This window comes from Staphylococcus sp. GDB20D11A (assembly GCF_016893255.1).
GTDB lineage: Bacteria > Bacillota > Bacilli > Staphylococcales > Staphylococcaceae > Staphylococcus > Staphylococcus aureus.
The window spans coordinates 1-115,343 of sequence record NZ_JAFEPJ010000016.1 but is presented as its reverse complement, the minus strand read 5'-3'; the positions used below and the strand labels follow the sequence as shown (position 1 = coordinate 115,343).

Sequence of the window (115,343 nt, the reverse complement as noted above, 5' to 3'; positions counted from 1 at the left end):
CAAGTAATGCAAATTTAGGTATGGCAATAGGCGTATTAACAGGTATTGCAACAAAAGAAGAATTACATGAAGCTGATATTATTTTAAATAGTGCGGCAGATATTTTAGAAGCTTTAAATTAAAAAGAAAGACATAGTGTATATGTGAATTAATGTATTCGATAGAATTGATAAAATAATCGATGATTTCTATGGAAGTTACATTGAATTAAAGCACATACACTATGTCTTTAGTCTTTTATCGTGTATCTACTTGTCGATACGTTTTTATAATATGAGCGATTTTATCAATCATAGGATTTAAAGAATCAGGATCTTTGTGTATATCATATTCATTAATGTTGATACGTACAACTGGACATGCATTAAAGCTGTTAATCCAATCGTCATAACGTTTAAATAACTTTTTCCAATATTCAGGATCAGTATTTATTTCCATTTCGCGACCACGTTCAATAATACGATCAATGACCTCATCATAGTTACATTCTAAATAAATCATTACATCAGGTTTAGGAAAATAAGGTGTCATGACCATGGCATTAAATAAGTCTGAATATGTTTTGAAATCCTCTTTACTCATTGTGCCTTCTTCTTCATGCATTTTTGCAAAAATATCAACATCTTCATAAATTGATCGATCTTGGACAAAGCCACCACCATATTCAAACATACGCTTTTGTTCTTTAAAACGTTCAGCTAAGAAGTAAATTTGTAAATGGAAACTCCATCGTTCAAAATCGCTGTAAAATTTATCTAAATATGGATTATGTTCGACATTTTCAAAAGACGTTTTAAAGTTTAATTTATCTGCAAGTGCTTGCGTTAGTGTTGATTTCCCAACACCAACTGTACCTGCAATGGTTATAATGGCATTTTGTGGAATACCGTAATTATTCATTGGTAATATCTCCTATCATAGGTAATATAATATGTAATATATCTTCGTAATCTTGTTCATTTTTTAGAAAATCAATAGAAGTTGTATCGATTAAAACTACATTTGAACCATTACTTTGTAAGGACTCATAATACTCACGATAATCTTTTTTTAACTTTAATAGATATTCATCTTCTATTTGATGTTCAAAACTACGGTTACGTTTAGCAATTCTAGATTTTAACACATCGAGGTCTGCATCTAAAAAGATAATCATATTCGGCATAATCATATCTTCAGTTAAAATATCATAAATTTTACTGAATTTCTGAAATTCAACAGAACTCAAAGTATTTTTAGCAAATATCTTATTTTTATGTATATGATAATCACTAACTACACCTTGATTTAGTTGTGTTACATCTTGAAATTGCTTATATCTATTGCATAAAAAGAACATTTCAGTTTGAAAACTCCATTTAGAGATATCTTCGTAAAAGTCTGATAAAAATGGATTTTCTGTGATGATTTCTTTTTCTTCATAAAAATCTAAAGTTTGACTTAATTTGTGTGCAAGTGAAGATTTACCTACGCCAATAGGACCTTCAATTGCTATAAAAGGTTTGTTCATATTCACATCTCCAAATGTTAAAATAGACATTGAGTATTGTACCATAAGTGAGGTATCTGGACATAAATGACAAATGATATATATTTTATGACATTAGCGATTGAAGAAGCTAAAAAAGCAGCTCAACTTGGCGAAGTACCTATAGGTGCTATCATCACTAAAGATGATGAAGTTATCGCTAGAGCACATAATTTAAGAGAAACACTACAACAACCAACGGCGCATGCTGAACATATTGCAATTGAACGTGCAGCCAAAGTGTTAGGTAGTTGGCGTTTAGAAGGTTGCACATTATATGTAACCTTAGAACCATGTGTCATGTGCGCAGGAACAATTGTAATGAGTCGCATTCCAAGAGTCGTCTATGGCGCAGATGATCCTAAAGGTGGTTGTAGTGGCAGTTTAATGAATTTATTGCAACAATCTAATTTTAATCATCGTGCAATTGTTGATAAAGGTGTACTTAAAGAAGCATGTAGCACATTATTAACAACATTTTTTAAAAACTTAAGAGCCAATAAGAAATCCACCAATTAGACGATAGTACATACTAATTAAAATTTGTTAGAATTACATTATATGATAAATTAATGACAATATAAATGTTAATAGAAAAGTATGTGCGCTGAGTATATATTCTTATTTAAGAACAAGATTTTAAATTTACGAAACGAGGTAACATAATGATAAAACTAATAGCCACTGATATGGATGGCACACTACTTAATGCAGCACATGAAATTTCTCAACCTAATATTGATGCGATTAAATACGCTCAAGAACAAGGGATAACGGTTGTTATCGCGACAGGTCGAGCATTTTATGAAGCACAAGCACCAGTTGCTGACACAGATTTAACAGTACCATATATTTGTTTGAATGGTGCTGAAGTACGTGATGAAACTTTCAATGTAATGAGCACTTCACACCTTAATAAATCGTTAGTACACAAAATTACAAATGTTTTAAAAGATGCAGGTATTTATTATCAAGTATACACGAGTCGTGCGATTTATACTGAAGATCCACAAAGAGATTTAGACATTTACATAGATATTGCTGAGCGTGCAGGTCAACACGCAAACGTTGAGCGTATTAAAAATGGTATTCAAAGACGCATAGATAATGGTACGTTGAAAGTTGTTGATAATTATGATGCTATTGAAAACATACCTGGTGAATTAATTATGAAAATATTAGCATTTGATGGAAATTTAGAAAAAATTGACAAAGCTAGTAAAATTTTAGCTGAATCTCCGAATTTAGCTATATCATCATCTTCGAGAGGAAATATAGAAATAACGCATTCAGATGCACAAAAAGGTATTGCGCTAGAAACAATTGCCGAAAGATTAGAGATTGAAATGAAAGATGTCATGGCTATAGGTGACAATTTAAATGACTTATCAATGTTAGAGAAAGTTGGCTATCCAGTTGCGATGGAAAATGGTGCTGAAGAAGTTAAAAAAATAGCAAAATATGTCACAGATACGAATGAAAATAGTGGTGTTGGAAAAGCTATTATGAAATTATTACGTGAACAACAAGTTTAATAAAAAAGAGGGGTCAAATATGAAAGGATTAATTATTATTGGCAGTGCACAAGTGAATTCACATACAAGTGCACTAGCAAGATACTTAACTGAGCATTTTAAAACACATGATATTGAAGCGGAAATATTCGATTTAGCAGAAAAACCGTTAAATCAATTAGATTTTTCAGGAACAACACCGTCTATTGATGAAATCAAACAAAATATGAAAGATTTAAAAGAGAAAGCAATGGCGGCGGACTTTTTAATATTAGGAACGCCAAACTATCATGGTTCATATTCTGGAATATTGAAAAATGCATTAGATCATCTAAATATGGATTATTTTAAAATGAAACCTGTAGGCTTAATAGGAAATAGTGGTGGTATTGTTAGTTCAGAGCCATTGTCACATTTAAGAGTAATCGTCAGAAGTTTACTAGGCATTGCTGTACCAACTCAAATAGCAACACATGATTCTGATTTTGCTAAAAATGAAGATGGTTCATATTACTTAAATGATAGTGAATTCCAGTTACGAGCAAGATTATTCGTCGATCAAATTGTATCATTTGCGCATAATAGTCCATATGAACATTTAAAATAAATTAAAAAATATGTAAATATACATTAAAAATAGGTATGTAGCTTAAGGTGTTTCATTGAGAATGCTTTTAAGTCACATGCCTATTTTTTTGTTCTAATGCACCAATAGTAAGCCTTTGAGTTTACTGTTGTGAGCAATGTTATTAATTAAAATAAGATGTAATAGCGAAATGAAAACAAGCTTAGATTAAAAGTAAGGTTTAAAAATATAGATAAATAATTTAAAGCAATTGAAGAAAAAAAGTATTAAAAATTGCAATTCTTAAACTGAAATTCATATTAATATTTACTGCAAATAACATTGTAAAATAAAGAAAAATAATTAAAGTATTGCACTTTATTGAAATTTATATTACGATAGTAATGCAGAAATTTATATATGCAAAATATTATATTTATCAAATTTTGATATTTTAAAGGAGTATTATTAAATGAATAATAAAAAGACAGCAACAAATAGAAAAGGCATGATACCAAATCGATTAAACAAATTTTCGATAAGAAAGTATTCTGTAGGTACTGCTTCAATTTTAGTGGGGACAACATTGATTTTTGGGTTAAGTGGTCATGAAGCTAAAGCGGCAGAACATACGAATGGAGAATTAAATCAATCAAAAAATGAAGCGACAGCTCCAAGTGAGAATAAAACAACTGAAAAAGTTGATAGTCGTCAACAAAATAATGTTGAACAAAGTACAACGTCAAACCAACCAAAAGTAAATGAGTCTGATAATACTTCAGTTAAAGAAACTACTGAAGAACCTCAAAATACAACTTCTACACAACCAACTAAACAAAATAACGATGCGACGGCAAATAAAGATAATTTAGCGGCTCAAAATATTTCAACGCAGGCTAATGATGTTTCAGCTACTCCTAAAACAACGACTATTAAACCAAGAACATTAAACCGTATGGCTGTGAACACAGTAGCAGCACCACAACAAGGTACAAATGTTAATGATAAAGTTCATTTTTCAAATATTGATATTGCTATTGATAAAGGACATGTAAATTCAACAACTGGCAAAACTGAATTTTGGGCAACTTCTAGTGATGTTTTAAAATTAAAAGCGAATTACAAAATCGATGATTCTGTTAAAGAGGGCGATACATTTACCTTTAAATATGGACAGTATTTCCGTCCGGGTTCTGTAAGATTACCTTCACAAACTCAAAATTTATATAATGCCCAAGGTAATATTATTGCAAAAGGTATTTATGATAGTACAACAAACACAACAACATATACTTTTACGAACTATGTGGATCAATATACAAATGTTAGTGGTAGCTTTGAACAAGTTGCATTTGCGAAACGTGAAAATGCAACAACTGATAAAACTGCTTATAAAATGGAAGTAACTTTAGGTAATGATACATATAGCGAAGAAGTCATTGTCGATTATGGTAATAAAAAAGCACAACCGCTTATTTCAAGTACAAACTATATCAATAATGAAGATTTATCGCGTAATATGACTGCATATGTAAATCAACCTAAAAATACATATACTAAACAAACGTTTGTTACTAATTTAACTGGATATAAATTTAATCCAAATGCAAAAAACTTCAAAATTTACGAAGTGACTGATCAAAATCAATTTGTGGATAGTTTCACCCCAGATACTTCAAAACTTAAAGATGTTACTGGTCAATTCGATGTTATTTATAGTAATGATAATAAAACAGCTACAGTCGATTTAATGAAAGGCCAAACAAGCAGTAATAAACAATACATCATTCAACAAGTTGCTTATCCAGATAATAGTTCAACAGATAATGGGAAAATTGATTATACTTTAGACACTGACAAAACTAAATATAGTTGGTCTAATAGTTATTCAAATGTGAATGGCTCATCAACTGCTAATGGCGACCAAAAGAAATATAATCTAGGTGACTATGTATGGGAAGATACAAATAAAGATGGTAAACAAGATGCCAATGAAAAAGGGATTAAAGGTGTTTATGTCATTCTTAAAGATAGTAACGGTAAAGAATTAGATCGTACTACTACTGATGAAAATGGTAAATATCAGTTCACAGGTTTGGGAAATGGGACTTACAGTGTAGAATTTTCAACGCCAGCAGGTTACACACCAACCACTGCAAATGCAGGAACTGATGATGCTGTTGATTCAGATGGACTAACTACAACAGGTGTCATTAAAGACGCTGACAACATGACATTAGACAGTGGTTTCTATAAAACACCAAAATATAGTTTAGGTGATTATGTTTGGTACGACAGTAATAAAGACGGCAAACAAGATTCAACTGAAAAAGGTATCAAAGATGTTAAAGTTACTTTATTAAATGAAAAAGGCGAAGTAATTGGAACAACTAAAACAGATGAAAATGGTAAATATCGTTTCGATAATTTAGATAGCGGTAAATATAAAGTTATTTTTGAAAAGCCTGCTGGCTTAACACAAACAGGTACAAATACAACTAAAGATGATAAAGATGCAGATGGTGGCGAAGTTGACGTAACAATTACGGATCATGATGATTTCACACTTGATAACGGATACTTCGAAGAAGAAACATCAGACAGCGACTCAGATTCAGACTCAGATAGCGACTCAGACTCAGATTCAGACAGCGATTCAGATTCAGATAGTGAATTAGACTCAGACAGTGACTCAGATTCAGACAGCGACTCAGATTCAGACAGCGACTCAGATTCAGATAGCGACTCAGATTCAGACAGTGATTCAGATTCAGACAGTGACTCAGATTCAGACAGCGATTCAGACTCAGATAGCGATTCAGATTCAGATAGTGACTCAGACTCAGATAGCGATTCAGATTCAGACAGTGACTCAGACTCAGATAGTGATTCAGACTCAGATAATGACTCAGATTCAGATAGCGACTCAGACTCGGATAGTGATTCAGACTCAGATAGTGACTCAGACTCAGACAGTGACTCAGACTCAGATGCAGGTAAGCATACACCGGCTAAACCAATGAGTGCAGTTAAAGACCATCACAATAAAGCGAAAGCATTACCGGAAACAGGTAGTGAAAATAACGGTTCAAATAATGCAACGTTATTTGGCGGATTATTCGCAGCATTAGGATCATTATTGTTATTCGGTCGTCGTAAAAAACAAAATAAATAATATTATTTCATCCAGGTCCGTGAGGCCTGGTTTTTTATTTATATGGAATACATAAATCGAAAATTGTAAGTAGCATATGCAATTTAATTTGACGTAAAAATGTAAGTGTCTATGAATTAAAAAAACTCATATATTCATTTCAATATTGGATAATAATATTTTTGTGATAATCAAATAAAAATTGCAAAACTCATAAAAAATCTTATTTAAATACAAAACCTAAATAACTTTTTGCGATAAAGAAAAATAATTAAAGTATTGTGCTTTATCTAAATCTGTAATACTATATTAATATACATTTTTGTATTTAAAACAATTGTATTATTTAAAAATTTGATGGATTAGGAGCAATAAAATGCTAAACAGAGAAAACAAAACGGCAATGACAAGAAAAGGCATGGTATCAAATCGATTAAACAAATTCTCGATTAGGAAGTACACAGTGGGAACAGCATCAATTTTAGTAGGTACAACTTTGATTTTTGGTCTAGGGAGCCAAGAAGCTAAAGCTGCAGAAGTAACCAACAAGGAAATGAAGGAAGATGCAACATCAGTAAATAATGATCAAGTGTCTAAAAAAGTTGATACAGAGCAACTAAATAATGACGGTAATACTAGTAAAGTTGATACAGAGCAACTAAAAGATGAGAATATTAATAAAGTTGCTAATCAAAAAGAAGTAACTAGAGTAGAAAATAGTGTCGCTTCAGAAAAAAATAATAACTCTAAGCCATCTGAAAACGGAAAATTACAAACGTCTGATGTTAAAAAAACTGAAGATAATAATGCAACTTCAGATGATCAAGTTACTACTACAGTTAATTCACAGCAATTAAATACTGATAACACAACTTCAATGTCGTCAGCACCAATTAATGTACGTAAAGATGACTTAAAATTTAATAATGAAGAAGTAAGAAATGTAGGAGAAAAAAGCGATAATACTGACAATGCAAATAGTTCAGAATTAATAAAGCCAAAAACTACAGAACCTAAACGTTTGAATACAAGAATGCGTATAGCAGCAATACAACCAAACTCAACAGATTCTAAAAATGTTAATGATTTAATCACATCAAATACAACATTAACTGTCGTTGATGCAGATAATAGCAAAACGATTGTACCAGCCCAAGATTATTTATCATTAAAATCACAAATTACAGTTGATGACAAAGTTAAATCAGGTGATTATTTTACAATTAAATACTCAGATACAGTACAAGTATATGGATTGAATCCGGAAGATATTAAAAATATTGGTGATATTAAAGATCCAAATAATGGTGAAACAATTGCGACTGCAAAACATGATACTGCAAATAATTTAATTACATATACATTTACAGATTATGTCGATAGATTTAATTCTGTACAAATGGGAATTAATTACTCAATTTATATGGATGCAGATACAATTCCTGTAGACAAGAAAGATGTTCCTTTTAGTGTAACTATTGGGAATCAAACTACAACAACTACAGCAGATATTACTTATCCGGCTTATAAAGAAGCTGATAATAATTCAATAGGGTCAGCTTTTACAGAAACAGTTTCTCATGTAGGAAATGCTGAAGATCCTGGTTATTATAACCAAGTAGTTTATGTGAATCCTATGGATAAAGATTTAAAAGGGGCTAATTTAAAAGTTGAAGCGTATCATCCGAAATATCCCGCTAATATTGGTCAAATTAATCAAAACGTTACTAATATAAAAATATATCGTGTTCCTGAAGGATATACATTGAATAAGGGATACGACGTAAATGCTAATGATTTAGTAGACGTAACCGATGAATTTAAAAATAAAATGGCCTATGGAACAAATCAAAGTGTTAATATCGATTTTGGTGATATTACATCAGCGTATGTTGTAATGGTTAATACAAAATTCCAATATACAAATAGCGAAAGTCCAACTCTTGTTCAAATGGCTACTTTATCTTCTACAGGTAATAAAACAGTTTCTACTGGCAATGCTTTAGGATTCACTAACAATCAAAGTGGCGGAGCTGGTCAAGAAGTATATAAAATTGGTAACTACGTATGGGAAGATACAAATAAAAACGGTGTTCAAGAATTAGGAGAAAAAGGCGTTGGCAATGTAACTGTAACTGTATTTGATAATAATACAAATACAAAAGTAGGAGAAGCAGTTACTAAAGAAGATGGGTCATATTTGATTCCAAACTTACCTAATGGAGATTATCGTGTAGAGTTTTCAAACTTACCACAAGGTTATGAAGTAACCCCTTCAAAACAAGGTAATAACGAAGAATTAGATTCAAACGGTGTATCATCAGTTATTACAGTTAATGGCAAAGATAATTTATCTGCTGACTTAGGTATTTACAAACCTAAATACAATCTAGGCGACTATGTATGGGAAGATATAAATAAAAATGGTATCCAAGATCAAGATGAAAAAGGTATATCTGGCGTAACGGTAACATTAAAAGATGAAAACGGTAACGTGTTAAAAACAGTTACAACAGATGCTGATGGCAAATATAAATTTACTGATTTAGATAATGGTAATTATAAAGTTGAATTTACTACACCAGAAGGTTATACACCGACTTCTACAAATACAGGTGGAAATGATACTGTTGACTCTAATGGTTTAACAACAACAGGTGTTATTAATGGTGCTGATAACATGACATTAGATAGTGGATTCTACAAAACACCAAAATATAATTTAGGTAATTATGTATGGGAAGATACAAATAAAGATGGTAAGCAGGATTCATCTGAAAAAGGTATTTCAGGCGTAACAGTTACATTGAAAAATGAAAACGGTGAAGTTTTACAAACAACTAAAACAGATAAAGATGGAAAATATCAATTTACTGGATTAGAAAATGGAACTTATAAAGTTGAATTTGAAACACCATCAGGTTACACACCAACACAAGTAGGTTCAGGAACTGATGAAGGCATAGATTCAAATGGTACATCAACAACTGGTGTCATTAAAGATAAAGATAACGATACTATTGACTCTGGTTTCTACAAACCGACTTACAACTTAGGTGACTATGTATGGGAAGATACAAATAAAAACGGTGTTCAAGATAAAGATGAAAAGGGCATTTCAGGTGTAACAGTTACGTTAAAAGATGAAAACGACAAAGTTTTAAAAACAGTAACAACAGATGAAAATGGTAAATATCAATTCACTGATTTAAACAATGGAACTTATAAAGTTGAATTCGAGACACCATCAGGTTACACACCAACTTCAGTAACTACTGGAAATGATACTGAAAAAGACTCTAATGGTTTAACAACAACAGGTGTCATTAAAGATGCAGATAATATGACATTAGACAGTGGTTTCTATAAAACACCAAAATATAGTTTAGGTGATTATGTTTGGTACGATAGTAATAAAGATGGTAAACAAGACTCAACTGAAAAAGGTATCAAAGATGTTAAAGTTACTTTATTAAATGAAAAAGGCGAAGTAATTGGAACAACTAAAACAGATGAAAATGGTAAATATCGTTTCGATAATTTAGATAGCGGTAAGTATAAAGTTATTTTTGAAAATCCTGCTGGCTTAACACAAACAGGTACAAATACAACTGAAGATGATAAAGATGCAGATGGTGGCGAAGTTGATGTAACAATTACGGATCATGATGATTTCACACTTGATAACGGATACTTCGAAGAAGAAACATCAGACAGCGACTCAGATTCAGACAGCGATTCAGACTCAGATAGCGACTCAGACTCAGATAGCGACTCAGATTCAGACAGCGATTCAGACTCAGATAGCGATTCAGATTCAGATAGTGACTCAGACTCAGACAGTGATTCAGATTCAGATAGCGATTCAGATTCAGACAGTGACTCAGATAGCGACTCAGACTCAGATAGCGACTCAGATTCAGACAGTGATTCAGATTCAGACAGTGACTCAGATTCAGACAGTGACTCAGACTCAGATAGCGACTCAGACTCAGACAGCGATTCAGACTCAGATAGCGACTCAGACTCAGATGCAGGTACACACACACCTGTTAAACCAATGAGTACTACTAAAGACCATCACAATAAAGCAAAAGCATTACCAGAAACAGGTAGTGAAAATAACGGCTCAAATAACGCAACATTATTTGGCGGATTATTCGCAGCATTAGGATCATTATTGTTATTCGGTCGTCGTAAAAAACAAAATAAATAATACAGCTTATACCAGGTCCGTGAGGCCTGGTTTTTTATTTCAAAATTTATGAAATGTATCTTATGTTTGAGGTTAAATAGTGCAATTTTTTAAAAAATACAACATAAATCAACATAAATTTAATTCATCTTTACATTAAAAGTACAAACGAATAAGAAAAGCAATTAAACACAGTATCAAACCATTTAAAACAATTGATATAAAAAACGAACGAATAATTAAACATTACTAGAATTAATTTATTCAAACCAAAGTGTAAAATAACAGTCTTAAATAAATTTATTTAAAGTATTGTGCTTTATCTAAAAATGTATTACGATGGGAATACAAATTTTTATATGTAAAAATATTAATTTTTTGCAAATATTGATATTTTAAAGGAGATTTATATGATTAACAGGGATAATAAAAAGGCAATAACAAAAAAGGGTATGATTTCAAATCGCTTAAACAAATTTTCGATTAGAAAGTATACTGTAGGAACTGCATCGATTTTAGTAGGTACGACATTGATTTTTGGTCTAGGGAACCAAGAAGCTAAAGCTGCTGAAAACACTAGTACAGAAAATGCAAAACAAGATGATGCAACGACTAGTGATAATAAAGAAGTAGTGTCAGAAACTGAAAATAATTCGACAACAGAAAATAATTCAACAAATCCAATTAAGAAAGAAAGAAATACTGATTCACAACCAGAAGCTAAAGAAGAATCAACTACATCAAGTACTCAACAACAGCAAAATAACGTTACAGCTACAACTGAAACTAAGCCTCAAAACATTGAAAAAGAAAATGTTAAACCTTCAACTGATAAAACTGCGACAGAAGATACATCTGTTATTTTAGAAGAGAAGAAAGCACCAAATAATACAAATAACGATGTAACTACAAAATCATCTACAAGTGAAATTCAAACAAAACCAACTACACCTCAAGAATCTACAAATATTGAAAATTCACAACCGCAACCAACGCCTTCAAAAGTAGACAATCAAGTTACAGATGCAACTAATCCAAAAGAACCAGTAAATGTGTCAAAAGAAGAACTTAAAAATAATCCTGAGAAATTAAAAGAATTAGTTAGAAATGATAGCAATACAGATCGTTCAACTAAACCAGTTGCTACAGCTCCAACAAGTGTTGCACCAAAACGTGTAAACGCAAAAATGCGCTTTGCAGTTGCACAACCAGCAGCAGTTGCTTCAAACAATGTTAATGATTTAATTAAAGTGACGAAGCAAACAATCAAAGTTGGCGATGGTAAAGATAATGTGGCAGCAGCGCATGACGGTAAAGATATTGAATATGATACAGAGTTTACAATTGACAATAAAGTCAAAAAAGGCGATACAATGACGATTAATTATGATAAGAATGTAATTCCTTCGGATTTAACAGATAAAAATGATCCTATCGATATTACTGATCCATCAGGAGAGGTCATTGCTAAAGGAACATTTGATAAAGCAACTAAGCAAATCACATATACATTTACAGACTATGTAGATAAATATGAAGATATAAAATCACGCTTAACTCTATATTCGTATATTGATAAAAAAACAGTTCCAAATGAGACAAGTTTGAATTTAACATTTGCTACAGCAGGTAAAGAAACAAGCCAAAATGTCACTGTTGATTATCAAGATCCAATGGTTCATGGTGATTCAAACATTCAATCTATCTTTACAAAATTAGATGAAGATAAGCAAACTATTGAACAACAAATTTATGTTAATCCTTTGAAAAAAACAGCAACTAACACTAAAGTTGATATAGCTGGTAGTCAAGTAGATGATTATGGAAATATTAAACTAGGAAATGGTAGCACCATTATTGACCAAAATACAGAAATAAAGGTTTATAAAGTTAACTCTAATCAACAATTGCCTCAAAGTAATAGAATCTATGATTTTAGTCAATACGAAGATGTAACAAGTCAATTTGATAATAAAAAATCATTTAGTAATAATGTAGCAACATTGGATTTTGGCAATATTGATTCAGCTTATATCATTAAAGTAGTTAGTAAATATACACCTACATCAGATGGTGAGCTAGATATTGCTCAAGGTACTAGTATGAGAACAACTGATAATTATGGTTATTATAATTATGCAGGATATTCAAACTTCATCGTAACTTCTAATGACACTGGTGGTGGTGACGGTACTGTTAAACCTGAAGAAAAGTTATACAAAATTGGTGACTATGTATGGGAAGACGTTGATAAAGACGGTGTTCAAGGTACAGATTCAAAAGAAAAGCCAATGGCAAACGTTTTAGTTACATTAACTTACCCGGACGGTACTACAAAATCAGTAAGAACAGATGCTAATGGTCATTACGAATTCGGTGGTTTGAAAGACGGAGAAACTTATACAGTTAAATTCGAAACGCCAGCTGGATATCTTCCAACAAAAGTAAATGGAACAACTGATGGTGAAAAAGACTCAAATGGTAGTTCGGTTACTGTTAAAATTAATGGTAAAGATGATATGTCTTTAGACACTGGTTTTTATAAAGAACCTAAATATAATCTTGGTGACTATGTATGGGAAGATACAAATAAAGATGGTATCCAAGATGCTAATGAACCTGGTATCAAAGATGTTAAGGTTACATTAAAAGATAGTACTGGAAAAGTTATTGGAACAACTACTACTGATGCCTCGGGTAAATATAAATTTACAGATTTAGATAATGGTAACTATACAGTAGAATTTGAAACACCAGCAGGTTACACGCCAACGGTTAAAAACACTACAGCTGAAGATAAAGATTCTAATGGTTTAACAACAACAGGTGTCATTAAAGATACAGATAATATGACATTAGACAGTGGTTTCTATAAAACACCAAAATATAGTTTAGGTGATTATGTTTGGTACGACAGTAATAAAGACGGCAAACAAGATTCGACTGAAAAAGGTATCAAAGATGTGACAGTTACATTGCAAAACGAAAAAGGCGAAGTAATTGGAACAACTAAAACAGATGAAAATGGTAAATATCGTTTCGATAATTTAGATAGCGGTAAATACAAAGTTATTTTTGAAAATCCTGCTGGCTTAACACAAACAGGTACAAATACAACTGAAGATGATAAAGATGCAGATGGTGGCGAAGTTGACGTAACAATTACGGATCATGATGATTTCACACTTGATAATGGATACTTCGAAGAAGATACATCAGACAGCGACTCAGACTCAGATAGCGACTCAGATTCAGATAGCGACTCAGACAGTGACTCAGACTCAGACAGCGACTCAGACTCAGACAGTGATTCAGATTCAGACAGCGATTCAGACTCAGATAGCGACTCAGATTCAGATAGCGATTCAGATTCAGACTCAGATAGCGACTCAGACTCAGACAGTGACTCAGACTCAGATAGCGATTCAGATTCAGACAGTGACTCAGATTCAGACAGTGACTCAGATTCAGATAGTGATTCAGATTCAGACAGCGACTCAGATTCAGATAGCGACTCAGACTCAGGCAGTGACTCAGACTCAGATAGTGATTCAGATTCAGACAGTGACTCAGACTCAGACAGTGATTCAGACTCAGATAGTGATTCAGATTCAGACAGCGACTCAGACTCAGATGCAGGAAAACATACACCTGTGAAACCAATGAGTGCTACTAAAGACCATCACAATAAAGCAAAAGCATTACCAGAAACAGGTAGTGAAAATAACGGCTCAAATAATGCAACATTATTTGGCGGATTATTCGCAGCATTAGGTTCATTATTGTTATTCGGTCGTCGCAAAAAACAAAACAAATAATACAATATGACCCAGGTCCTTGTGGCCTGGTTTTTTTATGATTACACATGCAATAGATGTATTTTTCATATAAAATAAACAATAAAGATACGGAATAAAACTTATATGAGGCGATAATATGAATTACATTTTAGGAACAATTTTAGAAAGTAAAATTACTGGTGTAGAAAAAGCACAAATAAATAGACTGAAGTTGTTCAAACAACACGGCATATCTTCAAAATGTGTATATGTTAAATGGAATCCTTATTCATACACATATGCGAAGCAACATCAGATTGAAAATGATCTGTTTACAATGTATGACTATTTTCAAAAAGCAATCAATTATAAAAAGACAAAGCAAGTTAACTGGATACAGTATTGGGAAAAGTCATGTAGGTACACATTGAAATTTGTGGAAAATTCAAATGATGTCAGAATATATGATGAAGAGCAATTTATAATGTATGCTCATTTTTTAGATAAACAGTATCATCAATTAAACTATGTGAATTATTTTGATCATAAAAGAAGAAAAGTAAAACGTGAATTGTATGATGGAAGAGGCTTTTTAAGTTGTTCTCGAATTTTAGGTGAAGGGCAACGGATTGTACTCGAAAATTACTATACACCTAATGGGGAAATCGTCATCCAAAAATATTTCGACGATATAAAAGGGAAAAACACGCTCACAAAGGTTATCTTAAATGAAGACCAGCATCAACAATTTTTTGATACAGAAGATGAATTAGTTCAATATTTTCTCCATCAATTATGTAAAAATAATGATCAAATCATATTAGACCGTCCTCATGAATTAGGAAATGTTATTGCGGGATTAAATCAAAGTATTCCAGTTATTGTTGTGCTCCACAGTACACATTTATCCGGCACCGGTAATGATATAAAAAGTTTTTATAAAACAGTGTTTAATAATTTAACACGTTATAAAGCGATTGTTGTATCAACAGAAAAGCAATGCCAAGATATTTCACAATATATTGAAAATAAAATACCAGTTATCAATATTCCGGTTGGCTACGTGGCAAACTTAAAGTATCAATTTGACAGCAATCAAAAGGATAAAAATCATATCATATCAATTGCTCGCCTCGTTGAAAATAAACAAATTAAACATCAAATTGAAGTGATCAAGCAATTAGTAACAAAACATCCCAATATTCAATTGAATATTTATGGACATGGAAATGGTTTGTTAGAATATCGACAACTTGTAGAAGATTATCATTTATCGGAACATGTTAAATTTCATGGTTTTAAGACGCATATTAATGAAGAGATTGCTAAAGCAGAACTGATGTTATCGACAAGTAAAATGGAAGGTTTTGGCTTAGCAATTTTAGAGTCGCTTTCAGTAGGTACACCAGTGATCAGTTATGATGTAGATTATGGGCCATCAGAACTGATTCAAGATGGATTTAATGGCTATTTAGTACCTCAAGGTGACATCAATCAAATGGTTGAAAAGGTCGACCAATTACTAAATAATACTCAAATGATGCAACAATTTTCGATTAATAGTATAGAATCTGCACAACAGTACAATGCAACTACTATCAGTACAAAGTGGCAAAATATTTTAAACTAAGTCAAAAGAAAAAAGCATTTTCCTAGAATTATCTATTTAACAAACCACGTTCATATGAACTTACATGTTTAGTTAAATAACATAGGAAAATGCTTTTTTATAAAAATAAAGGTAAAGTACATTTATATAAGACGAACAAATTGGTCCCATTGTTTAATTAACGACGCTTTACTATATTGTTGCGCTTTTGCCAAACTACCTTTTGACAGTCGTTGTTGTACTTCAGGATGATCAATCACATATTTCACTTTATCAAATAGGGCATCTTCACCATTTTTAGTAATTAAATAACCATTGAAATCTGAAGTAATTAATTCACCAGGTCCATATTTAATATCATAACTAATAACTGGAACACCATGTGCTAAAGATTCAAGTAGCGCTAAAGAGAAACCTTCCATGTTACTTGTTATTAAACTCAAATAGGCATCGCTATATTCTTGGTCTAGATTGCTTAAAAAGCCACGTAAATATACATGATTTTCTAATCCATATTTTTGTATCAATTCATTTAATTTTTTACTTTCTGAACCAAAACCATACATATGGAGTTCTACTTTCGGTACATAAGGGACTAAGCGTTTAACTAATTCAATTTGCTGATGTAATTGTTTCTCAGGTGAATAACGTGCAACGGAAATTAATTTAACACTGCGCTGGTCTAGTGTTTGAACGGGTGTATCAATAGAGTCACTATAACCGACGGGAATATTAATGACAGGTATAGCATAATTAATACGTTTTTCAACATCTAATTTTTGCTGCTCAGTAGAAACGATAATGGCACGATATCGAGATAAATTTTCAAACATCGCTTTATATACATTTTTAAATGGCGATGAATCTAATGCATCAATATTTTTAATGTGTGTACTGTGAAGCACAGCTACTACTGGGATTGACTCAGGTGTTAAGTTGAAAATAGGTGCTGTATACACATTACGATCACTGAAAAATAAATCCCCATGTTGATATAGTTGTTTAATGAAAAATGCGCCTAATTCCGTTTCATTATTAAAGAAATATTGTTTGTTAGCATAGTAAACAATAATTTTTTGTACTTCTGGTTTGCCATCTTTGTATGAAAAATACTTTTCTAATTTTGTGTCACCTTCTGGATTATAGAAAAATTCACATAATGTTTGTTGTTTATCAACAAGGATTCTACTACAACTTAAAAAGCCACGCACATCATAAAAATCACGTTTTACTTTTCGTCTTTGACTATCAAAATGATTCACATAATCTAATATACGATATTTAGGATCTTGAAAATGGGCATACATTAAGAAACGCTCTTGATCATATATTCTAAAGTCATGACTATTTTCAACATGTTTTAAAGTATAATGACATTCATCAGTCCAATATGACAACCAGTCAAATGGTTCATTGCGTTCTAAATATGTTGCTTCTTGGAAGAAATCATACATATTAATATAGTCAGAACTAGTAATATAATTTTGGGCATTTCTATATAAATATCTATTCCATGACAGAAATACACATTGCGCTGGTCTTCCAATTTCTTTAAATAAATTTAAACGATTAATAATTGCTTTCTCTATCCCAGTTAAATTAACACCTAAACTATTACCTACAAAATAATTCATTTACAACACCACTTATATCTATTTTTTATAATTATATCACATAATATTTAATTACTTCTTTTAAGTGGAAGATGTGTTTATTTATAAAACAACAAGTTTTGATATTTATAATGGTAGTAGTTATTCAGTCAACTACGACCAATATATCATTGTAGAGCTTTGGAAATTGATTTATGACTCAGGCACATCAAATGAGAAGATTTATAAAAGAGATATACAACTCTAGGAGGTATAATAAAAACGCGCAACTACTGTTACGCGTTTGAATTAATCATATGATATTATTTGCGATACTTTAATTTAGCGAAAGCATCATGTTGATGGATAGACTCTTCATTACGACATTCGATATCGAAACCGTCTAACCAATCAAATTCAACTAAGTCCGCGGCAATTAAACGAATTAAGTCTTCGACAAAACGTGGATTTTCATATGCACGCTCTGTCACTCGTTTTTCATCAGGACGTTTTAAAATAGGGTATAGAATTGAACTTGCATTAGCTTCCATTGCATCTAAAATTTTGTTTTTATAGTCATCAACTATGTCTTGATCTTTATTAATATATGTTTTAACAGTGACAACACCACGTTGGTTGTGCGCTGAATATTCACTTATTTCTTTTGAACAAGGGCATAGCGTTGTGACAGTTGCTTCAATAGTAAGTTCTTTACGTGTAACTTTATCACCGTCAATTGCTAATCCATAAGTGACATCGGCATTACCAACTGCTTTAATATTTGTGGTTGGACTATAGCGATCAAAGAACCATTTCCCAGAAACATCAACGCCTGCCGCATTTTGTTTCATATTCGTTTGTAAAGTGCGTAACACCTGATAAAGTGTATTAAATTCAAGTTCAATACCATTATCATAGTGCTTTTCAACACTTTCAATAATACGGCTCATATTAATACCTTTTTCGTCTTTTGTTAAACTTGTTGAAAAACTAAATGTGCCAGCTGTTTGATACTGGTCAACAAGTACAGGGTACACTAAGTTTTTAATACCAACTTCTTCTATTTCAAATAAGAAATCTTTATGTGTACTTTGTAAATCTGTCATTTCGTTCTTAGTAGTAGGTTTCGTGCCTTCGATAGGATCTACGGAACCAAAGTGTTTCCAACGACCTTCTCGTGTCGATAAATCAAATTCAGTCATTTTTTTCCTCCGTTAAGATTTAAAGTGATATGTCCAATATGGTTCGACTGTTAAAAAGCTGTGTTGTTTACCATCGATTTCAGGACTTGCTAATTGTTTTAAAAATGGACCTGTTTGAGAAGCATGTGCTTCAAATGCCTTAATTTTAAGTTCTTTAAAATCTGTAATATCATTTTGAATATCAGGCTCTCCAAGAGCTTCGGTTGCATCATTACTGAACGCAACTAAAGTTAAACGAGGGCGTTCTTCTTTAGGCATGCGTTCAACCGTTCGAATTACAGCGTCTGCTGTTGCTTCGTGATCAGGATGTACTGCATATCCAGGATAAAATGAAATAATCAATGATGGATTTGTATCATCGATTAAAGATTTAATCATACCATCTATATGTTCATAGGGTTCAAATTCGACAGTTTTGTCACGTAAACCCATTTTTCTTAAATCAGTAATACCAATAACTTTACAAGCTTCTTCTAGTTCACGCTCACGAATACTTGGTAATGATTCGCGCGTTGCAAATGGGGGATTACCTAAATTTCTGCCCATTTGTCCTAGGGTTAAACATGCGTATGTTACAGGTATGCCTTGTTGGATATAACTTGCTAATGTGCCTGCAGATGAGAAGGTTTCATCATCAGGATGTGGAAATATTACTAATACATGTCTTTCGTCAGTCATGTTGATGCCTCCTCTATAAATTAAATGGTCGCTCACTAATTTGAAGTGCTGCAGCGAGTTGACCTTCGTAATTAAAACCTGCAATTAAAAATTCATCATGCTCATTGATCTCAAAATGCGTTAGACCTTGTACATAAACCCAACCACCATTTGATAGTTTAAGACCAATGCGATAAGGTTCTTTATTACCACCTTTTAGTTGCGCATGCGTATATGTTACTTGTATGTTTCTTAAAAATGTACCAGCATTAAAAACACGTTGATCGAAATGGTTCGCATAGGCCCCATTTGTCGTTTCAACATGCAGATACACAGGTTTATGTTCAAAAGAAGCAAGTAAATCTATAACTTCTTGTTCTTTAATTGGTTCCAACACGTTCACTCCTTACACTATCAATGTGTTTATCTTTCTATTTTACTAAAAACTATTCAATAATTGTATACGATTGCTCAATTATTTATAAATTAATTTTCATGAAGAGTAATTACTCAGGATTACACAATCATACAGCATTAGTTTTTTACTTTTAAAAATCAAAAATTTGTTGGAATTTGAAAAGTGTTAAACATTAAAAATGATGCTATATTAATGGTGTATGAATGAATTCATAAGTTTTTAAAATGTATTAAATTTGTGGAGGCATGTAAACAATGAAAGTATTAAACTTAGGATCGAAAAAACAAGCATCATTCTATGTTGCATGTGAGTTATATAAAGAGATGGCATTTAATCAGCACTGTAAACTAGGTTTAGCAACTGGCGGTACAATGACAGATTTGTATGAACAACTTGTTAAGTTATTAAATAAAAATCAGTTAAACGTAGACAATGTATCCACGTTTAATTTAGACGAATATGTAGGTTTAACCGCATCACATCCGCAAAGTTATCACTATTATATGGATGACATGCTTTTCAAACAATATCCTTATTTTAATAGAAAGAATATTCATATTCCGAATGGAGATGACGATGATATGAATGCGGAAGCGTCAAAATATAATGACGTTTTAGAACAACAAGGTCAACGTGATATTCAAATTTTAGGTATTGGAGAAAATGGTCATATTGGATTTAATGAACCTGGTACGCCGTTTGATAGCGTTACTCATATCGTTGATTTGACTGAAAGTACTATTAAGGCTAATAGTCGATATTTTGAAAACGAAGATGATGTTCCAAAGCAAGCCATTTCGATGGGACTTGCTAATATTCTTCAAGCTAAACGTATCATTTTACTCGCATTTGGTGAAAAGAAACGTGCTGCTATTACACATTTATTAAATCAGGAAATTTCTGTTGATGTTCCAGCCACATTACTTCACAAACACCCGAATGTTGAGATATATTTAGACGACGAAGCTTGCCCGAAAAATGTTGCGAAAATTCATGTCGATGAAATGGATTGATTGCAATGTTTAATTAAGAAATGCCTCGGGAAAGGTTCCAATAGAAAGATAAAAAGCATTGGAAGGATGATTTTTAGTGGAATTACAATTAGCAATTGATTTATTAAACAAAGAAGACGCGGCTGAGTTAGCAAATAAAGTAAAAGATTATGTAGATATCGTAGAAATCGGTACGCCAATCATTTACAACGAAGGTTTACCAGCAGTTAAACATATGGCAGACAACATAAGTAATGTAAAAGTATTAGCAGACATGAAAATTATGGATGCAGCTGATTATGAAGTTAGCCAAGCTATTAAATTTGGCGCGGATGTAATTACAATACTAGGTGTTGCAGAAGATGCATCAATTAAAGCAGCTATTGAAGAAGCTCATAAAAATAATAAACAATTACTAGTTGATATGATTGCTGTTCAAGATTTAGAAAAACGTGCAAAAGAACTAGATGAAATGGGTGCTGATTATATTGCAGTACACACTGGTTATGATTTACAAGCAGAAGGGCAATCACCATTAGAAAGTTTAAGAACCGTTAAATCTGTTATTAAAAATTCTAAAGTTGCAGTAGCAGGTGGAATTAAACCAGATACAATTAAAGAAATTGTCGCTGAAAGTCCGGATCTTGTTATTGTTGGTGGCGGAATCGCAAATGCAGATGATCCAGTAGAAGCTGCAAAACAATGTCGCGCTGCAATCGAAGGTAAGTAATATGGCTAAATTTAGTGATTATCAATTAATTCTAGATGAATTAAAGATGACTTTGTCACATGTTGAAGCGGATGAGTTTTCTACGTTTGCGTCCAAAATACTACATGCTGAACATATATTTGTAGCTGGCAAAGGACGTTCAGGATTCGTGGCGAATAGCTTTGCAATGCGCTTAAATCAGCTCGGCAAACAGGCACATGTTGTTGGAGAATCAACGACACCTGCGATTAAGTCGAATGATGTATTTGTAATTATCTCTGGTTCAGGTTCCACGGAACATTTAAGATTATTAGCAGACAAAGCAAAATCAGTAGGTGCTGACATCGTATTAATTACTACAAATAAAGATTCTGCAATAGGCAATCTAGCTGGGACGAACATCGTTTTGCCTGCAGGTACAAAATATGATGAACAAGGTTCGGCACAACCATTAGGAAGTTTGTTTGAACAAGCATCACAATTATTTTTAGATAGTGTTGTAATGGGATTGATGACTGAAATGAATGTTACGGAACAAACAATGCAACAAAATCATGCTAATTTAGAATAAATAAAAGATAGTCGATAATATTATGCCATTGTGATAATATTATCGATTATTTTTTTATTTAAATATTAAATTATAGTATAATGTCATTAACAAACGAACGGGAGTGTTAATAGTGAAGTTTGACAATTATATTTTTGATTTCGATGGTACATTAGCAGACACGAAAAAATGTGGTGAAGTAGCTACACAAAATGCATTTAAAGCATGTGGTTTAACGGAACCATCATCTAAAGAAATAACGCATTATATGGGAATACCTATTGAAGAATCATTTTTAAAATTAGCAGACCGACCATTAGATGAAGCAGCATTAGCAAAGTTAATCGATACATTTAGACATACATATCAATCTATTGAAAAGGACTATATTTATGAATTTGCGGGTATAACTGAAGCCATTACAAGTTTGTATAACCAAGGGAAAAAACTTTTCGTGGTGTCTAGTAAGAAGAGTGATGTATTAGAAAGAAATTTATCGGCTATTGGATTAAATCACTTGATAACCGAAGCTGTTGGATCCGATCAAGTAAGTGCATATAAACCAAATCCTGAAGGCATACACACAATTGTGCAACGCTACAATTTAAATAGCCAACAAACGGTTTATATTGGTGATTCAACATTTGATGTTGAGATGGCGCAACATGCTGGTGTACCATCTGCAGCAGTAACATGGGGAGCACATGATGCAAGGTCATTACTTCATTCAAATCCAGATTTTATAATCAATGATCCATCAGAAATTAATACAGTATTATAAAATTTGTTAAAACAGAGAATACCATGGTTAAAATGCATATTCATAAATATTAGATTATACATAGAAATATTTCGCTTTAGATTAGGAATTTAAAATAAATATTTATTAAACATTATGAATTTTTAAAGAGTGATGTCTGATTCGTTGATCAGCTTGGGACATAAATCAATGTCCTAGGATCTATAATATTATATTGGCAGTAGTTGACTGAATGAAAATGCGCTTGCAACAAGCTTTTTTTCAACTCTAGTCAGGGGCCCCAACACAGAGAATTTCGAAAAGAAATTCTACAGGCAATGCGAGTTGGGGTGTGGGCCCCAACAAAGAGAAATTGGATTCCCAATTTCTACAGGCAATGCGAGTTGGCGGGGCCCCAACATAGAAGCTGGCGGAAAGTCAGCTTACAATAATGTGCAAGTTGGGGTGGGACAACGAAATAAATTTTGTAAAAATATCATTTCTGTCCCACTCCCAAAGTAATGACAAAGTTATTGAAGTAAATTGAATATAAACATTTAAATATGATGAGGAAAGTAGTGATAGCATATGACTTACATGAAGTTGTGTGCTATCGCTATTTTTAATTATAAATCTAATATGTTGATCGTTCGATGATTTAAGAATTATTATTGTTTAATTCAAATGTACGAGGGTATAAAATCATTGAATTTAATTCGATAAAGTGAAACTTTTGAACAAACATACTTTTGTATTTATATAAAAGTTTAAATTCTTATAAATTTGACAAAACTAATTAACTCCGTATAATTATGAAACATACAAGAGGGAGTGTATGAATTCATGGATTTTAATAAAGAGAATATTAACATGGTGGATGCAAAGAAAGCTAAAAAGACTGTTGTTGCAACCGGTATCGGTAATGCAATGGAATGGTTCGATTTTGGTGTCTATGCATATACAACTGCGTACATTGGAGCGAACTTCTTCTCTCCAGTAGAGAGTGCAGACATTCGACAAATGTTGACTTTCGCAGCATTAGCCATTGCGTTTTTATTAAGACCAATTGGTGGTGTTGTATTTGGTATTATTGGTGACAAATATGGACGTAAAGTTGTATTAACATCAACAATTATTTTAATGGCATTTTCAACATTAACCATTGGATTATTGCCAAGCTATGATCAAATTGGACTTTGGGCACCAATACTATTATTGCTTGCAAGAGTACTACAAGGGTTTTCAACAGGTGGAGAGTATGCGGGGGCAATGACATATGTTGCGGAGTCATCTCCAGATAAGCGTCGTAACTCATTAGGTAGTGGACTAGAAATTGGGACATTATCAGGTTACATAGCTGCTTCAATTATGATTGCTGTATTAACATTCTTTTTAACAGATGAACAAATGGCATCATTTGGTTGGAGAATCCCATTCTTACTTGGTTTATTCTTAGGATTATTTGGCTTATATTTACGTCGTAAGCTGGAAGAATCACCAGTTTTCGAAAATGATGTTGCAACACAACCAGAAAGAGACAACATTAACTTTTTACAAATCATCAGATTTTATTACAAAGATATATTTGTATGTTTTGTAGCTGTTGTATTCTTCAATGTTACGAACTATATGGTAACTGCATACTTGCCAACCTATTTAGAACAAGTTATCAAATTAGATGCAACGACAACAAGTGTATTAATTACTTGTGTCATGGCAATAATGATTCCATTAGCATTAATATTTGGTAAGTTAGCGGATAAAATAGGTGAAAAGAAAGTATTTCTAATTGGTACTGGTGGGCTAACATTATTTAGTATCATTGCATTTATGTTATTACATTCACAATCATTTGTTGTTATAGTAATTGGTATATTTGTATTAGGATTTTTCTTATCAACTTACGAAGCGACAATGCCAGGGTCGTTACCAACGATGTTTTACAGTCATATAAGATATCGAACTTTATCAGTAACATTTAATATCTCTGTTTCGATATTTGGTGGTACGACGCCATTAGTTGCAACATGGTTAGTTACGAAAACTGGAGATCCATTAGCACCTGCGTATTATTTAACAGCAATCAGTGTTATTGGCTTTTTAGTTATTACATTCTTACATTTAAGTACAGCAGGAAAATCTCTAAAAGGTTCGTATCCAAATGTAGATAACGAGCAAGATAGAGCTTATTATGCAGAACATCCAAAAGAAGCATTATGGTGGGTTAAAGAACGTAAGAATTAGAGATTTTAATAAAAAGTATAAATCAATCGTATATAAGCACTTTAAAGCTAGTAGGTTCTGCTAACTTTAAAGTGCTTTTTAAATTGAGAACTGTAATTAGCCGTAATAAAGTTTTTGTATATACATAAACCCCCACTGCAATGATTATCGCAATGGGGGAAAGAGGGGACTTAAAGCATATGTTTAGCTTTGAATACTTAAAATTCTCTTGCTATTGAAATGTTAGGATGTAAATATGTCTTAGAGTATTTTGTCCAACGCAATTAATATTGAGACTCTAACCTTCAATATTATTATAGAGAACACAAACTTAAATAGATTGGGTGACTTATTTGTGTCAGTTATTGCGATTGCGATAACTTCTTTTCTCTATATACATATAGTAACGTCTTATCTAATAAAAAACATGGTACTACAGTATCAAATTTATCTAGGGCTTAAGTTTGATTTTTATCATAGGTAGTATGACCTGATAAAAATGCTTGTTCATTATATAATGTTAACAAGATGTATTTTAAAGTTTACATTGAGTGAGGGATATTGATGAACGTAATTTTAGAACAGTTGAAAATACATACTCAAAATAAACCTAATGACATAGCATTACATATAGATGATGAAATAATTACATATAGTGAACTAAATGCCCGCATCACTAGCGCAGTTGAATCTTTGCAGAAATATTCACTTAACCCTGTCGTTGCTATTAATATGAAATCACCGGTTCAAAGTATTATTTGTTATTTAGCTTTGCATCGTTTACATAAAGTGCCTATGATGATGGAAGGTAAATGGCAAAGTACTATACATCGTCAATTGATTGAAAAATATGGTATTAAAGATGTAATTGAAGATACAGGTCTCATGCAGAGTATAGACTCACCGATGTTTATTGATTCAACGCAATTACAGCACTACCCCAATTTATTACATATTGGTTTTACTTCAGGGACAACTGGACTGCCAAAAGCATATTATCGTGATGAAGATTCATGGTTGGCTTCTTTTGAAGTTAATGAAATGTTGATGTTAAAAAATGAAAATGCCATAGCAGCCCCCGGACCACTATCGTACTCGTTAACATTATATGCGTTATTGTTTGCTTTAAGTTCTGGTCGTACTTTTATAGGACAGACCACTTTTCATCCTGAAAAGTTACTTAATCAATGTCGTAAAATATCATCATACAAAGTTGCTATGTTTCTTGTTCCAACGATGATTAAATCATTATTGTTAGTTTACAACAATGAACATACAATCCAATCATTTTTTAGCAGTGGAGATAAGCTGCATTCTTCTATTTTTAAAAAGATAAAAATTCAAGCAAATGACATAAATTTGATTGAATTTTTTGGTACATCGGAAACCAGTTTTATCAGCTATAACTTGAATCAGCAAGCACCAGTTGAATCAGTAGGTATGCTATTTCCAAATGTGGAATTGAAAACAACGAATCACGATCACAATGGTATAGGAACTATTTGTATAAAAAGTAATATGATGTTTAGTGGCTATGTAAGCGAACAATGTATAAATAATGATGAATGGTTTGTTACTAATGATAATGGCTATGTAAAAGAGCAGTATTTATATTTAACGGGACGACAACATGATATGTTAATTATTGGTGGTCAAAATATATATCCAGCACATGTTGAACGCCTTTTAACGCAATCGTCGAGTATTGATGAAGCAATTATAATCGGTATTCCAAATAAGCGTTTTGGTCAAATAGGTGTATTGCTTTATTCTGGTGATGTGACACTTACACATAAAAATGTAAAACAATTTTTAAATAAGAAAGTGAAACGCTATGAAATTCCATCGATGATTCATCATGTAGAAAAGATGTATTACACTGCAAGTGGTAAAATTGCTAGAGAAAAAATGATATCGATGTATTTGAGAGGTGAATTATAATATGAATCAAGCAGTCATAGTTGCAGCTAAACGAACTGCATTTGGGAAATTTGGAGGCACTTTAAAACATTTAGAGCCAGAACAATTGCTCAAACCTTTATTCCAACATTTTAAAGAGAAGTATCCAGAGGTAATATCTAAAATAGATGATGTAGTTTTAGGTAATGTTGTTGGGAATGGTGGCAATATTGCAAGAAAAGCATTGCTTGAAGCGGGGCTTAAAGATTCAATACCTGGCGTCACAATCGATCGGCAATGTGGGTCTGGACTTGAAAGTGTTCAATATGCATGTCGCATGATTCAAGCCGGAGCTGGCAAGGTATATATTGCAGGCGGTGTTGAAAGTACAAGTCGAGCACCTTGGAAAATCAAACGACCGCATTCTGTGTACGAAACAGCATTACCTGAGTTTTATGAGCGTGCATCATTTGCACCTGAAATGAGCGATCCATCAATGATTCAAGGTGCTGAAAATGTAGCCAAGATGTATGATGTTTCAAGAGAATTACAAGATGAATTTGCTTATCGAAGTCATCAACTGACAGCGGAAAATGTAAAGAATGGAAATATTTCTCAGGAAATATTACCTATAACCGTTAAAGGAGAAATATTCAACACTGATGAAAGTCTAAAATCACATATTCCGAAAGATAACTTTGGCCGATTTAAGCCCGTGATCAAAGGTGGGACCGTTACCGCTGCGAATAGTTGTATGAAAAATGATGGTGCAGTTTTATTGCTTATTATGGAAAAAGATATGGCATACGAATTAGGTTTCGAGCATGGTTTATTATTTAAAGATGGTGTTACGGTAGGTGTTGATTCTAATTTTCCTGGCATTGGTCCAGTACCAGCCATTTCCAACTTACTAAAAAGAAATCAATTAACGATAGAAAATATTGAAGTCATTGAAATTAACGAAGCGTTCAGTGCACAGGTGGTTGCCTGCCAACAAGCTTTAAATATTTCAAATATGCAATTAAATATATGGGGTGGTGCATTAGCATCAGGTCATCCATACGGTGCAAGCGGTGCCCAATTAGTGACGCGATTATTTTATATGTTTGACAGAGAGACTATGATTGCATCTATGGGGATTGGGGGAGGTCTAGGAAATGCAGCATTATTTACTCGATTCTAACCAGCGATTAAATGTGTCATTTTCTAAGGATAGTGTGGCTGCATATTATCAGTGTTTTAACCAACCTTATAGAAAAGAAGTACCACCATTAATGTGTGCGTCATTATGGCCAAAATTTGATTTATTTAAAAAATATGCATATAACGAACTGATTTTAACAAAATCAGCAATTAATCAAACTCAAAAGATAGAAGTAGACACAATATATGTAGGGCATTTAGAAGATATTGAATGCCGACAGATTCGCAATATCACACGTTATACAATGGCTTTAACATTAACTAAAAATGATCATCATGTCATAACGGTTACACAAACTTTTATTAAGGCGATGAAGTAGAGATGAAGTTTAATGAGATATGGATAAATGAATATTTGGCGCTCGTAAATGATGATAATCCAATACATAATGAGATTGTGCCAGGACAATTAGTGAGTCAAATGATGCTGATGGCTATGTCAATAGAGGCGAACCAGTGTCAAATTAACTACGTTAAACCTATTTTAATAAATGAAAATATCGAATTCATTGAAGAACACGAGCAAGAAATGATAGCAATTAATGACGATGGAGAGATTAAAATAAAGATTTCTTTAAGCACAAAAAATAACCGATATTAGCTGCATGAACGCATATTAATTAGGAGATGAAAGGACAGCTAATATCAGTTATGTATTGTTATTATTATTGGGAACAGAGATAAATATAGGCTACGTTTCTTTCTTTGCACGGGGATGCATTAATCTAAAATAATAATAACAACTATATCAATGTTTAATAAATTCTGGATTATTGGAACGATTAGTCAATTTAACTAACTTTCATATGATCTATATCGTCTTGTAATAAAGAGAGCAATTTGAATATTTCAGTATCACTAAATGAATCGTCACATTTAATTGAAACATGCTGAAACGTTTTGGTTATAATTTCATAAACTGGTGCGCCTTCATGGTGATACTGTCGATAAATAATCATAACCTATATTACCTCCTTTGCTACTCTATGGTTATATTATAAATAACATTTTTATGTGTGACATCAACCTTAAGTATCAACTTTTTATCAGACATAGAACGTATGATTTACTAAGACTATTTATGTATCATGTTTTAAAAGGAATATATTTTTATAAAGTCGTTGAGAAGTTATTTTTAATTTCAAAAAAATGGCAGAATTAGTAGAACGGGATAAAACATTATGTTTAAACATGGGCATAATAAAGTTCCGAAAGGATTTGGTTTTTATAGGAAAACTGAAGCGTGACACTGTAAATGAATAGTATATACATATGTTGAAATAAAACTGCCTATAACGAGGACTTACAATACTTATTTGCCCAATTTAACTGTGAAAATCAAACAAGTATTTAATAACTAAAATAACCACACCGAAAGTGACTTTATTGTGTACTGAGCCCCAAAGTTAGACTTTGAAAGCTAACTTTACTGGCGCACAGCAATGACACTCAAATCATAAGGTGTGGTTAATCTATTTTTTATGAACGAAGCATTAAACCTCTGTTACTTCAACATCGATATGTTCAATACGGTTGTATGCACCGTGATCCACAGGACCAACAAAATCATTCATTTTCCAACCGTTTTTAATAGCAGAAGCGACGAAAGCTTTCGCGCTAATCACAGCTTCTTTCGGTGACTTACCGTTAGCTAAATATGCAGTTGTTGCCGCAGCAAATGTACAACCAGCACCATGGTTATAACTTTGTTGGAACATGTCTGTAGTTAGTTGATAAAATGTTTGACCATCATAGTATAAGTCATACGATTTATCTTGATCTAAAGCTTTGCCACCTTTAATGATGACATGCTGTGCGCCTTTATCAAAGATAATTGTTGCAGCCTTTTTCATATCTTCAATTGAATTTAATTTACCTAATCCTGATAATTGACCTGCTTCAAATAAGTTTGGTGTCACTACCGTTGCTTTAGGTAGTAAATATTTAATCATCGCCTCAGTATTTCCAGGGTTAAGCACTTCATCTTCGCCTTTACAAACCATGACAGGATCTACTACAAAGTATTGTGCATTAGATGCCTCATATACTTCTCCAGCACGTTTGATTATCTCCTCAGTACCTAACATACCTGTTTTAATAGCATCAGGTCCGATTGATAAAGCCGTTTCAAGTTGCTTTTCAAATACATCCATAGGTAATGGTGTGACATCGTGTGACCATGTATCTTTATCCATAGTAACGATGGCAGTTAAAGCGACCATGCCATACGTATCTAATTCTTGGAACGTTTTCAAATCTGCTTGCATACCTGCACCAGCACTTGTGTCAGAACCGGCAATTGTTAAAACTTTCTTTAAAGCCATTGAGCTTCACTCCTACATAATAATATTGTATTCATCATATCATTTTTAACCTAATTGAAAAATATTAAGCATTCAATATTTGATGATTGTTGAAATGAATCATTCATACTATTGTAACTTTTGAAAATGTCATTCACTTTAGTTAAGTGTGATATGTTAAAATATGTCCTGAGGTGAGATTGAATGGAATGGTCGCAAATTTTTCATGACATAACAACGAAACATGACTTTAAAGCTATGCATGATTTTTTAGAAAAAGAATATTCGACTGCAATCGTATACCCTGATAGGGAAAATATATATCAAGCGTTTGATTTAACAACGTTTGAAAATATCAAAGTTGTTATATTAGGACAAGACCCGTATCATGGTCCAAACCAAGCACATGGATTAGCATTTTCAGTGCAACCTAACGCAAAATTCCCTCCATCTTTACGTAATATGTATAAAGAATTAGCAGATGATATTGGATGTGTTAGACAAACACCACATTTACAAGATTGGGCAAGAGAAGGCGTCTTGTTATTGAATACAGTTTTAACCGTAAGACAGGGTGAAGCAAATTCTCATCGTGATATTGGTTGGGAAACATTTACTGATGAAATTATTAAAGCAGTGTCTGATTATAAAGAACATGTTGTCTTTATTTTGTGGGGGAAACCTGCACAGCAAAAAATAAAGCTTATCGATACATCTAAACATTGTATTATAAAATCAGTGCATCCTAGTCCACTGTCTGCATATAGAGGATTCTTTGGATCAAAACCGTATTCCAAAGCGAATACCTATTTAGAGTCAGTAGGAAAATCACCAATTAATTGGTGTGAAAGTGAGGCGTAGATGGTGAATAGAGAAACTTTAATAGCACGAATTGAGCAAGAATTAGTACAAGCAGAGCAGGCGCAGCATGACCATGACTTTGAAAAACATATGTATGCCATACATATATTAACATCTTTATATGCTTCAACATCAAATACACCACATATTGGTGAACAACAAATGAATCGTCGTATTGCTAACCATAATCAAATGCCACACTCACAAATTACGCAGCCAACACATCAAGTGACAGCTGCTGAAATAGAAGCGATGGGTGGTAAAGTAAATACGCATTCAGCACATCATCATAATAAGTCATATTCACAACCTTCAAACCAACAACAAAGATTAGCGACAGATGATGACATTGGCAATGGTGAATCCATATTTGATTTTTAAAAAGCAACAATGAAACATAATTACTTAATAGCTTGTTAATTATGTAGGTTAATGATCAAGACGCATATACTTTTATTCGAGTGTTCGGATTTAAATATTTATTAATACTGAATTATATAAGGAGAGGTAGCAATGAAATTATTTATTATTTTAGGTGCATTAAACGCGATGATGGCTGTCGGAACAGGTGCATTTGGTGCGCATGGTTTACAAGGAAAAATAAGTGATCACTATTTATCAGTATGGGAAAAAGCAACGACGTATCAAATGTACCATGGCTTAGCATTATTAATTATAGGTGTAATTAGTGGCACAACTTCAATCAATGTTAACTGGGCTGGCTGGTTAATATTTGCTGGTATTATTTTCTTTAGTGGATCATTATATATTTTAGTATTAACTCAAATTAAAGTTTTAGGTGCGATTACGCCAATTGGTGGCGTATTGTTCATCATTGGATGGATAATGTTAATCATTGCGACATTCAAATTTGCTGGTTAAATTTTAAAATTTTAGATTACCTATGTAACTAAACATTAAATTTTTAATAAAAATAATCAAGAAAAAGAGTTACAAACTCATCTTTTGGGTATAGAATACCTTCGAGGTGAGTTTTTATTTATGGAAAAAAAGAATAAGCAAATAGATAGAGGCGATTTAAAACAAAACCTATCTGAAAAATTTGTATGGGCGATTGCATATGGTTCATGTATCGGATGGGGCGCATTCATCTTACCAGGAGACTGGATTAAGCAGTCAGGTCCGATTGCAGCATCAATTGGTATTGTTATTGGTGCATTATTAATGATATTAATTGCGGTTAGTTATGGCGCATTAGTAGAGAGATTTCCAGTATCAGGGGGCGCGTTTGCCTTTAGTTTCTTAAGTTTCGGCAGATATGTGAGTTTCTTCTCATCATGGTTTTTAACTTTTGGTTATGTCTGTGTCGTTGCTTTAAATGCGACCGCATTCAGTTTACTAGTTAAATTCTTATTGCCAGATGTCTTAAATAATGGGAAACTATACACCATTGCGGGCTGGGACGTTTATATTACGGAAATCATTATTGCGACCGTATTACTACTTGTATTCATGCTAGTAACGATTCGTGGCGCAAGTGTATCTGGATCATTACAATATTATTTCTGTGTGGCGATGGTAATCGTCGTATTATTGATGTTCTTTGGTTCATTCTTTGGTAATAATTTTGCACTTGAAAATTTACAACCGTTAGCTGAACCTAGCAAAGGATGGTTAGTGTCTATTGTAGTTATTGTATCCGTGGCACCATGGGCATATGTTGGATTTGATAATATTCCACAAACAGCAGAAGAGTTTAACTTTGCACCAAACAAGACATTTAAGCTTATCGTGTACAGTTTATTAGCAGCATCATTAACTTATGTTGTCATGATTTTATACACTGGTTGGTTATCAACAAGTCATCAAAGTTTAAATGGACAGTTGTGGTTAACAGGTGCTGTTACACAAACAGCATTTGGTTATATTGGATTAGGTGTATTAGCAATTGCAATTATGATGGGTATATTTACTGGTTTAAATGGATTCTTGATGAGTTCAAGTCGCTTGTTATTTTCTATGGGACGTTCAGGTATTATGCCAACAATGTTTAGTAAATTACATAGTAAATACAAAACACCATATGTCGCAATCATATTCCTAGTAAGTGTGTCTTTAATTGCACCTTGGCTAGGAAGAACGGCATTGACTTGGATTGTAGATATGTCATCTACAGGTGTATCCATTGCCTACTTTATTACATGTTTGTCTGCTGCGAAATTATTCAGTTATAACAAACAAAGTAATACGTATGCACCGGTTTACAAAACGTTTGCTATTATCGGCTCATTTGTATCATTCATTTTCTTAGCGTTGTTATTAGTGCCAGGTTCTCCTGCAGCACTGACTGCACCATCTTATATTGCATTACTTGGATGGTTAATCATCGGTTTAATATTCTTTGTGATTCGATATCCTAAATTGAAAAATATGGATAATGATGAATTAAGTCGCTTGATTTTAAATAGAAGTGAAAATGAAGTTGATGATATGATTGAAGAACCTGAAAAAGAAAAAACTAAATAATAAAAGAATCGCACAATATACCTTCTTAATTCGGAGGCGTATCGTGCGATTTTTTGTAGCATAAATTGACATTTAAGGCGAGATAGTTAAACCATATATATAATTGCTAAGAGTTTGGGCTGAGCCATTTCTAACAATATTTATAATCGTTTAAAAGATTTCACGAACCCAGAAACAATTAATTTGGAAATTTGGTCGGCGAATAATAAACCTAATGCGATGGCTCCTGCAATAAGTGTAACCTCTAGCATGGTATTGATTGCTGTACTGAAATTTAATAATACTAAATTTTTCGTTGCATCGTAAGCTAATCCACCTGGCACTAATGGGATAATACCCGTCACCATAAAAATGATTGCAGGTTCTTTTTGTTTACGTGCCATATAGTGACTTAATAAACCTAGGGCAAGACTGCCGAAGAAACTAGAGTATATAGTGTGCACATTAAAGCCGTTGAAGAATAAGGTGTAAACCATCCATCCACACGTACCAACGAAACCACATGATAGATATAATTTTCTAGGTGCATCAAAAATGACGCAGAAGAACATTGAAGCTAAAAAGCTAAAGATAAAGTTTAAGATCCAAAACATAGTCTGATACTCCTATACTAAAATTAATACGCTACCAACGCCAGCACCGATGCCAAACGCAGTAACCAAGGCTTCTAATGATTTCGTTGTGAACATCAACATGTGTCCACCAAATAAATCTTGTATTGCGTTTGTTATTAATACACCAGGAACAATAGGCATGACTGCCGCAATGATAATAGTTGCCAAGTCACCTGTTGGAATAAGTGTATGTCCAATAACGGCGATAATCCCAATAACTAATGAACCAATGAATTCTGGGATAAACTGTGCGTGTAATTTACGATCTAAAATCTCAGTGACTAGGTATCCTAGACTACCTGCTAATATCGCAGTTAAAACATCAATCAATCTACCACCTTGTAAATATAAGAAACTCATTGCAATCATTGCTGCAGCAAAACCTTTAAAGGGAAGACTGCTGTCACGCTTAGCAACATATATTTTTTCAAGTTGCGTTTTTGCCTCGGCTAAAGAAATTTCATTATTTGTAATTTGACGCGAAATTTTATTAGCTTGAGAAATTTTTATTAAGTTTGTATCTCGAGAGGTAATTCTAAATATTCTAGGAAACGATTCCGAATGTAACGTAAACTGGATGACAGTGTTTGTAACAAAGCTGTTACTTTCACTATAACCAAGTTTTTTTGCAATACGTGTCATGGTATCTTCTACACGCGTACCTTCTGCACCAGATTCTAATAGTATGCGAGCAGCAAGCATGACAACATCTTTGATAAGTACCTCTTGTTTGTATTCTTCTGAATTTATGTCCATTTCATCACCATTGTTTATAAGAATTTAATACTTATTATAGTTTATACACTATAAAATAACCACATGAGCTTTTTGATAAGTTGTTATTGATTTTAAAAAACTAATATTTGATACTATTGTAATAATAATCATCGGAATTTTTAGTGGTTAAAATTCTCTTGAAGTATAAAAAGGAAAAAATATTGAAAAAATTCGACAAAAATATGTTTCAAATATTTCAAATAGGTTAAAATAATATTAGTTAACCATTACAAAAATTGTATAGAGTAGCGACTGTATAATTTCTATTGAGGTTAACGTTTATATGTAGTGATAGTAGTTAAAGTTCTCCCAAGGAAGACTACTCGGGTACACTTTGCTATGAGCAAAGTGTACTTTGTTATTGATAATACATTAGCACATATATATAAGTTTAAACATACAGATTTCAACTATTTACCAAAGCACGTCTTATGTATACGGGAATATACTGAAGATAAACGAAAAATTCCAAGCTTAAACCGATAAGCTTGGAATTTTTTATTAATTTATAAACGTACCAATGTATTAAGAAATCGCAAAGAATTGATCGAATTCGTTTGTGTTAATAATATGTCCTACAAAGAAACTACCGAATTCACCGTATCGTGCTGTTGTTTCATCAAAGCGCATTTCGTATACAATTTTTTTGAATTGTAATACGTCATCTGAGAACAATGTTACGCCCCATTCGAAATCATCAAACCCTACAGAACCAGTAATAAATTGTTTGATTTTGCCAGCATATTTTCTACCAATCATACCATGGTCATACATTAATTTTTGGCGTTCTTCCATAGTTAACATGTACCAGTTATAAGTTTCATTACGACGCTTGTTCATTGGATAGAAACAAATATAATCAGAATGTGGTAATTCTGGGTATAATCTTGCTTTGATATGAGGGTTCTCATAAGGATCTTCATCAGATTTACCAGCTAAATAATTGCTCAATTCAATGACTGATACATATGAATATGTAGGGATTAAGAAGTCAGCAATGCGCAATTTGTTAAATTCATTTTCAATATGATTTAAAGACTTCATTTCAGGACGTAAGAACCATAATAACAAATCTGCTTTTTGACCAGTTATATTATAAATAGCTTGATCACCAGATTTTAATGATCTTACAGTTGCTGTATTTTCTAAAAATGATTGAAATTCAGTGACAAGTGCATCGCGTTCGTCCTTTGGAACTAGACGTAATGATGCCCAATCAACTGCATAAAATAAATGTAGACTATACCAACCATCTAATGTTTCGGCTGCTTGACTCATGTTTATCGCTCCTTTTCAAAAATCATCAGTTCTTTATAAATTTTATCATAAAGCAAAGGGGTAACGATAAAATTATGATTACAAATTGGTGACGTGGCATTATGAAATAAAATGGCGTATAATTATACCGTGAATGATTAATAAGATTTATATTACAGGAGGACATTATGGCTGATTTATTAAATGTATTAAAAGACAAACTTTCTGGTAAAAACGTTAAAATCGTATTACCTGAAGGAGAGGACGAACGTGTTCTAACAGCTGCAACACAATTACAAGCAACAGATTATGTTACACCAATCGTGTTAGGTGATGAGACTAAGGTTCAATCTTTAGCGCAAAAACTTAATCTTGATATTTCTAATATTGAATTAATTAATCCTGCGACAAGTGAATTGAAAGCTGAATTAGTTCAATCATTTGTTGAACGACGTAAAGGTAAAGCGACTGAAGAACAAGCACAAGAATTATTAAACAATGTGAACTACTTCGGTACAATGCTTGTTTATGCTGGTAAAGCAGATGGTCTAGTTAGTGGTGCAGCACATTCAACAGGCGACACTGTGCGTCCAGCTTTACAAATCATCAAAACGAAACCAGGTGTATCAAGAACATCAGGTATCTTCTTTATGATTAAAGGTGATGAACAATACATCTTTGGTGATTGTGCAATCAATCCAGAACTTGATTCACAAGGACTTGCAGAAATTGCAGTAGAAAGTGCAAAATCAGCATTAAGCTTTGGCATGGATCCAAAAGTTGCAATGTTAAGCTTTTCAACAAAAGGGTCTGCTAAATCAGACGACGTGACAAAAGTTCAAGAAGCTGTCAAATTAGCACAACAAAAAGCTGAAGAAGAAAAATTAGAAGCAATCATTGATGGCGAATTCCAATTTGATGCTGCGATTGTACCAGGTGTTGCTGAGAAAAAAGCGCCAGGTGCTAAATTACAAGGTGATGCAAATGTCTTTGTATTCCCAAGTTTAGAAGCTGGTAATATTGGTTACAAAATTGCACAACGTTTAGGTGGATATGATGCAGTTGGTCCAGTATTACAAGGTTTAAATTCTCCAGTAAATGACTTATCACGTGGCTGCTCAATTGAAGATGTATACAATCTTTCAATTATTACAGCAGCGCAAGCCTTACAATAACGATGGATTTAACGAGTAAATATTTTAATGGCGTCAACTGGCGATATATCGACCATTCTTCTGGATTAGAGCCTATGCAATCTTTCGCATTCGATGATACATTTTGCGAAAGTGTGGGCAAAGATATATCAGATAATGTTGTGCGTACTTGGATTCATCAACATACTGTTATTCTTGGTATTCATGATTCAAGATTGCCGTTTTTAAAAGATGGCATTGATTATTTAACGAATGAGATTGGTTATAATGCCATTGTTAGAAATTCTGGCGGCCTAGGTGTCGTTCTAGATCAAGGTGTATTAAATATATCGCTGATGTTCAAAGGACAAACAGAAACAACGATTGATGAAGCGTTTACTGTGATGTATCTCTTAATTAGCAAAATGTTCGAAGATGAGAATGTTGATATTGATACGATGGAAATTGAACATTCTTATTGCCCAGGAAAATTTGACTTAAGTATCGATGGTAAGAAATTTGCAGGCATATCGCAACGAAGAGTTAGAGGCGGTATTGCTGTACAAATTTATCTTTGTGTTGAAGGCTCTGGTTCAGAACGTGCATTGATGATGCAAACATTTTATGAACATGCTTTAAAAGGTGAAGTGACTAAATTTAAATACCCTGAAATTGAACCATCTTGTATGGCCTCATTAGAGACATTGCTTAACAAAACGATTACTGTTCAAGATGTAATGTTTTTACTATTATATGCAATCAAAGATCTTGGCGGTGTATTAAATATGACGCCAATTACTCAAGAAGAATGGCAAAGATACGATACGTATTTTGATAAAATGATTGAAAGAAACAAGAAAATGATAGACCAAATGCAATAGTTAAATATTTAACAGCCCCTTTCAAGTTATCGTTTGGGGCTGTTATTTTTGACAGTATCCATAAATAGCATAAATATGTTATTGTCCTAATATTTAAATTGAACATCATTAAATTAAAAGTAATGATATGATTGAAATAATAAATTTAATAAGAAAATTTCATGTTTTACGTATTAAATAGATTGAGAATAGGGTATATATAATGCGTATGACTATGAAAGAAACGAACCTTCTATTGAAATGTTCTAATACTTTAGTAGTAAATCTATATATTCCAATTATTATTTGTAGTATTATAGTTAGGGTGGAAAATTATAAATTGTAGGGCTATTTTATAAAAAGATAAAGAATCTGAAATATCACTCGATAAGATTTAAACTTTGAAGTAAACGAAAGTTAGTTTTATACTAATCAAGTTAAGTCAAATATAAATTCAAATTAAAGATTATACATAATATGAATAATGTGAGATAAAGACTGCAATGAAATTTAACGCGAATGCGTATGCAACTTAGAATATGATGTCTTTTACTAATAAATAAAAACAATGAATCAAGTATAGGATAAATATAAAAGGTGATATTGACATGACAAGAAAAGGATATGGGGAATCGACAGGTAAGATTATTTTAATAGGAGAACATGCTGTTACATTTGGAGAGCCTGCTATTGCAGTACCGTTTAACGCAGGTAAAATCAAAGTTTTAATAGAAGCCTTAGAGAGCGGGAACTATTCGTCTATTAAAAGCGATGTTTACGATGGTATGTTATATGATGCGCCTGACCATCTTAAGTCTTTGGTGAACCGTTTTGTAGAATTAAATAATATTACAGAGCCGCTAGCAGTAACGATCCAAACGAATTTACCACCATCACGTGGATTAGGATCGAGTGCAGCTGTCGCGGTTGCTTTTGTTCGTGCGAGTTATGATTTTTTAGGGAAATCATTAACGAAAGAAGAACTAATTGAAAAGGCTAATTGGGCAGAGCAAATTGCACATGGTAAACCAAGTGGTATTGATACGCAAACGATTGTATCAGGCAAACCAGTTTGGTTCCAAAAAGGTCATGCTGAAACGTTGAAAACGTTAAGTTTAGACGGCTATATGGTTGTTATAGATACTGGTGTGAAAGGTTCAACAAGACAAGCAGTAGAAGATGTTCATAAACTTTGTGAGGACCCTCTATACATGTCACATGTAAAACATATCGGTAAGTTAGTTTTACGTGCTAGTGATGTGATTGAACATCATAACTTTGAAGCCTTAGCGGATATTTTTAATGAATGTCATGCGGATTTAAAGGCGTTGACAGTTAGTCATGATAAAATAGAACAATTAATGAAAATTGGTAAAGAAAATGGTGCGATTGCTGGAAAACTTACTGGTGCTGGTCGTGGTGGAAGTATGTTATTGCTTGCCAAAGATTTACCAACAGCGAAAAATATTGTAAAAGCTGTAGAAAAAGCTGGTGCAGCACATACATGGATTGAGAATTTAGGAGGTTAATGCGTTGATTAAAAGTGGCAAAGCACGTGCACATACGAATATTGCACTTATAAAATATTGGGGTAAAAAAGATGAAGCACTAATCATTCCAATGAATAATAGCATATCTGTTACATTAGAAAAATTTTACACTGAAACGAAAGTCACTTTTAACGACCAGTTAACACAGGATCAATTTTGGTTGAATGGTGAAAAGGTTAGTGGCAAAGAATTAGAGAAAATTTCAAAATATATGGATATTGTCAGAAATAGAGCTGGCATCGATTGGTATGCAGAAATTGAAAGCGACAATTTTGTACCAACAGCAGCAGGGTTGGCTTCATCAGCAAGCGCATATGCAGCTTTAGCAGCAGCTTGTAATCAAGCGCTAGACATGCAGCTGTCAGATAAGGATTTGTCGAGATTGGCGCGAATCGGTTCGGGTTCTGCATCACGTAGTATTTATGGTGGATTTGCAGAATGGGAAAAAGGGTATAGTGATGAGACGTCATATGCCGTTCCACTTGAATCGAATCATTTTGAAGATGACCTTGCCATGATATTTGTTGTGATTAATCAACATTCTAAAAAGGTACCTAGTCGATATGGTATGTCATTGACACGAAACACATCAAGGTTTTATCAATATTGGTTAGATCATATTGATGAAGATTTAGCTGAAGCAAAAGCAGCGATTCAAGACAAAGATTTTAAACGCCTTGGTGAAGTAATTGAAGAAAATGGTTTGCGTATGCATGCCACGAATCTAGGATCAACACCGCCTTTCACATATCTTGTGCAAGAAAGTTATGATGTAATGGCGCTCGTTCACGAATGCCGAGAAGCGGGGTATCCGTGCTATTTTACGATGGATGCGGGTCCTAATGTGAAAATACTTGTAGAAAAGAAAAACAAGCAACAGATTATAGATAAATTATTAACACAGTTTGATAATAACCAAATTATTGATAGTGACATTATTGCCACAGGAATTGAAATAATTGAGTAAGGAAGAGATAAAATGATTCAGGTCAAAGCACCCGGAAAACTTTATATTGCTGGAGAATATGCTGTAACAGAACCAGGATATAAATCTGTACTTATTGCGTTAGATCGTTTTGTAACTGCTACTATTGAAGAAGCAGACCAATATAAAGGTACCATTCATTCAAAAGCATTACATCATAACCCAGTTACATTTAGTAGAGATGAAGATAGTATTGTCATTTCAGATCCACATGCAGCAAAACAATTAAATTATGTGGTCACAGCTATTGAAATATTTGAACAATACGCGAAAAGTTGCGATATAGCGATGAAGCATTTTCATCTGACTATTGATAGTAATTTAGATGATTCAAATGGTCATAAATATGGATTAGGTTCAAGTGCAGCAGTACTTGTATCAGTTATAAAAGTATTAAATGAATTTTATGATATGAAGTTATCTAATTTATACATTTATAAACTAGCAGTGATTGCAAATATGAAGTTACAAAGTTTAAGTTCATGCGGAGATATTGCTGTGAGTGTATATAGTGGATGGTTAGCGTATAGTACTTTTGATCATGAATGGGTCAAGCATCAAATTGAAGATACTACGGTTGAAGAAGTTTTAATCAAAAACTGGCCTGGATTGCACATCGAACCATTACAAGCACCTGAAAATATGGAAGTACTTATCGGTTGGACTGGCTCACCGGCGTCATCACCACACTTTGTTAGCGAAGTGAAACGTTTGAAATCAGATCCTTCATTTTACGGTGACTTCTTAGAAGATTCACATCGTTGTGTTGAAAAACTTATTCATGCTTTTAAAACAAATAACATTAAAGGTGTGCAAAAGATGGTGCGTCAGAATCGTACAATTATTCAACGTATGGATAAAGAAGCTACAGTTGATATAGAAACTGAAAAGCTAAAATATTTGTGTGATATTGCTGAAAAGTATCACGGCGCATCTAAAACATCAGGCGCTGGTGGTGGAGACTGTGGTATTACAATTATCAATAAAGATGTAGATAAAGAAAAAATTTATGATGAATGGACAAAACATGGTATTAAACCATTAAAATTTAATATTTATCATGGGCAATAAATGATTTGGTAGGGGAGCAATCATCTAATTTAATTAGAAGATAAATGCTCCATTTTTTATTGCCAGCCGTGTTACGTATCTTGAAAAAAATATTAAAAAGAGTAAAATAGATAGAGTTAACGAAAAAATTAATGAAATCGACGATATAGATATGATAAAGAAAGGTGGGTAGCAATATGAAAAATACATTCCTTATTTGTGATGAATGTCAGGCAGTCAATATTAGAACGTTACAAAAGAAGTTGGAAAAATTAGATCCCGATGCTGAAATCGTGATAGGTTGTCAATCTTATTGTGGACCTGGACGCCGAAAAACATTCACTTTTGTTAATAACCGCCCACTGGCTGCGCTTACTGAAGAAGAATTAATCGAAAAAGTTTCTCAACAATTAAAGAAACCACGTGATCCTGAAGAAGAAGAGCGTTTAAGAAAACGACATGAAGAACGTAAACGTCGTAAAGAAGAACAAGATAGAAAGCTTAAAGAAAAATTAGAAAAGCGAAAAGCACAACAATAAAACCTGATGGCAGCATCATTCAATGCGTGCCACCAGGTTTTTATGTTTTGTCTAGAAATTAAATAAATCATTAAATGATTCGGCCATCGTAGGATGCGTATAAATATTATCTCGTAATACGGTATATGGAATATTTTGATCAATCGCAAGTTTAATTATATTAATTAATTCTTCAGATTGCTTACCATATAATGTAGCACCTAAAATCATATTATTTTCATTATTAATGACTACTTTAAATAAACCTCTTGGATCATTGTTAATTTTGTGACGAGGTATAGCACTTACTAAAAGTTGATGTTCAGTGTAATCATAATGTTGAGCGGCAGCTTCTTTACTAGTTAATCCAACACGTGATAATGGTGGATCTATAAATACTGTATAAGGCACGCTGCCTCTATTGTCAGTCGTACGTGACTGATTACCATATAACGCTGATTTGATAATTCGATAATCATCTAAAGATATATACGTAAATTGAAGTCCGCCTTTAACATCACCTGCAGCATAAATATGCGGCACAGTTGTTTGAAGATGAGCATTGACTTTAATTTCGCCTCTGTCGCCTAATTCGATATCAGTATTTTCTAATGCTAAATCCGTATTCGGTTTGCGTCCGATAGCCAAAAGTACTGCATCTGCCTCAAAGTTACCAACGTTAGTATGGACTGTTGTATGATGATCGTCAGATGACAATTCAGTCGTTTCAACATTTGTATACAATGCAATGCTTTTATTTTCTAAGTCAGTAATAGCATGTGCAACGACATCTTGATCTTCGCGTGGCATAAATGATTCACCACGTTCTAATACTGTAACCTTACTACCTAAATTCGCAAACATTGAAGCAAATTCTAAGGCGATATAACCGCCACCTACAATAACGAGGTGTTTAGGTTGATAGCTAATGTTTAATAAACCTGTTGAATCAAAGACATGTTTAGCTTGATCAAGGCCTTTAATGTTAGGAATGACAGAGGTAGCACCAGTATTAATAATGATATGAGGTGCAGTAATACTATCGGCGATATCGCCATGTTGATCTAATAAATTCACTTCAGTATTAGATTTAAACTGCGCTTTAAAATCCAGTACATCAATGTTACTGTCGTCTGCTAATAAGTGGTAATTTTTATTGTTTAGCGCATTGACAACATCGTTTTTACGGTTATAACTTGCTTCAAAGGTTTTGCCTTCTAATCCATCATGTACAAGTGTTTTCGAAGGTATACATCCTATATTGATACAAGTTCCACCATACATTTTCGAAGATTGTTCGATAACTGCGACGTGTTGACCTGTTGATGCAGCGTATTTCGCTAAAGTTTTACCAGCTTTCCCAAATCCTATTACAATTAAATCATATGTTTTCATGACATAAATCCTCCTTTTGAATGTCTTCAATGACATCTTTGATTGTTTTTTCTTTATAAAAATTAATAATGATATTCTGTTCGTCTTGTTGATAATGTGACATGGTAGTTGCAATATTACGAGCAATTTGACAGTGACTGCCTTCGTCGCCAGTAAATAGTCGTGTGTGATGTTCTTTCTCTAAGACAAAATGTTTATATAATGTTGCTAAAGAGACATCAGCGCTACGATCATTTGCTAAATATCCACCATCTTTACCCCGTATTGTGTTAATCATTTTTAAATCGACAAGTTGAGTCGTCACGCGTCGTAATTGAACAGGATTTAAACAAGTTAATTCTGCTAATGAACTACTATTGAATTTTTCTGAATGATGCTTAGTTAAAAAAGCTAACACATGCACGGCAATGTTAAATTCTAAATTCAATGTTTCTCACCTCGTAATTGTAACTGTATTAGTTACAATTAAAAATCATTTTGCTCAATGTGTCAATACTTATGTTTGAAAAGTGTTGAACTAGGAGTGTTTATAGTGATGATTTATTGTTTGAAGGTTTTTGCATTAACGGCGAGATTGCACAATTGAAATTTTAGTTATGTATGAACTGATAGATATGAAATGAATATTGAAAATGAGGGCAATAAAATTTTGAATGATGATGTTGTGTGATTTTGTAAACTTGTTCGTATTTTAGAGACGTTTTGATATTTCGCATGATGAGGAAGTATTTTTAACAACTGATGACATATTTTAATAGTAAATATATTTTGAGATATTAATATATTTAATGTTAAGGATGTTGTCGCAATAAAATTAAAATATTGAAAGATAATTTTTATTGATTAATTGCGAATATACAAAGACACCATTATATCCATATGCTAAAATAAGAAAAAAGGCGACATGTTATCTCAATTTACCTGCATCTAGACCCCTTTACATAAGAAATAATCATCGCCGAGTTTTAAAATTTTACAACTTTGTAGATGTAAAAAGCATTTGATTTTAAATAGTTTGAAAATCATATATTTTTGAAAAAGGAGCATGCCGATGAGTATTGACATGTATTTAGACAGATCTCGAAACCAAGCTTCAAGTGTGGGTAATTTGAGTCAAACAATGAATTCAAATTATGATGCGTTGGAAAAAGCAATTACTCAATTTATCAATGATGATGCGCTTAAAGGTAAAGCGTATACGTCAGCTAAGCAATTTTTTAGTACGGTGTTAATTCCATTATCAACAAGTATGAAAACATTGAGTGATTTAACGAAGCAAGCTTGCGATAATTTTGTGTCACGTTATACGAGTGAGGTTGATAGCATATCTTTAAAAGAATCAGAGCTTGAAGAAGATATCAGATCATTAAGTCAACAAATTACGCGATATGAAAATTTGAATAACAATTTGAAAAAGCATGCTTCCGATAATCAGCAAGCCATTTCATCGAACCAACAAATAATACGAACATTAGGTCAACAAAAACATGAATTAGAAGAGAAGCTACGCAAATTGCGTGAGTTTAATCAAAAATCACCAGAAATATTTAAAGAAGTTGAAGAATTTCAAAAAATTGTCCAACAAGGACTTACCCAAGCGCAGAATTTTTGGAACTTTTCAAAAAATCAATTTAATATACCTTCAGGTAAAGAACTTGATTGGGCTAAAGCAAGTCATGAAAAATATTTGAAAGTTGCTATGGGGAAAATTGAACAAAAAGCAGAGAAAGAAACTTTAAATAAAGCAGACTTTGCTGTTATAAAGGCATATGCCAAAGAACATCCAGAAGACGATATCCCGAAAAGTATAATGAAATATATAAATGACAATAAAGATAGTATTAAACGAGATATAGGATTAGATATCACGTCAACACTTTTAGAGCAAGGCGGTATAAATGCAAGTAAATTCGGTGTATTTATCAATACAGCAGGTGGAGTCAAAGGCCCAGCCGGTCCAAATTCATTTGTGGAAGTCAAACGTACATCAGGTAATGTGTTTATAGAAAATGGTAGTAAATTTGCTAAAGGCGGAAAATATCTAGGTAAAGGTGTTGCAGGTGTAGGTTTTGGTATAGGTATGTATGATGACCTTGCAAATGATGATAAAACATTTGGTGAGGCGTTGTCGCATAATGCTTTAACTACAGGAATAGGTATTGGCGCAGGTGCGGGTATGACTGCTACTATCGCGTTATTTGCAAGTAATCCAGTAGGATGGGCTGTTATAGGTGGCTTTGTGTTTGGTTCGGTTTCGACAATGCTTGTAGATTGGGCTTATCAAAATAATAAGGCTGGTATAAAAGATAAAGCAGACTGGGTAGGACATAAACTAGACGATGGTATCGATGTTGTTAAAAAATCTACAGAAAAAGCCGTAGATAGTGTTGGTGAAGCTACAAAAAGTATTTCTAATCATTTAAACCCTATGAAATGGAGCTGGTAAATATTGCTATGTGAATCTAAAGTTATCAACAAAAACCCTAAGTATAGAGTTATTAAATATGGTGATGAATATTTAATGATTGATTTAGTAAGTACCTGGTTAACTTTATTTCTTCCTATGATTAATTGGTTAATTCCAAAAAAATATGTCAAAATCAGTAAAAAAGAATTTGACGATTTAAACATTGTCAAACCTGTTAAAAATAAAGCTTTTTGGCCAGTTGCAGGTAGTACTATTTTGTTCGGAGTTACGTTTAGAAAATATATTCCTTCACTTAATATTCAATTAGAGAAAAACATGGTGATTGTAATATGTTGTGCAATATTTCTGGGTGTTTTAATACTTTTTTTATTTCTGAATCGTAAGCTAAGATTGGAAATTTATAATAATAACTCTAGTAAAGGGAAAATAATTTTATTTCCTTCATTAAAAAACTTTTGCTTCACAATATTTTATTATTTTTTATTTGGCGGTCTTTCAATAATGGCTCTAAGTATGTTATTAACTTTAAATCCTCAAAATATAATAGGCTTTATTGGTTGGTTGGTAATGACTGCAGGTTTCTTTCTGTTAAACATGTCATCGATTATTGACAAAAAAATTTATGTATTATCTAAAACTAACACGGTGGAAAAATGATGGTTTAGCTGGATTTACTGCGGGTTCTGTTTCGTCATTACTTGTATATTGGACCAATCAAAGAAATGAATTTGGAATAAAAGGTAAAAACGATTGGATAGGACATAAACTAGACGCTAGTATAGATGCTGTAGAAAAATCTGCAGAAAAAACAGTAGATGGTGTTGAAAATGTCATGGTGAAGCTTCAAAAAGTATTTCTGATCATATAAATCCTATGAAATGGAGCTGGTAAAAAGTGCTATGCGAATCTAAAATTATCAATAAAAACGCAAAATATCGAATTATTAAATATAATGGTGAATACTTAATGGTCGATATAATAAGCACTTGGATTAGTTTATTTTTTCCTTTTATTAATTGGTTCATCCCCAAAAGATACGTCAAAATTAGTAGAGAAGAGTTTGAAAATTTAAATATTGTTAAACCTGCTAAAAAGAATGTTTTTTGGCCAGTTGCAGGTATCTCTACTTTATTCGCAGTTACATTAAGAAAGTATACGCATTTACTTGACACTCAACTTGATAAAAAATTAGTTATTGCCATATGTTGTATCACATTTATAGGGATTTTAACATTTTATGTACGCCTAATTAAAAAATCATCTTTAAATATTTATAATACTAAAAATAAAAGATCAAAAATTGTCTTAATACCTACACTAAAAAATGTTTGTTTCACATTATTTGGATATATTTTATTTGGCGGATTGACTATGTTATTCCTAGATGCACTATTATCAATGAGTTATCAAAACATAATAGTATATTTTGCTTGGATTGCAGTTATAATGGGTTTTTTTCTAGTGAATATAGCTTTAATTATAGATAAAAACATTCATGTCATACTTAAAAATTAAGTGGTAGTAATAAATTCAGATTAAAGATATGCAAATAACAATGAATAAAATTTTTAATGATAGTAAGTTGATAATATTTTAATGTCTTTTGAAGTATCGAAAAATGTATTACACATAAAATTAAAGGGATGTGGAGACATTGCTTTGCGAGGTAATAGCTATATACAAAAATCCCAAATATAGAATTATTAAATATAATGATGAATATTTGATGGTGAATATAATAAATAATTGGTTAGTTTTATTCATTCCACTGCTTAATTGGTTGACACCAAAAAGATACATCAAGATCAGTCAAGAAGAATTAGAAAGTTTAAATACTTTCAAACCTGCTAAAAACAATGCATTTTGGCCAGCATTAGGTAGTTCAGTTTTATTTAGTGTGACTTTTAGAAAGTATATGCCTTTATTTAATGTTAGATTGGAAAAAACAATAGTAATAGCCATATTTTTTGTTGTATTTCTTGGTATTTTATTTTTCTACCTAAATTTAAATCGTAGGCTAGCATTAAGTGTTTTTACTATGAATAAAGAAAAAAGTCAGAAAATGATATTGCTACCTAATTTAAAACATTTTTTCTTTATAATATTTGCATATTTATATTTCGGTGGTTTTTCATTTTTCACTTTATATGCCCTGATAACTATAGATGTTCAAAATATAATTATATTTATCTGTTGGGGTGCAGTAACTATGTTTTTCTTTTTTATAAACATTGTTCCCATTGGCATTAAAAAAGCTCATGTAATACTTCTTAAAAAAGCTGAATAATAAATGAGTTTTTTAAATCTAAAATTATTAAATTTAATATAAAAATTTGACTCATAGATAGAATGAATAAAAATCCGAAATATAGAATTATCAACTACAAAGATGAATATTTTATAATGGATATCCCATGTTAATATTAACAGTTTTAATTTCTTTGTTATGCAAATCAAAACATTATAGTATTTCTAATTGAATTTGTAATGGATTTAATGTTGTCGTTCTTAAATGATTTTTCAATTTCTGATACAAAAAAGTACATGTAATTTAAAGGCTAACGAGCAATCGCGCTATGTGAATATCAACTTAAGCAATACTTATTTTAACTGAGTTCTACATAACATTTCTCTAATACACCGCCTAAATTCAAACCCTAATTCTAACATTTGGAAGTTGTATTAAATCATGATAGTGTGATAGTGGAAAAGTTATAAAGATAAGGAGCTGGGTCTAATGAAGCAATTTGTAAACTTAGGTAAATCTGATGTTGAAGTATTTCCAATCGCACTTGGGACGAACGCAGTAGGTGGGCATAATTTATATCCGAACTTAGATGAAGAACAAGGAAAAGAAGTTGTTCGTCAAGCCATTAATCATGGTATTAATTTATTAGATACGGCATATATTTATGGGCCAGAACGTTCAGAAGAATTGGTTGGAGAAGTTGTTAAAGAATATCCGCGAGAGCAAATTAAAATTGCTACGAAAGGGTCTCATGAATTTGATGAAAATCAAGAAGTACATCAGAACAATCAACCGGAATATTTAAAACAACAAGTTGAGAATAGTTTGAAACGTCTACAAACTGATTATATCGATTTATATTATATTCATTTTCCAGATGACAACACTCCGAAAGATCAAGCAGTTGCAGCATTACAAGAGCTTAAGGAACAAGGGAAGATTAAAGCCATTGGTGTATCAAATTTCACATTAGATCAACTTAAAGAAGCAAATAAAGATGGTTACGTTGATGTTGTACAGTTAGAATATAATTTATTGCATCGCGAAAATGAGGCAGTATTACAATATTGTGTTGATCACCAAATCACATTTATTCCATATTTCCCATTAGCATCCGGTATTTTAGCTGGAAAATATGATGAGAACACTAAATTTAGTGACCATCGTACTACACGTCGTGATTTTAAACCAGGTGTATTTGAAGAAAATGTGCGTCGCGTAAAAGCTTTGGAAAGCCTAGCTGCAGCACATCAAACTTCAATTGCGAACATTGTATTAGCATTTTATTTAACGAGACCAGCTATCGATGTGATTATTCCTGGTGCAAAACGTGCAGAACAAGTCATTGAAAATATTAAAGCTGCAGATATCGTTTTATCAGATGATGAGATTCAATATATCGATGAACTGTTTCCAATTGAAGACTAAATGAATTGTATTTAATGGTGACATATGTATCTAATTCATCATGAATTAGCCCCGTATCACAAACGACTTTATATAAGGCATGACGAAATTTCGTCAAATTTATATAAAAGTTGTAAGCGTTTTACTATTCGGTAGGCAAAGCTTATGATAGTATAATTAGGTAACGAAAAACACAGATATTTATTAATCAAAAGTGAGGTTAGGCTAAAATGATTACTGTTTTGTTTGGTGGGAGTAGACCAAACGGTAATACTGCACAATTAACAAAATTCGCTTTGCAAGATTTAGAGTATCAATGGATTGACGTGACACAACATCAGTTTAAACCGATACGTGACGTGAGACATACAACAGAGACTATTACTTCATATGACGATGACTATTTGCCGATTCTAGATAAAATATTGGCTAGTGATACAATTATTTTTGCATCACCAGTGTATTGGTATAGCATTTCAGCACCATTGAAAGCATTTATCGAACATTGGTCAGAAACATTACAAGATAAACGATATCCTAATTTTAAGGCACAAATGGCCGAAAAGGATTTTAGAGTTATTTTAGTTGGTGGAGATTGTCCAAAAATAAAAGCGAAGCCAGCAATTACGCAAATGAAATATAGTTTAGACTTTTTAGGTGCCACTTTAAATGGTTATATTATTGGAACTGCTGAAAAGCCTGGTGACATCATGAAAGACAACTATGCCTTAGCACGTGCAACTGAGTGGAATAGTATATTGCAATAAGACATACCTCATACTAAACGAAGTGATTTTTTGCTTCGTTATTTTTTATTTTTAATTTTAACGGAAAATATAAATATATAAATTGAATAGACAATCATTGTTTATTAAGTATTGAGCAAGTTGTGGTATAATGCCGTTATTAAAACTTGTTAATAAGGGGAGAAAGTCATGTTCAAGGTAAGACAAGCAACTGAAAAAGATGTTGTTCAAATTAGAGATGTCGCAACTAAAGCTTGGTTTAATACATACTTAAATATATACGCTGCGACAACAGTTAATCACTTGTTAGAAGCTTCATATAATGAACATCATTTAAAGAAAAGACTTCAAGAACAATTATTCTTAGTCGTTGAAGAAGGTAATGACATCGTTGGCTTTGCTAACTTTATTTACGGTGAAGAATTATATTTATCAGCTCATTATGTTAAACCAGAATCGCAACATACAGGTTATGGTACAGCATTGTTAAATGAAGGATTATCACGTTTTGAAGATAAATTTGAAGGTGTTTACTTAGAAGTAGATAATAAAAATGAAGAAGCAGTAGCTTACTATAAAGAGCAAGGTTTTACAATCTTACGCTCTTATGAGCCAGAAATGTATGGCGAAAAGTTAGACTTAGCACTTATGTACAAAGCATTTTAAGTAAATTAAATATTATATTAAACGAAAAGGAGGGGAATAATGACTAACGCATATGTAGATTTAAAATTAGTAGAAGAAAAAGTTTTTAAAGACCCGATACATCGATATATTCATGTTGAAGATCAATTGATATGGGATTTAATTAAAACTAAGGAATTTCAAAGGTTACGTCGAATTAGACAACTAGGAACACTGTACCTATCTTTTCATACAGCAGAACATAGTCGCTTTGGACATTCTTTAGGTGTGTATGAAATAGTTAGACGATTAATTGATGAGTCATTTATTGGTCATGATGCATGGGACAATAAAGATAGACCGTTGGCATTATGTGCTGCATTATTACATGATTTAGGACATGGTCCATTTTCACATAGTTTTGAAAAAATATTTAATACAGACCATGAAGCATACACACAAGCGATTATTACTGGAGATACTGAGGTGAATGCTGTATTACGTAAAGTATCGCCTGAGTTTCCAAGAGAAGTTGCGGAAGTAATTAATAAAACGCATCATAATAAATTGGTCATTTCGATGATTTCTTCACAAATCGATGCGGATAGAATGGATTATTTACAACGTGATGCGTATTTCACAGGTGTATCATATGGTGCTTTTGATATGGAACGTATTTTAAGATTAATGCGACCTTCTAAAGATGAAGTACTAATCAAAGAAAGTGGTATGCATGCAGTTGAAAACTTTATTATGAGTCGTTATCAAATGTATTGGCAAATTTATTTCCACCCAGTTAGTCGTGGTGGAGAAGTGCTGCTTAATAATTGTTTGAAACGCGCAAAACAGCTTTATAATGAAGGCTATGAATTTAAGTTGCATCCACATGATTTTATTCCATTTTTTGAAGAGACAGTTACGATTGAACAATATGTTGAACTCGATGAAGCGGTAGTTACGTATTATTTGGAAAAATGGACAAAAGAAGATGATGCCATTTTAAGTGATTTAGCAAGTCGATTTATTAATCGAGACTTATTTAAATATATTCCATTTGATGGCTCAATTATTACAATATCAGAACTGCAAGAACTGTTTGAAGCAGGTGGTATTAATCCAGATTATTATTTTGTGAGTGAAGCATTTTCGGATTTGCCATATGACTATGATCGACCTGGGTCAAATCGCAAACCGATTCATTTATTAAGACAAGATGGTACGATTAGAGAAATAAGCAATCAATCATTAGTCATTCATAGTATTACAGGTATTAATCGCCAAGACTATAAATTATATTATCCTAGAGAAATGGTTGCAAAGATTAAAGATAAGACAATTAGAGAAGCTATTGAAAATTTGATTAATGAGCTTAATTAAACAGGGCTAAAATTGTTATCGTTAAATATGGAGGTTATATCATTGTCTGAGAAAAAAGGCTTTAATTTTAATATCATAAAAAATGACCCTCTAGATGGTCATAAAGGTACAAATATTGGTTCAATTAGCTTAGACAATATTGCACCAGTTTTTATCGATGTTGCTAACAAAGAAGCATTTATTGATATTGGAGGCATGCATGCTCGCGCCAAAGTTGAAAAAGGCGTGAAATGGATTACTGATAAAGCTGCTGTTGAAGGCGATGAAGCTAAAGAATATTGGTTGTGTTGGGTAACAACAGAACGTAATGAACAAGGACCATATTATGCTGGTTTAACAGCGTGCTATTTATTAGTGAATAAAGCAATTCGTCGTGGTTATAAAAGTATGCCTGAACATGTTAATATGATGGATAAATCAATGAAACATCATATTATCATTGATCAAATTGGTGACGAGAATAAAGCTATTTTAAAAGACTTTTTAATGAACCATGATGAAGGTATGTGGAAGCATTCTTCTGATGCTTTACATCAAGCATTTAATTAAATATTAGAAACTAAAATTTCCCAATTAATCTATAAAGATATGATTCATTTCTCAATGACGACGTAAATCGTGAGGTGAAAATAAAGTCTTAGATTGATTGGGAGTTTTTTTAATTTTTTTGAAATTAAATTAATCTGTAGTTAATAAAAAATTTGAATAACTGACACATTTTTTTGATCATAGCTATATACTTTGTGAATTAATTCACATTATAATAAGAGTGAAGATAAGAGTATTATAAATTATCTTTAAATAAATATATGTGAAGTAAAAATTACACGTTAGCATATCGATTATGTCATTTCTTTTAACATATTAACTAGGGAAACGTTAAAAGTTAACGGTTGATATCTAACTAAAAACAAAGTCACAGTAGTATATTTTAATCTGGCGTCTATTACAAATAAAAATTACATCTATAATTATTCGTTTTCATTTTTGAAAGTAATCGCCAATTAATATCATACATACTGGAGTGACTATAAGGAGGACATTATTATGAGAGCAGCAGTTGTAACGAAAGATCACAAAGTAAGTATTGAGGACAAAAAGTTAAGAGCTTTAAAACCTGGTGAAGCATTGGTACAAACGGAATATTGTGGCGTTTGTCATACCGATTTACATGTTAAGAATGCTGATTTTGGTGATGTTACAGGCGTTACTTTAGGTCATGAAGGTATTGGTAAAGTCATCGAAGTTGCAGAAGATGTAGAATCATTAAAAATTGGAGACCGTGTGTCTATCGCTTGGATGTTCGAAAGCTGTGGAAGATGTGAATATTGTACAACAGGTCGTGAAACACTTTGCCGTAGTGTGAAAAATGCTGGTTATACAGTAGATGGTGCAATGGCTGAACAAGTTATTGTTACTGCAGACTATGCTGTGAAAGTACCTGAAAAATTAGATCCAGCAGCAGCGTCTTCTATTACATGCGCAGGTGTGACAACTTATAAAGCTGTAAAAGTAAGTAATGTAAAACCTGGACAATGGTTAGGTGTTTTTGGTATAGGTGGTTTAGGTAACCTAGCTTTACAATATGCTAAAAACGTTATGGGGGCTAAAATTGTTGCCTTCGATATTAATGATGATAAATTAGCATTCGCGAAAGAATTAGGTGCAGATGCTATTATTAATTCTAAAGATGTTGATCCAGTTGCAGAAGTTATGAAATTAACTGATAACAAAGGATTAGATGCAACAGTGGTAACTTCAGTTGCTAAGACGCCATTTAACCAAGCGGTTGATGTTGTAAAAGCTGGTGCAAGAGTTGTTGCCGTTGGTTTACCTGTTGATAAAATGAACTTAGATATCCCAAGATTAGTGCTTGATGGTATTGAAGTAGTAGGTTCACTTGTTGGTACAAGACAAGACTTACGTGAAGCGTTTGAATTTGCTGCTGAAAATAAAGTAACACCTAAAGTTCAATTAAGAAAATTAGAAGAAATCAATGATATTTTTGAAGAAATGGAAAATGGTACTATAACTGGTAGAATGGTTATTAAATTTTAAAAATATAAAATGACTTTATAGATAAAGAAGGTAGTGCTCTGAACACTATCATTATAATCAAACACGAGGTTTTCATGAAAGATAGTGAAAATCTCGTGTTTTTTGGTTTTGAGGTGTTGTTTGTATTTTATAAAATGGCTTACATATATCAAGCGTTGATTAAGTATGGAATTGTTAATTAATTGAACCTATTTAGCTTTAAGAAGGCATAACAAGATGACCTTATTTTATGCTATAATATTTCTATTATGCGAAGATTAAGGTGAGTAGTAAATTGGATAAAAAAGTAAGTATTCATACAAAGCAAGTGTTGAAACAGCACAACGAAAAAGAAAAATTTGAATTTACTACTGAAGGAACTTGGCAACAAAGGCAATCTAACTTTATTCGGTACGTAGAACAAATTGAGGATGCAACAGTTAATGTTACAATAAAAGTGGATGATGATAGCGTTAAGTTGATTCGTAAAGGCGACATTAATATGAATTTGCATTTTGTTGAAGGACAAACGACAACAACTTTTTACGATATATCGGCTGGACGAATTCCACTAGAAGTTAAAACATTACGCATTTTACATTTCGTAAGTGGAGACGGTGGCAAGTTAAAGATTCATTATGAATTATATCAAGATAATGAAAAAATGGGTTCTTATCAATATGAAATTAACTATAAGGAGATAGGCGAATGAATATTATTGATCAAGTGAAACAAACATTAGTAGAAGAAATTGCAGCAAGTATTAACAAAGCAGGATTAGCAGATGAGATTCCTGATATTAAAATTGAAGTTCCTAAAGATACAAAAAATGGAGATTATGCTACTAATATTGCGATGGTACTGACTAAGATTGCAAAGCGTAATCCTCGTGAAATTGCTCAAGCGATTGTTGATAACTTAGACACTGAAAAAGCACATGTAAAACAAATTGACATTGCTGGTCCAGGATTCATTAATTTTTACTTAGATAATCAGTATTTAACAGCAATTATTCCTGAAGCAATTGAAAAAGGTGATCAATTTGGATATGTAAATGAATCAAAAGGTCAAAATGTATTGCTTGAGTATGTTTCAGCTAACCCTACAGGAGATTTACATATTGGTCATGCTAGAAATGCAGCAGTTGGTGATGCTTTAGCTAATATTTTAACTGCAGCTGGCTATAATGTAACACGTGAATATTATATTAATGATGCTGGTAATCAAATTACTAACTTAGCGCGTTCGATTGAAACACGTTTCTTTGAAGCTTTAGGTGACAATAGTTATTCAATGCCAGAAGATGGCTATAATGGCAAAGATATTATTGAAATAGGTAAAGATTTAGCAGAGAAACACCCTGAAATTAAAGATTATTCTGAAGAAGCACGTTTGAAAGAATTTAGAAAATTAGGCGTAGAATACGAAATGGCTAAACTGAAAAATGATTTAGCAGAGTTCAATACGCATTTTGATAATTGGTTTAGTGAAACATCTTTATATGAAAAAGGTGAAATTCTTGAAGTTTTAGCTAAAATGAAAGAATTAGGTTATACGTATGAAGCTGATGGCGCTACATGGTTACGTACAACTGATTTTAAAGACGACAAAGACAGAGTATTAATTAAAAATGACGGTACATATACGTATTTCTTACCAGATATTGCGTACCACTTCGATAAAGTTAAACGTGGTAATGACATTTTAATCGATTTATTTGGTGCTGATCATCATGGTTATATTAATCGTTTGAAAGCATCTCTTGAAACGTTTGGTGTAGATAGTAATCGTTTAGAAATTCAAATCATGCAAATGGTTCGTTTAATGGAAAATGGTAAAGAAGTGAAGATGAGTAAACGTACTGGTAATGCGATTACATTAAGAGAAATTATGGACGAAGTTGGCGTTGACGCTGCACGTTATTTCTTAACTATGCGTAGTCCTGATAGTCACTTTGATTTTGATATGGAATTAGCGAAAGAGCAATCTCAAGACAATCCAGTTTACTATGCTCAATATGCACATGCGCGTATTTGTTCAATTTTAAAACAAGCGAAAGAGCAAGGAATTGAGGTAGCTGCTGCGAATGATTTTACAACGATTACAAATGAAAAAGCGATTGAATTGTTGAAAAAAGTAGCTGATTTCGAACCTACAATTGAAAGTGCTGCTGAGCATAGATCAGCACATAGAATTACTAATTATATTCAAGATTTAGCTTCTCATTTCCATAAATTCTATAATGCTGAAAAAGTGTTAACAGATGATACTGAAAAAACAAAAGCACATGTTGCTATGATTGAAGCGGTCAGAATTACATTGAAAAATGCATTGGCAATGGTCGGTGTAAGCGCACCTGAATCAATGTAAGAACATTTATATACACTCCAACGTAGAGTTTCTCCAAAGATACTTTGTGTTGGGGTGTTTTTTATTAGGTATGTGACATATTGGGGAATGCTTAGTATGTGAATAAGGTTAAGAGGAACGCAGTTGGATGCTAAGGTACAACTGCATAAGAGCCCCCTAATCGCTAAAGCTCAAGGGGAGTAAAGGAATACAGTTGGTTTGCTTGCGCAGCAACTGCATAAGAGCCCCTAATCGCTAAAGCTCAAGGGGGTTAAAGAATACAGTTGGCTTGCTTGCGCACAACTGCATAAGAGCCCCTAATCGCTAAAGCTCAAGGGGGTTAAAGGAATACAGTTGGCTTGCTTGCGCAACAACTGTATAAGAGCCCCTAATCGCTAAAGCTCAAGGGGGTTAAAGGAATACAGTTGGCTTGCTTGCGCACAACTGCATAAGAGCCCCTAATCGCTAAAGCTCAAGGGGCTCTAAAAGGAGGATGTAAATGTTAGGAACTGATGAATTGTATAAATTGTTATATAGGCATATGGGACCTCAAAATTGGTGGCCTGCTGATAATGACATTGAAATGATGTTAGGTGCAATTTTAGTTCAAAATACTAGATGGCGAAATGCAGAAATTGCATTGAATCAGATTAAAGAACACACGCATTTTAATCCAAATCATATATTAGAACTACCTATTGAAACGTTACAATCATTGATTCATTCAAGTGGCTTTTATAAAAGTAAATCACTGACGATTAAAACATTATTAACATGGTTAGCACGACATCATTTCAATTATCAAGAGATTAATGAGCGATATAAAGCTGAATTAAGAAAAGAATTATTATCTTTGAAAGGTATTGGAAGTGAAACAGCAGATGTCTTACTTGTTTATATATTCGGACGTATTGAATTTATTCCAGATAGCTATACAAGAAAAATATATGATAAATTAGGATATGAAAACACTAAAAGTTATGATCAATTAAAAAAAGTAGTCACATTACCAAATCATTTTACAAATCAAGATGCTAATGAATTTCATGCTCTGTTAGATGTATTTGGTAAACATTACTTTAGAGATAAAGATATAAAGAATTATGATTTTTTAGAACCTTACTTTAAAAAGTAAACGCTGTGAAGTTAGATAGATGAGTTTATATGAAATATAAAAAATAATTTACTATTTTCTTTTAGTATGTGGACTTATATAATAAATAGAAGCATATAAAGAAAAAAAGTTGTTTGTTTGTGCAGTAACTGCATAAATCCCTCTAATCGCTAAAGGTGAAGAGGAACGCAGTTGGATGCTACCGCACAACTGTATAAAAGCCTCTAATCACTAAAGCTCAAGAAGATTAAAGGAACGCAGTTGGATGCTAAGGCACAACTGCATAAAAGCCTCTAATCACTAAAGCTCAAGAGGCTTTAAAAAGGAGATGTGATAATGTGAAGAAATCGTTAATTGCTTTTATTTTGATTTTTATGCTTGTTCTGAGTGGCTGTGGTATGAAAGATAATGATAAACAAGGTAGCGATGATAATGGCTCGTCTAAATCGCCGTACCATAGAATTGTTTCGTTAATGCCTACTAATACTGAAATTTTATATGAATTAGGATTAGGTAAATACATAGTTGGTGTTTCAACGGTTGATGATTATCCAAAAGATGTGAAAAAGGGTAAGAAACAATTTGATGCTTTGAATCTAAATAAAGAGGAACTTTTAAAGGCAAAGCCAGATCTAATTCTTGCGCATGAGTCGCAAAAGGCAACTGCAAATAAAGTATTGTCATCATTAGAGAAACAAGGCATCAAAGTAGTGTATGTTAAAGATGCACAATCAATTGATGAAACTTACAACACATTTAAGCAAATTGGGAAATTAACGCATCATGATAAGCAGGCTGAACAACTTGTTGAGGAAACTAAAGATAATATCGATAAAGTCATAGATTCAATTCCTGCTCATCATAAAAAATCAAAAGTATTTATTGAGGTTTCATCAAAGCCTGAAATATATACAGCAGGGAAGCATACATTTTTCAATGATATGTTAGAAAAATTAGAAGCCCAAAATGTTTATAGTGACATTAATGGTTGGAACCCTGTAACGAAGGAAAGTATTATTAAAAAGAACCCAGATATATTAATTTCGACGGAAGCTAAGACAAGATCAGATTATATGGATATCATCAAAAAAAGAGGTGGATTCAATAAAATTAATGCTGTCAAGAATACACGTATTGAAGTTGTAAATGGTGATGAAGTGTCAAGACCAGGTCCACGTATTGATGAAGGATTAAAAGAATTAAGAGATGCAATTTATAGAAAATAAACCATTCTAATTATGCCCCTTATTGCTACATGTAGTAATAAGGGGTTTTTAAAATATATTTAGTGAATGATAGCAACGCGAGTATGTGATTGCTATAATGAATGTAATTATCGATGAAAGAAAAGAGAATGCTATGACATTTAATAAAGTATTATTGAGCTGGATAGTCATATTGATTATAACAACTAGCATATATCTATTTTGGCAGTTGGGGGATATCAATGATGTATTTAACCAGTCTATTTTAATCAATGTTAGATTACCGAGATTATTAGAAGCATTGTTGACAGGTATGATATTGACTGTTGCAGGCCTTATATTTCAAACAGTTTTAAATAATGCATTGGCAGATAGCTTTACATTAGGATTGGCAAGCGGTGCTACATTTGGTTCAGGATTAGCATTATTTTTAGGATTATCAACGTTATGGATTCCTGTATTTTCAATAACATTTAGTTTGATAACATTAATAACTGTATTAGTCATTACGTCGGTATTGAGCCAAGGCTATCCAGTTAGAATCTTAATATTAAGTGGTTTAATGATTGGTGCATTATTCAATTCACTTCTATATTTTTTGATTTTATTAAAACCTCGCAAATTAAATACAATTGCCAATTATCTGTTTGGTGGTTTTGGTGATGCAGAATACTCAAATGTATCCATAATAGCAATCACATTTATCATTGCACTGTTTGGTATATTTATCATTCTTAATCAACTAAAGTTATTGCAATTAGGAGAACTAAAAAGTCAGTCACTAGGCTTAAATGTTCAATTGATTACATATATCGCGTTATGTGTAGCTTCTATGATAACGGCGATAAATGTTGCATATGTTGGCATCATTGGATTCATTGGTATGGTGATACCACAACTCATTAGAAAATGGCAGTGGAAACAATCATTAGGAAGACAATTGGCTTTGAATATTGTAATTGGAGGACAAATAATGGTTATGGCAGATTTTATTGGTAGCCATATATTGTCACCAGTACAAATACCGGCAAGTATTATCATTGCATTAATTGGTATACCAGTGTTATTTTACATGCTAATATCTCAGTCGAAACGGTTACACTAGCACATGACATTTGCTAAAATAAAAATAACTATAAACATAAAGAGGGCATAAGCGATGGATTTGAATCAAATTAAAGCAGTTGTATTTGATTTAGAAGGTACGTTGTTGGACAGAGTTAAATCTCGAGAGAAATTTATCGAAGAGCAATATGAACGATTTCATGACTACTTAATTCATGTTCAACTAGCAGATTTTAAAAAAGCATTTATTGAGCTAGATGACGATGAAGATAATGATAAACCTGATTTATATAAAGAAATCATTAAACGTTTCCATGTAGATAGGCTAACTTGGAAAGACTTATTTAATGATTTTGAAATGCATTTTTATCGTTATGTATTTCCTTATTACGATACTTTATATACACTAGAAAAGCTATCGCAAAAAGGCTTTCAAATTGGTGTTATCGCAAATGGTAAATCTAAGATTAAACAATTTCGATTACATTCACTTGGTTTGATGCATGTTATTAATTATTTATCAACATCAGAAACAGTTGGCTTTCGTAAACCACATCCTAAAATTTTTGAAGATATGATTGATCAACTAGGGGTATTACCTGAGCAAATTATGTATGTTGGCGATGATGCGTTAAATGATGTAGCTCCAGCACGAGCTATGGGCATGGTTAGTGTATGGTATAAACAAGAAGATGCTGAAATTGAACCACTTGAAGAAGAAGTTGATTTTACAATTACAACAGTGGAAGAATTATTAACCATTTTACCAATAAAAATTGATAATAAAGGAGAAAATTATGGATCTATTTACTAGAAAAGATGGAACATCGATACATTACAGTACATTAGGTGAAGGCTATCCTATCGTATTGATTCATACTGTACTTGATAATTATTCTGTGTTTAATAAATTAGCAGCAGAATTAGCAAAATCATTTCAAGTTGTGTTAATTGATTTACGTGGACATGGCTATTCTGATAAACCTCGTCACATTGAAATAAAAGATTTTTCTGATGATATTGTTGAATTACTTAAATATCTATACATTGAAGAAGTTGCATTTGTATGCCATGAAATGGGTGGAATCATTGGTGCCGATATTTCAGTACGTTATCCTGAATTTACATCATCACTTATGTTGGTAAATCCAACATCTATTGAAGGTGAATTACCGGAAGAACGTTTATTTAGAAAATATGCCCATATTATTCGAAACTGGGATCCTGAAAAACAAGATAAATTTTTAAATAAGCGTAAGTATTATCGTCCGAGAAAAATGAATCGATTCCTCAAACATGTCGTAGATACAAATGAAATATCAACTAAAGAAGAAATTCAAGCAGTTAAAGAGGTATTCAAAAACGCTGATATTTCTCAAACTTATAGAAATGTCGTAGTACCGACAAAAATTATTGCAGGAGAATTCGGTGAAAGAACAACAAGATTAGAAGCTAAAGAAGTAGCTGATTTAATCCCAAATGCGGACTTTGAAGTATATCAAGAATCAAGTGCATTCCCATTTGTTGAAGAGCAAGAAAGGTTCGTCGAAGATACAGCTTCATTTATTAACAAACATCACGATGAAAAGCATGTTTAATTTTAAGTGATAAGTGAAATATAAAAGTAGTAATTATTATTTGTAATATAATTGTAATATGACTGTTGTTTTAGAAATGATTGTTGTATAATGGTTGTGAGCACAAGACGATATAAATAAAAGGAGAGAGTGCTTATGAAAAAGCTACTAACGGCAAGTATAATTGCATGTTCTGTTGTAATGGGAGTAGGCATAGCGAACACTAGTGCCGAAGCAGCAAGTGGCAACTCTATTGATACTGTTAAACAATTAATTAAGGGTGATCATTCATTAGAAAATGTGAAAATTGGCGAATCTATTAAAGATGTTTTAACTAAGTACAAAAATCCGATGTATTCTTACAATGAAGATGGAACTGAACATTATTACGAATTTCATACTAAAAAAGGTATGTTATTAGTAACTACTGATGGTAAGAAAAACAATGGTAAAGTAACTCATATTTCAATGATGTATAATGATGCTAATGGTCCAACATATCAAGCTGTTAAAAATTATGTTGGCAAAGCAGTAACACATACGGAATATAGCAAAGTTGCTGGTAATTTTGGATATATTGAAAAAGGCAAAACGACTTATCAATTTGCCTCAGCACCAAAAGATAAAAACATAAAATTATATCGTATTGATTTGGAAAAATAATAATTAAATTAATCGTGCTTAACCGACAAGTTAAATCGCAATACTTGTCGGTTATTTTATTACATGCCATAATACAGTGAATATAATTTTTTATGATTTGCGAAGGGGATATTAAACCAATACAATAAATAAAGATGTTTCATTTTAAAGGAGTACTACCAATGCGTATAAACGATAAAATTTTACTAGAAAATATAGAAGATTACTTTAATCATAAAGGTTTATCACCGCATTTGATTGATGATATTAAAGAGAAAGTAATTACTGATATAAAAAATTCTGAAAAGAAAGATCAAGATTATATTGAATATAAAAGAAAATCTCCAGCACAAATCATATTAATGATTCAAAGGAATTTGTTTGCTTTACAAATGAATCCAGTTATTTTCTTTATTATAAACTTCATTCTCATATCCTATTTATATGATAAACAGTATGTTCAGTTTCAAGCTATTACTGGAATGAGTCTATTTTATTGTTTAGTGATTTTTCCAATGACTATTGTTGTATACCTAAGGGTGTCGCAAAAGAATTACTTGCGTAGTAATAAAATAGAAATGATTATGGGTACAATTATCGCTATCATATCCTTGTTATTAATTATATTACAAGCATTTAATATTACTTGGGGCGTTATACCAATTACAAATTTTGGACATCAATTTTTCTTTTTCATTGGTATTATTTTAGTAATTGCCGGCATATTTTATAAGCGACTTGAGTTTTCGGGAATCGGCTTATTATTTTGTCAAAAAACCGTCGATGCAATGATTCATAATCCACAATCAGCCCAGATTTTTTCATTAATTATATGGATATTATTAGTAGTTCTAGTTATATATTTCACAATTAGATTATCTTCACGTACAAGATTATAAATATGATAAAACTATTCACTTGATTAATTGTATTAATTGAGATGAATAGTTTTTTTATTGTTGGAATAACTTTTTGTAATTTATAAATAATTTAAAAAAATTGTTTATAAAATGGAAGCGTATATAGAATGAAGGTTGGGTATATAGTTTATTGAGGGAGGTGTCACAATGAATAAAGTCACAATTAATCCTCAAATCCAATTAACTTATCAAATTGAAGGTAAAGGGGATCCTATAATATTACTTCATGGATTGGATGGTAATTTAGCTGGATTTGAAGATTTGCAACATCAACTAGCATCATCATATAAAGTACTTACTTACGATTTAAGAGGTCATGGCAAGTCTTCTAAAAGTGAATCATACGATTTAAACGATCACGTTGAGGATTTAAAAATTCTAATGGAGAAGTTAAATATTCATGAGGCACATATTCTAGGACATGATTTAGGTGGGGTAGTTGCTAAGTTATTTACAGATAAATATGCTTATCGTGTAAAATCATTAACTACCATTGCATCGAAGAAAGATGACTTAATACACAGCTTTACTCAATTGTTAATTCAATATCAAGATGATATAGCGGGTTTTAATAAGTCTGAAGCGTATATTCTTTTATTTTCTAAATTGTTTAGAAATCAAGAGAAGACGATGAAATGGTATCAAAAACAAAGAATATATAGCATTAAGTCTGAGGATGATAGTGCGGTGGCAATTCGTTCATTAATTTTGCATAAAGATGAACCTATGTATTTAAAAAAACGTACATGTGTACCTACTTTGTTAATTAATGGGGAACATGATCCTTTGATTAAAGATAAGAATCATTTTAAATTGGAAGCGCATTTTTTAAATGTAACGAAAAAAATCTTCGAACATTCAGGACATGCACCGCATATTGAAGAACCAGAAGCATTTATGAATTATTATTTAAATTTTTTAGAAAAAGTAAAATAGAAAATGATATGGGATAGAAATGATAAAGAACCACTGATGAATTATTAAGTAGTGGTTCTTTATCATTAGACACTGCTAATGTGTACTTTAAAATAGGAATACTAATTTCTGAAGAAATGTATTTCTTTATCGTTGTCCGCCAACTTGCACATTATTGTAAGCTGTCTTTCAGTCAGCTTATGTGTTGGGGCCCCGCCAACTTGCTTTGCCCGTAGAATTTCTTTTCGAAATTCTTTATGTTCGACCCCGCAAACATAACATTTTATCACCTAGAACATTGATTGATGCCTCATTCACATGATTTTGCATGAAATTTTTATGATGCGAATGCATATTGTCAGATAATCATGTAATGAATACACGCGATTTATACATAAATTCTCTATATTTAGAAAAAAAGACATAAAAAAAGGAAGTTTAATAGAATGTATCATCTATCAAACTTCACCAAATTGCGCTAAACAAAATTATAGTTCAATTTCGTTGTTTGCTTCAGTGATTCGTTTATTTACTCGACTCAATAATGATTCGATTTTTTTACGTTGTTGTGCATTAACAAGAATTAATACAGTTCTTTCATCATGCTCATTACGTTTTTTATCGAAGTAATCTTCTTGAGATAAAATTTTAACTGCTTTAACAACTTGTGGTTGTTTGTAGTTTAAATGATTAATAATATCTTTAAGATAGTATTCTTTCTCTTTGTTTTCGCTGATGTATGTCAATACAGCGAATTCTTCAAAGCTAATTGAAAATTCCTTTTTAATTAAACTTTTTAATTTGTCAGCATAAGTGACCATTGATAACAACTCAAAGCAATCATTGATTTTTGTAATTGCCATGTTTAAAACCTCCCTATTTGATGCATCTTGCTCGATACATTTGCCCGATAATATATTGATATCTAATCTTTATTTATTATAGATATGTTAGTCATAATTTTGCATTAAATAAGTTTTATTAAATATATTTAATGCTCTATTATTTAGTTAATTATAACTAATTAAAAATGAGAAGTAAACAAAAAAGTGTTTATAAAACAAATTATTCATTAGACACAGTGATTGTATTTCTGGGTTAGCATTTGGTTTAGTCAAAAATATCAGCATTTTTTATAATTTACCTTAATTTAATCGTCAATACAAGGTAATTTATTTAATGAAACGATTTAGCGCAATTAAATGTTTCGATATTCAATGTGTGTCTAAAGAGATTCTTTGTTATAGCTTAACTCTTCCAAGTTAACTTCTTCTACTATTTATACCCATTTTTCAGAATTTTATCACTAAAAATGAAAAATTTTTATAATTTTTTTAATTTAGTAATTCTCAGTGCAGTTTTAATGATACGAAAAACACATTAATTTAGTGATTAAAACCAATCTATAGCACGTTAAAGTGTCTATACGTTATTCCGATTGATAACGGGTAACAAATAATAGAAAGTACGATAATTGATTATGCATTAAAGCACTTTTATTTTTCAAACTCGACTCAATGAATTATAAAAAGTTGTGCATTTTGACTTATTTTTAATTAATTGAATAACCAACTATGAAATATTAGCACGAATAACATAATTTTTGCTATTAATTTGGTATAAATTATTAAAAAACAACATTAATTTAGGTCTTAAGAATGAGTTGAGTGTCTAATTTGCTAAATTAAAATTTGTTGTGTCAAAGAATACTACCTAAATCAACGCTTTTCTAAAGATTTTTAGATTACAAAAAAATAGCTTATCACTTTTAAAAATAATTACAAGTTAAAATGATAAGCTAAAAGTTAATTTAAAATAATCTTAAAAGTATAATGCCTGTCAAAATGCATAATAGACCAATAGTTTTTCTGGATGTCATTGCTATTTTAGGTGAACCAAATAATCCAAAGTGATCTATCAATATGCCCATTAGAATCTGGCCAAACATCCCAATAAGTGTTGTTAATGCTGCACCCATATGAGGCATTAAGATAATGTTAGCTGTTACAAAAGCCATGCCAAGTATACCGCCAGTAAAATAGATAGGTTTTAATTTACCGAATTTTAAATGACTTGTTTTTAGTTTTAAAGAACGATTAAAAATAGCGGTTAAAATCAACAGCGTTATTGATCCAATTGTAAATGAAACTAATGATGCAAAGGCTGGTGAATGAGTATGACTTGCTAAAGCACTATTAATTGTCGTTTGAATAGGTGGAAAGAAACCAAAAATAAATCCTAAGAGAAGCCAAAACAGTAAATACTTTTGATCAGTTAGTAATAAATTATTCTTGTTAAATTGATTCATTGTGATGATACCAACAATTAATAGTAGTACTCCAATTGCTTTAATTAAATTAAAATCATGAACTGTTGCACCAAATAATCCGAACGTATCAATAATGACACCCATTATAATTTGGCCCGCAACTGTTGCAATTACAGTTAATGTTGCACCTAATTTTGGCAATAACAATAAATTGCCAGTTAAATAGCCAACACCGAGTAATCCGCCAACGAACCAAGTATAGTTGAATGTTTGATTACTAAAAAAGTGTAATGAGAAAACGTCAGGATTTATAAAAATATTTAAGACGATTAAACAAATTGTTCCAACTGAAAATGAAATGAATGAAGTATAGAAAGGCGATTTAGTATACAGTGATAGTCTTGAATTGACAGATGTTTGGATAGGAATAAGCATTCCAACTAGGACACCAATGATATAGAAAAGAAGCATATGAATAAAGTCTCACTTTCCAAAGTTAATAATAAAATCATATGTATACATTATCATTATAGAGAAAATATACAACTCATTTACAATAATGTTGAAAAAAACAGGACATTAACACAACAAAATCACCCTAGACAATCATGATGAAAGTCCAGGGTGTTAGTATTTATACTAAATTAATTGCGCTTTCTTTATATCTATTTCTTATCTTCAAATAAAACAGTTGTTGTTTTATCAATAATTTGAGCAGAATGTACTTTGGTGATAGTACCACTATTTGACTTTATAATATTTAAATCTACTAACGCATTCATACTATCACGTGCAACTTGCTCGGTTACTACGTTGTTTAATTGTGGTAATTGCAGTTTTACAGGCTTGTCTAGTGAAGATTTAAAACTTAATTCAAGTGTTTTAGTCATGAAAGTGTCCTCCTGATTAAATTGATACAGATTTGATGACTTCGATGTTGTTGTATGTTTCTCCAGTAAGTCGCTCGATAAGTTTGCTGAATGTTTTAATTTGGTCGTTTGATGCATCAGGGTTAATGTTGGCGAATCGACGCTTAAATTCTGTTTGTTTGCCGTTAGCGTCTACTTTTGTAAATGATAATACAATAGTGATGTGGTTTATTTTACTCATATTTTAAAACCTCCTTTCACACTATATATCGAAATAAAATAATAAAATGGCTAAATTTATTTTCTATGTTTAAAATCTATAAAAAAGGCAATAGATATATGTAACTAAAATATAAAATAGCTATGATTAAGACACTTAAAGCAAGGGGAGGTTGAGTAATGAATAAAGTAGAAGCGATTAAATTTAATGATGATATTGTTAAAATGTATGAAGCGCTCAAGATAAAATCTGAACGTGACTATTTATTCTTTAAGTTAGCTATACATAGTGGATTGAAAGTATCAGAATTATTAACAATTACAGTCTCTCAAGTTAAGAGACTAATTGAAAAGTGTACGTTATCAGAAATGTGTAAAGCACATTTTCATTCGTTGATTAAAATTAAATTACCAGAAACATTATCGAAAGAACTACTTCAATATATAGAGGACAGGAGTCTTTCGAATGAAGACGTTCTTTTTCAATCACTACGAACAAATCAAGTATTATCTAGACAGCAAGCATATCGAATTATTCATCAAGCATCAATTGAAGCTGGCATAGAGAATGTAGGACTAACGACATTGCGTAAGACATTTGCATATCATGCTTATCAAAAAGGTATACCTATACCAGTCATTCAAAAGTATTTAGGGCATCAATCTGCTATTGAAACACTAAATTTTATCGGTTTAGAAAATGAGTGTGAACATAGTATTTATATTTCATTACAATTATAGAAACAAAGGAGGCTAATAATGAGTTTGGTTTATTTATTAATTGCCATACTTGTGATTATGGCGATGATACTTCTAATGTCTAAACGTAGAGCATTGGCTAAATATGCCGGGTACATAGCATTGATTGCACCTGTAATTTCATCTATCTATTTTATGATTCAAATACCATCAGTAGCTAAACTGCAATATCTTTCTACCTCTATTCCATGGATTAAGACATTAGATATTAATTTAGATTTACGTTTAGATGGTTTAAGTTTAATGTTTTCTCTTATTATTTCACTTATTGGAATTGCAGTATTCTTCTATGCAACTCAATATTTATCCTCTCGAAAAGACAATTTACCAAGGTTTTATTTTTATTTAACGTTATTTATGTTCAGTATGATTGGTATTGTATTATCAGACAATACGATATTGATGTACATTTTTTGGGAATTAACGAGTGTATCATCATTTTTATTGATTTCATATTGGTATAACAATGGTGACAGTCAATTTGGTGCGATTCAATCATTTATGATTACAGTATTTGGTGGGTTGGCGTTATTAGTTGGTTTTATTATGCTGTATATCATGACAGGAACGAATAACATCACTGACATATTAGGACAAGCAGATCATATTAAGAATCATGGATTGTTTATGCCTATGATTTTTATGTTTTTATTAGGTGCATTTACAAAATCAGCACAATTTCCATTTCATATTTGGCTACCTAGAGCAATGGCTGCACCTACACCTGTAAGTGCTTATTTACATTCAGCCACGATGGTAAAAGCTGGTATCTTTTTATTACTTCGATTTACACCATTATTAGGTCTTAGCAATATGTACATATATATCGTCACGTTTGTTGGTTTAATTACAATGTTATTTGGTTCAATCACAGCTTTAAAACAATGGGATTTAAAGGGAATTCTAGCGTATTCAACAATCAGTCAACTAGGAATGATTATGGCAATGGTCGGTATCGGTGGTGGATATGCTCAACACCAACAAGACGCAATAGCATCTATTTATGTATTTGTGTTATTTGCAGCATTATTTCATCTAATGAATCATGCCATCTTTAAATGTGCACTTTTCATGGGAGTAGGTATTTTAGATCATGAAGCAGGTTCAAGGGATATACGAATTTTAAGTGGAATGCGTCAACTATTTCCTAAAATGAATCTAGTCATGACGATAGCGGCTCTATCTATGGCTGGAGTACCATTTTTAAATGGATTTTTAAGTAAAGAAATGTTTTTAGATGCATTAACACAAACTGGACAATTATCCCAATTTAGTTTGATTTCAATGATAGCTATCGTGTTTGTTGGTGTTATTGCGAGTGTTTTTACATTCACATATGCACTATACATGGTAAAAGAGGTATTTTGGACAAAATATGATTCTAAGGTTTTTACTAAAAAAAATATCCACGAACCATGGTTGTTTAGTTTACCATCTCTTATATTAATGGTGCTAGTACCTGTAATCTTTTTTGTACCAAATATATTTGGGAAGGGGATTATCGTTCCAGCATTAAGAGCTGTATCAGGTGGTAATCATCAAATTGATCAATTGGCACCACATGTTTCGCAATGGCATGGATTTAACATACCGCTTCTTTTAACCATCATCATTATTTTATTGGGTAGTGTACTAGCAATCAAAGTAGATTGGAAAAAAGTGTTCACAGGTAAAATCAGACAGATTTCAGTTTCAAAAAGCTATGAGATGGTATATCGACATTTTGAAAAGTTTGCTACGAAGCGATTTAAACGTGTTATGCAAGATCGTTTAAACCAATACATTATTATGACCTTAGGCATATTTATGATTATCATTGGATATGGTTATATTCGAATTGGACTACCAAAAGTCCATCAGTTACATGTTTCCGAATTTGGACCGTTAGAAATTATATTAGCAATCGTAACTGTCACAATTGGTATTTCTTTAATTTTTATACGTCAACGACTGACAATGGTAATTTTAAATGGAGTCATCGGTTTTGTTGTGACCTTATTCTTTATAGCAATGAAAGCCCCTGATTTAGCATTGACACAACTTGTGGTTGAAACGATTACGACAATTTTATTTATTGTTAGCTTTTCAAGATTACCCAACGTACCAAGATCTAACGCTAACAAAAAAAGAGAAATAATTAAAATTTCTGTATCACTCTTGATGGCACTTATTGTTGTATCATTAATTTTTATTACACAACAAACAGATGGTTTATCATCAATATCAGACTTCTATTTAAAAGCTGACAAACTAACAGGTGGTAAAAATATTGTAAATGCGATACTTGGTGACTTTAGAGCATTAGATACATTGTTTGAAGGTTTAGTATTAATTATTACTGGATTAGGTATTTACACATTATTAAATTACCAAGATAGGAGGGGACAAGATGAAAGAGAATGATGTCGTTTTAAGAACGGTCACGAAACTCGTTGTATTTATTTTATTGACTTTCGGATTCTACGTCTTCTTCGCTGGCCACAATAACCCAGGTGGTGGCTTTATAGGTGGTTTAATATTTAGTTCCGCGTTTATTTTAATGTTTCTAGCTTTTAATGTCGAAGAAGTATTAGAAAGCTTACCGATAGATTTTAGAATTTTAATGATTATTGGTGCATTAGTTTCATCTATTACTGCGATAATGCCAACATTTTTTGGAAAACCTTTTTTGTCGCAATATGAAACAACATTGACACTACCAATTTTAGGGCACATTCATGTAACGACAATAACACTGTTTGAATTGGGCATTTTGTTCTCGGTTGTCGGGGTTATTGTAACGGTGATGCTGTCTCTTAGTGGAGGTCGATCATGAATTTAATTTTATTACTAGTTATAGGATTTTTAGTATTTATAGGAACATATATGATTTTATCAATCAATTTAATTCGTATTGTAATCGGAATTTCAATATATACTCATGCCGGTAATCTCATTATCATGAGTATGGGAACGTATGGTTCTAGTAGATCAGAACCATTAATAACTGGTGGAAACCAATTGTTTGTTGATCCCTTGTTACAAGCTATTGTACTAACTGCAATAGTTATAGGGTTTGGGATGACTGCGTTTTTACTTGTACTTGTTTATAGAACTTATAAAGTAACAAAAGAAGATGAAATCGAAGGCCTAAGGGGGGAAGATGATGCTAAGTAACTTATTGATTTTACCAATGTTATTACCATTCCTTTGTGCCTTAATCCTTGTATTTTTAAAAAATAATGACCGTATTTCTAAATATTTATACTTAGGTACAATGACTATCACCACAATTATTTCATTAATGCTATTAATTTATGTTCAGCGTCACCGTCCAATTACGCTAGACTTTGGAGGATGGTCAGCGCCCTTTGGTATACAGTTTTTAGGAGATTCTTTAAGTTTAATAATGGTTACAACCGCTTCGTTTGTGATTACTTTAATTATGGCATACGGATTTGGGCGTGGCGAACATAAAGCAAATCGTTATCACTTGCCATCGTTCATATTATTTTTAAGCGTTGGCGTGATAGGCTCTTTTCTAACATCAGATTTATTTAATTTATACGTCATGTTTGAAATTATGTTACTAGCGTCATTTGTACTCATTACACTTGGACAATCTGTAGAACAATTACGTGCTGCAATTATTTATGTTGTCTTGAATATTATTGGTTCATGGCTATTCTTATTAGGTATAGGTTTACTTTATAAAACAGTAGGTACATTAAACTTTTCACATATTGCAATGCGTTTGAATGACATGGGAGATAATCGCACTGTTACAATGATTTCATTAATCTTCTTAGTCGCATTTAGTGCGAAAGCAGCGCTGGTCCTTTTTATGTGGCTACCGAAAGCCTACGCTGTGTTAAATACTGAACTTGCGGCATTATTTGCAGCGTTAATGACCAAAGTGGGCGCTTATGCATTGATTCGCTTCTTTACATTATTATTTGACCAACATAATGATCTTATACATCCATTGCTAGCAACTATGGCTGCTATAACTATGGTCATCGGCGCTATAGGTGTCATTGCTTATAAAGATATTAAAAAGATTGCAGCTTACCAAGTCATAATCTCAATAGGATTTATCATTTTAGGTTTAGGAACAAACACGTTTGCAGGTATTAATGGTGCAATATTTTATTTAGTAAATGATATTGTTGTAAAAACATTGCTATTCTTTATTATTGGTAGTTTAGTTTACATTACTGGTTATCGACAATATCAATATTTAAATGGTTTAGCGAAAAAAGAACCATTCTTTGGTGTTGCATTTATTATAATGATTTTTGCTATTGGGGGCGTACCACCATTTAGTGGTTTTCCAGGAAAAGTACTTATTTTCCAAGGTGCATTACAAAACGGCAATTATATAGGACTCACGTTAATGATTATTACTAGTTTAATTGCTATGTACAGCTTGTTTAGAATACTTTTCTATATGTATTTTGGAGATAAAGATGGCGAAGAAGTTCATTTTAAGAAAATCCCACAATATCGTAAAGGTATTTTAAGTATTTTAGTAGTTGTGGTTATCGCAATCGGGATTGCAGCGCCTGTGCTGTTAAAAATAACTAATGATGCAACAGAGCTTAATACGAACGATCAATTATATCAAAAGCTTGTTAATCCACATTTGAAAGGAGAGGAATAAATGAATCAAATTGTTTTAAATATTATCATTGCATTCTTATGGGTATTATTTCAAGATGAAGATCATTTTAAATTCTCGACTTTCTTTTCTGGATATTTAATTGGTTTAATTGTCATTTATATATTACACAGGTTTTTCAGCGATGATTTTTATGTTAGAAAAATTTGGGTAGCTATTAAATTTTTAGGTGTTTATTTATATCAATTAATAACATCTAGCATTAGCACGATTAATTATATTCTTTTTAAAACAAAAGATATGAACCCTGGATTACTTTCATATGAAACAAGACTAACAAGTGACTGGGCAATAACATTTTTAACAATTTTAATTATTATAACTCCAGGGTCTACAGTAATACGAATTTCTCAAGACTCTAAAAAGTTTTTTATTCATAGTATCGACGTGTCAGAAAAAGAAAAAGATAGTTTGTTAAGAAGTATTAAGCATTATGAAGACTTAATATTGGAGGTGTCGCGATGATACAAACAATAACACATATTATGATTATTAGTTCACTCATTATTTTTGGAATTGCATTAATCATCTGTTTATTTAGATTAATCAAGGGACCTACAACAGCAGATCGTGTCGTTACATTTGATACAACAAGTGCTGTCGTAATGTCAATTGTGGGTGTGTTAAGTGTACTTATGGGCAGCGTTTCTTTCTTAGATTCAATCATGCTCATTGCCATTATATCTTTTGTAAGTTCTGTTTCAATATCACGCTTTATTGGTGGGGGGCATGTGTTTAATGGAAATAACAAAAGAAATCTTTAGTCTTATTGCTGCTGTGATGTTGTTGTTAGGTAGTTTTATTGCTCTTATTAGTGCAATAGGTATCGTGAAATTCCAAGATGTTTTCTTAAGAAGTCATGCTGCAACAAAAAGTTCGACTTTATCCGTGTTATTAACTTTAATCGGTGTATTAATTTATTTTATTGTGAATACAGGATTTTTCAGTGTGCGTTTATTACTATCACTTGTTTTTATTAATTTAACTTCACCCGTCGGCATGCACTTAGTCGCTCGCGCTGCTTATCGCAACGGCGCTTATATGTATCGAAAAAATGATGATCACACACATGCATCAATATTATTAAGTTCAAATGAACAAAACTCTACAGAAGCATTACAATTACGTGCTAAAAAACGAGAAGAGCATCGTAAGAAATGGTATCAAAACGATTGAAGTGTTGGCTAAATTATTAAGCATAACAATGCTTTTGAAGATTTGTTTTCAAAATTAATTATTAAAAGAGTACTTTGAAATTGGTTAGTCGATTTTAAGGTGCTCATTTTTTGTATTATAAGTTAATGTTGTTATGTGAAAGCAAGTTGTTTATTTATACAAACAATTAGTGATAAAATAAAATTAAATAATTGCAAATTTAAGTACTGCAATCGTAGACATATATCTATATTAAAGTGCTTTTGTGGTCTCTAACTCAATTTATCCTCTAAAGTATAATTACAACGAGATGTGATACTTAATTTTCAATTAAACAATACTTTTTAGAGAGGTGAAAGTTTGGAAATATTTGAAACAATTCTTATATTTATAGCTGTTGTGATACTAAGTTCGTTTGTCCATACTTTCATACCTAAAGTACCCCTAGCATTTATACAAATTTTCTTGGGCATGTTACTATTTATTACCCCAATCCCTGTTCAATTTAATTTTGATTCTGAATTGTTTATGGTAACAATGATTGCGCCTTTGTTATTTGTAGAAGGTGTTAATGTTTCTAGAGTCCATTTAAGGAAATATATTAAGCCAGTGATGATGATGGCATTAGGATTAGTCATTACTACTGTGATAGGTGTCGGTTTATTTATTCATTGGATTTGGCCAGATTTACCTATTGGAGCAGCATTTGCAATTGCTGCCATTCTTTGTCCTACTGATGCAGTAGCAGTGCAAGCAATCACTAAAGGAAAGGTCTTGCCAAAAGGAGCAATGACAATTCTTGAAGGTGAGTCATTATTGAATGATGCTGCTGGTATTATTTCATTTAAAATAGCTGTTGGAGTATTAGTTACAGGTGCTTTTTCACTTGTTGATGCTGTTCAGTTGTTTTTAATTGCATCAATTGGTGGCGCAGTGGTTGGTTTACTTATAGGTATGGCATTAGTAAGGTTCCGATTAACATTGATGCGTCGAGGATATGAAAACATTAATATGTTTACAATTATTCAATTGTTAACACCATTTGTTACGTATTTAATTGCTGAATTGTTTCACGCATCAGGAATCATTGCAGCAGTAGTTGCAGGACTTGTACATGGTTTCGAACGTGACAGAATTATGCAAGTACGAACACAACTGCAAATGAGTTACAATCATACATGGAATATACTAGGTTATGTTTTAAATGGCTTTGTTTTTTCAATATTAGGATTTTTAGTACCTGAAGTTATTATTAAAATTATCAAAACAGAACCGCACAATTTAATCTTTTTAATAGGCATCACTATTGTTGTTGCTTTAGCTGTCTATCTATTTAGATTTGTTTGGGTTTATGTCTTATATCCTTATTTTTATTTAGCCATCAGTCCATTCCAAAAAATGATGACTAAAAATGATGATGATAATCCAACAACTGAGAAACCACCAAAGCGAAGTTTATACGCTTTAATTATGACGTTATGTGGTGTGCATGGAACAATTTCTTTAGCAATCGCATTAACGTTACCGTATTTTTTAGCAGGTCATCATGCTTTTACGTATAGAAACGACTTATTATTTATTGCATCTGGTATGGTTATTATTAGTTTGGTAGTTGCGCAAGTATTATTGCCATTATTAACGAAACCTGCACCTAAAACAGTAATTGGCAATATGTCGTTTAAAGTTGCTAGAATTTATATATTAGAACAAGTTATTGATTATCTAAATCAAAAATCTACTTTCGAAACAAGTTTTAAATATGGTAACGTGATTAAAGAATATCATGACAAATTAGCATTTTTAAAAACTGTAGAGAAAGATGATGAAAACTCTAAAGAATTAGAACGTCTACAAAAAATTGCTTTTAATGTAGAAACAAAAACATTAGAGTCTTTAGTAGATGAAGGACAAATAACGAATAGTGTACTTGAAAACTATATGCGTTATGCTGAAAGAACACAGGTATATAGACAAGCATCATTAATAAGAAGAATGATTGTATTATTACGAGGTGCTTTATTAAAACGAAGAGTACAAACGAGAGTGAACTCGGCATCTTCACTTAGTGTTACGGATAACTTAATGGAATTAAATAAAATTAATAAATTAGTCCATTATAATGTGGTTAGTCGTTTGTCTAAGGAAACAACAAAAGATAATACACTTGAAGTTGGAATGGTTTGTGACGGTTATTTAATGCGAATTGAAAACTTAACACCATCTAATTTCTTCAACTCAGCAAGTGAAGATACGATCACTAAAATTAAATTAAATGCATTGAGAGAACAACGTCGCATTTTACGTGAGTTGATTGATACAGATGAAGTATCAGAAGGTACAGCGTTAAAACTAAGAGAAGCCATCAATTATGATGAAATGGTTATTGTAGATAGTATGACGTAGTTCGTAATTATGCTAAAAGGGATTGATGAAAAACTGAATGGCTTTTCATCAATCCCTTTTATTTTAGGGGAATTGAATAGATAGTTTTAAACTATACGAATTATTAATATTTGAGATTTAATTGAAATAAGTTTTAAAAATTGGAGGAGATAGATTAATCGAAGTCATTTAAAGATGAAGTTAAGTGCATTCACAAAAAATAGCCACACTCATATGACATCGGATGAGTGTGGCTTAAGGATCTATGGGGGGAGGAAACCATAGATGTTTACTTTGATAGGCCAGATTAAATATCAAAGTATGCGATTATTTATAGCTTGATGCAAAAGTGGTATGCCTATTAAAAGTTACTGCACATAGCTTTTAATATTCCGTTCAAAGGAAAGGGGCATACAATTGAACAATCTGTAATAGTACTTTTAACCAGCTATGCTAAAAGTCTAGTAGGGAGAACAGTTGTCCAATCACATAAGAACCTCTAACTTCGTTAGTACGATTAAGAAAAGCTTTTTAGTTAGTATGTAATACAATTTATTGACGCGCGTGAATCTCTTTTATAAGAGTGTGTAGGGAATGGCGTTGTATAAATTGTATTAGAAGAACTTCTAACGCATCTCTGTGGTTAAAAGAGATGAAGGGAACGACAGTTTAATTAAAACTGCATAAGAACTTCTAGCTTTTCTCTCTCGCTCAAAGAGAAGCAGCTGTTCGCAGTTTAATCAAAAGCACATAAAGCTTTTAACTTTGCTCTTTGATTCAAAGAGTGATAAATGTTTACAGTTTAATTAAAACTGCATAAGAACTTCTAGCTTTTCTCTCTCGTTCAAAGAGAAGTTCTAATACCACCATATCGTGCGATCGGGAACGGTATATATATTAATAGGAGGGTAATATATATTTAACGCACGATATGGGACTATTAGCCTTCGACTTTGTTATGTTGATGTGTGGCCTAAAATATTGGAGATACCAATATTTTAGGTTGCATCAACATCAATTCATCTTACTTCATTAAAACACAGCGTGTTATTTCATGCTTCCGTGTACAGTTTCAATATTTGATTTCATCATTTTGTAGTAAGAGTCACCTTTAGTGCCTTCTTTACCGATTGAATCTGTGTACACTTCACCAAAGATATCTTTCTTCGTTTCTTCAGATAAACTTTCCATTGCTTTCTTATCAACACTTGTTTCTACTAATAAGTGTTTTAATTTGTGCTTTTTAACAAACTCAATAGCTTGTCTCATTTGTTCAGGTGTACCTTGTTTTTCAGTGTTAATTTCCCAAATATAACCTGGTGTAATACCGTATTGTTTTGAGAAGTACTTGAAGGCACCTTCACTTGTAATCATGGCACGTTGTTCTTTTGGAATGTCATTAAATTTGTCTTTACTGTCATTATTTAATTTTTCCAATTGAGCAATGTATTTGTTACCTTGCTTTTCATAATCTGCTTTATGTTTTTTGTCGTTATCGATAAATGTTTGTTGAATTGTTTTTACGTATTTAATACCGTTATCTAAACTTAACCATGCGTGTGGATCTTGTTTATCTTTGTTGCCTTCTTCACCGTTTAAATAGATAGGTTTAACATCTTTTGATACTGCGATAACTTTTTTATCTTTTAATGATTTACCAGCCTGTTCTAAGGCTTTTTCAAACCAACCGTTACCAGTCTCTAAATTTAATCCGTTGTATAAAATAACGTCAGCGTCAGTTAACTTTTTAATATCTTTAGGTTTAACTTCATATTCATGAGGATCTTGACCAACAGGTACGATACTATGAATATCGACATTGTCTCCACCAACATTTTTAGCCATATCATATAAAATTGAATTCGTCGTTACTACTTTTAATTTGCCATTTGACTTATCACTGCTTTGTTTACCACCAGTACCACATGCAGCAACTAGAAGTAATAAGGCTAATAATAAAGGTACTAATTTTTTCATGTTAAACTTCCTCGTTTCTTTCTATTCGTAAATTTTGTGAAAAATAATGTGATGATATAAATTACAAACGTACAAAGTACGATTGTCGCACCACTAGGAATGTTGTAAATATAGCTGTAATAAAGTCCGACAATTGAACTTATGACACTTATTAAACTTGCTATAATCATCATTGAGTATAGTTTTTTACTAATTAAAAATGCTGTAGATGCAGGTGTAATTAATAATGCAACTACAAGAATAATACCTACCGTTTGAATACTTGCTACTGTTACTAATGAGAGTAACAACATCACAAAGTAATGTAATAACGTCGTATTTAGACCACTCATTCTACTAAACGTTGGATCGAATGTAGAAATCATTAATGGACGATAGAAAATAATGATTAGAATAAGGACGATTGAACCAATCACAATAGTTGTTAAAAATGCACTATTTGTGATTGCCAGTAAATTACCAAACAGAATATGGTACAAATCTGTCGTAGTGTTTATTAAGCTAATAATAATAATCCCCGAAGCTAAGAAAGCGGTAAAACTAATTCCAATAGCGGCGTCAGGTTTCGTTTTACTACTAGATGTGATATAACCGATAAAAATACTTGCGATCATACCAGTTATAAGTGCGCCTATAAACATTGGAATACCAAATAAGAATGATAGGGCAACACCAGGTAATACTGCGTGACTCATTGCATCTCCCATTAATGAAAGACCACGTAATACAATTAAACTACCAACTGTACCACAAACTATCCCTACAATAATTGAAGTTATCAATGCTCGATTCAAGAATTGATATGTAAATAAATGTTCGACAAACTCTAACATGTTATATTGCTCCTTTGACTAGGGTCACTACAGTCAGTGCTACTCATAAATGTTTCGTTTAAGCGAGTGACACTCATAGCCTCTTCACTATCACCAAAGTATCGTAATGTTTGATTTAATAGAATAATGCGATCAAAGTATTGCTTTGCTTTTGATAGATCATGGTGGATGATAAGAATAAGTTTTCCTTGTTGTTTTAAGTTCTCGATTTTTGTCATGATTAATTTTTCGCTACTAAAATCAATTCCGACAAACGGCTCATCTAGAAAATAAACTTCACTTTCGGACATCAATGCTCTTGCTACTAGCACACGTTGTAATTGTCCACCACTTAATTCTGAAATTTGTCGATGACGTAAAGATTCTAATTCTAAATCGCTTAATAACTGTTTGAGTTTATCCCTTGCTGATTTATTAGGTCGTCTAAACCATCCAATTTCTTTGTAGCAACCTGATAAAATCACTTGTTCCACACTTATAGGAAAATCTAAATCAATATGTGCTTTTTGTGGAATATATGTAATATGTTGCAGTTGTTGTTGTATAGGTTTGTTATATAACAATTTAGTACCGGTAGCATTAAATTCACCAATTAAAGACTTGATAAGGGAAGATTTACCAGCACCATTCGGGCCCATGATACCAATTATTTCGCCGCGTACTGGTATCGATAAGGAAATGTTTTTAAGTACATGCTTATTACCTAAAAACAGATTTAAATCTTTTGTTTCTAACAAACGTTTATACCTCCTAATTAAAAGTTTAGGCTAACCTAATTAATTGTATAATAAACTGAGAATATTTATCATGTCAAGTAAATTCGTGATATAATATAGACAATGTATGTGAGGTGAAAGTATGTTAACTGAAGAAAAAGAGGACTATTTAAAGGCAATCCTTACGAATAATGGCGATAAAAACTTTGTAACAAATAAAATCTTATCTCAATTTTTAAATATTAAGCCTCCATCTGTAAGTGAAATGGTAGGACGTCTTGAAAAAGCAGGCTATGTTGAAACAAAACCGTACAAAGGTGTTAGATTAACAGAGGATGGTTTAACGCATACGCTTGATATCATTAAGAGACATCGACTATTAGAATTATTTTTAATAGAAATATTGAAATATAATTGGGAAGAAGTACATCAAGAAGCAGAAATTTTAGAACATCGAATTTCAGATTTATTCGTTGAAAGGCTGGATAGCTTGTTAAATTTCCCAGAAACTTGCCCGCACGGCGGTGTGATTCCTAGAAATAATGAATATAAAGAGAAATATATAACAACGATTTTGAATTATGAACCTGGCGATATCGTTACAATCAAACGTGTGAGAGATAAGACTGATTTGCTAATATATTTGTCTAGTAAAGATATTTCTATTGGTAATGAAGTGGAAATTGTATCGAAAGATGAAATGAATAAAGTAATTATCATCAAACGTAATGATAATGTAATTATTGTCAGTTACGAAAATGCAATGAACATGTTTGCTGAAAAATAAAATAAAGAAGCCATAAAGATATCCATGATTGTACTGATAAAGACATATGGATAATTGCTTTAGGCTTCTTTTTTATTAGTTAATTTATCAAGTGAGTATATTTGAGTAAAATATTCACTGCATAAAGATTGAAGATAATCCAGATTGTACTATAAATGAAGATAGGTACATGACTGAGTTCTTTAAGTGCACTACCATCCCACTGTGGACTCGGACGCTGGAAAGTCAATTTAGCAATCGTCCAACTAGATTGTAGAACTTCGCCTAATAATACACCTAAAATATATTGATAACTCATTGTGACAAGTAGTTGAATTTCTACTATATTTTCATCTTTTAATATAAAATACAACATGATAGAAATTAAAGTTATAACAACAATGGGTGAGCCTTTTCTAGATGTTAAAATTAAAAAATAAATAAATATCAATAAATAGGTAAATATAAAGAAACTAGGTATCTGATAATGGCTCGACGCTAAACCTATCAATAACATAATAGGTGGCATAAAATAACCACCAATCGTTGTAAGCCATTGGCCTGCTAGATGTCTAGATTGTGTAATTGCGAATCCTTGTTGTAATGTCTGTTGTCGCTCTCGTGGACTTGTTACAATGACTAAATCTTTTGCACGGCCACCAGCGAGTTTATTAAACAGTACATGACCAAATTCATGTGTTAAAACAGGGATATAGTTTAAAATGACATCTAAATAGTTCAAAACAGGCTTATGTCTATATTGATGAATAGCAATATAACAAGCTGCAACAATAACGATAATGTATATATTAAGTTGAATTGTCGTATTAAAAAAGTTTGATAAATAATTCATTGTTAACCTCATATAAGATAGTAATTTAAAGTTTGCTTATCACTTATTATAAATGATATTGGCATCAATAGCGTTAGACTTTAGACTTACCTTAGTTAAACTAATTTTAATTTTTGAAAAGGTGAATATGTGTTAAAATAAAGCAAAATCATTTCGATATAAATAGGATGAATATAAATACTGTTAATATTGATTACACTAACATAATAATGAAATAAGATAGGAGATTCCTGTTATGACTGTTGAAGAAAGATCCAATACAGCCAAAGTTGACATTTTAGGGGTCGATTTTGATAATACAACAATGTTGCAAATGGTTGAAAATATTAAAACCTTTTTTGCAAATCAATCAACGAATAATCTTTTTATAGTAACAGCCAACCCTGAAATAGTGAATTACGCGACGACACATCAAGCGTATTTAGAGTTAATAAATCAAGCGAGCTATATTGTTGCTGATGGGACAGGAGTAGTCAAAGCTTCGCATCGTTTAAAGCAACCTCTAGCGCATCGTATACCTGGTATTGAGTTGATGGATGAATGTTTGAAAATTGCTCATGTAAATCATCAAAAAGTATTTTTGCTAGGGGCAACTAATGAAGTTGTAGAAGCGGCACAATATGCATTGCAACAAAGATATCCAAACATATCGTTTGCACATCATCACGGTTATATTGATTTAGAAGATGAGACGGTAGTGAAACGAATTGAACTGTTTAAACCTGATTACATATTTGTAGGTATGGGATTCCCTAAACAAGAAGAATGGATTATGACACATGAAAATCAATTTGAATCTACAGTGATGATGGGCGTAGGTGGTTCTCTTGAAGTATTTGCTGGGGCTAAAAAGAGAGCGCCTTATATCTTTAGAAAATTAAACATTGAATGGATATATAGAGCATTAATAGATTGGAAACGTATTGGTAGATTGAAGAGTATTCCAATATTTATGTATAAAATAGCCAAAGCAAAAAGAAAAACAAAAAAGGCGAAATAGTCATGATGACAAAAATAAAACCGAGGAAATCCTTAAATGGAGATTCTCGGTTTTTTCGGTTTATTTAATAACGAAGCGGGACTCATCGAGTTTGTTTCTAAATTCTTTTTGTTCGGCTTTGGATTTCTTTTTAAAATCGTTTAGGAAAGCTTCATATTTAGGTAATACATCATCAAGTTCACCGTAATCTTTTAACTTTCCGCCTTCAATCCAAGCAATCTTAGTACAAAATTGTCTCACTTGGCCTAAGTTATGACTAACGAAAAAGATGGTTTTGTTTTGCTCTTTAAACTCGTAAATTTTATCTAAACATTTTTGTGCAAAAGTTTGGTCACCTACAGATAAAGCTTCGTCAATGACTAAGATATCTGGATTAACTGTGATATTAATTGAAAAACCAAGTTTTGCACGCATACCACTTGAATACTTTTTAACTGGTTGATAAATAAACTCACCAAGTTCACTAAATTCAATAATCTTAGGTGTCATCGCTTTAATTTCTTTACGCTTAAAGCCCATACATAACATTTTAAATTCGATATTTTCAATCCCTGTAAGTTGTCCACTCAAGCCAGCACTAATTGCGATAACGCTGACTTCACCATTACGATCCACTTTTCCAACAGTAGGCGACAAAGAACCGCCAATGATATTGCTCAACGTTGATTTGCCGGAACCATTGATGCCAACAAGCCCTATGACGTCACCTTCATATGCTTTTAAACTAATGTCATCTAAAGCGAAAAATGTTTTGTTTTTATGTTTGGGAATGAGCGCATCTTTCATACGTTCTTTATTTGTACGATAAATACGATATTCTTTTGTTACATTTTTAATGTTTACCGAAACGTTCATTTGTAGACCTTCCTTATTCACATTTATCTAGATTATAATATACTACTCAACAGTTGTTAAATTTTAAAACCTGTTGTAAAGTGTATAGAAGATTTTGTTATTATCAGAGTTGGTGTTTTGACACAAAATGTTAATCATCAATGATAACAATGATATTTAAAAACTAAACTTATTTCAACTTACATGATTGTATACTATAATGTATTTGTAATAAACTAATATTTTAAAGAACTAGACAATAATTTTGATAGCATCCATGTATAGTGATAGTATTTACAACAATTATTATAATACTATTTAGTTAAGTAGAGAAATAGTTAAACATTTGAAAGTGTGGTTTAATGGAATGTCAGCAATAGGAACAGTTTTTAAAGAACATGTAAAGAACTTTTATTTAATTCAAAGACTGGCTCAGTTTCAAGTTAAAATTATCAATCATAGTAACTATTTAGGTGTGGCTTGGGAATTAATTAACCCTGTTATGCAAATTATGGTTTACTGGATGGTTTTTGGATTAGGAATAAGAAGTAATGCACCAATTCATGGTGTACCTTTTGTTTATTGGTTATTGGTTGGTATCAGTATGTGGTTCTTCATCAACCAAGGTATTTTAGAAGGTACTAAAGCAATTACACAAAAGTTTAATCAAGTATCGAAAATGAACTTCCCGTTATCGATAATACCGACATATATTGTGACAAGTAGATTTTATGGACATTTAGGCTTACTTTTACTTGTGATAATTGCATGTATGTTTACTGGTATTTATCCATCAATACATATCATTCAATTATTGATATATGTACCGTTTTGTTTTTTCTTAACTGCCTCGGTGACGTTATTAACATCAACACTCGGTGTGTTAGTTAGAGATACACAAATGTTAATGCAAGCAATATTAAGAATATTATTTTACTTTTCACCAATTTTGTGGCTACCAAAGAACCATGGTATCAGTGGTTTAATTCATGAAATGATGAAATATAATCCAGTTTACTTTATTGCTGAATCATACCGTGCAGCAATTTTATATCACGAATGGTATTTCATGGATCATTGGAAATTAATGTTATACAATTTCGGTATTGTTGCCATTTTCTTTGCAATTGGTGCGTACCTACACATGAAATATAGAGATCAATTTGCAGACTTCTTGTAATATATTTATATGACGAAACCCCGCTAACCATTAATAAATGGAAGTGGGGTTCATTTTTGTTTATAATTTAAGTAAATAACATATTAAGTTGGTGTATTATGAACGTTTTAATAAAGAAATTTTATCATTTGGTAGTTCGAATACTTTCTAAAATGATTACGCCTCAATTGGTTGATAAACCGCATATCGTATTTATGATGACTTTTCCAGAAGATATTAAGCCTATCATCAAAGTATTAAATAATTCGTTGTATCAGAAAACTGTTTTAACAACACCAAAACAAGCGCCTTATTTATCTGAACTTAGCGACGATGTTGATGTGATAGAAATGACTAATCGAACATTGGTAAAACAAATTAAGGCTTTGAAAAGCGCGCAGATGATTATTATCGATAATTATTACCTATTACTAGGTGGATATAATAAGACTTCTAATCAACACATTGTTCAAACGTGGCATGCAAGTGGTGCATTAAAAAACTTTGGCTTAACAGATCATCAAGTCGATGTGTCTGACAAGGCAATAGTTCAGCAGTACCGTAAAGTTTATCAAGCGACGGATTTTTACTTAGTGGGTTGTGAAAAAATGTCACAATGTTTTAAACAGTCTTTAGGTGCAACAGAAGAGCAAATGTTGTATTTTGGGCTTCCGAGAATTAATAAATATTACACAGCTGATAGAGCAACGGTTAAGGCAGAGTTAAAGGATAAATATGGAATTACAAATAAGTTGGCATTATATGTACCAACATATAGAGAAGATAAAGCAGATAATAGGGCTATTGATAAAGCTTATTTTGAAAAATGTTTACCAGGATATACACTGATTAATAAATTACATCCATCAATTGAACATTCAGACATTGATGACGTATCTTCAATCGACACGTCTACATTAATGCTAATGTCAGATATAATTATTAGCGACTATAGTTCGCTGCCAATAGAAGCTAGCTTGTTAGATATTCCAACTATATTTTATGTGTATGATGAAGGAACATATGATAAGGTGAGAGGCCTGAATCAATTTTACAAAGCAATACCGGATAGCTACAAAGTGTATACTGAAGAAGACTTAATAATGAAGATACAAGAAAAAGAACATCTATTAAGTCCGTTATTTAAAGATTGGCATAAGTATAATACTGATAAAAGTTTACATCAGCTCACAGAATATATAGATAAGATGGTGACAAAATGAGGCTTACGATAATCATACCTACATGTAATAATGAGGCAACAATTCGACAATTGTTAATATCTATTGAGAGTAAAGAACACTATAGAATCCTTTGTATTGATGGTGGTTCTACTGATCAAACAATTCCTATGATTGAACGGTTACAAAGAGAACTCAAGCATATTTCATTAATACAATTACAAAATGCTTCGATAGCTACGTGTATTAATAAAGGTTTGATGGATATCAAAATGACAGATCCACATGATAGTGACGCATTTATGGTCATAAATCCAACATCAATCGTATTGCCAGGTAAATTAGATAGGCTAACTGCAGCTTTCAAAAATAATGATAATATTGATATGGTAATAGGGCAGCGAGCTTACAATTACCATGGTGAATGGAAATTGAAAAGTGCTGATGAGTTTATTAAAGACAATCGAATCGTTACATTAACGGAACAACCAGATTTGTTAACAATGATGTCTTTTGACGGAAAGTTATTCAGTGCTAAATTTGCTGAATTACAGTGTGACGAAACTTTAGCTAACACATACAATCACGCAATACTTGTCAAGGCGATGCAAAAAGCTACGGATATACATTTAGTTTCACAGATGGTTGTCGGAGATAATGATATAGTTCCACATGCTACAAGTAACGATGAAGATTTTAATAGATATATCACAGAAATTATGAAAATAAGACAACGAGTCATGGAAATGTTACTATTACCTGAACAAAGGCTATTATATAGTGATATGGTTGATCGTATTTTATTCAATAATTCATTAAAATATTATATGAATGAACACCCAGCAGTAACGCACACGACAATTCAACTCGTAAAAGACTATATTATGTCTATGCAGCATTCTGATTATGTATCACAAAATATGTTTGACATTATAAATACAGTTGAATTTATTGGTGAGAATTGGGATAGAGAAATATACGAATTGTGGCGACAAACATTAATTCAAGTGGGCATTAATAGGCCGACTTATAAAAGATTCTTGATACAACTTAAAGGGAGAAAGTTTGCACATCGAACAAAATCAATGTTAAAACGATAACGTGTACATTGATGACCATAAACTGCAATCCTATGATGTGACAATATGAGGAGGATAACTTAATGAAACGTGTAATAACATATGGCACATATGACTTACTTCACTATGGTCATATCGAATTGCTTCGTCGTGCAAGAGAGATGGGCGATTATTTAATAGTAGCATTATCAACAGATGAATTTAATCAAATTAAACATAAAAAATCTTATTATGATTATGAACAACGAAAAATGATGCTTGAATCAATACGCTATGTCGATTTAGTCATTCCAGAAAAGGGCTGGGGACAAAAAGAAGACGATGTCGAAAAATTTGATGTAGATGTTTTTGTTATGGGACATGACTGGGAAGGTGAATTCGACTTCTTAAAGGATAAATGTGAAGTCATTTATTTAAAACGTACAGAAGGCATTTCGACGACTAAAATCAAACAAGAATTATATGGTAAAGATGCTAAATAAATTATATAGAACTATCGATACTAAATGATAAATTAACGTAGGTTATTATAAAATAAATATAAAACGGACAAGTTTCGCAGCTTTATAATGTGCAACTTGTCCGTTTTTAGTATGTTTTATTTTCTTTTTCTAAATAAACGATTGATTATCATATGAACAATTAGTGCTAATCCAGCGACTAGGCATGCACCACCAATGATAGTGAATAATGGATGTTCTGCCCACATACTTTTAGCAACAGTATTTGCCTTTTGAATAATTGGCTGATGAACTTCTACAGTTGGAGGTCCATAATCTTTATTAATAAATTCTCTTGGATAGTCCGCGTGTACTTTACCATCTTCGACTACAAGTTTATAATCTTTTTTACTAAAATCACTTGGTAAAACATCGTAAAGATCATTTTCAACATAATATTTCTTACCATTTATTCTTTGCTCACCTTTAGACAATATTTTTACATATTTATACTGATCAAATGAACGTTCCATTAATGCATTCCCCATCATATTACGTTGCTTCTCGCCACCAAGGTTTTTATAGTCTCCCGCACCCATGATAACTTGATTAATTCTAAATTTACCTCGTTTAGTAGTAATCGTATGGTTGTAATTTGCTGTATCACTTGATCCAGTTTTTAAACCATCTGTACCAGGCAAACTCATTTTTGCACCTTCTAATGAAAAGTTAAATGTGTAATACGTAACTGCATGCGTTGTTGGTGCTAACTGCTTTGTAAAGTCTAATATTTTAGGTGTCTCTTTAATCACGTGTAAATCTAAAATGGCATAGTCTCTAGCAGTCGTTACAGTACGTTCTTGGTCTTTATACTTTGTTGGTGCAAATGTACGTAATCTTGAATTTTCAGCACCTGTTGGATTGACGAAATGTGTATTTTTCATTCCGATAGCTTTAGCTTTGTTATTCATTAAATCAACGAAATCGCTGGTGTTTTTTGATACCTTCTTAGCTAAAATTAATGCCGCGGCATTACTAGAATTAGATACCGTAATTTGTAATAGGTCTGCGATTGTCCATACTTGTCCAGGATATAGTTTCGTATTACTCAACTCAGGTAGTGTAGACATAATATATTCTTTGTTCGTCATTGTGACAGTGTCGTCAAGTGAAAGCTGCCCCTTATTTACAGCTTCCAATGTTAAGTACATTGTCATTAATTTAGTCATAGACGCTGGATTCCACTTAGTATCGATATTGTATTGATACAGTAATTGTCCAGTTTGACTAACATTAACAGCACTCGTCGGTTCGTATGCAGCCGACAAACCTGCATAACCATATTGATTTGCTGCTTGTACAGGAGTTACGTCACTGTTAGCAGCTTGTGCATATGGTGTCATAATACTTAATGTTAAACATAAAATGATGATAATAGATATTAAATTTTTCATAAAGCGTTAACCTGCCCTTTTCCAATTCTTAAATATTCCCTAAAAGCAATGGTCATTCCTACTTACGGAAATCATTGCTAATTCACTTCACCTTAATTAAATTGTTGAAAATTAAGTTTCTTGCGGTTTATTTGAAAAATAATGCAAATATATTACGTACGTAGCTAAAGGTGTTATAATGTTTGTACGAAGAGCAAACTTACTCAAAAGCGATTAATTATCATGTTTTAATATAAAAACTTTGAGAAGTTATTACAAAAAATGCAATAGAAATATTCTATCATATAAATGTTATGAGCGGTATTTTGGGGCAATACTTTATTTGATTTTTAAAGTTTTGTTGGGAGAAAGTATATGATAGAAATGCATGTATCTATCTAAATGAATTAACTATAAATTTCAAACAGAAGAGGTAAAACTATGAAACGAGAAAATCCATTGTTTTTCTTATTTAAAAAACTATCATGGCCAGTGGGTCTTATCGTTGCAGCTATCACTATTTCATCACTAGGGAGCTTAAGTGGACTATTAGTGCCACTGTTTACTGGACGAATTGTAGATAAATTTTCCGTGAGCCATATCAATTGGAATCTAATCGCATTATTTGGTGGTATCTTTGTCATCAATGCTTTATTAAGCGGATTAGGTTTATATTTATTAAGTAAAATTGGTGAAAAAATTATTTATGCGATACGCTCAGTTTTATGGGAGCATATCATACAATTAAAAATGCCATTCTTTGACAAAAATGAAAGTGGTCAATTAATGAGTCGATTAACTGACGATACGAAAGTGATAAATGAATTTATTTCACAAAAGCTACCTAACTTATTACCATCAATCGTTACATTAGTTGGGTCACTAATCATGTTATTTATTTTAGATTGGAAAATGACATTATTAACATTTATAACTATACCGATATTTGTTTTAATTATGATTCCTCTAGGACGTATTATGCAAAAGATATCGACAAGTACACAATCTGAAATTGCAAACTTTAGTGGTTTGTTAGGGCGTGTCCTAACTGAAATGCGTCTTGTTAAAATATCAAATACAGAGCGACTTGAATTAGATAATGCACATAAAAATTTGAATGAAATATATAAATTAGGTTTAAAACAGGCTAAAATTGCGGCAGTTGTACAACCAATTTCAGGTATTGTTATGTTGCTAACAATTGCAATTATTTTAGGTTTTGGTGCATTAGAAATTGCGACTGGTGCAATCACTGCAGGTACATTAATTGCAATGATATTTTATGTTATTCAATTATCGATGCCTTTAATCAATCTTTCAACGTTAGTTACAGATTATAAAAAGGCAGTCGGTGCAAGTAGCAGAATATACGAAATCATGCAAGAACCTATTGAACCGACAGAAGCTCTTGAAGATTCTGAAAATGTATTAATCGATGACGGTGTGTTGTCATTTGAACATGTAGACTTTAAATATGATGTGAAGAAAATATTAGATGATGTGTCGTTCCAAATCCCACAAGGGCAAGTGAGTGCTTTTGTAGGTCCTTCTGGATCTGGTAAAAGTACGATATTTAATCTGATAGAACGTATGTATGAAATTGAGTCAGGTGATATTAAATATGGCCTTGAAAGTGTCTATGATATCCCGTTATCTAAGTGGCGACGCAAAATTGGATATGTTATGCAATCAAATTCGATGATGAGTGGTACAATTAGAGACAATATTTTATACGGAATTAATCGCCATGTTTCAGATGAAGAACTTATTAATTATGCTAAATTAGCGAACTGTCATGATTTTATCATGCAATTTGATGAAGGATATGACACGCTTGTAGGTGAACGAGGATTGAAACTGTCTGGCGGACAACGTCAACGTATTGATATTGCTAGAAGTTTTGTTAAAAATTCTGATATTTTGTTACTTGATGAAGCAACAGCTAATCTCGATAGTGAAAGTGAATTGAAAATTCAAGAAGCTTTAGAAACATTGATGGAAGGTAGAACAACGATTGTCATTGCACATCGTTTGTCTACAATTAAAAAAGCCGGTCAAATTATATTCTTAGACAAAGGACAGGTAACAGGTAGAGGTACGCATTCAGAACTAATGGCATCACATGCGAAGTATAAAAACTTTGTAGTGTCTCAAAAATTAACAGATTAATTTTATATATATAAGTAAGCTTGGAGCAAGTACAGATATACCATCGAGGAAATTAAAGTGTGGCACATTGATGGATATAGATGTTAATAAATTGCTTCAAGCTTTTGTCTATTTTAAATCATGTGAGATGTTACGACATAATAATTCTTAAATTAATGAAATCGATATTTTAAGAAAAAAATGCTCATGGTATAATACAAGTTATAAGCAAACATACATATATTAAATACTGTAGCCACGAGTCATAATTCTTCATATTTTACATAGCAATTTAACTGATTTTAGAGTCCACGGTACAGAAGTTTGATATTTCAATGTTTCTAAATTTTTAAAAAATTAAATCATAGGTGGGTGCCAAATGTTTTTATTAATCAACATTATTGGTCTAATTGTATTTCTTGGTATTGCGGTATTATTTTCAAGAGATCGCAAAAATATCCAATGGCAATCAATTGGGATCTTAGTTGTTTTAAACCTGTTTTTAGCATGGTTCTTTATTTATTTTGATTGGGGTCAAAAAGCCGTAAGAGGAGCAGCCAATGGTATCGCTTGGGTAGTTCAGTCAGCGCATGCTGGTACAGGTTTTGCATTTGCAAGTTTGACAAATGTTAAAATGATGGATATGGCTGTTGCAGCCTTATTCCCAATTTTATTAATAGTGCCATTATTTGATATCTTAATGTACTTTAATATTTTACCGAAAATTATTGGAGGTATTGGTTGGTTACTAGCTAAAGTAACAAGACAACCTAAATTCGAGTCATTCTTTGGGATAGAAATGATGTTTTTAGGAAATACTGAAGCATTAGCCGTATCAAGTGAGCAACTAAAACGTATGAATGAAATGCGTGTATTAACAATCGCAATGATGTCAATGAGCTCTGTATCGGGAGCTATTGTAGGTGCGTATGTACAAATGGTACCAGGAGAACTGGTATTAACGGCAATTCCACTAAATATCGTTAACGCGATTATTGTGTCATGCTTGTTGAATCCAGTAAGTGTTGAAGAGAAAGAAGATATTATTTACAGTCTTAAAAACAATGAAGTTGAACGTCAACCATTCTTCTCATTCCTTGGAGATTCTGTATTAGCAGCAGGTAAATTAGTATTAATCATCATCGCATTTGTTATTAGTTTTGTAGCGTTAGCTGATCTATTTGATCGTTTTATCAATTTGATTACAGGATTGATAGCAGGATGGATAGGCATAAAAGGTAGTTTCGGTTTAAACCAAATTTTAGGTGTGTTTATGTATCCATTTGCGCTATTACTCGGTTTGCCTTATGATGAAGCGTGGTTGGTAGCACAACAAATGGCTAAGAAAATTGTTACAAATGAATTTGTTGTTATGGGTGAAATTTCTAAAGATATTGCATCTTATACACCACACCATCGTGCGGTTATTACAACATTCTTAATTTCATTTGCAAACTTCTCAACGATTGGTATGATTATCGGTACATTGAAAGGAATTGTTGATAAAAAGACATCAGACTTTGTATCTAAATATGTGCCTATGATGCTATTATCAGGTATCCTAGTTTCATTATTAACAGCAGCTTTCGTTGGTTTATTTGCATGGTAATATGTCGAAGAGTGACTATGATAATACATTTTAACTAATAAATAGGTTCAGGCATGTCGTCTATTGATATAGGTGAGATGCTTGGACTTTTTTCTTATTGATATAAAGATATTTAAATATTTTTAAAGTTACCGAAATTGAAGCATTATAAAAACCAAGTGTACATGGTAATACACTTGGCTTTTATGGGAAATGAATATTATTGTACATATGACAGTAAGGACTAGGTACAGTCATAGTACTTCGAGCAAAATTTGTTTTGTTATTATAAACAACACAAAGGAGATAACTTCTCTATTGAAGAAGTTAAAAACATTATAGCAGACAATGAAATGAAAGTAAATTAAAAATTCAGAATATTTTTAATTATTATATTGTGAGTGATATTTATTAGGGAAAGCTATTCTTCATATAAATTAGTTAAATAGTAAATCTTTGTTAGAACTCTTTCCATAGAGTTGTGACAGTATTTTTGTTGTGCTACTATTTTTATAGTCTAATAAATATATAAAGGGGATGGTTTCGTGAATAAAACGGTTAAAGATTTAATACTAGTTGTCTTAGGTTCATTTATCTTTGCTGCAGGTGTAAATGCATTTATTATTTCTGGTAACTTAGGTGAAGGCGGGGTTACAGGTTTAGCAATTATTTTATATTATGCGTTTCATATTTCACCAGCCATCACTAACTTCTTAGTCAACGCAGTATTGATTGCCATAGGTTATAAATTTTTGAGTAAGAGAAGTATGTACTTAACTATTCTTGTAACAATTCTTATTTCAATATTTTTGAGTTTAACAGAATCATGGCAAGTAGAAACTGGAAACAGCATTGTGAATGCCATTTTTGGTGGTGTAAGCGTTGGACTAGGAATCGGAGTAATTATCCTTGCAGGCGGTACAACAGCAGGTACAACAATTTTGGCGAGAATTGCAACGAAATACCTCGATGTAAGCACGCCATATGCTTTGCTTTTCTTCGATATGATCGTTGTTGCAATTTCACTTACAGTTATTCCACTTGATAAAGTATTAGTAACAGTAATATCACTTTATATAGGAACAAAAGTGATGGAATATGTCATAGAAGGTTTAAACACTAAAAAAGCTATGACGATTATTTCAACTAATCCTGACAAACTTGCCAAAGCAATAGATGAGCAAATTGGAAGAGGTTTAACCATTTTAAATGGACATGGCTATTATACGCGTGAAGAAAAAGATGTCTTATACGTTGTTATTTCTAAAACACAAGTTTCAAAAGCAAAGCGATTAATTAAACAAATCGATAAAGATGCATTCCTCGTAATTCATGATGTAAGAGATGTTTATGGTAATGGCTTTCTTGCAGATGAATAAATAAATGATATGAGCACACATACTTAAATAGAAGTCCACGGACAAGTTTTTGAATTATGAAGACTTATCTGTGGGCGTTTTTTATTTTATAAAAGTAATATACAAGACATGACAAATCGAGCTATCCAATTTAAAAAGTAATGTTAGTCAATAAGATTGAAAAATGTTATAATGATGTTCATGATAATCATTATCAATTGGGATGCCTTTGAAAATTGATAATTTAAAAATAGAAATTATTTTTTATAAACAGAAAGAATTTTATTGAAAGAAGGGAAATTATGAATCGTTTGCATGGACAACAAGTTAAAATTGGTTACGGGGATAACACGATTATAAATAAATTAGATGTTGAAATACCAGATGGCAAAGTGACGTCAATCATTGGTCCTAACGGCTGCGGAAAATCTACTTTGCTAAAGGCATTGTCACGTTTATTGGCAGTTAAAGAAGGTGAAGTATTTTTAGATGGTGAAAATATTCATACACAATCTACGAAAGAGATTGCAAAAAAAATAGCTATTTTACCTCAATCACCTGAAGTAGCAGATGGCTTAACTGTTGGAGAATTAGTTTCATATGGTCGTTTTCCACATCAAAAAGGATTTGGTAGATTAACTGCTGAGGATAAGAAAGAAATTGATTGGGCAATGGAAGTTACAGGAACTGATACATTCCGACACCGTTCAATCAATGATTTAAGTGGTGGTCAAAGACAACGTGTTTGGATTGCAATGGCATTAGCACAAAGAACTGATATTATCTTTTTAGACGAACCAACAACATATTTAGATATCTGTCATCAATTAGAAATACTAGAATTAGTTCAGAAGCTAAATCAGGAACAAGGTTGTACAATTGTCATGGTTCTTCATGATATCAACCAAGCGATTCGTTTCTCAGATCATCTTATTGCGATGAAAGAAGGTGATATCATCGCTACAGGTTCAACAGAAGACGTATTAACACAGGAAATATTAGAAAAAGTTTTTAATATTGATGTTGTTTTAAGTAAAGATCCTAAAACTGGAAAACCTTTACTGGTAACTTATGACTTATGTCGCAGAGCTTATTCTTAATTAAGTAAGTTAATATGATAAAAAGGACAATTAACATGACAAATAGAGAGAACCCAACGCCATTGAAGTTTTTATCCTATATTATAGGTTTAAGTATGATACTACTAATCACACTATTTATTTCTACATTAATAGGTGACGCCAAAATTCAAGCCTCTACAATTATAGAGGCTATTTTTAATTATAATCCTAGCAATCAACAGCAAAACATCATCAATGAGATTAGGATTCCCAGAAATATAGCAGCAGTAATTGTAGGTATGGCGCTTGCAGTTTCTGGTGCGATTATACAAGGTGTTACTCGTAATGGTCTTGCTGATCCGGCGCTCATAGGTTTAAATTCAGGTGCTTCATTTGCTTTAGCATTAACATATGCAGTTTTACCAAACACTTCATTTTTAATATTGATGTTTGCTGGATTTTTAGGTGCTATTCTAGGAGGTGCTATTGTATTAATGATAGGCCGATCTAGACGTGATGGATTTAATCCGATGCGTATTATTTTAGCGGGTGCAGCAGTAAGTGCTATGTTAACAGCGCTAAGTCAAGGTATTGCATTAGCTTTTAGACTAAATCAAACAGTAACATTTTGGACTGCTGGAGGCGTTTCAGGCACAACATGGTCACACCTTAAGTGGGCAATTCCATTAATTGGTATTGCGTTATTCATTATATTAACAATTAGTAAACAACTTACCATTTTAAATCTTGGTGAATCATTAGCTAAAGGTTTAGGTCAAAATGTAACAATGATCAGAGGCATATGTTTAATTATTGCTATGATTCTAGCAGGTATAGCAGTTGCTATCGCTGGACAAGTTGCATTTGTAGGTTTGATGGTACCTCATATAGCAAGATTTTTAATTGGAACTGATTATGCTAAAATTCTACCATTAACAGCCTTGTTAGGTGGGTTACTCGTGCTTGTTGCCGATATGATAGCACGATATTTAGGAGAAGCGCCTGTTGGTGCAATCATTTCATTTATCGGTGTTCCTTACTTTTTATATTTAGTTAAAAAAGGAGGACGCTCAATATGATTAGTTCAAATAATAAACGCAGACAATGGATAGCACTGGCTGTTTTTAGCATTCTACTATTTCTAGGTTGTACTTGGAGTATTACTTCAGGTGAATACAACATACCTGTAGAAAGATTTTTCAAAACTTTAATTGGACAAGGTGATGCCATTGATGAGTTAATCTTATTAGATTTCAGATTACCTCGGATGATGATTACTATTTTGGCAGGCGCAGCGCTTAGTATTAGTGGTGCAATAGTGCAAAGTGTCACGAAAAATCCAATAGCTGAACCAGGTATATTAGGTATTAACGCAGGCGGCGGATTTGCAATCGCATTATTTATTGCAATTGGTAAAATTAATGCTGACAATTTTGTTTATGTATTGCCGTTAATAAGTATACTAGGTGGTATCACCGCTGCATTGATTATTTTTATTTTCAGTTTTAATAAAAATGAAGGTGTTACACCTGCGAGTATGGTATTAATAGGTGTAGGTTTACAAACAGCATTATATGGTGGCTCAATTACAATTATGTCAAAATTTGATGATAAGCAATCTGATTTCATAGCTGCTTGGTTTGCAGGTAATATTTGGGGTGACGAATGGCCATTTGTCATTGCATTTTTACCGTGGGTGTTGATTATTATTCCTTACTTACTATTTAAATCGAATACACTAAATATTATTCATACTGGTGATAATATTGCACGAGGTCTAGGTGTAAGGTTAAGCAGAGAACGTTTAATATTATTCTTTATCGCAGTGATGTTATCATCTGCTGCTGTAGCAGTAGCAGGTTCAATTTCGTTTATCGGATTAATGGGCCCGCATATTGCCAAACGTATCGTTGGACCACGTCATCAGTTGTTTTTACCAATTGCCATTTTAGTAGGGGCATGTTTACTTGTTATAGCTGATACAATTGGCAAAATTATATTACAACCAGGTGGGGTTCCAGCAGGTATTGTCGTAGCAATTATTGGTGCACCGTATTTCTTATATTTAATGTACAAAACGAAAAATGTATAGTGTCAAAGGACACAACTTATTGCTATGAAAGGCACTTTATTATAAGGCTTTTCATAGCATTTTTTATTTAATGAGCCACTCAAGACTATTTATTTTTTCAATAATGAATCATTAAGTTATCAAGACGGTCTTATCAAAAATATATTTGATAACGGTATCAGGTTGATTCTTTATGATAGCGCATTCATTTATTCTGTTTTATACTATGACTGATAATACCAAGGAGGTACAACATGATGAAAAAGTTAATCAATAAAAAAGAAACATTTTTAACTGATATGCTTGAAGGATTGTTAATTGCGCACCCAGAGTTAGATCTGATTGCTAATACAGTTATTGTAAAAAAAGCTAAAAAAGAAAAAGGTGTAGCAATAGTCTCTGGAGGTGGAAGCGGACATGAACCTGCGCATGCCGGTTTTGTTGCAGAAGGTATGCTAGATGCAGCGGTTTGTGGCGAAGTATTTACATCACCTACACCAGATAAAATATTAGAAGCTATTAAAGCAGTAGATAATGGTGATGGTGTATTACTAGTTGTAAAAAACTATGCAGGTGACGTGATGAATTTCGAAATGGCACAAGAGCTTGCAGAAATGGAAGATATAAATGTTGAAACTGTTATTGTTCGTGACGACATTGCTGTGACAAACGAAGCACAACGTCGTGGTGTTGCAGGAACGGTGTTTGTTCATAAGCTTGCTGGTTATCTTGCTGAAAAAGGTTATTCATTAACAGAGATTAAATCGCGTGTAGAAGCGTTGTTACCTGAAATTAAAAGTATTGGTATGGCAATTGAACCACCGCTTGTTCCAACTACTGGAAAATATGGCTTTGATATTGAAGACGACAAAATGGAAATCGGTATTGGTATACATGGTGAAAAAGGTATTCATAGGGAAGAAGTAAAGGATATTGATCATATTGTTGGAACATTATTAGACGAATTGTATAAAGAAGTTACTGCCAATGATGTCATATTAATGGTAAATGGTATGGGTGGTACGCCGTTATCTGAATTAAATATCGTAACTAAATATATTCAACAAAATTTGACTGCAAGAACGGTTAATGTTGCTAAATGGTTTGTTGGTGATTATATGACATCTCTAGACATGCAAGGTTTTTCTATAACTATCGTGCCTAATAAACCAGAATATTTGGAAGCATTTTTAGCACCAACAACAAGTAAATACTTTAAATAAGAAGTGAATATGAATAAATATACATTTATGAGGTGGCACAAATGAAAGTGAATGATATGAAAGCACGTTTATTAAATTTAGAAGAAACGTTTAAAAAACATGAATCTGAATTAACTGAATTAGATCGAGCAATTGGTGATGGTGACCACGGGGTTAACATGGTTCGTGGGTTTAGTAGTCTTAAAGACAAACTTGATGATAGCTCAATGCAATCATTGTTCAAATCGACTGGTATGGCATTGATGTCAAATGTTGGGGGTGCATCAGGACCACTGTATGGCTTTAGCTTTGTTAAAATGTCTGCAGTCGCCAAAAATGATATGAATAATCAAGATTTTATTACACTAATTCAGGCATTTGCCGAAGCGGTTGAATCACGTGGTAAAGTTACTTTAAATGAAAAGACAATGTATGATGTAGTAGCGCGAGCAGCAGAGAAGCTTAAAAATGGTGAAACTTTAACATTCAATGATTTACAGCAATTAGCAGATAATACAAAAGATATGGTAGCAACAAAAGGTAGAGCTGCATATTTTGGAGAAGAATCAAAAGGTTATATAGATCCAGGTGCTCAAAGTATGGTTTATATTTTAAACGCTTTGATTGGAGATGAAGATAATGCCTAAAATTATACTTGTTAGCCACAGTAAAGAAATTGCAAGTGGTACAAAATCTTTGTTAAAGCAAATGGCTGGTGACGTTGATATTATACCAATCGGGGGATTACCAGATGGTTCAATTGGAACTTCATTTGATATCATCCAAGAAGTTTTGACTAAATTAGAGGATGATGCATTGTGTTTTTACGATATTGGATCTTCAGAAATGAATGTAGATATGGCAATTGAAATGTATGATGGTAATCATCGTGTGTTAAAAGTTGATGCACCAATTGTTGAAGGCAGTTTTATCGCAGCAGTAAAGCTGTCAATCGGCGGTTCAATTGATGATGCATTAGCAGAAATCAAACAATCATTTTAGTTAAAATTTACTAATAATGAAAAATGTAAACCTTTTTCAAATGAAACTTTATAAAAAATATGATAGTATATATGTAAATGTTTAATAAAATCTGGAGAAATAGGAGGACATTGCCATGCAACACCTTATAAAAAAACATGTATTGAATGGCGAGTTTGATTTAGTACGACAATTGATGTCCGAAACAGATTTTATGGAATTTGAAGAAGCATATATTTCAAGTGCGCATGAAGTAGAAAGTATGATGTTTTATACATGTATTTTAGATATGATTAAGTACGAAGAATCATCTGAGATGCATGACTTAGCATTTTTATTGCTTGTGTATCCACTAAGTGAATATGAAGGTGCTTTGGATTCTGCTTATTATCATGCAGACGCTTCCATAAAACTTACTGACGGCAAAGAAGTTAAAAGTTTGTTACAAATGTTATTATTGCATGCGATACCAACACCTGTTATTTCAGATAAGAAGGCTTTTGATATCGCCAAGCAAATTTTAAAATTAGATCCTAATAATAATGTTGCTCGTAACGTCTTAAAAGACACTGCCAAACGTATGGACAACGTTGTTGTTGATATAAATGAATTACACCAACGTAATGCACGTTAATTACATTTCAATTATATTAGCTTAATAATAGTTTTAACATTTGGTTGGGTTGGGACATATGTTCCAGCCTTTTTTAATACTTAAAAACTAACGAAGTAAACTTGTGTGCACAAATGGTTTTTATACAACATTTTATAAATTTATACATTTTAATAAAGAACATACGATAGATAGTTTAAACCTTTTTAACTGAGAAATTTTGATATGTATTTTTCGAAATTTAACTAAAAATACGTAAGTCAAGAAGCACAATTATTAATCATTTTTCCTATACAAAAGTTCGTATGACTGCATTATAAAAGCATAAATTTATAATTTTTTTAAATGTCATTGAACGTGATAATGTGAATGGATTGAGCAATTTTGAAAAAGTGAAAAATAACCTATGCGACTTGCAATTAATTTTCAGTACGTTATAATGCACACTGTGCAAAATTAAGGAGGTCTATTATTCACATGATGATGAATAAAGAAGCAACAAAAATTGGATTTGCCTACGTCGGCATTGTAGTGGGCGCAGGATTTTCAACAGGACAAGAAGTTATGCAATTTTTCACTAAATATGGCTTGTGGGCTTATTTAGGTGTCATTATATCTGGTTTTATTTTAGCTTTTATTGGGCGCCAAGTAGCAAAAATTGGTACTGCCTTTGAAGCGACAAACCATGAATCAACATTACAATACGTATTCGGTGAAAAGTTTAGTAAAGTCTTTGATTATATTTTAATCTTCTTCTTATTTGGAATAGCTGTAACCATGATAGCTGGTGCAGGCGCAACATTTGAAGAAAGTTATAACATACCTACATGGCTAGGTGCTTTAATTATGACATTAGCAATTTATGTAACATTGCTATTAGACTTTAATAAAATAGTACGTGCCCTTGGTGTCGTTACACCATTTTTAATTGTTTTAGTTGTATTAATCGCTGGCGTTTATTTATTTAAAGGTCATGTTTCATTAGCAGAAGTTAACCAAGTAGTGCCTGAAGCAAGTATCTGGAAGGGAATCTGGTTTGGTACAATATATGGTGGATTAGCTTTTTCTGTAGGTTTTAGTACCATCGTAGCAATCGGTGGGGATACTGAAAAGCGTACAGTGTCAGGTGCAGGCGCGATGTATGGTGGTATTATCTATACTGTATTACTAGCATTGATCAACTTTGCATTGCAAAGTGAATATCCAACTATTAAAAATGCCTCAATTCCAACATTGACGTTAGCAAATAATATCCATCCTTTAATAGCAACAGTGTTATCTGTTATTATGCTGGCGGTTATGTATAATACTATTCTAGGACTAATGTATTCATTTGCAGCACGTTTTACAGAACCATACAGTAAAAATTATCATATCTTTATTATTATAATGATGGTAGCAGGTTATTTATTAAGTTTCGTAGGATTTGCTGAATTAATTAATAAGTTATATACAATTATGGGATATGTAGGCTTATTTATTGTAGTAGCTGTAATTATTAAATATTTCAAACGTAAAAATGCGGATAAAAAACATATTGCTTAATATCATATGATGGATATCCGAAACTTTACAATTGAATCACTTTGTTTTAACCTTAAAAGCAATTCGTCTCTATTCTTATCGGGCGAATTGCTTTTTATATTTATTCAGTCTATTAATATGAGCGTCTAACAAATAGAGAGGTACGATGTAATGAATAAAGATAATAAATGGACGATGATAACTGCGCTTTTTATAGCTGTAATCAGTGTATTGTTATCATTTCATCTGAAACAACATTATGACCAAATTACAAATGAGAACCATGCTAATAAAGACAAAATTAATATTAAAAATAAAAATGTGCGCATTTATCAAAACCTTACATACAATAGAGTTTTCCCTAACAGTAAATTAGATATTATTACACCTGTAGATATGTCTTCTAATGCCAAACTGCCAGTTATTTTTTGGATGCACGGTGGTGGTTATATTGCGGGTGATAAGCAGTATAAAAACCCATTATTAGCGAAAATTGCTGAACAAGGGTACATTGTTGTGAATGTAAATTATGCATTGGCGCCACAATATAAATATCCCACTCCATTAATTCAAATGAATCAAGCAACTCAATTCATTAAAGAAAATAAAATGAATTTACCTATTGATTTTAATCAAGTAATTATTGGCGGTGATTCTGCAGGTGCTCAATTAGCTAGCCAATATACTGCAATACAGACAAACAATCAATTAAGAGAAGCCATGAAATTTGATCAGTCATTCAAACCATCGCAAATTAAAGGTGCTATACTATTTGGTGGTTTTTATAATATGCAAACAGTTAGAGAAACTGAGTTTCCAAGAATACAGTTATTTATGAAAAGTTATACTGGCGAAGAAGATTGGGAAAAGAGTTTTAAAAATATTTCACAAATGTCGACAGTAAAACAATCGACAAAAAATTATCCACCAACATTTTTATCTGTTGGAGATAGCGATCCATTCGAAAGTCAAAATATAGAATTCAGTAAGAAATTACAAGAATTGAATGTACCAGTAGATACTTTGTTTTATGATGGTACGCATCATTTACATCACCAATATCAATTTCACCTTAATAAACCTGAATCGATAGATAATATCAAAAAAGTGTTACTTTTCTTAAGTCGTAATACATCTTCTAGTGGTATTCAAACTGAAGAGAAACCACAAATAGAAAATCCGAGTAATGAATTACCGTTAAATCCTTTAAACTAATGATAAACAGTAGTAATTTATTACTTAAGCAACATTTAAGATCTTCAAATTGAAAAAGAAGAATTTGAAACATATGGGGCTAATGTGTAAGAGTCTGAGATATAATAAATTGTTAGCGGTTCTTTATCATTTTTGTCCCACTCTATTATGATGTGACATTTATTTTACAAACTAATTTGTTTTGAACCTGAAAATAACTTTTTACAACTAAATAGTCAAAAAACAGTGTGTACATGATATAATAAATTTATAAATTGAAAAGAATTCAAAAGAAAAATTAAAATATAGATTGAGCACGAAGTGATTTGAAAATAAGGTTGTGAAAGGAAATGACAAGGTCAGCATTAAAACCATTTAAAAATAAACGCGTTATGGTTACTGGACGTATACATCGTGTTTTGTTTAAAAATTATTTAGATAGACACAGCACATTTAAGCCGAATGTAAGGATATTATTAAAAGATGTAATTGTTTCAGGTGTTTCAATAGATCATTTATGGCTATATGAGACAAATAAATACTATGCATTGGCAATGGAACTTATTCATCAACGAGTAAAATTTAGTGCGAATGTTGTACCGTATTACAAAATAAATAGAAATAATAATTTATTCGTACAAGATTATGGAATTAAGCGTAAAGGTAAGTTAGTTACTGAAGAAACTTACATTCAAAACAATCAGTATCAGGATAAAATATATGAAAAATTACCGAATATAGATTTTAGACTCGAAGATTTTTATAGTAAGGAAAACTAAATAATATATAAAGCACCACTAAGCGTAGTTGATAGTTGATCAATTACACATTAGTGGTGCTTTATTTTGAATTAAAATTTGATAAATGAATAAGAGTATACGCATTCATTTAAGATTAGATGACATTGATAAGGATGAGTAATGTATTAGGTAACCATTAAATTCGTTGTTATGCGATTCTGATACAAGATTATGATAAAATAGCTTTAATTAAGAATTTTAGCCATCATATAGTCATCGTAATATTTACCATCGATAAATAACTTATCTTTTAAAACGCCTTCGATTTGAAAATCGGCACTTTTAAAAAGCTCGAGGGCAGGTTGGTTATTGAGTGGTACATTTGCTTCAATTCGGTGTATTTGATTGTTTAAACACCAAGCCATAATGGCATCAAGAAGTGCTTGTCCAATTCCACGATGTTGATATAATTTCTTTACACCTAAATCAATTTTAGCAACATGTTTAATGCGTTGAAATGGTGTCGTATTAACAAAGGCAAAGCCAACGAGTTGTTCATCGCTTTCAGCAACAAAGATGACTTTATGTGGAGAAGTGATATATTCTTCTAATTGTTTACTAGCCGATGTGACGCTAGGATCATATTCTCCTGGTGTGTAGAACATATACGGAGATTCGTCGTATATTTTCGCTAACATTGAAATGAAATTTTCTACATCTTTGATACTAACTCTACGTATAATATGGGCCATAAAAAGCCTCCAGTATTTTGAAATTTTAAAACATTTGCTACTATTATAATATATATGTAACTAAAAGGTGGAGTAATATGTTTTTTGGTTACAGTTTAAAGGAGTATTTTAGATGAAACCTAAAGTTTTATTAGCAGGTGGAACAGGATATATTGGTAAGTATTTAAGTGAAGTGATTGAAAATGATGCTGAACTTTTTACTATATCAAAATATCCAGACAATAAAAAAACAGATGATGTTGAAATGACTTGGATTCAGTGTGATATATTTCATTACGAACAGGTTGTTGCAGCAATGAATCAAATAGATATTGCTGTATTCTTTATCGACCCAACAAAGAATTCTGCCAAAATAACACAATCATCAGCAAGAGATTTAACATTAATCGCAGCAGATAATTTTGGTCGAGCAGCCGCTATCAATCAAGTAAAAAAAGTAATCTACATACCTGGGAGTCGTTATGATAATGAAACAATTGAACGCCTAGGTGCATATGGTACAACTGTAGAAACAACAAATTTAGTTTTTAAACGTTCTTTAGTTAATGTAGAATTACAAGTTTCAAAGTATGATGATGTTAGATCAACGATGAAGGTAGTTTTACCAAAGGGATGGACATTAAAGAACGTTGTAAACCACTTTATTGCATGGATGGGTTACACTAAAGGAACTTTTGTGAAAACAGAAAAATCACATGATCAATTTAAGATATATATTAAGAATAAGGTGCGACCGCTCGCAGTATTTAAAATAGTAGAAACAGCTGATGGAATAATAACTTTAATTTTATTGAGTGGAAGTTTAGTGAAAAAATATACAGTTAATCAAGGGAAGTTAGAATTTAGATTAATCAAAGAGTCGGCAGTCGTTTATATACATCTATACGATTATATCCCTCGATTATTTTGGCCGATTTATTACTTTATACAAGCACCAATGCAAAAAATGATGATTCATGGCTTTGAAGTTGACTGCCGGATTAAAGATTTTCAAAGTCGATTAAAATCAGGAGAAAATATGAAATATACTAAATGATATTGGGTGATATGGATGCAAATACTACTAGTAGAAGATGACAATACTTTGTTTCAAGAATTGAAAAAAGAATTAGAACAATGGGATTTTAATGTTGCTGGTATTGAAGATTTCGGCAAAGTAATGGATACATTTGAAAGTTTTAATCCTGAAATTGTTATATTGGATGTTCAATTACCTAAATATGATGGGTTTTATTGGTGCAGAAAAATGAGAGAAGTTTCCAACGTACCAATATTATTTTTATCATCTCGTGATAATCCAATGGATCAAGTGATGAGTATGGAACTTGGCGCAGATGATTATATGCAAAAGCCTTTTTATACAAATGTATTAATTGCTAAATTACAAGCGATTTATCGACGAGTGTATGAATTTACTGCTGAAGAAAAACGCACGTTAACATGGCAAGATGCCATTATAGATCTATCAAAAGATAGTATACAAAAAGGTGACGATACGATTTTTCTATCCAAAACAGAAATGATTATATTAGAAATACTTATTACCAAAAAAAATCAAATCGTTTCGAGAGATACAATTATCACTGCATTATGGGATGATGAAGCATTTGTTAGTGATAATACGTTAACAGTAAATGTGAATCGTTTACGAAAAAAATTATCTGAAATAAGTATGGATAGTGCAATCGAAACAAAAGTAGGAAAAGGATATATGGCTCATGAATAATTTGAAATGGGTAGCTTATTTTTTGAAATCTCGCATGAACTGGATATTTTGGATATTGTTTTTAAACTTGCTTATGTTAGGCATTAGTCTAATCGATTATGATTTTCCAATAGACAGTTTATTTTATATTGTTTCTTTGAATTTAAGTTTAACAATGATTTTTCTTATATTGACATATTTTAAAGAAGTAAAATTATATAAGCATTTTGACAAAGATAAAGAAATAGAAGAAATTAAACATAAAGATTTAGCGGAAACGCCATTTCAACGTCATACAGTTGATTATTTATATCGTCAAATCTCAGCTCACAAAGAAAAGGTTGTTGAGCAACAGTTACAATTGAATATGCATGAACAGACCATTACAGAATTTGTGCACGACATAAAAACACCTGTGACAGCCATGAAATTATTAATTGATCAAGAAAAAAATCAAGAAAGAAAACAGGCATTACTATATGAATGGTCTCGTATAGACTCGATGCTGGATACACAGCTGTATATTACTAGATTAGAATCTCAACGCAAAGATATGTATTTTGATTACGTGTCACTTAAACGCATGGTCATTGATGAAATACAATTAACAAGACATATTAGTCAGGTTAAAGGTATTGGTTTTGATGTTGACTTTAAAGTGGATGATTATGTTTATACAGATATAAAATGGTGTCGTATGATTATTAGACAAATTTTGTCAAACGCATTGAAATATAGTGAGAATTTTAATATTGAAATTGGGACAGAATTAAATGATCAACATGTTTCGTTATATATTAAAGACTATGGCAGAGGTATTAGTAAAAAAGATATGCCGCGAATATTTGAACGAGGATTTACGTCAACGGCTAACAGAAATGAAACGACGTCTTCAGGTATGGGTCTATATTTAGTAAATAGTGTAAAGGATCAATTAGGTATTCACCTGCAAGTCACGTCGACTGTTGGTAAGGGGACAACTGTCAGATTGATTTTCCCATTACAAAATGAAATTGTTGAACGCATGTCGGAAGTGACAAATTTGTCATTTTAAACATGCGTTTTGTTACTTAGAATTGATACATCAATGCAGCTTCAACGTTATAATAAGATAGATGTTAGTCATATGTTAAATTGAAGATACAAGTGCCAAAGCCTAAAGGAAATGAAGTTAAGATAAATTATAGGAGTGTTAAAGTGGCAATTTTAGAAGTAAAACAATTAACAAAAATATATGGAACTAAAAAAATGGCACAAGAAGTGTTGCGAGATATCAATATGTCTATTGAAGAAGGCGAGTTTATTGCTATTATGGGTCCCTCTGGATCTGGGAAAACGACATTATTAAATGTTTTAAGTTCAATTGATTATATTTCACAAGGTTCTATTACATTAAAAGGAAAAAAATTAGAAAAGCTTTCAAACAAGGAATTATCTGATATACGCAAGCATGATATTGGTTTTATTTTTCAAGAGTATAATTTACTGCATACATTGACTGTTAAAGAAAATATAATGTTACCACTAACGGTACAGAAGTTAGATAAAGAACACATGTTAAATCGTTATGAAAAAGTAGCAGAAGCATTAAATATATTGGATATTAGTGATAAATATCCTTCTGAATTGTCTGGTGGACAAAGACAACGAACATCTGCTGCAAGAGCGTTTATTACATTACCTTCTATTATATTTGCTGACGAACCAACAGGTGCACTGGATTCTAAAAGTACTCAAGATTTATTAAAACGATTAACAAGAATGAATGAAGCATTTAAGTCTACAATTATTATGGTAACGCATGATCCTGTTGCAGCAAGTTATGCCAATAGAGTAGTGATGCTAAAAGATGGTCAAATTTTCACTGAATTATACCAAGGGGATGACGATAAACATACCTTTTTCAAAGAAATAATACGTGTACAAAGTGTTTTAGGTGGCGTTAATTATGACCTTTAACGAGATAATATTTAAAAATTTCCGTCAAAATTTATCACATTATGCCATCTATCTTTTTTCATTAATTACGAGTGTAGTATTGTATTTTAGCTTTGTAGCATTAAAATACGCGCATAAACTAAACATGACAGAGTCATATCCAATTATAAAGGAAGGCTCACAAGTCGGAAGCTACTTTCTATTTTTCATCATAATTGCATTTTTGTTATATGTCAATGTGTTATTTATTAAACGACGAAGTTATGAGCTTGCATTATATCAAACATTAGGTTTATCGAAATTCAACATTATTTATATACTAATGCTCGAACAAATACTAATATTTATAATTACGGCAATATTAGGTATTATTATTGGTATTTTTGGTTCGAAACTGTTATTAATGATTGTCTTTACATTATTAGGAATTAAAGAAAAGGTTCCAATTATTTTTAGCTTGAGGGCGGTATTTGAAACATTAATGTTAATCGGTGTCGCTTATTTTTTAACATCTGCTCAAAATTTTATATTAGTGTTCAAACAATCTATTTCACAGATGTCAAAGAATAACCAGGTTAAAGAAACAAATCATAATAAAATTACATTTGAAGAGGTTGTTTTAGGCATCTTAGGTATAGTATTGATTACCACAGGATACTATCTATCTTTGAACATTGTTCAATATTATGATTCTATCGGTACACTTATGTTTATTTTATTGTCAACTGTGATTGGGGCATACTTATTTTTTAAAAGCTCTGTTTCTCTAGTTTTTAAAATGGTGAAGAAGTTTAGAAAAGGTGTTATAAGTGTAAATGATGTCATGTTCTCATCATCTATAATGTATCGTATTAAGAAAAATGCTTTTTCACTTACGGTTATGGCAATCATTTCAGCGATTACTGTTTCAGTTCTTTGCTTTGCTGCTATAAGTAGAGCGTCCTTATCAAGTGAAATAAAATATACTGCACCACACGACGTTACAATTAAAGACCAACAAAAAGCTAATCAATTAGCAAGTGAATTAAACAATCAAAAAATTCCTCATTTTTATAATTATAAAGAAGTAATTCATACGAAATTGTATAAAGATAATTTATTTGATGTAAAAGCGAAAGAACCATACAATGTAACAATTACTAGTGATAAATACATCCCTAATACTGATTTGAAACGTGGACAAGCTGATTTGTTTGTAGCGGAAGGTTCTATCAAAGATTTAGTGAAACATAAAAAGCATGGTAAAGCAATTATAGGAACGAAAAAACATCATGTTAATATTAAGTTACGTAAAGATATTAATAAAATCTATTTTATGACAGATGTTGATTTAGGTGGACCAACGTTTGTCTTAAATGACAAAGACTATCAAGAAATAAGAAAGTATACAAAGGCAAAGCATATCGTCTCTCAATTTGGATTCGATTTGAAACATAAAAAAGATGCTTTAGCATTAGAAAAAGCGAAAAATAAAGTTGATAAATCTATTGAAACAAGAAGTGAAGCGATAAGCTCAATATCAAGTTTAACCGGAATATTATTATTTGTAACATCATTTTTAGGTATTACATTCTTGATTGCTGTATGTTGCATTATATACATTAAGCAAATAGATGAAACCGAAGATGAGTTAGAGAATTATAGTATTTTGAGAAAGCTTGGATTTACACAAAAAGATATGGCAAGGGGACTAAAGTTTAAAATTATGTTTAATTTTGGGTTACCTTTAGTTATTGCACTATCACATGCATATTTTACATCATTAGCATATATGAAATTAATGGGTACAACGAATCAAATACCGGTTTTCATAGTAATGGGATTATACATTTGTATGTATGCTGTTTTTGCAGTGACGGCTTATAATCATTCCAAGCGAACAATTAGACATTCCATATAAAATATACAGATGGCTTTCAGTAGAGTAGTGGATTCGGATTCACGAACTATACTGGGAGCTTTTTATTATAAATGAAGAGAAGTTATATTTTTAGCATGTATAGTTGAATACTGGGTTAAAATACCATATTAATAATGAAGTAAAGGTATGAGTGATTATGAAAGGGTTTTGAAGGAAATATATTTAATTGGTGATGCTTTTAATTGAAAAGATTAACAGGATTCAACTTTGTAAATTGTATTAAATGTGAGAAAATAAAAGTATATTCATTGAGAGATATATGAGTCAATGATCGTTTTAAACAAGATAAGTGTATTTTAATATGTAAAAGTTATGTAATAAATATTGTATCGTTGCAAATTTCCCAACTATATCCACTTACAATTTTTAGAGTTTTATAGATAAAAAATTGCCTATACAACAACTTTTTCAAAACAAATGCCTACTACTATTTAAATTTTATGTAAAAGTTAAGTTTCGGAATTGTTAAAAATTTGTAAATTGAATTGTGGGATTGTAAATTTTGTGCTATTTTCATATAAGGGCAAATACAGTAAATTGTTTACTGTGAGGCATTTTTGAAATTAATATCAGTACACTAAAATTATACTGACGATTGATAATAACAAATTTGTATCATTAGTTTGTAAATTCACTTGTCTTAATTTGAAACAAATTATAACTGAATGTGATTGGTGACAATCGCTTAAATGGAGGATTTTAAATGTTTAGTAAGAAAAAAGATAAGTTTATGGTTCAATTAGAAGAGATGGTTTTCAATCTGGATCGTGCTGCTATTGAATTCGGTAAAATGGATTTCAATACTCATTTAGATTTAAAAGCATACTCAGACAACATTAAAACTTATGAGTCACATGGTGACGAATTAGTACATCAAGTAATTACTGATTTAAATCAAACATTTATCACACCAATTGAACGTGAAGATATTTTATCATTATGTGATGCAATTGATGATGTTTTAGATGCAATTGAAGAAACGGCAGCTATGTTTGAAATGTATTCAATCGAATACACAGATGAATATATGGCTGAGTTTGTTGATAACATTCAAAAAGCAGTTGCAGAAATGAAACTTGCTGTCGGCTTATTAGTCGATAAAAAATTATCACATATGCGTATTCATTCAATTAATATTAAAGAATTTGAAACAAACTGTGATGGTATTTTAAGACAGTCAATTAAACATATTTTCAATAGCGAAACAGATCCAATCACATTAATTAAAATAAAAGATATTTATGAAAGCATGGAAGAAATTGCTGATAAATGTCAAATCGTAGCAAATAATTTTGAAACTATTATTATGAAAAATAGCTAAGGGGAGTATATATTTATGTCATATATAATCATCGTCACTATAGCTGTAGTTATTTTCTCGCTGATATTTGACTTTATCAATGGATTCCATGATACAGCCAATGCAGTAGCTACTGCTGTATCTACTAGAGCGTTAACGCCTAAAACGGCAATTTTAATGGCAGCAGTGATGAACTTTATAGGTGCTTTAACATTTACGGGCGTTGCAGGCACCATTACTAAAGACATTGTCGATCCATTTAAATTGGAAAATGGATTAGTTGTTGTGTTAGCTGCAATACTTGCGGCTATTATTTGGAATTTAGCTACTTGGTTTTACGGAATTCCAAGTTCGTCTTCACATGCACTTATAGGTTCAATTGCGGGTGCAGCAATCGCATCTGAAGGCTCATTTGGAGTGTTACATTACCAAGGTTTCACAAAAATTATTATTGTATTAATCGTTTCGCCGATTATCGCATTTTGTGTTGGTTTCTTGATGTATTCAATTTTTAAAGTTATCTTTAAAAACGCAAATTTAACAAGAGCGAATCGTAATTTTAGATTTTTCCAAATTTTCACAGCAGCGTTACAATCATTCTCTCACGGTACGAATGATGCGCAAAAATCAATGGGTATTATTACGTTGGCATTGATTGTTGCTAATGTACAGAATGATGGCAGCGTTGAACCACAGTTATGGGTAAAATTTGCCTGTGCGACAGCAATGGGGCTTGGTACTGCAATTGGTGGCTGGAAAATTATCAAAACTGTAGGTGGTAATATTATGAAAATACGTCCTGCAAATGGTGCAGCGGCCGATTTATCATCTGCATTAACAATTTTTGTTGCGTCATCTCTGCATTTCCCATTATCAACTACACACGTTGTGTCATCATCAATTTTAGGTGTTGGTGCTTCTAACAGAGCTAAAGGTGTTAAATGGAGCACTGCTCAACGTATGATTATTACATGGGTGATTACATTACCGATATCTGCGTTTTTAGCAGCGTTTTTATTCTATATACTTAACTTATTTTTCTAATTGAAAATTAAGCTATACTGAACTTCAGTATCACAAACATATGGTGGTATTGAAGTTCATTTTTTATGTAAGTAGATAACATATTTTATAGAGTTTACATAGATAGACCAAGACAAAGCATTTTAATTTGGGGCTATGTTATAAATGTATTCCATGGAACATAATCAGTTAGGTCATTAAAATATATGTAAGAGCAAAATAATGATTTAATAGTTTATATTCTTCAATGAATGAATAATTAAATAGCTATCAACTTGTTTAATTAACCTAAATTGTATTGGACTTTATTTAATATAAATTTGTATATGTAGACGAAAAAGCGTAAAATACTGGTATAACAAATTAAATCATTATATAGTCAACTTAGTTGCATTATTTTGATTTTTAATATATTATGCATTTAATTTAATCAAATAGGTAGGTTATTATTTTTTACCTAACTACCATTCATACAAAATATAAATAAGTATGATAGGGAAGGGTGAGATAATTTTTTGTACCAAAATGAAAATTTTTTTCAAAAATAAAAAACTAGCAATCTCACATGATGTGAATTGCTAGTATATATCAGTACAATTTATTTAATTAATGGATGAATGCATAGCTAGAAACTTCTGAAGCTGGAATTGTACGGTAGTTCATATTGTATGGACCATATGTGTAATTCATTTCAGAAATCAAGATACTACCATCACCATTGACACGTTCAACATAAGCAACATGACCATATGGACCAGGTGTGCTTTGCATAATTGAACCAACTGATGGTGTGTTGTTTACTTGGTAACCATCATTAGCTGCGTTACCAGCCCAATATTTAGCGTCTGACCAATATGTGCTAATTGGACTACCAGCTTGAGCACGACGGTCAAATACGTACCATGTACATTGACCAGCAGTGTATAAATTTTGGTGATTAAAAGATGATGCATTGCCATTGCTACCTGTTGTAGCTGTTGGTGTTGTACCACCTGAACCACCATTAGGAATTTGTAATGTTTGGTTAGGCATAATTAAATAACCACGTAAGTTATTGGCTGCCATTAATTGATCAACTGAAACACCATATCTGCTAGCAATGATATTTAATGATTCACCAGCTTGTACAGTATGAGATGATGCTGAACCAGCTTGTGGAGAAGTGTTTGACGTATTTTGTGCATCACTTCCACCTACTGAGATAACTTGACCAGGGAATACCAAGTTGTTATCTAATTGGTTATTTTGTTTAATACTCTCTACTGAAGTGTTGTATTTTTGAGCAATACTCCATAATGATTCACCAGATTGTACTGTATGTTGTGTAGAAGCTTGTGCATCATGATGCGTTAAAAATGCAGCTGCACCAGAAGTTGCTGTTATTGCAAATGCTAATTTTTTCAAAGGGACTCCTCCTTAAAATTAAGATTTACTACTTTTAAAAATTATTAAGACAATTTATATAGTAAATTAAGTTTTCGTTTTATATTACGCTTTCCATATTATCAAAAATAAGTAGCTTTGTGTGGTTTGTTATTATCTTGTAATATTATTAACATTTTAGGATATCGGTTCATATTTTTATAAATGCTGATTTGATAGTGTATAAAAGCGTTTTAGTGATTTTAACTAATTATAAAAAATTATATTTTGTAACATTGTAAAATGTAAAATTACTATACTTGTTAAAGGTTATTTCTTTTGATGAAGCAAAATTTACTGTAAAATTTGACGCATAAAACGACAGTAGAAGGAGGAATTAGTTTGTCGCAAAATACAAATCATTCATATTATCATCAAAACCAGCATGCTCAATCAATAAGTAAAGTGTGGCTTTATTTTATGTATTATTGGATTATATTTGGCATAGGATGCTATCTAGGTCAGTTTTTACCATTAAGTTGGCGACAACCCTTGTCATTTGGATTACTGATTATTATTTTAGCAACACTTGTTTTTGAAAGAGCGAGACGGTTCGGTTTAATTATTTCACATATTTACGCTGTAGTAATTGGCTTATTGTCATACGCAACGTTTACCACGTATTTACAAAATTTAGGACCAGATATTTTCTATAAAAATATCGCATTAGCAATTTTTGCATTTATAGCATTTGGTATTATTGGTTATTTCTTCGTTGGAGATGCATCGAGTATAGGCAAGTATTTATTCGTTACATTAATAACATTAATTATTGCGAGTCTAATTGGTATTTTTCTTCAAAATCCTATTTTTTACACTATTATTACCGTCGTTAGTCTGTTGTTATTTCTACTTTATACTTTGTATGATTTTAATCGTTTAAAAAGAGGTGACTATTCACCAAGAGAAATGGGATTTAATCTATTTATTAATTTGTTGAATATTATTAAGGATATACTTTATCTTGCTAATATGTTCAGAAGATAAACAGTTAAATTAATAAAGAAATTTGTATAAAGTTTGGAATAATCAATAATGAATATCAACCTTAAATTGGAGCGATTGTCATAAATTAGAAATTTAAATAGAGGTTTTACTGATAAAGCAATAAAAATATATTACCTTAATTGTAAAGATATTATTAATCATTGAAATGATTAACTGCTATAGTTCTAAAGTAAACAAATCTTAGAAGATAAACTTTAAACAGGTGTGCTTGCCTTTCTAGATAAAGTCCGTATAATTG

General features: G+C 31.9%; 110 protein-coding genes and 2 pseudogenes (1 of these 112 running past the window's edge). 87 read left to right on the top strand and 25 right to left on the bottom strand.

Annotated elements, in window-relative coordinates:
• A protein-coding gene (locus tag JV528_RS09230) for an HAD family hydrolase (protein WP_000454784.1) crosses the window boundary here: on the top strand, positions 1-122 show its 3' end. 562 nt of this gene lie to the left of the window's left edge; only the last 122 of its 684 coding nucleotides appear in the window; its start codon lies beyond the left edge, outside the window; the stop codon is at positions 120-122.
• 115 nt (positions 123-237) lie between these two features.
• Here the strand turns inward: JV528_RS09230 and JV528_RS09225 are convergent, their stop codons facing one another.
• On the bottom strand, positions 238-900 hold the full coding sequence (locus JV528_RS09225) for a deoxynucleoside kinase (protein ID WP_001067256.1): 663 nt from the start codon (positions 898-900) through the stop codon (positions 238-240).
• The gene (locus JV528_RS09220) at positions 893-1,510 is read right to left on the bottom strand and encodes a deoxynucleoside kinase (RefSeq protein WP_001039519.1); all 618 of its coding nucleotides are present in this window, start codon (positions 1,508-1,510) and stop codon (positions 893-895) included. Before JV528_RS09220 ends, JV528_RS09225 begins: the two co-directional genes overlap by 8 nt.
• A gap of 66 nt (positions 1,511-1,576) precedes the next feature.
• On the opposite strand from JV528_RS09220, the gene tadA reads away from it, so the two are divergent.
• The 7 genes from tadA to sdgA all read left to right on the top strand — a co-directional run bounded on the left by tadA (position 1,577) and on the right by sdgA (position 16,365).
• Positions 1,577-2,047, top strand: a complete 471-nt coding sequence (tadA, locus tag JV528_RS09215) for a tRNA adenosine(34) deaminase TadA (protein WP_000180281.1) — start codon at positions 1,577-1,579, stop codon at positions 2,045-2,047.
• 146 nt (positions 2,048-2,193) lie between these two features.
• Positions 2,194-3,063: a Cof-type HAD-IIB family hydrolase gene (locus JV528_RS09210; RefSeq protein ID WP_000593360.1), complete on the top strand. Its 870-nt coding sequence runs from the start codon at positions 2,194-2,196 to the stop codon at positions 3,061-3,063.
• A gap of 19 nt (positions 3,064-3,082) precedes the next feature.
• Positions 3,083-3,649: an NADPH-dependent FMN reductase gene (locus tag JV528_RS09205; protein ID WP_000677260.1), complete on the top strand. Its 567-nt coding sequence runs from the start codon at positions 3,083-3,085 to the stop codon at positions 3,647-3,649.
• Positions 3,650-4,079: 430 nt separating this feature from the next.
• Positions 4,080-6,782, top strand: a complete 2,703-nt coding sequence (locus JV528_RS09200) for an SdrD B-like domain-containing protein (protein ID WP_204254826.1) — start codon at positions 4,080-4,082, stop codon at positions 6,780-6,782.
• A 355-nt stretch (positions 6,783-7,137) separates the two neighbouring features.
• A complete protein-coding gene (locus JV528_RS09195; protein ID WP_204254825.1) occupies positions 7,138-10,977 on the top strand; it encodes an SdrD B-like domain-containing protein in 3,840 nt (1,279 codons plus the stop codon).
• A 389-nt stretch (positions 10,978-11,366) separates the two neighbouring features.
• Positions 11,367-14,774 carry an MSCRAMM family adhesin SdrE gene (sdrE, locus tag JV528_RS09190; RefSeq protein ID WP_204254824.1) on the top strand — a complete coding sequence of 1,136 codons (3,408 nt, stop codon included), beginning with the start codon at positions 11,367-11,369 and terminating at the stop codon, positions 14,772-14,774.
• A 118-nt stretch (positions 14,775-14,892) separates the two neighbouring features.
• Positions 14,893-16,365, top strand: a complete 1,473-nt coding sequence (gene sdgA, locus JV528_RS09185) for a serine-aspartate repeat adhesin O-glycosyltransferase SdgA (RefSeq protein WP_001106716.1) — start codon at positions 14,893-14,895, stop codon at positions 16,363-16,365.
• 122 nt (positions 16,366-16,487) lie between these two features.
• Here the strand turns inward: sdgA and sdgB are convergent, their stop codons facing one another.
• The 4 genes from sdgB to JV528_RS09165 all read right to left on the bottom strand — a co-directional run bounded on the left by sdgB (position 16,488) and on the right by JV528_RS09165 (position 20,192).
• Positions 16,488-17,978: a serine-aspartate repeat adhesin O-glycosyltransferase SdgB gene (gene sdgB, locus JV528_RS09180; RefSeq protein ID WP_065315831.1), complete on the bottom strand. Its 1,491-nt coding sequence runs from the start codon at positions 17,976-17,978 to the stop codon at positions 16,488-16,490.
• A 281-nt stretch (positions 17,979-18,259) separates the two neighbouring features.
• Positions 18,260-19,138: a GTP cyclohydrolase FolE2 gene (gene folE2, locus JV528_RS09175; RefSeq protein WP_000134232.1), complete on the bottom strand. Its 879-nt coding sequence runs from the start codon at positions 19,136-19,138 to the stop codon at positions 18,260-18,262.
• Positions 19,139-19,150: 12 nt separating this feature from the next.
• Positions 19,151-19,816, bottom strand: a complete 666-nt coding sequence (bshB2, locus tag JV528_RS09170; RefSeq protein ID WP_000129073.1) for a bacillithiol biosynthesis deacetylase BshB2 — start codon at positions 19,814-19,816, stop codon at positions 19,151-19,153.
• A 13-nt stretch (positions 19,817-19,829) separates the two neighbouring features.
• Positions 19,830-20,192 carry a YojF family protein gene (locus JV528_RS09165; RefSeq protein WP_001574742.1) on the bottom strand — a complete coding sequence of 121 codons (363 nt, stop codon included), beginning with the start codon at positions 20,190-20,192 and terminating at the stop codon, positions 19,830-19,832.
• Positions 20,193-20,467: 275 nt separating this feature from the next.
• Here JV528_RS09165 and nagB point away from each other — a divergent pair, with 275 nt between their 5' ends.
• The 9 genes from nagB to JV528_RS09120 all read left to right on the top strand — a co-directional run bounded on the left by nagB (position 20,468) and on the right by JV528_RS09120 (position 29,129).
• On the top strand, positions 20,468-21,226 hold the full coding sequence (nagB, locus tag JV528_RS09160) for a glucosamine-6-phosphate deaminase (protein WP_000866427.1): 759 nt from the start codon (positions 20,468-20,470) through the stop codon (positions 21,224-21,226).
• A 76-nt stretch (positions 21,227-21,302) separates the two neighbouring features.
• Entirely contained in the window at positions 21,303-21,935 is a 633-nt protein-coding gene (hxlA, locus tag JV528_RS09155) for a 3-hexulose-6-phosphate synthase (RefSeq protein ID WP_000422864.1), read from the top strand.
• A 1-nt stretch (position 21,936) separates the two neighbouring features.
• The gene (hxlB, locus tag JV528_RS09150; protein ID WP_001051594.1) at positions 21,937-22,485 is read left to right on the top strand and encodes a 6-phospho-3-hexuloisomerase; all 549 of its coding nucleotides are present in this window, start codon (positions 21,937-21,939) and stop codon (positions 22,483-22,485) included.
• Between the two features lie 112 nt (positions 22,486-22,597).
• The gene (locus tag JV528_RS09145) at positions 22,598-23,245 is read left to right on the top strand and encodes an HAD family hydrolase (RefSeq protein WP_000667092.1); all 648 of its coding nucleotides are present in this window, start codon (positions 22,598-22,600) and stop codon (positions 23,243-23,245) included.
• Between the two features lie 801 nt (positions 23,246-24,046).
• Positions 24,047-25,447: an MFS transporter gene (locus tag JV528_RS09140; RefSeq protein ID WP_000347071.1), complete on the top strand. Its 1,401-nt coding sequence runs from the start codon at positions 24,047-24,049 to the stop codon at positions 25,445-25,447.
• Between the two features lie 543 nt (positions 25,448-25,990).
• The gene (locus JV528_RS09135; RefSeq protein WP_001100818.1) at positions 25,991-27,367 is read left to right on the top strand and encodes a long-chain fatty acid--CoA ligase; all 1,377 of its coding nucleotides are present in this window, start codon (positions 25,991-25,993) and stop codon (positions 27,365-27,367) included.
• Position 27,368: 1 nt separating this feature from the next.
• The gene (locus tag JV528_RS09130; RefSeq protein ID WP_001070663.1) at positions 27,369-28,508 is read left to right on the top strand and encodes a thiolase family protein; all 1,140 of its coding nucleotides are present in this window, start codon (positions 27,369-27,371) and stop codon (positions 28,506-28,508) included.
• A complete protein-coding gene (locus JV528_RS09125) occupies positions 28,483-28,848 on the top strand; it encodes a hypothetical protein (RefSeq protein WP_001165060.1) in 366 nt (121 codons plus the stop codon). Before JV528_RS09130 ends, JV528_RS09125 begins: the two co-directional genes overlap by 26 nt.
• A gap of 2 nt (positions 28,849-28,850) precedes the next feature.
• Complete coding sequence (locus tag JV528_RS09120; RefSeq protein ID WP_000671089.1) at positions 28,851-29,129, top strand: hypothetical protein; 279 nt, start codon at positions 28,851-28,853, stop codon at positions 29,127-29,129.
• Between the two features lie 190 nt (positions 29,130-29,319).
• Here the strand turns inward: JV528_RS09120 and vraX are convergent, their stop codons facing one another.
• Both vraX and thiD read right to left on the bottom strand, forming a co-directional pair.
• Positions 29,320-29,487 carry a C1q-binding complement inhibitor VraX gene (gene vraX / locus JV528_RS09115; protein ID WP_000587958.1) on the bottom strand — a complete coding sequence of 56 codons (168 nt, stop codon included), beginning with the start codon at positions 29,485-29,487 and terminating at the stop codon, positions 29,320-29,322.
• 534 nt (positions 29,488-30,021) lie between these two features.
• Positions 30,022-30,852: a bifunctional hydroxymethylpyrimidine kinase/phosphomethylpyrimidine kinase gene (thiD, locus tag JV528_RS09110; protein ID WP_001185462.1), complete on the bottom strand. Its 831-nt coding sequence runs from the start codon at positions 30,850-30,852 to the stop codon at positions 30,022-30,024.
• 183 nt (positions 30,853-31,035) lie between these two features.
• Here thiD and JV528_RS09105 point away from each other — a divergent pair, with 183 nt between their 5' ends.
• The 4 genes from JV528_RS09105 to JV528_RS09090 all read left to right on the top strand — a co-directional run bounded on the left by JV528_RS09105 (position 31,036) and on the right by JV528_RS09090 (position 34,179).
• Positions 31,036-31,692 carry a uracil-DNA glycosylase gene (locus JV528_RS09105; RefSeq protein WP_000455262.1) on the top strand — a complete coding sequence of 219 codons (657 nt, stop codon included), beginning with the start codon at positions 31,036-31,038 and terminating at the stop codon, positions 31,690-31,692.
• The gene (locus JV528_RS09100) at positions 31,693-32,073 is read left to right on the top strand and encodes a DUF5327 family protein (RefSeq protein ID WP_000248116.1); all 381 of its coding nucleotides are present in this window, start codon (positions 31,693-31,695) and stop codon (positions 32,071-32,073) included.
• A gap of 132 nt (positions 32,074-32,205) precedes the next feature.
• Positions 32,206-32,574, top strand: a complete 369-nt coding sequence (locus JV528_RS09095; protein ID WP_000765183.1) for a DUF423 domain-containing protein — start codon at positions 32,206-32,208, stop codon at positions 32,572-32,574.
• A gap of 120 nt (positions 32,575-32,694) precedes the next feature.
• On the top strand, positions 32,695-34,179 hold the full coding sequence (locus tag JV528_RS09090) for an APC family permease (protein ID WP_000412518.1): 1,485 nt from the start codon (positions 32,695-32,697) through the stop codon (positions 34,177-34,179).
• A 140-nt stretch (positions 34,180-34,319) separates the two neighbouring features.
• Here JV528_RS09090 and JV528_RS09085 read toward each other — a convergent pair whose 3' ends face one another.
• The 3 genes from JV528_RS09085 to hemQ form a co-directional block, all read right to left on the bottom strand.
• The gene (locus JV528_RS09085) at positions 34,320-34,772 is read right to left on the bottom strand and encodes a threonine/serine exporter family protein (RefSeq protein WP_000498572.1); all 453 of its coding nucleotides are present in this window, start codon (positions 34,770-34,772) and stop codon (positions 34,320-34,322) included.
• A gap of 12 nt (positions 34,773-34,784) precedes the next feature.
• Positions 34,785-35,549 carry a threonine/serine exporter family protein gene (locus JV528_RS09080; RefSeq protein WP_000354088.1) on the bottom strand — a complete coding sequence of 255 codons (765 nt, stop codon included), beginning with the start codon at positions 35,547-35,549 and terminating at the stop codon, positions 34,785-34,787.
• A gap of 546 nt (positions 35,550-36,095) precedes the next feature.
• Positions 36,096-36,848 (bottom strand): hydrogen peroxide-dependent heme synthase, encoded by a 753-nt coding sequence (gene hemQ, locus JV528_RS09075; RefSeq protein ID WP_000075708.1) that lies wholly within the window; start codon positions 36,846-36,848, stop codon positions 36,096-36,098.
• Positions 36,849-37,015: 167 nt separating this feature from the next.
• On the opposite strand from hemQ, the gene pta reads away from it, so the two are divergent.
• From pta to JV528_RS09045, 6 genes are all read left to right on the top strand, one after another.
• Positions 37,016-38,002 carry a phosphate acetyltransferase gene (gene pta / locus JV528_RS09070; RefSeq protein WP_000774287.1) on the top strand — a complete coding sequence of 329 codons (987 nt, stop codon included), beginning with the start codon at positions 37,016-37,018 and terminating at the stop codon, positions 38,000-38,002.
• A gap of 2 nt (positions 38,003-38,004) precedes the next feature.
• Positions 38,005-38,841: a lipoate--protein ligase family protein gene (locus JV528_RS09065; protein WP_065315833.1), complete on the top strand. Its 837-nt coding sequence runs from the start codon at positions 38,005-38,007 to the stop codon at positions 38,839-38,841.
• A 587-nt stretch (positions 38,842-39,428) separates the two neighbouring features.
• Positions 39,429-40,349, top strand: a complete 921-nt coding sequence (gene mvk, locus JV528_RS09060; RefSeq protein WP_000197030.1) for a mevalonate kinase — start codon at positions 39,429-39,431, stop codon at positions 40,347-40,349.
• Positions 40,350-40,353: 4 nt separating this feature from the next.
• Positions 40,354-41,337: a diphosphomevalonate decarboxylase gene (gene mvaD, locus JV528_RS09055; RefSeq protein ID WP_000597335.1), complete on the top strand. Its 984-nt coding sequence runs from the start codon at positions 40,354-40,356 to the stop codon at positions 41,335-41,337.
• Positions 41,338-41,349: 12 nt separating this feature from the next.
• Positions 41,350-42,426: a phosphomevalonate kinase gene (locus JV528_RS09050; protein WP_000616885.1), complete on the top strand. Its 1,077-nt coding sequence runs from the start codon at positions 41,350-41,352 to the stop codon at positions 42,424-42,426.
• A gap of 176 nt (positions 42,427-42,602) precedes the next feature.
• Positions 42,603-42,944, top strand: coding sequence for a YuzB family protein (locus JV528_RS09045; RefSeq protein ID WP_000798967.1), 342 nt, complete (start codon positions 42,603-42,605; stop codon positions 42,942-42,944).
• A 51-nt stretch (positions 42,945-42,995) separates the two neighbouring features.
• Here the strand turns inward: JV528_RS09045 and merA are convergent, their stop codons facing one another.
• Both merA and hypR read right to left on the bottom strand, forming a co-directional pair.
• Positions 42,996-44,318 (bottom strand): hypothiocyanous acid reductase MerA, encoded by a 1,323-nt coding sequence (merA, locus tag JV528_RS09040; RefSeq protein WP_000860602.1) that lies wholly within the window; start codon positions 44,316-44,318, stop codon positions 42,996-42,998.
• Positions 44,305-44,745, bottom strand: a complete 441-nt coding sequence (gene hypR / locus JV528_RS09035) for a redox-sensitive transcriptional regulator HypR (protein WP_001047248.1) — start codon at positions 44,743-44,745, stop codon at positions 44,305-44,307. Before hypR ends, merA begins: the two co-directional genes overlap by 14 nt.
• Before the next feature lie 57 nt (positions 44,746-44,802).
• Here hypR and JV528_RS09030 point away from each other — a divergent pair, with 57 nt between their 5' ends.
• From JV528_RS09030 to JV528_RS08920, 23 genes and pseudogenes are all read left to right on the top strand, one after another.
• The gene (locus JV528_RS09030) at positions 44,803-44,904 is read left to right on the top strand and encodes a hypothetical protein (protein WP_014532578.1); all 102 of its coding nucleotides are present in this window, start codon (positions 44,803-44,805) and stop codon (positions 44,902-44,904) included.
• Positions 44,905-45,369: 465 nt separating this feature from the next.
• A complete protein-coding gene (locus tag JV528_RS09025; protein ID WP_204177480.1) occupies positions 45,370-46,764 on the top strand; it encodes a T7SS effector LXG polymorphic toxin in 1,395 nt (464 codons plus the stop codon).
• A 3-nt stretch (positions 46,765-46,767) separates the two neighbouring features.
• Entirely contained in the window at positions 46,768-47,403 is a 636-nt protein-coding gene (locus JV528_RS09020; RefSeq protein ID WP_000882123.1) for a DUF443 domain-containing protein, read from the top strand.
• 16 nt (positions 47,404-47,419) lie between these two features.
• Positions 47,420-47,637, top strand: a pseudogene (locus tag JV528_RS09015) (T7SS effector LXG polymorphic toxin); the annotation flags it as partial.
• Between the two features lie 3 nt (positions 47,638-47,640).
• Positions 47,641-48,261, top strand: a complete 621-nt coding sequence (locus JV528_RS09010) for a DUF443 family protein (RefSeq protein WP_000882081.1) — start codon at positions 47,641-47,643, stop codon at positions 48,259-48,261.
• A gap of 139 nt (positions 48,262-48,400) precedes the next feature.
• A complete protein-coding gene (locus JV528_RS09005) occupies positions 48,401-49,033 on the top strand; it encodes a DUF443 family protein (protein ID WP_000882191.1) in 633 nt (210 codons plus the stop codon).
• Between the two features lie 450 nt (positions 49,034-49,483).
• Positions 49,484-50,422 (top strand): aldo/keto reductase, encoded by a 939-nt coding sequence (locus JV528_RS09000; protein WP_000808904.1) that lies wholly within the window; start codon positions 49,484-49,486, stop codon positions 50,420-50,422.
• A gap of 209 nt (positions 50,423-50,631) precedes the next feature.
• Positions 50,632-51,168: a flavodoxin family protein gene (locus tag JV528_RS08995; RefSeq protein WP_000633786.1), complete on the top strand. Its 537-nt coding sequence runs from the start codon at positions 50,632-50,634 to the stop codon at positions 51,166-51,168.
• 168 nt (positions 51,169-51,336) lie between these two features.
• On the top strand, positions 51,337-51,813 hold the full coding sequence (locus tag JV528_RS08990; RefSeq protein ID WP_000477504.1) for a GNAT family N-acetyltransferase: 477 nt from the start codon (positions 51,337-51,339) through the stop codon (positions 51,811-51,813).
• Between the two features lie 39 nt (positions 51,814-51,852).
• Entirely contained in the window at positions 51,853-53,148 is a 1,296-nt protein-coding gene (locus tag JV528_RS08985) for an HD domain-containing protein (RefSeq protein ID WP_000180234.1), read from the top strand.
• 27 nt (positions 53,149-53,175) lie between these two features.
• A complete protein-coding gene (locus JV528_RS08980) occupies positions 53,176-53,697 on the top strand; it encodes a YwhD family protein (RefSeq protein ID WP_001788287.1) in 522 nt (173 codons plus the stop codon).
• Between the two features lie 498 nt (positions 53,698-54,195).
• Positions 54,196-55,206 carry an alcohol dehydrogenase AdhP gene (gene adhP / locus JV528_RS08975; RefSeq protein WP_001200748.1) on the top strand — a complete coding sequence of 337 codons (1,011 nt, stop codon included), beginning with the start codon at positions 54,196-54,198 and terminating at the stop codon, positions 55,204-55,206.
• A 74-nt stretch (positions 55,207-55,280) separates the two neighbouring features.
• Complete coding sequence (locus tag JV528_RS08970) at positions 55,281-55,388, top strand: hypothetical protein (protein WP_000655100.1); 108 nt, start codon at positions 55,281-55,283, stop codon at positions 55,386-55,388.
• 92 nt (positions 55,389-55,480) lie between these two features.
• Positions 55,481-55,897, top strand: coding sequence for a YwiB family protein (locus JV528_RS08965; protein WP_000359082.1), 417 nt, complete (start codon positions 55,481-55,483; stop codon positions 55,895-55,897).
• Positions 55,894-57,555, top strand: a complete 1,662-nt coding sequence (gene argS / locus JV528_RS08960; protein ID WP_001021152.1) for an arginine--tRNA ligase — start codon at positions 55,894-55,896, stop codon at positions 57,553-57,555. The genes JV528_RS08965 and argS overlap by 4 nt, the downstream gene beginning before the upstream one ends.
• Before the next feature lie 478 nt (positions 57,556-58,033).
• A complete protein-coding gene (locus tag JV528_RS08955; RefSeq protein WP_000901755.1) occupies positions 58,034-58,669 on the top strand; it encodes an endonuclease III domain-containing protein in 636 nt (211 codons plus the stop codon).
• Positions 58,670-59,094: 425 nt separating this feature from the next.
• A pseudogene (locus JV528_RS08950) lies at positions 59,095-59,874 on the top strand (ABC transporter substrate-binding protein); the annotation flags it as partial.
• A 133-nt stretch (positions 59,875-60,007) separates the two neighbouring features.
• A complete protein-coding gene (locus JV528_RS08945) occupies positions 60,008-60,958 on the top strand; it encodes a FecCD family ABC transporter permease (RefSeq protein ID WP_078061142.1) in 951 nt (316 codons plus the stop codon).
• A 54-nt stretch (positions 60,959-61,012) separates the two neighbouring features.
• Positions 61,013-61,732 carry an HAD family hydrolase gene (locus JV528_RS08940; protein WP_000365352.1) on the top strand — a complete coding sequence of 240 codons (720 nt, stop codon included), beginning with the start codon at positions 61,013-61,015 and terminating at the stop codon, positions 61,730-61,732.
• Positions 61,716-62,516: an alpha/beta fold hydrolase gene (locus tag JV528_RS08935; RefSeq protein ID WP_000362961.1), complete on the top strand. Its 801-nt coding sequence runs from the start codon at positions 61,716-61,718 to the stop codon at positions 62,514-62,516. Before JV528_RS08940 ends, JV528_RS08935 begins: the two co-directional genes overlap by 17 nt.
• A gap of 135 nt (positions 62,517-62,651) precedes the next feature.
• Entirely contained in the window at positions 62,652-63,158 is a 507-nt protein-coding gene (locus JV528_RS08930) for an SA0570 family protein (protein WP_000735553.1), read from the top strand.
• 161 nt (positions 63,159-63,319) lie between these two features.
• Complete coding sequence (locus JV528_RS08925; protein ID WP_001222133.1) at positions 63,320-64,036, top strand: hypothetical protein; 717 nt, start codon at positions 63,320-63,322, stop codon at positions 64,034-64,036.
• 168 nt (positions 64,037-64,204) lie between these two features.
• Positions 64,205-64,993 carry an alpha/beta fold hydrolase gene (locus JV528_RS08920; protein WP_001045422.1) on the top strand — a complete coding sequence of 263 codons (789 nt, stop codon included), beginning with the start codon at positions 64,205-64,207 and terminating at the stop codon, positions 64,991-64,993.
• A 467-nt stretch (positions 64,994-65,460) separates the two neighbouring features.
• On the opposite strand, the gene sarA is transcribed toward JV528_RS08920, so the two are convergent.
• The 4 genes from sarA to sroA form a co-directional block, all read right to left on the bottom strand.
• Positions 65,461-65,835 (bottom strand): global transcriptional regulator SarA, encoded by a 375-nt coding sequence (gene sarA, locus JV528_RS08915; RefSeq protein ID WP_001018677.1) that lies wholly within the window; start codon positions 65,833-65,835, stop codon positions 65,461-65,463.
• A gap of 947 nt (positions 65,836-66,782) precedes the next feature.
• A complete protein-coding gene (locus JV528_RS08910) occupies positions 66,783-67,712 on the bottom strand; it encodes a DMT family transporter (protein ID WP_001807229.1) in 930 nt (309 codons plus the stop codon).
• 194 nt (positions 67,713-67,906) lie between these two features.
• Positions 67,907-68,131, bottom strand: a complete 225-nt coding sequence (locus tag JV528_RS08905) for a DUF2922 domain-containing protein (RefSeq protein ID WP_000169042.1) — start codon at positions 68,129-68,131, stop codon at positions 67,907-67,909.
• Positions 68,132-68,147: 16 nt separating this feature from the next.
• Entirely contained in the window at positions 68,148-68,351 is a 204-nt protein-coding gene (gene sroA, locus JV528_RS08900) for a sigS mRNA-stabilizing protein SroA (protein WP_000036087.1), read from the bottom strand.
• Between the two features lie 158 nt (positions 68,352-68,509).
• Between sroA and JV528_RS08895 the strand changes: the two genes are divergently transcribed.
• The 9 genes from JV528_RS08895 to JV528_RS08855 all read left to right on the top strand — a co-directional run bounded on the left by JV528_RS08895 (position 68,510) and on the right by JV528_RS08855 (position 77,306).
• Complete coding sequence (locus JV528_RS08895) at positions 68,510-69,070, top strand: tyrosine-type recombinase/integrase (protein ID WP_001044912.1); 561 nt, start codon at positions 68,510-68,512, stop codon at positions 69,068-69,070.
• Between the two features lie 18 nt (positions 69,071-69,088).
• Positions 69,089-71,491, top strand: a complete 2,403-nt coding sequence (mnhA2, locus tag JV528_RS08890; RefSeq protein ID WP_000060765.1) for a Na+/H+ antiporter Mnh2 subunit A — start codon at positions 69,089-69,091, stop codon at positions 71,489-71,491.
• Positions 71,478-71,903: a Na+/H+ antiporter Mnh2 subunit B gene (mnhB2, locus tag JV528_RS08885; protein ID WP_000661909.1), complete on the top strand. Its 426-nt coding sequence runs from the start codon at positions 71,478-71,480 to the stop codon at positions 71,901-71,903. Before mnhA2 ends, mnhB2 begins: the two co-directional genes overlap by 14 nt.
• On the top strand, positions 71,900-72,244 hold the full coding sequence (mnhC2, locus tag JV528_RS08880) for a Na+/H+ antiporter Mnh2 subunit C (RefSeq protein ID WP_001048985.1): 345 nt from the start codon (positions 71,900-71,902) through the stop codon (positions 72,242-72,244). The genes mnhB2 and mnhC2 overlap by 4 nt, the downstream gene beginning before the upstream one ends.
• On the top strand, positions 72,234-73,730 hold the full coding sequence (mnhD2, locus tag JV528_RS08875; protein ID WP_000950544.1) for a Na+/H+ antiporter Mnh2 subunit D: 1,497 nt from the start codon (positions 72,234-72,236) through the stop codon (positions 73,728-73,730). The genes mnhC2 and mnhD2 overlap by 11 nt, the downstream gene beginning before the upstream one ends.
• Positions 73,731-74,213: a Na+/H+ antiporter Mnh2 subunit E gene (gene mnhE2 / locus JV528_RS08870; RefSeq protein ID WP_001071971.1), complete on the top strand. Its 483-nt coding sequence runs from the start codon at positions 73,731-73,733 to the stop codon at positions 74,211-74,213.
• Complete coding sequence (gene mnhF2, locus JV528_RS08865; protein ID WP_000616641.1) at positions 74,210-74,512, top strand: Na+/H+ antiporter Mnh2 subunit F; 303 nt, start codon at positions 74,210-74,212, stop codon at positions 74,510-74,512. Before mnhE2 ends, mnhF2 begins: the two co-directional genes overlap by 4 nt.
• Positions 74,487-74,924, top strand: a complete 438-nt coding sequence (gene mnhG2, locus JV528_RS08860; protein WP_000406615.1) for a Na+/H+ antiporter Mnh2 subunit G — start codon at positions 74,487-74,489, stop codon at positions 74,922-74,924. Before mnhF2 ends, mnhG2 begins: the two co-directional genes overlap by 26 nt.
• A gap of 339 nt (positions 74,925-75,263) precedes the next feature.
• The gene (locus JV528_RS08855) at positions 75,264-77,306 is read left to right on the top strand and encodes a cation:proton antiporter (RefSeq protein ID WP_000402172.1); all 2,043 of its coding nucleotides are present in this window, start codon (positions 75,264-75,266) and stop codon (positions 77,304-77,306) included.
• Between the two features lie 1,026 nt (positions 77,307-78,332).
• On the opposite strand, the gene mntC is transcribed toward JV528_RS08855, so the two are convergent.
• From mntC to JV528_RS08840, 3 genes are read right to left on the bottom strand one after another with little or no spacing between them, the layout of a single operon-like run.
• Complete coding sequence (gene mntC / locus JV528_RS08850) at positions 78,333-79,262, bottom strand: manganese ABC transporter substrate-binding lipoprotein MntC (protein WP_000737654.1); 930 nt, start codon at positions 79,260-79,262, stop codon at positions 78,333-78,335.
• A complete protein-coding gene (locus JV528_RS08845; RefSeq protein WP_000889250.1) occupies positions 79,259-80,095 on the bottom strand; it encodes a metal ABC transporter permease in 837 nt (278 codons plus the stop codon). The genes mntC and JV528_RS08845 overlap by 4 nt, the downstream gene beginning before the upstream one ends.
• Entirely contained in the window at positions 80,089-80,832 is a 744-nt protein-coding gene (locus JV528_RS08840) for a metal ABC transporter ATP-binding protein (protein ID WP_000894464.1), read from the bottom strand. The genes JV528_RS08845 and JV528_RS08840 overlap by 7 nt, the downstream gene beginning before the upstream one ends.
• 121 nt (positions 80,833-80,953) lie before the next feature.
• Here JV528_RS08840 and JV528_RS08835 point away from each other — a divergent pair, with 121 nt between their 5' ends.
• The gene (locus JV528_RS08835) at positions 80,954-81,598 is read left to right on the top strand and encodes a metal-dependent transcriptional regulator (RefSeq protein WP_000954654.1); all 645 of its coding nucleotides are present in this window, start codon (positions 80,954-80,956) and stop codon (positions 81,596-81,598) included.
• 79 nt (positions 81,599-81,677) lie between these two features.
• Here JV528_RS08835 and JV528_RS08830 read toward each other — a convergent pair whose 3' ends face one another.
• Positions 81,678-82,430 (bottom strand): M50 family metallopeptidase, encoded by a 753-nt coding sequence (locus JV528_RS08830; protein WP_001108545.1) that lies wholly within the window; start codon positions 82,428-82,430, stop codon positions 81,678-81,680.
• Between the two features lie 235 nt (positions 82,431-82,665).
• On the opposite strand from JV528_RS08830, the gene tarA reads away from it, so the two are divergent.
• Complete coding sequence (gene tarA, locus JV528_RS08825) at positions 82,666-83,430, top strand: N-acetylglucosaminyldiphosphoundecaprenol N-acetyl-beta-D-mannosaminyltransferase TarA (protein ID WP_000215384.1); 765 nt, start codon at positions 82,666-82,668, stop codon at positions 83,428-83,430.
• 60 nt (positions 83,431-83,490) lie between these two features.
• Here tarA and tagH read toward each other — a convergent pair whose 3' ends face one another.
• On the bottom strand, positions 83,491-84,285 hold the full coding sequence (tagH, locus tag JV528_RS08820) for a teichoic acids export ABC transporter ATP-binding subunit TagH (protein WP_001103232.1): 795 nt from the start codon (positions 84,283-84,285) through the stop codon (positions 83,491-83,493).
• Between the two features lie 346 nt (positions 84,286-84,631).
• Here tagH and tagG point away from each other — a divergent pair, with 346 nt between their 5' ends.
• The 4 genes from tagG to tagD all read left to right on the top strand — a co-directional run bounded on the left by tagG (position 84,632) and on the right by tagD (position 88,165).
• A complete protein-coding gene (tagG, locus tag JV528_RS08815; RefSeq protein WP_001273058.1) occupies positions 84,632-85,444 on the top strand; it encodes a teichoic acids export ABC transporter permease subunit TagG in 813 nt (270 codons plus the stop codon).
• Between the two features lie 98 nt (positions 85,445-85,542).
• On the top strand, positions 85,543-86,646 hold the full coding sequence (gene tarB, locus JV528_RS08810; RefSeq protein WP_001101589.1) for a teichoic acid glycerol-phosphate primase TarB: 1,104 nt from the start codon (positions 85,543-85,545) through the stop codon (positions 86,644-86,646).
• Positions 86,643-87,704: a glycosyltransferase family 2 protein gene (locus JV528_RS08805; RefSeq protein WP_001241191.1), complete on the top strand. Its 1,062-nt coding sequence runs from the start codon at positions 86,643-86,645 to the stop codon at positions 87,702-87,704. The genes tarB and JV528_RS08805 overlap by 4 nt, the downstream gene beginning before the upstream one ends.
• A 62-nt stretch (positions 87,705-87,766) precedes the next feature.
• Positions 87,767-88,165 (top strand): glycerol-3-phosphate cytidylyltransferase, encoded by a 399-nt coding sequence (gene tagD, locus JV528_RS08800; RefSeq protein WP_000832260.1) that lies wholly within the window; start codon positions 87,767-87,769, stop codon positions 88,163-88,165.
• 116 nt (positions 88,166-88,281) lie between these two features.
• Here the strand turns inward: tagD and pbp4 are convergent, their stop codons facing one another.
• Complete coding sequence (gene pbp4 / locus JV528_RS08795; RefSeq protein ID WP_000793054.1) at positions 88,282-89,577, bottom strand: penicillin-binding protein PBP4; 1,296 nt, start codon at positions 89,575-89,577, stop codon at positions 88,282-88,284.
• Between the two features lie 420 nt (positions 89,578-89,997).
• On the opposite strand from pbp4, the gene JV528_RS08790 reads away from it, so the two are divergent.
• The 14 genes from JV528_RS08790 (at position 89,998) to JV528_RS08725 (ending at position 104,075) form a co-directional block, all read left to right on the top strand.
• Complete coding sequence (locus tag JV528_RS08790) at positions 89,998-91,725, top strand: ABC transporter ATP-binding protein (RefSeq protein ID WP_204177479.1); 1,728 nt, start codon at positions 89,998-90,000, stop codon at positions 91,723-91,725.
• 358 nt (positions 91,726-92,083) lie between these two features.
• Positions 92,084-93,313: a NupC/NupG family nucleoside CNT transporter gene (locus tag JV528_RS08785; RefSeq protein WP_000479279.1), complete on the top strand. Its 1,230-nt coding sequence runs from the start codon at positions 92,084-92,086 to the stop codon at positions 93,311-93,313.
• Between the two features lie 254 nt (positions 93,314-93,567).
• The gene (locus JV528_RS08780) at positions 93,568-93,660 is read left to right on the top strand and encodes a hypothetical protein (RefSeq protein WP_001788321.1); all 93 of its coding nucleotides are present in this window, start codon (positions 93,568-93,570) and stop codon (positions 93,658-93,660) included.
• Between the two features lie 177 nt (positions 93,661-93,837).
• Entirely contained in the window at positions 93,838-94,671 is an 834-nt protein-coding gene (locus JV528_RS08775) for a YitT family protein (protein ID WP_001044662.1), read from the top strand.
• 281 nt (positions 94,672-94,952) lie between these two features.
• A complete protein-coding gene (locus tag JV528_RS08770; protein WP_001080809.1) occupies positions 94,953-95,750 on the top strand; it encodes an ABC transporter ATP-binding protein in 798 nt (265 codons plus the stop codon).
• A gap of 35 nt (positions 95,751-95,785) precedes the next feature.
• Entirely contained in the window at positions 95,786-96,790 is a 1,005-nt protein-coding gene (locus tag JV528_RS08765) for a FecCD family ABC transporter permease (protein ID WP_000184742.1), read from the top strand.
• Positions 96,787-97,803 carry a FecCD family ABC transporter permease gene (locus JV528_RS08760; protein ID WP_000625890.1) on the top strand — a complete coding sequence of 339 codons (1,017 nt, stop codon included), beginning with the start codon at positions 96,787-96,789 and terminating at the stop codon, positions 97,801-97,803. The genes JV528_RS08765 and JV528_RS08760 overlap by 4 nt, the downstream gene beginning before the upstream one ends.
• Before the next feature lie 233 nt (positions 97,804-98,036).
• Positions 98,037-99,005, top strand: coding sequence for a dihydroxyacetone kinase subunit DhaK (gene dhaK, locus JV528_RS08755; protein ID WP_001803922.1), 969 nt, complete (start codon positions 98,037-98,039; stop codon positions 99,003-99,005).
• Positions 99,006-99,046: 41 nt separating this feature from the next.
• Positions 99,047-99,631 (top strand): dihydroxyacetone kinase subunit DhaL, encoded by a 585-nt coding sequence (gene dhaL, locus JV528_RS08750; protein ID WP_000867198.1) that lies wholly within the window; start codon positions 99,047-99,049, stop codon positions 99,629-99,631.
• Positions 99,624-99,986 (top strand): dihydroxyacetone kinase phosphoryl donor subunit DhaM, encoded by a 363-nt coding sequence (gene dhaM, locus JV528_RS08745; protein ID WP_001124167.1) that lies wholly within the window; start codon positions 99,624-99,626, stop codon positions 99,984-99,986. The genes dhaL and dhaM overlap by 8 nt, the downstream gene beginning before the upstream one ends.
• Positions 99,987-100,101: 115 nt before the next feature.
• Positions 100,102-100,599: a hypothetical protein gene (locus JV528_RS08740; protein ID WP_001164085.1), complete on the top strand. Its 498-nt coding sequence runs from the start codon at positions 100,102-100,104 to the stop codon at positions 100,597-100,599.
• A gap of 456 nt (positions 100,600-101,055) precedes the next feature.
• Positions 101,056-102,123, top strand: a complete 1,068-nt coding sequence (locus JV528_RS08735) for a YkvI family membrane protein (RefSeq protein ID WP_000980142.1) — start codon at positions 101,056-101,058, stop codon at positions 102,121-102,123.
• 150 nt (positions 102,124-102,273) lie between these two features.
• Positions 102,274-103,317 (top strand): alpha/beta hydrolase, encoded by a 1,044-nt coding sequence (locus JV528_RS08730; protein WP_001030765.1) that lies wholly within the window; start codon positions 102,274-102,276, stop codon positions 103,315-103,317.
• A 329-nt stretch (positions 103,318-103,646) separates the two neighbouring features.
• On the top strand, positions 103,647-104,075 hold the full coding sequence (locus JV528_RS08725) for a hypothetical protein (RefSeq protein WP_000198501.1): 429 nt from the start codon (positions 103,647-103,649) through the stop codon (positions 104,073-104,075).
• Between the two features lie 206 nt (positions 104,076-104,281).
• On the opposite strand, the gene JV528_RS08720 is transcribed toward JV528_RS08725, so the two are convergent.
• Positions 104,282-104,788, bottom strand: a complete 507-nt coding sequence (locus tag JV528_RS08720) for a GNAT family N-acetyltransferase (protein WP_000940129.1) — start codon at positions 104,786-104,788, stop codon at positions 104,282-104,284.
• A gap of 112 nt (positions 104,789-104,900) precedes the next feature.
• Here JV528_RS08720 and graX point away from each other — a divergent pair, with 112 nt between their 5' ends.
• The 7 genes from graX (at position 104,901) to JV528_RS08685 (ending at position 112,696) form a co-directional block, all read left to right on the top strand.
• Positions 104,901-105,824 (top strand): auxiliary protein GraX/ApsX, encoded by a 924-nt coding sequence (gene graX, locus JV528_RS08715; protein ID WP_000802957.1) that lies wholly within the window; start codon positions 104,901-104,903, stop codon positions 105,822-105,824.
• A gap of 15 nt (positions 105,825-105,839) precedes the next feature.
• Complete coding sequence (graR, locus tag JV528_RS08710) at positions 105,840-106,514, top strand: response regulator transcription factor GraR/ApsR (RefSeq protein WP_001166496.1); 675 nt, start codon at positions 105,840-105,842, stop codon at positions 106,512-106,514.
• Positions 106,507-107,547: a sensor histidine kinase gene (graS, locus tag JV528_RS08705; RefSeq protein ID WP_204177478.1), complete on the top strand. Its 1,041-nt coding sequence runs from the start codon at positions 106,507-106,509 to the stop codon at positions 107,545-107,547. Before graR ends, graS begins: the two co-directional genes overlap by 8 nt.
• Before the next feature lie 143 nt (positions 107,548-107,690).
• Positions 107,691-108,452 carry an ABC transporter ATP-binding protein VraF gene (gene vraF / locus JV528_RS08700; protein ID WP_000985996.1) on the top strand — a complete coding sequence of 254 codons (762 nt, stop codon included), beginning with the start codon at positions 107,691-107,693 and terminating at the stop codon, positions 108,450-108,452.
• On the top strand, positions 108,442-110,331 hold the full coding sequence (vraG, locus tag JV528_RS08695) for an FtsX-like permease family protein (RefSeq protein WP_204177477.1): 1,890 nt from the start codon (positions 108,442-108,444) through the stop codon (positions 110,329-110,331). The genes vraF and vraG overlap by 11 nt, the downstream gene beginning before the upstream one ends.
• Positions 110,332-111,055: 724 nt before the next feature.
• The gene (locus JV528_RS08690; protein WP_000491755.1) at positions 111,056-111,673 is read left to right on the top strand and encodes a DUF47 domain-containing protein; all 618 of its coding nucleotides are present in this window, start codon (positions 111,056-111,058) and stop codon (positions 111,671-111,673) included.
• A gap of 15 nt (positions 111,674-111,688) precedes the next feature.
• A complete protein-coding gene (locus JV528_RS08685; RefSeq protein WP_000120365.1) occupies positions 111,689-112,696 on the top strand; it encodes an inorganic phosphate transporter in 1,008 nt (335 codons plus the stop codon).
• Between the two features lie 585 nt (positions 112,697-113,281).
• Here JV528_RS08685 and JV528_RS08680 read toward each other — a convergent pair.
• Positions 113,282-114,079, bottom strand: coding sequence for a LysM peptidoglycan-binding domain-containing protein (locus JV528_RS08680; protein ID WP_000731644.1), 798 nt, complete (start codon positions 114,077-114,079; stop codon positions 113,282-113,284).
• Positions 114,080-114,439: 360 nt separating this feature from the next.
• Here JV528_RS08680 and JV528_RS08675 point away from each other — a divergent pair, with 360 nt between their 5' ends.
• A complete protein-coding gene (locus JV528_RS08675; RefSeq protein WP_000081602.1) occupies positions 114,440-115,084 on the top strand; it encodes a Bax inhibitor-1/YccA family protein in 645 nt (214 codons plus the stop codon).
• The last annotated feature ends 259 nt before the right edge of the window (positions 115,085-115,343 follow it).

What these genes read in the sequence shown, in the direction of transcription:
- JV528_RS08760 (WP_000625890.1), top strand. Translation starts at nt 96,787, where the DNA reads ATGATTAGTTCAAATAATAAACGCAGACAATGGATAGCACTGGCTGTT.
- mnhD2 (WP_000950544.1), top strand. Translation starts at nt 72,234, where the DNA reads ATGCTAAGTAACTTATTGATTTTACCAATGTTATTACCATTCCTTTGT.
- JV528_RS08790 (WP_204177479.1), top strand. Translation starts at nt 89,998, where the DNA reads ATGAAACGAGAAAATCCATTGTTTTTCTTATTTAAAAAACTATCATGG.
- hemQ (WP_000075708.1), bottom strand. Translation starts at nt 36,848, where the DNA reads ATGAGTCAAGCAGCCGAAACATTAGATGGTTGGTATAGTCTACATTTA.
- tagG (WP_001273058.1), top strand. Translation starts at nt 84,632, where the DNA reads ATGTCAGCAATAGGAACAGTTTTTAAAGAACATGTAAAGAACTTTTAT.
- JV528_RS08925 (WP_001222133.1), top strand. Translation starts at nt 63,320, where the DNA reads ATGCGTATAAACGATAAAATTTTACTAGAAAATATAGAAGATTACTTT.
- JV528_RS08770 (WP_001080809.1), top strand. Translation starts at nt 94,953, where the DNA reads ATGAATCGTTTGCATGGACAACAAGTTAAAATTGGTTACGGGGATAAC.
- JV528_RS08730 (WP_001030765.1), top strand. Translation starts at nt 102,274, where the DNA reads ATGAATAAAGATAATAAATGGACGATGATAACTGCGCTTTTTATAGCT.
- JV528_RS09105 (WP_000455262.1), top strand. Translation starts at nt 31,036, where the DNA reads ATGGAATGGTCGCAAATTTTTCATGACATAACAACGAAACATGACTTT.
- JV528_RS08905 (WP_000169042.1), bottom strand. Translation starts at nt 68,131, where the DNA reads ATGACTAAAACACTTGAATTAAGTTTTAAATCTTCACTAGACAAGCCT.
- JV528_RS08835 (WP_000954654.1), top strand. Translation starts at nt 80,954, where the DNA reads ATGTTAACTGAAGAAAAAGAGGACTATTTAAAGGCAATCCTTACGAAT.
- JV528_RS09120 (WP_000671089.1), top strand. Translation starts at nt 28,851, where the DNA reads ATGAAGTTTAATGAGATATGGATAAATGAATATTTGGCGCTCGTAAAT.
- sdgB (WP_065315831.1), bottom strand. Translation starts at nt 17,978, where the DNA reads ATGAATTATTTTGTAGGTAATAGTTTAGGTGTTAATTTAACTGGGATA.
- JV528_RS08920 (WP_001045422.1), top strand. Translation starts at nt 64,205, where the DNA reads ATGAATAAAGTCACAATTAATCCTCAAATCCAATTAACTTATCAAATT.
- JV528_RS09225 (WP_001067256.1), bottom strand. Translation starts at nt 900, where the DNA reads ATGAATAATTACGGTATTCCACAAAATGCCATTATAACCATTGCAGGT.
- mnhC2 (WP_001048985.1), top strand. Translation starts at nt 71,900, where the DNA reads ATGAATTTAATTTTATTACTAGTTATAGGATTTTTAGTATTTATAGGA.
- nagB (WP_000866427.1), top strand. Translation starts at nt 20,468, where the DNA reads ATGAAAGTATTAAACTTAGGATCGAAAAAACAAGCATCATTCTATGTT.
- JV528_RS08805 (WP_001241191.1), top strand. Translation starts at nt 86,643, where the DNA reads ATGAGGCTTACGATAATCATACCTACATGTAATAATGAGGCAACAATT.
- JV528_RS08940 (WP_000365352.1), top strand. Translation starts at nt 61,013, where the DNA reads ATGGATTTGAATCAAATTAAAGCAGTTGTATTTGATTTAGAAGGTACG.
- JV528_RS09135 (WP_001100818.1), top strand. Translation starts at nt 25,991, where the DNA reads ATGAACGTAATTTTAGAACAGTTGAAAATACATACTCAAAATAAACCT.
- thiD (WP_001185462.1), bottom strand. Translation starts at nt 30,852, where the DNA reads ATGGCTTTAAAGAAAGTTTTAACAATTGCCGGTTCTGACACAAGTGCT.
- dhaM (WP_001124167.1), top strand. Translation starts at nt 99,624, where the DNA reads ATGCCTAAAATTATACTTGTTAGCCACAGTAAAGAAATTGCAAGTGGT.
- graR (WP_001166496.1), top strand. Translation starts at nt 105,840, where the DNA reads ATGCAAATACTACTAGTAGAAGATGACAATACTTTGTTTCAAGAATTG.
- JV528_RS08930 (WP_000735553.1), top strand. Translation starts at nt 62,652, where the DNA reads ATGAAAAAGCTACTAACGGCAAGTATAATTGCATGTTCTGTTGTAATG.
- JV528_RS09220 (WP_001039519.1), bottom strand. Translation starts at nt 1,510, where the DNA reads ATGAACAAACCTTTTATAGCAATTGAAGGTCCTATTGGCGTAGGTAAA.
- JV528_RS09125 (WP_001165060.1), top strand. Translation starts at nt 28,483, where the DNA reads ATGCAGCATTATTTACTCGATTCTAACCAGCGATTAAATGTGTCATTT.
- JV528_RS08845 (WP_000889250.1), bottom strand. Translation starts at nt 80,095, where the DNA reads ATGTTAGAGTTTGTCGAACATTTATTTACATATCAATTCTTGAATCGA.
- merA (WP_000860602.1), bottom strand. Translation starts at nt 44,318, where the DNA reads ATGAAAACATATGATTTAATTGTAATAGGATTTGGGAAAGCTGGTAAA.
- JV528_RS08995 (WP_000633786.1), top strand. Translation starts at nt 50,632, where the DNA reads ATGATTACTGTTTTGTTTGGTGGGAGTAGACCAAACGGTAATACTGCA.
- JV528_RS08970 (WP_000655100.1), top strand. Translation starts at nt 55,281, where the DNA reads ATGAAAGATAGTGAAAATCTCGTGTTTTTTGGTTTTGAGGTGTTGTTT.
- folE2 (WP_000134232.1), bottom strand. Translation starts at nt 19,138, where the DNA reads ATGACTGAATTTGATTTATCGACACGAGAAGGTCGTTGGAAACACTTT.
- JV528_RS09100 (WP_000248116.1), top strand. Translation starts at nt 31,693, where the DNA reads ATGGTGAATAGAGAAACTTTAATAGCACGAATTGAGCAAGAATTAGTA.
- mvk (WP_000197030.1), top strand. Translation starts at nt 39,429, where the DNA reads ATGACAAGAAAAGGATATGGGGAATCGACAGGTAAGATTATTTTAATA.
- JV528_RS09025 (WP_204177480.1), top strand. Translation starts at nt 45,370, where the DNA reads ATGAGTATTGACATGTATTTAGACAGATCTCGAAACCAAGCTTCAAGT.
- JV528_RS09085 (WP_000498572.1), bottom strand. Translation starts at nt 34,772, where the DNA reads ATGTTTTGGATCTTAAACTTTATCTTTAGCTTTTTAGCTTCAATGTTC.
- JV528_RS08935 (WP_000362961.1), top strand. Translation starts at nt 61,716, where the DNA reads ATGGATCTATTTACTAGAAAAGATGGAACATCGATACATTACAGTACA.
- vraX (WP_000587958.1), bottom strand. Translation starts at nt 29,487, where the DNA reads ATGATTATTTATCGACAGTATCACCATGAAGGCGCACCAGTTTATGAA.
- JV528_RS08985 (WP_000180234.1), top strand. Translation starts at nt 51,853, where the DNA reads ATGACTAACGCATATGTAGATTTAAAATTAGTAGAAGAAAAAGTTTTT.
- mntC (WP_000737654.1), bottom strand. Translation starts at nt 79,262, where the DNA reads ATGAAAAAATTAGTACCTTTATTATTAGCCTTATTACTTCTAGTTGCT.
- JV528_RS08735 (WP_000980142.1), top strand. Translation starts at nt 101,056, where the DNA reads ATGATGATGAATAAAGAAGCAACAAAAATTGGATTTGCCTACGTCGGC.
- graX (WP_000802957.1), top strand. Translation starts at nt 104,901, where the DNA reads ATGAAACCTAAAGTTTTATTAGCAGGTGGAACAGGATATATTGGTAAG.
- tarB (WP_001101589.1), top strand. Translation starts at nt 85,543, where the DNA reads ATGAACGTTTTAATAAAGAAATTTTATCATTTGGTAGTTCGAATACTT.
- adhP (WP_001200748.1), top strand. Translation starts at nt 54,196, where the DNA reads ATGAGAGCAGCAGTTGTAACGAAAGATCACAAAGTAAGTATTGAGGAC.
- JV528_RS08785 (WP_000479279.1), top strand. Translation starts at nt 92,084, where the DNA reads ATGTTTTTATTAATCAACATTATTGGTCTAATTGTATTTCTTGGTATT.
- JV528_RS08765 (WP_000184742.1), top strand. Translation starts at nt 95,786, where the DNA reads ATGACAAATAGAGAGAACCCAACGCCATTGAAGTTTTTATCCTATATT.
- JV528_RS08895 (WP_001044912.1), top strand. Translation starts at nt 68,510, where the DNA reads ATGAATAAAGTAGAAGCGATTAAATTTAATGATGATATTGTTAAAATG.
- sarA (WP_001018677.1), bottom strand. Translation starts at nt 65,835, where the DNA reads ATGGCAATTACAAAAATCAATGATTGCTTTGAGTTGTTATCAATGGTC.
- argS (WP_001021152.1), top strand. Translation starts at nt 55,894, where the DNA reads ATGAATATTATTGATCAAGTGAAACAAACATTAGTAGAAGAAATTGCA.
- JV528_RS08945 (WP_078061142.1), top strand. Translation starts at nt 60,008, where the DNA reads ATGACATTTAATAAAGTATTATTGAGCTGGATAGTCATATTGATTATA.
- JV528_RS09200 (WP_204254826.1), top strand. Translation starts at nt 4,080, where the DNA reads ATGAATAATAAAAAGACAGCAACAAATAGAAAAGGCATGATACCAAAT.
- pta (WP_000774287.1), top strand. Translation starts at nt 37,016, where the DNA reads ATGGCTGATTTATTAAATGTATTAAAAGACAAACTTTCTGGTAAAAAC.
- tadA (WP_000180281.1), top strand. Translation starts at nt 1,577, where the DNA reads ATGACAAATGATATATATTTTATGACATTAGCGATTGAAGAAGCTAAA.
- vraG (WP_204177477.1), top strand. Translation starts at nt 108,442, where the DNA reads ATGACCTTTAACGAGATAATATTTAAAAATTTCCGTCAAAATTTATCA.
- hxlB (WP_001051594.1), top strand. Translation starts at nt 21,937, where the DNA reads ATGGCTAAATTTAGTGATTATCAATTAATTCTAGATGAATTAAAGATG.
- mnhG2 (WP_000406615.1), top strand. Translation starts at nt 74,487, where the DNA reads ATGGAAATAACAAAAGAAATCTTTAGTCTTATTGCTGCTGTGATGTTG.
- mnhF2 (WP_000616641.1), top strand. Translation starts at nt 74,210, where the DNA reads ATGATACAAACAATAACACATATTATGATTATTAGTTCACTCATTATT.
- dhaK (WP_001803922.1), top strand. Translation starts at nt 98,037, where the DNA reads ATGATGAAAAAGTTAATCAATAAAAAAGAAACATTTTTAACTGATATG.
- sroA (WP_000036087.1), bottom strand. Translation starts at nt 68,351, where the DNA reads ATGAGTAAAATAAACCACATCACTATTGTATTATCATTTACAAAAGTA.
- JV528_RS08990 (WP_000477504.1), top strand. Translation starts at nt 51,337, where the DNA reads ATGTTCAAGGTAAGACAAGCAACTGAAAAAGATGTTGTTCAAATTAGA.
- JV528_RS09080 (WP_000354088.1), bottom strand. Translation starts at nt 35,549, where the DNA reads ATGGACATAAATTCAGAAGAATACAAACAAGAGGTACTTATCAAAGAT.
- mnhB2 (WP_000661909.1), top strand. Translation starts at nt 71,478, where the DNA reads ATGAAAGAGAATGATGTCGTTTTAAGAACGGTCACGAAACTCGTTGTA.
- JV528_RS09065 (WP_065315833.1), top strand. Translation starts at nt 38,005, where the DNA reads ATGGATTTAACGAGTAAATATTTTAATGGCGTCAACTGGCGATATATC.
- JV528_RS09000 (WP_000808904.1), top strand. Translation starts at nt 49,484, where the DNA reads ATGAAGCAATTTGTAAACTTAGGTAAATCTGATGTTGAAGTATTTCCA.
- JV528_RS09050 (WP_000616885.1), top strand. Translation starts at nt 41,350, where the DNA reads ATGATTCAGGTCAAAGCACCCGGAAAACTTTATATTGCTGGAGAATAT.
- tagH (WP_001103232.1), bottom strand. Translation starts at nt 84,285, where the DNA reads ATGAACGTTTCGGTAAACATTAAAAATGTAACAAAAGAATATCGTATT.
- mnhE2 (WP_001071971.1), top strand. Translation starts at nt 73,731, where the DNA reads ATGAATCAAATTGTTTTAAATATTATCATTGCATTCTTATGGGTATTA.
- pbp4 (WP_000793054.1), bottom strand. Translation starts at nt 89,577, where the DNA reads ATGAAAAATTTAATATCTATTATCATCATTTTATGTTTAACATTAAGT.
- JV528_RS08910 (WP_001807229.1), bottom strand. Translation starts at nt 67,712, where the DNA reads ATGCTTCTTTTCTATATCATTGGTGTCCTAGTTGGAATGCTTATTCCT.
- JV528_RS09205 (WP_000677260.1), top strand. Translation starts at nt 3,083, where the DNA reads ATGAAAGGATTAATTATTATTGGCAGTGCACAAGTGAATTCACATACA.
- dhaL (WP_000867198.1), top strand. Translation starts at nt 99,047, where the DNA reads ATGAAAGTGAATGATATGAAAGCACGTTTATTAAATTTAGAAGAAACG.
- JV528_RS08980 (WP_001788287.1), top strand. Translation starts at nt 53,176, where the DNA reads ATGGAGGTTATATCATTGTCTGAGAAAAAAGGCTTTAATTTTAATATC.
- JV528_RS09195 (WP_204254825.1), top strand. Translation starts at nt 7,138, where the DNA reads ATGCTAAACAGAGAAAACAAAACGGCAATGACAAGAAAAGGCATGGTA.
- JV528_RS09095 (WP_000765183.1), top strand. Translation starts at nt 32,206, where the DNA reads ATGAAATTATTTATTATTTTAGGTGCATTAAACGCGATGATGGCTGTC.
- graS (WP_204177478.1), top strand. Translation starts at nt 106,507, where the DNA reads ATGAATAATTTGAAATGGGTAGCTTATTTTTTGAAATCTCGCATGAAC.
- mnhA2 (WP_000060765.1), top strand. Translation starts at nt 69,089, where the DNA reads ATGAGTTTGGTTTATTTATTAATTGCCATACTTGTGATTATGGCGATG.
- JV528_RS08725 (WP_000198501.1), top strand. Translation starts at nt 103,647, where the DNA reads ATGACAAGGTCAGCATTAAAACCATTTAAAAATAAACGCGTTATGGTT.
- JV528_RS08740 (WP_001164085.1), top strand. Translation starts at nt 100,102, where the DNA reads ATGCAACACCTTATAAAAAAACATGTATTGAATGGCGAGTTTGATTTA.
- JV528_RS08830 (WP_001108545.1), bottom strand. Translation starts at nt 82,430, where the DNA reads ATGAATTATTTATCAAACTTTTTTAATACGACAATTCAACTTAATATA.
- tagD (WP_000832260.1), top strand. Translation starts at nt 87,767, where the DNA reads ATGAAACGTGTAATAACATATGGCACATATGACTTACTTCACTATGGT.
- JV528_RS09210 (WP_000593360.1), top strand. Translation starts at nt 2,194, where the DNA reads ATGATAAAACTAATAGCCACTGATATGGATGGCACACTACTTAATGCA.
- tarA (WP_000215384.1), top strand. Translation starts at nt 82,666, where the DNA reads ATGACTGTTGAAGAAAGATCCAATACAGCCAAAGTTGACATTTTAGGG.
- sdgA (WP_001106716.1), top strand. Translation starts at nt 14,893, where the DNA reads ATGAATTACATTTTAGGAACAATTTTAGAAAGTAAAATTACTGGTGTA.
- sdrE (WP_204254824.1), top strand. Translation starts at nt 11,367, where the DNA reads ATGATTAACAGGGATAATAAAAAGGCAATAACAAAAAAGGGTATGATT.
- JV528_RS09090 (WP_000412518.1), top strand. Translation starts at nt 32,695, where the DNA reads ATGGAAAAAAAGAATAAGCAAATAGATAGAGGCGATTTAAAACAAAAC.
- bshB2 (WP_000129073.1), bottom strand. Translation starts at nt 19,816, where the DNA reads ATGACTGACGAAAGACATGTATTAGTAATATTTCCACATCCTGATGAT.
- JV528_RS08955 (WP_000901755.1), top strand. Translation starts at nt 58,034, where the DNA reads ATGTTAGGAACTGATGAATTGTATAAATTGTTATATAGGCATATGGGA.
- JV528_RS08690 (WP_000491755.1), top strand. Translation starts at nt 111,056, where the DNA reads ATGTTTAGTAAGAAAAAAGATAAGTTTATGGTTCAATTAGAAGAGATG.
- JV528_RS09140 (WP_000347071.1), top strand. Translation starts at nt 24,047, where the DNA reads ATGGATTTTAATAAAGAGAATATTAACATGGTGGATGCAAAGAAAGCT.
- JV528_RS09130 (WP_001070663.1), top strand. Translation starts at nt 27,369, where the DNA reads ATGAATCAAGCAGTCATAGTTGCAGCTAAACGAACTGCATTTGGGAAA.
- JV528_RS08685 (WP_000120365.1), top strand. Translation starts at nt 111,689, where the DNA reads ATGTCATATATAATCATCGTCACTATAGCTGTAGTTATTTTCTCGCTG.
- JV528_RS08720 (WP_000940129.1), bottom strand. Translation starts at nt 104,788, where the DNA reads ATGGCCCATATTATACGTAGAGTTAGTATCAAAGATGTAGAAAATTTC.
- JV528_RS09045 (WP_000798967.1), top strand. Translation starts at nt 42,603, where the DNA reads ATGAAAAATACATTCCTTATTTGTGATGAATGTCAGGCAGTCAATATT.
- JV528_RS09030 (WP_014532578.1), top strand. Translation starts at nt 44,803, where the DNA reads ATGTGTCAATACTTATGTTTGAAAAGTGTTGAACTAGGAGTGTTTATA.